Below are 115,343 nucleotides of genomic sequence, written 5' to 3'. Positions count from 1 at the left end.
CGTGAGCAGTGTTCCTGGGTCCACAAGGATATGGAGGAAGGAACACCGAAGGCGATCACGCTGATGAAGACAGCTGTCGCAAAGGTCAATCTGGACAGCCCGCTTCAGGAAGGCGAGAGCACGGTTACAAAGCGCGCTCTGGTCATCGGCGGCGGAATCGCAGGAATCCAGACAGCGCTTGACATTGCGGATGCCGGATACAAGGTTGACATCGTTGAAAAGCTTCCGTCCATCGGCGGCCGTATGAGTCAGCTGGACAAGACATTCCCGACACTTGACTGCTCATCCTGTATCCTCACTCCGAGGATGACAGAGGTCAATCAGAACCCGAATATCCGGATCTTCACATACTCTGAGGTGACGGATGTATCCGGCTTCGTCGGAAACTTCACAGTCCAGATCACAAAGCATTCACGTTCCGTAAGGGCTGAGGACTGCACAGGCTGCGGGATCTGCACATCCAAGTGTCCGTCCAGAAAAACTCCGAATGAATTCAACAGAGGACTCGATACAAGACCGGCGATCTATATTCCATTCGCACAGGCGATTCCGAATGTTCCGGTCATCGACAAGGAGCACTGCATCCATTTCAAGACCGGAAAGTGCGGAATCTGCTCCAAGGTCTGCCCGTCCCACGCAGTCGACTACGAGCTGAAGGACGAGATCATCGAGGAAAAGTACGGTGCGATTGTCGTTGCGACTGGGTTCGATATGATCGATCTTCACAAGTTCGGCGAGCTCGGCTACGGTGTGAGCAAGGATGTCGTTTCCTCCATCGAGCTGGAACGACTGATGAACGCAGCCGGTCCGACATCCGGCCATCTTGAAAGGATGTCCGACCATAAGCAGCCGAAGGAAATGGTCTTCATCCAGTGTGTCGGCTCCAGATGCGCGCCGGATGACAGGAGAGGAAAGACCTACTGTTCCAAGATCTGCTGTATGTACACAGCAAAGCAGGCAATCCTGATCAAGGATCACTATCCGGACACCAACATCCATGTGTTCTACATCGATGTCCGTACGCCGGGAAAGAATTTTGATGAATTCTACCGCAGAGCGGTCGAGCAGTATGGCGTTGACTACATCAAGGGCAATGTCGGAAAGGTGACACCGCTTCCGAACGGAAAGCTTCATGTCCACGGCGTTGACCTTCTCGACCAGAAGGATGTCGAGATCGATGCGGACATGGTTGTCCTTGCAGGCGCGATCGAGCCGAACCCGGATATCCGGAAGCTGGCGACGATGCTGACGCTCTCCATCGACAACAACAACTTCCTCAACGAAGCGCATGCAAAGCTTCGCCCGGTTGAGGCAGCAACCGCCGGTGTCTTCATGTCCGGTGTCGTCCAGGGTCCGAAGGACATCCCGGAGACAGTTGCCCAGGCAGGTGCGGCCGCCATCAAGGTTGTCGGCCTTCTTGCAAAGGACAAGCTGAAGACGAATCCGTGCATTGCAGAGCCGGATGAGCTGTACTGCAACGGCTGCTCCGTCTGCGCGAATGTCTGCCCGTACGGCGCGATCACTTATGTCGACAAGGAAATTCGTGATCATGGTCTGCGTGAGACCAGAAGAATCGCTTCGGTCAACTCGGCTCTGTGCAAGGGCTGCGGTGCCTGCTCGGTAGCATGCCCGTCCGGCGCGATGAACCTGAAAGGATTCACCAACAGACAGATCATGGCGGAGGTAGATACAGTATGCCAGTAATCGAAAAGACTGCCTCCCCGGAGGCGATGCTTGAAAAGGAGAACCTCGCATATCTCGGCGAGGCGGACGCAAAGAAGGAGAACACCTTCACACCGAAGATCGTCGCATTCTGCTGTAACTGGTGTTCCTATGCAGGGGCCGATCTTGCCGGCAACAACAGAGCGGACTACCCGGCGGACATCAAAATTATCCGTGTCCCGTGTTCCGGACGTGTCAATCCGCTGTTCATCATGAGGGCATTCGAGAAGGGCGCCGACGGTGTCATCATCTGCGGCTGCCACCCGGGAGACTGCCACTATACGACAGGGAACTACTACACACGCAGAAGAATGGCCCTTCTGATTTCGATGCTGGACTATCTGGGTGTCGACAAGGGAAGAGTCCGCGTTGAGTGGGTTTCCGCTTCGGAAGGGGCGAGGTTCGCATCGATCATGAACGAGTTTGCAGATACGATCAAAAACCTCGGCAGGAACGTGAGATTGGAGGATATCAGATGCAGGAATTGATCAACCGCGCAAAAGAACTCCTCGCTGACGGCACTGTCGTCCGCGTTCTCGGCTGGAAGAAAGGGGATCTGCCGTACAATCCGGAGCCGCATATCTTTACGTCTGCCGAGGAGCTCGAGAAGGATTTCATTTACAATGGATTCTGCGGCGCAAACCTCAGCAAATACATGATTGCGGCAACAAAGCTGGAAGGAAAGACGCTTGTCTTTCTGAAACCGTGCGACACGTTCAGCTTCAACCAGCTGATCAAGGAGCATCAGGTCAACCGCGACAATGCGTACATCATCGGTGTCGGCTGCAAGGGCAAGCTCGACCACAGAAAGTTCGCCGCAATGGGGCTTGGCGATATCGCCGAGATCTCCGGAATCGAGCTGAGCGACGCATGCGACCGGATTCATGTAAAGACAATTTACGGCGAGGAGAAGGACATCGATTACCGCGATGTCATGCTGGAAAGATGCTTCTTCTGCAAGACGAAGGAACATCAGATCTTCGATGAGAAGCTCCTCGATTCCAAGGATACCGTAGCAGAGGGGGCTGACCGCTTTGAGGAAGTCCGAAAGATTGAAGCGATGACCCCGGCGGAGCGCTATGCGTTCTTCCGCTCGGAGCTTTCAAAGTGCATTCGCTGCAACGCCTGCAGGAATGTCTGTCCGGCATGCAACTGCAGACACTGTGTCTTTGACAATACGAAATATGACACAGCCCAGAAGGCGAACGCTGATACATTTGAGGAGAATATGTTCCACATCATCCGCGCCTTCCATGTCGCAGGCAGATGTACAGACTGCGGTGAGTGTTCCAGAGTCTGTCCGCAGAACATTCCGTTGCATCTGTTCAACCGCAAGTTCATTCTGGATGCAGATGACCTGTATGGAGAGTTCCAGGCCGGTTCGGATACGACGACTCCAGGACCTCTGACCGCATACACGCTTCACGATGTTGAGCCCGCAGCCGGGCTGGAGAGGAGCAGAGGATGAAAAAGATTGCGAAAGAGAACCTCCCGAAGCTCTTTGCTGAGGTATCGGCTGCAATGGATCTCTTCACACCTGTGAAGATGGCCGATGTGACAAACTGGGGACTGTGGGATGACAGCAGAGTGGCAGACCTTGACACGCTGAAAACGGTCAAGAGCCCGAAGGATGTCTTCTTCCCACAGTGTCAGACGCTTTACATGGTTCACCACGATGACAATGGATTCGAGATCAGCCCGATGAAGCTGACCGAGAAACCATTCTGTGTGTTCGGAATCCGTCCGTGTGATGTGAAGGCGCTGACGGTCATGGATCAGGTTTTCCTGAACCAGGAGCCGGTTGACACCTTCTACAAGGCGAGAAGAGAACATGCCGTTCTGGTATCCCTCGCGTGCCACAAGCCGGCGCAGACTTGCTTCTGCAAGGTCTTCGGCACGGATGCTGCGGCTCCGGATGCAGATGTCGCAATGTGGGAGATCGACGGGTTCTTCTATCTTGATGCACAGACAGAGAAGGGCAGCGCATGGCTGGATCAGTTTGCAGATGCCTTCGAGGATGCAGGAGATGTTAGTGAGAAGATCTCAAAGGAGCAGGATTCGATCCGCGGCATTGTCGAAACGCTTCCCTACACGCATCTCTCGCTTGAAGGCTGGGGTCCCGGCAAGGTTGAGGAGAAGTTCAATGATCCTCACTGGAAGGAGCTCTCGGATGCATGTCTGGCATGCGGTACCTGTACCTTCGTCTGCCCGACCTGCCAGTGCTACGACATCAAGGACTTCAATACCGGCCACGGCATCCAGAGATACCGCTGCTGGGACAGCTGCATGTACTCCGACTTCACGCTGATGGCAGCGGCGAACAACCGTCTGACCCAGATGCAGCGCTATCGCCAGAGATTCATGCACAAACTGGTATACTTCCCGGAGAACAACAACGGCCTGTATATGTGCGTCGGCTGCGGCCGCTGCGTGGACAAGTGTCCGCAGGCACTGAATATTGTCAAGGTAATTAAGACGATGGGAAAGGAGAACGCAGATGTCTGAAGAATGCCTGTGCCATAACGACAAATATGTGCGTGACGCTCTGATCCCTCAGGTCGGAGTTATTCAGAAGATCACGCAGGAAACGCCTGATGTGAGATCCTTCCAGGTCATCAAACCGGGCGGCGGCAAGCTGATCGACCAGATGCCCGGACAGTGCGCGATGATCTGCGCACCCGGAATCGGTGAGGCGATGTTCTCCATCACATCCTCACCTACCGTCAAGGATTACAACGAATTCTCCATCAAGGAATGCGGAGAGCTCACCACTTATCTTCATGGCCTTCACGAGGGAGACCAGATTCTGGTCAGAGGTCCCTATGGCAACCATTTCCCGGTCGAGGACAAGTTCAAGGGCAAGAACCTCCTGTTCATCGCAGGTGGAATCGGCCTTGCGCCGCTTCGCTCTGTCATCAACTACTGTCTCGCACACCGTGAGGACTACGGAACCATCAACATTCTCTACGGCTCCCGCTCAAAGAAGGATCTCGTCAAGCTTGAGGAAATCCAGAACGTATGGGAGAAGGCCCCGAACACGAATGTCTATCTGACCATCGACCGGGAAGATCCGGAATGGAACGGTCACGTAGGCTTTGTCCCGACCTACCTCAAGGAAGTCGGATTCGACACAGACCTGACCGCGATCATCTGCGGGCCGCCGATCATGATCAAGTTCTGCTTGCAGGGTCTGACAGAACTCGGCTTCTCGAAGGAGCAGGTTTACACGACACTGGAACTTCGCATGAAATGCGGAATCGGCAAGTGCGGCCGCTGCAACATCGGAACCAAGTACGTCTGCAAGGACGGTCCTGTGTTCAGATGCGACCAGATTGACGAACTCCCCCAGGAATATTAATTAAAGGCAGCCACAGACAGACAGTACGGGAAGGAATGCACGCTCGCGTGCAATTCCTGAGCGGACTGGCTGGCTGTGGGGCACGTGGCGAAGCCACGGTGCCCCGACAAAGCGAGCAGCTTTGTTGCGAGCCTTGCCGAGGCTGCCTGCATGCTGCCCGGTTCTCAAGCAGACCGGATGACAATTTTTCTTTCAAGAAAGGACAAAGCCATGGAGAAGATGGTGAACGTATACTTCTACGGAAAGCGCTACAGCGTTCCGGAGAGTCTGACCGTCATCGCAGCCTGGGAGTATGCCGGCTACACGCTGAAGCGCGGAGTCGGATGCCGTCACGGCTTCTGCGGTGCCTGTGCTACAATCTACCGCATCAAGGGCTCCAACGAGCTCCATACCTGTCTTGCCTGCCAGAAGCAGGTCGAGGACAACATGTATATTGCCTCGATCCCGTTCTATCCGCAGGATAAGAGAATCTACAACATCAATGATCTGAAGGTCTCCGATAACGTCATGATGGAGCTGTATCCGGAGATCTACAGCTGCATCGGCTGCAATGCCTGCACAAAGGCCTGCCCGCAGAGCCTGAACGTTATGCAGTACATCGCATACGCACAGAGAGGGGACTTCGAAAAGTGCGCAGAAGAATCCTTTGACTGTGTCATGTGCGGCTGCTGCTCGACCAGATGCCCGGCCGGCATTTCTCACCCGTATGTAGGCCTTCTTGCGAGAAGACTGACCGGCAAGTATATTGCTCCGAAGAGCCAGCATCTCGAGAAGAGAGTCGAGGAAATTGCTGAAGGCAAGTTCGACGAGCCGATGAAGGAGATGGCATCTCTCCCGACCGAGAAGCTTGAAGAGCTCTACAACAACCGCGAGATCGAGAAATAAGGAGGGGCGAAGATGTATACAGAAGAGATGCTGGAATCCATCAAAAAGGTGGAGGCGACCCGTCCGGAGCGTCTTCACACGGAACCAAGGCGTCTGAATGCCGAGGAGAAGGATGAACTCCTCAGACAGTGGCATCCGGATTACCGCGAGGATGCATTTGATACCATCAAGATCGGCCCGAACAAGGGTCAGAAGGCTCCGAAGCAGCTCGCTGAGCTTCTTCACTCCAACAGCCGCCTGTACGGCATGAACATTGACCTGTCCAAGGTTGATTATGACACGGATGTCCTGGTCATCGGCGGAGGCGGAGCGGGATGCTCCGCAGCAATCGAGGCGGACAATGCCGGCGCGAAGGTCATGATCGTGACAAAGCTCCGCGCAGGTGATGCCAACACCATGATGGCAGAGGGCGGTATCCAGGCTGCAGACAAGGAGAATGACTCTCCTGTACAGCATTTCCTGGATGCATACGGCGGCGGCCATTTTGCCGCAAAGCGTGAGCTTGTCGAAAAGCTTGTCATGGAAGCGCCGGATGCCATCAAATGGCTGAACGATCTCGGTGTCATGTTCGACAAGACACCGGATGGAACCATGATCACAACACACGGCGGCGGAACCTCCAGAAAGAGAATGCATGCCTGCAAGGATTATTCCGGTGCTGAGATTATGCGTACTCTCCGCGATGAGGTTCAGAACCGCCAGATCCCGGTCATCGAATTCACGTCGGCAGTTGAGCTGATCAAGGATTCCAAGGGACAGGTTGCAGGTGCTGTTCTTCTGAATATGGAGACAGGTGATTATCTGGTTGCGCGCGCGAAGGTTGTCATCCTCGCGACCGGCGGCTGCGGAAGACTTCATTACCAGAACTTCCCGACCTCCAACCACTATGGCGCAACGGCAGACGGCCTGATCCTCGCATACCGCGCAGGCGCTCCGCTGCTGTATCAGGATACAATTCAGTATCATCCGACCGGAGCTGCATTCCCGTCTCAGATTCAGGGCGCACTGGTCACCGAGAAGGTTCGTTCTCTCGGCGCACAGCTTGTCAACAAGGACGGGGTTGCATATCTTCATCCGCTGGAAACCCGCGATGTCTCCGCGGCTGGCATCATCCGTGAGTGCAAGGGCAGACATGAAGGTGTCACGACACCGCTTGGCGATGCCATCTGGCTCGATACCCCGATGATCGAACAGCTCGGCGGCGAAGGCACGATTGAGGCCAGAATCCCGGCCATGCTCCGCATGTTCCTGCAGTACGGCATCGACATGCGCAAGGTACCGGTTCCGGTTTACCCGACCCTGCACTACCAGAACGGTGGTGTCGAGATCAACGCTGAATGCGCGACCAGCATCGACAATCTGCTTGTCGCGGGTGAGTGCTCCGGCGGTGTCCATGGAAGAAACCGTCTGATGGGGAACTCTCTTCTGGATGTCATTGTCTTTGGCCGTGATGCCGGAAAGAGCGCTGCGAAGAGAGCAGCTTCTGTCGAGCTTGGCGAACCAACCCTGGAGCATGTGACAGAGTACGCCGAGGAGCTTGAGGAAGCAGGTCTGAACACCGGAAAGGTTTCCCCGCTTCTTCTTCCGAAGTACGCACGCCACGCACGTGAGTACGAGCAGAGAGGCTTCCAGTTCCAGTAAACAAGATCTGCTGAAACGAATTTCAGCTTACCGGAGGAGACACATGAGGGACATAGACGTCAGCGTCATCACTGATGCAATCGAGAAGATGTGTATCAACGCGAACCGTCACCTTCCGCAGGACATGCAGGCCGGCATCAAGGCCTGCAGAGCCTGTGAGGACGGACCGATTGCCTGCACGATTCTCGACCAGATTATCGACAACTTTCAGACCGCGGACAAGGAGAATGTCCCGATCTGCCAGGACACCGGAATGGCATGCATCTTCCTCGAAGTCGGACAGGAAGTGCATTTTACAGGCGGCGCTCTGTATGATGCCGTCAATGAAGGTGTCAGAAGAGGTTATACAAAGGGATATCTGAGAAAGAGCGTTGAAGCGGATCCGATCCGCCGTGGCAACACCGGAGACAACACACCGGCTATGATTACAGTCGACATTGTCCCGGGAGACAAGGTCAAGATCACAGTCGCGCCGAAGGGATTCGGCTCCGAAAACATGAGTGCGCTTCGCATGTTCAAGCCCTCCGCGGGCCTTCAGGGCATCAAGGATTTCATTCTGGAGACGGTTGAAAAGGCAGGCCCGAATCCGTGCCCGCCGATCGTTGTCGGGGTCGGAATCGGCGGCAATTTCGACCATGTTGCCCTGGCAGCCAAGAAGGCGCTTCTCCGTCCGATCGACTCCCACAACCCGGATCCGTATTATGCGGCTCTCGAGGATGAGATGCTTGAGAAGATCAATGAACTGGGCATCGGTCCGCAGGGCTTTGGCGGAAGGACGACCGCTGTCGGTGTCAATATCGAAACCCTTCCGACACACATTGCCGGGATGCCCTGTGCAGTCAATATCAGCTGCCACGTGACAAGACATGAAACGGAGGTGATCTGAGATGGCTGAGGAACTTCGCAGAGTACAGCTTCCGCTGACCCCTGAGCTTGCCAGGACACTTCACATGGGAGACAATGTTCTCCTGACCGGAACCATCTATACGGCCCGCGACGCAGCCCATGAGCGCATGACGGAGAACCTTGCAAAAGGAATCCCGCTTCCGTTTGATCCGATGAATGCAACGATCTACTATGTCGGCCCGACACCGGCTGAGCCTGGAAAGGTGATCGGATCCGCCGGACCGACAACCGCCGGTCGTATGGACAAATGGGCACCCGAGATGATTTCTCTCGGCGCCCGCGGCATGATCGGAAAAGGCGCCCGCCAGCCATCTGTTGTCGATGCGATGAAGAAGTACAGCGGTGTGTACTTCGGAGCCATCGGCGGGGCAGGTGCACTGCTTGCCAAGCACATCAAGAAGTGTAAGCTGATTGCTTATGAGGATCTTGGTCCTGAGGCAATCAGAGAGCTTTATGTTGAGGATTTTCCGGTGACAGTGATCATCGACAGTGAAGGCAATGACCTCTATAAGAGCGGCAGGGCAGAGTACCTGAAGCTTCATGAGGAAAATCAGAAAGCTTAAACAGCCTTTCAGAAGGGCGTCTGTGTCTCCAGCCGGATATGCAGACGCCTTTCTTATATGGTTATTGTGTAGCATGGATGCGGCACGGTATGTGATACCATCTGTTCCATATTATGATATGCATCCGGCAGCATTCTGCCGCTCTCTGATGCATGGTTGAGACGGTTTTATCTGTATGGTATAATGACACCTGTTTCAGCAGATTTAAATTGTATATTGAAAGGTTTATCTTCTATGACAGGCAAGCAAAGGGCATATCTGAAGAGTCTGGCTTCTACCTCAGAGACCATTCTTCAGGTTGGAAAAGAGGGGCTCACACCGGAGTGTACAGCGTCCATCGCGGAGGCGCTGGCAGCGAGAGAGCTGGTCAAAATCGGTATTCTCCAGAATTATGACGGAGATCTGGAGGATCTCGCGAGGACGGCTGCGGAGCGCACCCGCTCTCAGCTGGTCCAGGTGATCGGAAGAAAGTTTGTCCTATACAAGGAAGGCCGGGATGAAAAGAAGAAGATCATCCTGCCGCCGGCCGGAAAGAAGAACTGATGCCCGCCTTGCGAAGAAAAGTCGGGATCATGGGCGGAACATTTGACCCGATCCATATCGGGCACCTGATTCTCGGGGAGAGTGCATACGAGCAGTTCCAGCTCGACACGGTTCTGTTTATGCCATCGGGAAATCCTCCACACAAAAGGAACCGCGAGGGGGCATCAAACAGTCAGCGGATCGAGATGGTCCGGCTCGCAATTGAGGGGAACAATCATTTTCAGCTGTCCCTCGAGGAGATGCATGAGGAAGGGTACACCTACACGAAGGAGACCCTGACCCGTCTGGCAGCCGAGCATCCCGATACGGATTACTTTTTCATCATGGGAGCTGATTCCCTGTTCGAATTTGATACGTGGAGGTGCCCGGATGAGATTGCCCGTCTCTGTACACTGATTGTGGCCGTCCGGGACGGACTTTCCTCCAGCGAGCTCGATCCCCGGATTGATGAACTGAAGGTCCGATACCAGGCGGACATCCGGAAGCTTACTAGCCCGAATCTTGACATTTCCTCCCATATGATCCGGAGATGGATTTCCGAGGGAGCCAGCATCCGGTATTATGTCCCTGATCCGGTGCGGACGTACATCATGGAAAATGGAGTCTACAGATGCAGTACGATTTCATAAAGACAGAACACAGGCTCAGGAAAGAACTGGATGAAGACCGTTATCAGCATACGCTTGGTGTGATGTTCACAGCGTCTTCGCTTGCCATGTGTCACGGCGCCGACATCCAGAAGGCAGAGTGTGCGGGGCTTCTACATGACTGCGCAAAGTGCATTCCGAATGAGCGGAAGCTGAAGCTCTGTCAGGAGTATGGAATTGAAGTATCAAAGACAGAGCTGAAGGCACAGTACCTGCTGCATTCCAAGCTTGGTGCATATCTTGCGAAAGAGCAGTATGGCGTCACTGATGAAGATGTCCTGAGTGCGATCCGATGGCATACGACCGGCCGGCCGAATATGTCCGTTCTGGAGAAAATCATCTTCATTGCAGACTATATCGAACCTGCCCGGTATAAGGCAGCAAACCTCCCGGAGATCAGAGCACTGGCATTCCGGGATTTGAACCAGACCGTGCTCCGAATCCTGGAAGACACCCTTCATTACCTGGATAAAGGTCACGGAGAGATCGATGAGATGAGCCGGAGTGCTTTCCGGTACTATTACAACCTGTTCAATGAGCCGGATGACAAGGGAGATTCCCTGACCGTCTGATCCCGGCATATCGCTACAAAGTTTTTATACCCGCCATGGAGGGAATGAGAATGGCAGATGAAAAATCGAGAGAAATGACGATCCTGGCCTACCACGCACTGGAGGACAAGAAGGCCGCCGACATCAGCGTGATCGATATCGGACACGTGAGTGTCATCGCAGACTATTTTCTGATCGCCTCAGGCGAAAACCGCAACCAGGTCCAGGCGATGGCCGATCATGTCTCGGAAACGCTCGGCAAGGCCGGGTTTGTCCCGAAGGACACGGAAGGATACCAGAACGCAAACTGGGTGCTCCTTGATTTCGGCGATCTGATTGTCCACATCTTTGACCGTGAGAACCGGCTGTTCTATGACCTGGAGCGGATCTGGCGCGACGGCCGGCAGGTAACCATCGAAGAGCTGTCCGATTCCCAGGCAGAGGAAAAATGAATCCCTGTTCCGGGAAAGACGGGCCTCGGTCAAAATTATTTTTATGAAAACCTGAATTCCGAACATTTTTTATTGACATTTTAGTCAGATGATGTATAGTAAGGCTTAACCACTGAAACAATCAGGCAGAAAACAGGTTCCTGTAATCGTGCAGCCGGTTGTAAAAGATACACGATAGCAGCAAGGCACAAAGGCGTGCAGAGGAAAGGAAATCTTTCTTCTGTGCGCCTTTTTATATTTTCAGGAGCAGGATATGACAAACGCAGGTGAGACAACGGAGAAGGAAACCATCCTAGAGGTGAAGGATCTGAAGCTTTCCTTTCGGATTCAGAAAAAACTGGTACCGACCATCCGGGATGTCAGCTACACGCTCAGACGCGGCGAGGTTCTCGGAATCGTTGGTGAATCGGGAAGCGGCAAGTCCATTTCATCGAATGCCATTATCCGGCTTCTCCCGGAGAATGCCGTCATCGAGGGCGGTCAGATTCTTTTTGACGGACAGGACCTCCTGAAGCTTCCGCTCCGTGAACTCCGGAAAGTCCGCGGCCGGCGGATCTCCGAGATCTTTCAGGATCCGATGACATCGCTCGACCCACTTTTTACAATCGGCTATCAGTTAAATGAAGTGCTGAAAAAGCACACAAACCTGTCGAGGGAAGACCGGGAGAAGCGCAGCATTGAACTGCTCAGGATGGTCGGAATCAACCAGCCGGAGCGCAGAATTGATCAGTATCCGCATGAGTTTTCCGGCGGCATGCGCCAAAGGGCGATGATTGCGACTGCGCTTGCCTGCGATCCGGAGCTTTTGATTGCCGACGAGCCGACAACCGCACTGGATGTCACAATCCAGGCTCAGATCATAGACCTTCTGAAGGAATTAAAGGAAAAATTTCACACATCGATCATCTTTATCACACATGACCTGGGTGTAATGGCGGATATCTGTGACCGTGTTCTGGTCATGTACGCCGGGGAGATCGTTGAGTCCGGCGATAAAAGACAGATATTCTACGATCACCGGCATCCGTACACTGAAGGGCTTCTGCATTCCATCCCGGATGTCGATGGAGACGAAAAAAAGCCGCTTGTTCCGATTGAGGGGAATCCGCCGGAGATGTCCCTGCTGGGTGACGAATGCGCCTTTGCCCGCCGCTGTCCGTACGCCATGAGAATTTGCGCACGGAAGAGACCACCGGAAGCGTCTCTCGGAGACGGGCACACTGTCCGCTGCTGGAAGGTTTTCCACGAGGAACAGGCGAAGGAGGGAATGCGGGATGCAGACACATGAAGATACGCTTCTGGAAGTGAGGCATCTGAAGAAATACTTTGATGTGAAACAGAGCTTCTTCCATCATGACAAGGTCCGCGCAGTCGATGACGTCTCCTTCTCAATCCGGAAGGGAGAGACCCTCGGTCTGGTAGGAGAGTCCGGCTGCGGGAAATCAACGCTGGGCAGGTGTGTGCTTCGGCTGCTGGAGCCGACCGGAGGCGATATTCTTTTCAAAGGCCAGCGCCTCAATGAGGCGGATATGCATCCTTACCGCCAGAAGATGCAGATCGTCTTTCAGGATCCGTACGCTTCGCTTGATCCCAGAAAGACCGTATCTGATCTGATCGGAGAGGGTCTTGACCTTCACAGGCTTTATTCAGACCGGGAGGAACGCCAGACGAAGATTCTTTCCCTGATGAAGATGGTCGGACTTTCCGAATACTTCTACAACCGGTACCCTCATGAATTCTCAGGCGGTCAGCGCCAGCGGATCGGCATCGCAAGAGCCCTCTCCGTTCATCCGGAATTCATTGTCTGCGACGAGCCTGTGTCGGCGCTTGATGTTTCAATTCAGGCTCAGGTCATCAATATGCTGGAGAAGCTTCAGCAGGATGAGGGCATCACCTACCTGTTCATTGCCCATGACCTCTCCGTCGTCCGCCATATCAGCAGCCGTATCGCCGTTCTTTACCTTGGCAGGCTTGTAGAGCTGGCGGACAGCAACGAGCTTTACAAACATCCGCAGCATCCCTACACAAAGATGCTGCTGTCCGCGATTCCGATTCCGGATCCCGATAAAAGTGCCCGGAGAAAGAGAGTGGTACTGGAAGGCGAGATTCCGTCACCGCTGAATCCGCCATCCGGCTGTCCGTTCCGGACCCGCTGTCCGCATCAGACAAAGCGATGCGCAGAGGCATTTCCAGCGCTGAAGGAAGTTGCGCCTGGTCACTTTGTCGCCTGCGCCCAGCTGTAGACGCGGGAACGTTCCCGGAATAGACCGGCATACCAGTTTCAACTCAGGTAAGCCGCTCAACGTTGAGAGGAAGGTTGGAATCCCATATGGCTATGTTCGAAAAGATTTTGAAACGGGTGCTGCTTGCAGCCGTCAGTCTGTTTGCAATTATTACAATCACGTTTTTCCTGATGAACATCATCCCGGGCGATCCATTCATGTCGGAGAAGGCGACTGAGGAAACCAGGGCGATCCTGATCGCCAAATACGGTCTGGATAAACCGCTGATCGTCCAGTATGGCCGGTATCTTCAGAATCTGTTTCACGGTGATATGGGGACCAGCTACGTACTTCAGAAAGGACGCGCGATCAGCACGATCGTGACGGAATCCTTCGCAGTATCTATGCGGCTCGGTCTGAAGGCTCTGATTGCTGCCATCCTGATCGGCGTTCCGCTCGGCTGTATCGCCGGGCTCTTCAAGGGAAAGGCCGCTGACGGTGCCATCCGCGTGATCTCAGCCATCGGTATCTCAATTCCGGGTTATGTGCTTGCCACTGTTCTGATGCTTGTTCTTGCGGTCAATCTGAAAGCGCTTCCTGTCTCCTATGGAAAACCAGGTGGAGATGTGATGCCGATCATCGTGCTGGCCGTTTATCCGACCTGCTATCTGATGCGTCTGACCAGAGCTTCCATTCTGGAAGTCCTCGGACAGGACTATCTGAAGACTGAGCGCGCAAGGGGCATGGGAGAGGGAAGAGTGATCTTCATCCACGCGCTGAAAAATTCCCTGATCCCGATCATCACCTACCTGGGCCCTCTGACCGCCTCCATCCTGACCGGCGGCTTCGTGGCGGAGTCTGTGTTCAATGTCCCGGGGCTCGGCCGATACTTTGTGAATGCCATCAGTGCACGTGACTACACTCTGATCATGGGGGTCACAGTCTTCTATGCAGCTCTGATTATCACGATGAATCTGATCTGCGACATTCTGTACCAGGTTGTGGATCCGCGTATCCAGATGGCATAAGGAGGCACCTGACCATGAAAAATATCCTGTCCCTCCAGCTTCCAGTGGAGAAAGGCGACTACGACAAGCTACCGGCAGATTTTTACAAAGCACAGACATCACGGACGGACGAGGTCGGGTTCTGGAGATCCAGCTGGCGGAGACTTCGCGAGAACAAAATCGCGATGGTTTCTCTTGTGATCATTCTTGCGATCATCGTCTTTGCTGTCCTTGGGCCCATTCTTTCACCCTATTCCTATGACCAGCAGATGCACGGGGATGAGAATCTCTGGCCCTGCCTGAAGCATCCATTTGGTACAGACCGGCTGGGCAGGGATCTGATGGTCCGCTGTATGACCGGCAGCCGGATTTCCCTCCTGGTTGGTGTCGTTTCCGCCATCATCGTCATGATCATCGGCTCCATATACGGTGCGATTTCCGGTCTTCTCGGCGGGAAGGCAGATACCATCATGATGCGGATTGTTGATATCATCTATTCTGTCCCGGAAATCCTGCTAATCGTTGTCATCAAACTGGTCATCGACCAGCCTCTGACGAATCTGGTGGACAATGTACCGTTTTTCCACCCTCTGCAGAAGCTGGGATCGGGGCTGATTGCAATCTTTATCGTATATGGCTGCCTGTACTGGGTCGGAATGGCCCGCATTGTGCGCGGCCAGGTTCTGCAGCTAAAGGAAATGGAATACGTGACGGCTTCCGATGCGCTCGGTGCACCGAATGGATGGCTCATCCGTCAGCATCTGCTTCCGAACTGCATGGGGCAGATCATCGCAACAATGATGATGCAGATCCCGTCAGCGATCTTCACAGAAGCTTTCCTTTCCTTCCTTGGCATCGGCGTCTCCGCACCGATGGCTTCTCTGGGCTCTCTGACCTCCGAAGCGCTCTCCGGAATCAACAGGGCTCCTTACCGCATGCTTTTTCCGGCTGTCCTCATCAGCCTGATCATACTGGCATTCAACCTCTTCGGCGATGGTCTGCGTGACGCCCTTGATCCGAAGATGAAGAAACGCTGAGCGGCTGAGCCCACAGGCCTACGGAAAAAGAATCTGTAACTGGCAGACTGAATCTGTCGAACGAGAGAGGAGAAGGGATTATGATTAGAAAAGGCTTACTCAACGTACTGGCTTGCACCGTAGCGGCAGCCATGATTGCAGCGTTGCCCGCAGCCGCTGCAGAAACAGAAAAGGAAGCGCCTTCGGGAGGAATCAGCATCTCCGTGACAGACGGTTCCGAGGATGCGATGGATATCAATACGGCCAAGGTCGCAACACTGGCTGGCATGTCCGTCTGCCGCCACCTCTTTGAAGGTCTCTATAAGCTGGATGAAAAGGGGGACCTGGTTCCGGGGCAGCTCAAGGATGAGAAGGTCTCCGATGACGGGAAGACCTACACATTCACCCTCCGCGATGACATCACCTGGTCTGACGGAAAACCGGTCACTGCAGGCGATTTCGTCTATGGCTGGAAGTATCTGAAGGATTCAGCCGGCGACTACAGCACGCTTCTGGACCTGATCACAGACGCAACGGCAAAGGATGACAAGACGCTTGTCGTGACACTGGCTTATCCATGTGCGTATTTCCACAGCCTGCTGGCATTCCCGTCTGCATACCCTGTCCGTGAAGACATTGTGAAGGCAAACGGCGATTCCTACGCAACCGACCCGGACAAGGCTGTCTATAATGGTCCTTATGAGCTGACAGACTGGACGCACCAGCAGTCGATGACACTGACAAAGCGGACCGATTATTATGATGCTGACAAGATCACCGTCGACAACATCAGCTGGGAGCTCATGAGCGATTCTGCAACCATGGCGAACTCCTTCAAGAGCGGCGATGTCATTTATTCTGATACCTATCCGGAGGAGGATGCCGATTCTCTGATGGACAACGGTCTTCACTTTGAAGAAGGCTACAACACCTACTGTACGATGTTCAACCTCGGAGACAGTGGAAATGAGGTTCTGAAGGATGCCCGTGTCCGGAAGGCTCTGTCTCTTGCAATTGACCGGGAACGTGTCATCAACATCCGGGGACTTCAGGACGAGCTGGCAGATACCTATACGCCAGGCGGCCTGACTGATGCTGACGGCACCGAGTTCAACAGCACCGTCACCCCCTGGTTCTCTGACGACCACCAGAAGGATGTCGATGAAGCGAAAGAGTTGATGAAGGAAGCCGGATACGAAGACGGCAAAGACTTCCCGGCGCTGCGCTACATCGTCAACAACGATTCCCGCAAAACGGTGGCCGAAGCCATTGTCTCCGACTGGAAGGATGCGCTGGGTATCGATTCCATCACGGTTGAGACGGTCGAGAACTTCTTCTCGGCACGTGAGAGCGGCGACTTTGACATTGCATACTTTGGCTGGTACATGGACTATCCGGATATCTCGAACATGCTTGTGACGATGACCACAGGCCAGAACGATGCAAAGTATTCGAACACTAAATATGACGACGCGTACAACAAGGCAGTTGCTGAAACAGATGAGAAAGTCCGCTGGAAAGACTATGATGAGTGCGAGTCCATTCTCGCAGAGGATCGTCCGATTACGCCGATTCTGCACTCGAAGAATTCCTACCTCTTCGACGACACCAACTATGACGGACTTGTCTACTATTGCGGCAATGCATTCTTTGGTTACGTGACACAGAAGTAATTGCTGCCCTACTCGATTCGGCGACTCCGCCGTCATCTCGTGCTCCGCACTCGATGATAAGTGGTCGCCTTCACAAAGAGAGGCCGCGCGGCTTGCCCGCTGCGGCCTTTTGCAAGTACTGGGAAAGGGTTCCACAATGTCAGCAACAATATCAGAGAAACTGAATGACATGGCAGCTGCATTTCCGGGGAAGATGCAGCTGATCTTCCGGACACTGAATGGAGCGCCCTGTGAGGTCGCAATTTCCCCGGATGAGAGGGTGGTCTCGGCCAGCACCATCAAGGTTCCGGTATTCGCCTGCCTGCTTGATTCCCTGGAGGAGAATGGAATACCACTTGATGCACTCCATCCGGTGACAAAGGAAGATATTCTTGACGATACGATCGTATTCGATACCGGTGCGCGCGAGGCATCCTGGTACGAGATTGCCTGGTGGATGATCGTCAACTCCGACAATACCGCCGCCAATGTCCTGATGAAGGCCCTGACCTTCCCGAAAATCAACAGCTGGTGCAGGGCACATAACCTTCTGTCTACCCGTGCGGAGCGGATGATGCTTGATTACGATGCCATCCGCCAGGGGCGGAACAATTACATATCCCCTTCCGATTATGCGGCCCTCGTGATCCGGGAAGACCGGCTCAGCAGGGGAGAGGAGCACGGATCTGAGAATGAACGACGCAAAGCCTCCCTTTTGATGCAGTTTCTGAGAGGAAACAGGGACTATGACGCCCTCCTTCGATATATCTGGGAACAGCCGGTCTGTGCCCACAAGTCAGGTGATTTGGACACCGTCGCCCACGATGCCGGTATCTTTGAATGGCATGGGAAACGGTGGTTTCTTGGCGTCTTCACTTCCGGCTTTGATGGGACGGACATGAATTATGAAACGGCGCGGTCATGGATCGGCCGTATTTCAAGAATTGTATTCGATTATATGAAGGAGAGGTAAAGCGTATGCAGCTTGGAACCGATGTGTACTATATGACAAAGGTGCCTCAGGCGTTTCTCTATGAGAAGGACGGAACCGTGGCGGATGAAGTGCTGTCCGGGTGGATTCTCCAGCGGCTTCCTGAAAAGGCTGAAAGGGGCTCCGCCTCTGATGCCAGGATCCCCGTGCAGACACACTACGGGTACCGCGGGTATATAGACCCATCGGCGCTTCGCCCCATCGCACTGGATGCCATCCGGCGCCGGGCAGCAGGAGAGAAGACAATGGTTGTCACAAAGCAGTTTGCCGACCTGCTCTCTCAGCCACGTGTTCAGGGTCAGATCCTCACAACCCTTTCTGTCGGCTCCTTCCTGCAGCTGATAAACCCCGCTGAACATGGGTATCTGCTTGTCGAAGTGGCGGATGGTCAGCGCGGCTACATGCCTGCCTCAAGCCTTTCCGGGCGGAAGGACAGCGACGGATACTTTTTATGCGGCTGTGACCCTTCATGGTTCCATTCACAGCAACCTTCCGCCGATCCGGACACGCTCAGGCAGCAGATTGTCCGCTGTGCGGAAAGCTACCTCGGTGTCCAGTACCGCTGGGGAGGGCATTCCGGCTCCGGGACCGACTGCTCCGGTCTGACATTCATGAGCTATCTGATGAACGGCATCCTGATCTACCGGGACGCGGAGCTTCACGATGACTATCCGGTTCATGAAATATCCTGGGCTGATAAGAAACCCGCCGATCTGCTGTATTTCCCCGGGCATGTCGCCATGTATCTCGGAAATGGACGCTATCTTCACAGTACAGGCTTTGCCCGGGATTTCGGCTGCGTATACGGCAGTCTGGTTGAAGGGGAGCCCGGATACAGACCCGATCTGGAAGGCAAGTGCACAGCGGTCGGAAGCATCTTTTCATAACAGCTTTTCTAGGAGGAAACATCATATATGAAGATCAGGGATATCAGGCTGTCCATCCTTTCTGTTCCGCTGCGGGTTCCTTTCAAAACCGCTCTGCGCAGCGTCAGCTCGGTCGAGGATGTCGTAGTTGAGATTCTCACCGATTCTGGCGAGACCGGCTTCGGGGAGGCTCCTCCGACCGGCGTGATCACCGGAGACACGACCGGCGCCATCGCGGGCGCCATCCAGGACCATATTGCACCGAAGCTGATCGGGCGGGACATAGAAGAGTTTGAAACACTCCTCAAGGATGTACAGGCTGCCCTTGTCCACAATACAAGCGCGAAGGCAGCGGTCGACATCGCCCTCTGGGATCTGTACGGAAAGCACCTGGGACTTTCTGTTTTCCGCCTTCTGGGTGCCGCCCGCCGTGAGATTGAGACCGACATCACGATCAGTGTGAATGACCCGGAGGTCATGGCGCAGGATACACTTGATGCCATCCGGCGCGGATATCGCACCCTGAAGGTAAAGGTCGGAGTGGAGCCGTCCCTTGACGTCGCCCGGCTTCTGGCAGTCCGGGCAGCAGCCGGGCCTGACATTCAGATCCGTATTGATGCCAATCAGGCTTGGTCGCCGAAGCAGGCTGTCCGGATTCTCGAGGAGATGGAGCGGAAGGATCTCGGCATCGAGCTGGTAGAGCAGCCGGTGAAGGCTTCAGATCTGGACGGTCTTGCCTTTGTAACCTCTCACAGCCCGATCCCGGTTCTGGCGGATGAGGCTGTCTTTTCCCCGCAGGATGCACTCGCCATCATGCAGCGTCATGCAGCTGACATGATCAACATCAAACTGATGAAGTGCGGCGGCATCACAAACGCGCTCCGGATTATCTCCGCTGCAGAGGTATACGGGATGGAGTGCATGCTCGGCTGCATGCTGGAGGCAAAGATTTCCGTGAATGCCGCCGTGGAGCTTGCCTGCGCCCGCCAGATCATTACCCGGATCGATCTGGACGGGCCTGTCCTTCTGAAAGAGGACCCGATCGAAGGCGGCGCTATTTTCCGAGAAAAACAGATTACGGTGTCAGATGCGCCGGGTCTTGGCATATCCGGTATCCGGCCCGGATACACAAGACCACTATTTGATAATTATGTCTGAAGGCTTTATAATAAGGGATGTGTCAAAATACTTTCAGAGTAAAAGTAAAATAGAAACCAGGAGAAGTGAACACTATGGCAATCGATCAGGCATTCATCATTCAGCAGATCAAAAAGAAGGAGACGCTCTACGCAGCCTTCTGCATGAATACCAAGATGCCATTCATCATCTGCGATCCGGATACCTACAATGATCAGGTATGGATTTTCGACGGTGAGGATGAGCTGAAGAAATTTGTGGAAGAATATGCACAGAAGAAATATCTGATACGCGGCGCAAAGATGGAGCAGAAGCAGTTCGGCGGCTTCTTTGCTTCCCTCTATACGCTTGACGTGAATGAGATCGTCTATGTGTCAGATGACGCAGTCTCAAAGATCGCGCTGTCAGACCTTGTGAAGCGACTCGATTTTTCCAATCTTCCGCCGCTCCAGAGGCCAGTTGAGAATCCGTCCCTCCAGCTCTCAGGGCTTTATTTCATGCAGGAGGCGACCCGGCAGATCCCCAATGAGGAGAAAAAGAATCTCAGTGAACTCAATGAGGAGTTCTCGGCCAATCTGGCAGCTGCCCGCTATATCGTGGCTGTGATTCCGAAGGAAGGCCCCGGAACACTCCCTGAAAAACTTCAGCAGCATGAATTCTCCGTCCCCGTCCTGAATATGAAAAATGGCAAGAAATTTGTTCCCTGTTTCTCAGATCAGTTTGAGTATGACAAGTTCCGCCAGAATCAGAAACTTTTGGAGCTCGCAGTGCCGCTTCCCGGACTGATGCAGTACGCCGGGAAAGATACCGACGGCTTTATGCTCAACCCGATGGGGATGTCGATGGTTCTCACAAAGGAACTAATCGAAGCGCTCGTAAAGGCCTTCCCGGATCGAATTCAGGAAGGCATCCAGAAAGCGAACGAGATTGTCCGTCAGGCTCAGGAATATGCAAAGAAAACAAGCGCAATCAGAAAAAATGCACCGGACAAAAAGCCTGAAGAGAAGAGGAAAGAGGTGCCGGTCAGCCATCTCCCCGGACACTCAAAGGTGCTGACACCCTCCTTCGCATCCAGAGGAAGAGCGGAAAAAGAGGCAGCTCCCGCGCCAGTCTACCGCCCGGTTAAGAAAGTGCCAAAAGAGCAGGAACCTTCCGGGAAGCAGCCTGATTCTGCTTCCACGAAACAGCCTGAAGAATAAAAATAAAGAGGGACAGTATAGACTCAGTTCTCCATAAACCGAAGGACACCGAATACCTTTCCGATGATCTGAAGATGATCCTTCACAATGATCGGATCCATGCTGTCATTCTCGGGCTGGAGCCTGATATATCCCTTCTCTTTGTAAAACCGCTTGACGGTTGCAGAGTCGTCAATCATCGCGACGACAATGTCACCGTTCCGGGCGGTTTTCTGTTCCTCTACCAGAAGAAGATCTCCGTTGTTGATGCCTGCATTAATCATGCTGGTTCCCTTTACCCGCAGCATGAAAGCCGGGTTCTGCGGTATATAGTCGGCCGGGAGCGGAAAATAGCTTTCGATATTCTGCGCTGCGAGAATCGGAACCCCTGCCGCTACCTGACCGACAAGCGGAATGCTGGCAACCTCGCGCCTTGTAACATTAAACGCATCGTCCACGATCTCGATTGCCCTGGGCTTCGCCGGATCCCGCCTGATATAGCCATTCTTCTCCAGAGATTCCAGATGGGAGTGGACGGAGGAGGTAGACTTCAGGTGTACGGCATCACAGATCTCCCTGACTGTCGGCGGATAGCCGCGCCTGACAATCTCGCTTTTCAGATAATCCAGAATTTCCTGCTGCTTCTTTGAAATCTTACCATATGCCATAAATAGAGAACCTCCCACCATGAAACCGTCCCGCTGAACGTGGTATCCGGCTTCCATCCGTGCTGTCCGTTTTTTTATCCCTTCAGGGTTTTTACCATCTTAACATACAGGAATGCGGAATGCAAACACATGTTCTTGTTTCAATTTCTGTGTCTTCTTTCATTTTTTCTTAATGAATAGATGACTGTGCCTTCATTGTTATTCATGCCTTCAGATGGTATAATTTGCATAAGTTACAGGGCATTCCACCAGAAAAGTCTTTGTCAATCTGACTCGCAGAAGGTCCGGGTGAACAGGACCGCTGCCTTCAGACAGGAGGAAGAAATCCTATGAAAAAGAAAGTAGTGAGTATACTGGCAGCGGCAGCCGTCGCGGCATCGCTTCTTGGCGGAGCTGCTCCGCTTACCGTTCTTGCCGACGGAACCATGGTCGTCTCCATCGGCGCCGATCTGACAGAGGATCAGAAGAGTGCGATCCTCAGGTATTTCGGGATCTACGGCAACAACAGCGTTCAGACCATCACCGTCACGAACCAGGATGAGCGCAGCCACCTGGCATCCTATATTCCGATCGAGCAGATCGGTACCCGGACCATCAGCTGCGCGCTGGTAAAGCCGACAACGACCGGAGGGGTCCAGGTCAAGACTGCCAACCTGAATTACATCACCAGCAACATGATTGCATCCAACCTGATTACCTGCGGCGTCACAAACTGCCAGGCCATCGCGGCAGCACCATTTGAGGTATCCGGCACCGGCGCGCTGACCGGGATCCTGATGGCTTATGAGAATGCGACCGGAAGCCAGATCAGCCAGCAGGCGAAGGATCTCTCTGCACAGGAGATTCAGATCACCGAGAATCTGAGCAACTCCGCCGAGAACCAGCAGGTCGCGCAGCAGATTGTCAACGATGTCAAGCTGCAGGTCATCAACGGAACAGTGGACGAGTCTCAGAATACAGACAACTCTGTCATCACGAACAATACGGTCAATGATCAGTCGGTCACGAACATTGTCAACAACGTTGTCAATCAGTACACAACCAACAACAACGACATCACGCTCAGCCAGGAAGACGTCCAGCAGCTGACAGACTACGCGAAAAAGCTTGCAGAGCAGGCTTACCAGCAGGGAGCAGCAGAAGCGAAGGCCCAGCTTGAAGCACAGTCCCAGGTTCAGAAGGATCTGTCGCAGACTACCGGCGTTGCCAACACCGATAACACCCAGAAGATTGTCGATGACACGGCAAAGAACCAGTCCTCGACAGAGAAGACGACCGAAGCAGGCTCCTCTTCGGCAGGTGAGACAGAGGCCGCTTCCTCCGAGTCGGAGGCAAGTATCTTCTCCGATACCGATCTGTCCGCACTGAACAATGGCGACACCGGCAGCACACTCGTCACCGGTACGGATTCCGCTGTCATTCAGAATGATATTCAGAATGGCGCTTCGGACAATGACAAGCTGATTGCGGGGGAGCAAGAAACACAGGCACAGTCCGAAACATCGTCCCAGGCCGACGCATCCGGGCTTGTGATCACGACGCAGGACTCCAACACCGAACAGACTACCCAGTCCGACGCCGCACAGACACCGGAGACTCAGGCTTCAGATGCGCAGGCATCGGATCAGCCTCAGACAGCTGTAACTGAACCGGCAGCCGGGGTAGCTGCTCCCATCACAACCGATCAGACATCTTCCTATTCGACCACTTACCTGTCGAAAGCCGGAGAAGCCTTCGTTCCGTCCTTTGCGGTCGCGCTGAAGAGCGATTCACTCATTCCGGTCAGCGGCACCTTCACAGTTGCAGACGCATCCGGCAATGTGCTTGGAAGTGCGGATCTCGCTGACAAGAGCCAGGTAACTGCCGTCAGCAGGGGAACTGCGAATGACGAGTTCAAGTCTGAAAACAACTGGGATCAGCTGACCGGCCTGTTCTTCCTGCCGAAGGATACAAACGGAAATCCTGTCGTCCCGGCAGCCGGAACAACCTACCAGCTGACGCTGAGCGGTACCTTCGCACAGACCACAGACGCATCAGCGGTTTCCTCGGCACCACAGGTTTCTGTCGATCTTCAGAATGTGACATACAGTGCTTCAGCTCAGGCAGCTTCCGGTCTGAATCTCGGGAATGTATCTTTGTCTGATCTGAAGGCAGGCGCAATGCTGAGCGCAGCAGTGGCAGACGACGGTTCCTTTGCAGCAGCGACGCTGAGCAGTCCGGATGGAACAGCGGCAGTCAATACCGCCGACGGTTCCGGTTCGGTTACAGCAGGCGGCGATCTTTCTGTGACCGTCACGCTGCAGAATGCGCCGGGCCTTGCGGAAGTGGATCTGCAGTATTCTGCAGCCGGCGCCGGTGAAACGGAGTCCGCAGATGCCTCTGCGCAGGGCTCAACCCTCCGGTACTTTATCCCGGTTCAGGCTCAGTAAAGCCGTTCACAGATTGCAGCATCATATTTATGTACGCCCTGGCAGCATTCCTGCCAGGGCGTATTCTTTTTTTGCTTGACTTTCTCCGGAAGAAGAAGTATGATGTCCGCAATAGATCTATACAGAAAACACATGTTTTACAAATAGATACAGTGAATCAGAAGGAGAATTTACATGAAACCAGCATCCGGTGAAAATACGATCCGGCCGGCATCCGGTTCCGGTCCGTCCTCAGCGCAGACGTCAAGCCGCCCGCGCAGCTATCATGACGAAAAAGACATCCAGAATACCCTCCAGCTTCGCGAAATTCTGAGGGAATTTCCACCGTTTGCAAAGCAATATTTCCTTGGAATTGAGTCCACGACGGCAACCCGGACTAGACTGTCGTATGCCTACGATATCCGAACCTTTTTCAGGTATCTGCAGGAAAACAACCCGATTCTTTCCCAGAAGGATATCCTCACCTGGGACGTGTCCGTCCTTGATCAGATCCAGCCGACCGATATCGAGGAATATGAATCCTTTCTAAAGGTCTATACAGTGGATTCATCTCTTGTCGGCGCTTCCCGTAAGGAAACCTACACCAACGGTGAAAAAGGCCTCAAGCGCAAGATGTCGGCACTAAGAAGCTTCTATGCATATTACTTCAAGAGACAGATGATTCAGACAAATCCGACCCTTCTGGTTGACATGCCGAAGCTCCATGAGAAGGCGATTGTCCGACTTGACGCGGGCGAATCGGCGGCTCTGCTGGACTTAATTGAACATGGCGGGGATGACCTGACAGGTCAGAAGAAACGATATTATGAAAAAACGCGCCTTCGAGATCTTGCGATTGTCACGCTGCTCCTTGGAACCGGAATCCGTGTGAGCGAATGCGTAGGGCTGGATGTCACAGATATAGATTTCCGGAACAACGGCATCCGGATCATTCGAAAGGGCGGCTCAGAGTCCATTGTCTACTTCGGCGAGGAAGTGGAAAAGGCGCTGAAGGATTATCTGGAAGAAAGAAAGTCCATCATTCCTCAGCCGGGTGAGGAGAACGCTCTCTTCTACTCAACCCAGAGGCGCCGGATGGGCGTTCAGGCTGTGGAAAACATGGTCAAGAAATATGCCCGGCAGATCACGACAACCAAGAAAATAACGCCGCACAAGCTTCGCAGTACCTACGGAACAGCCCTGTATCAGCAGACCGGAGACATTTATCTGGTCGCCGATGTGCTCGGCCACAAGGATGTCAACACCACCCGGAAACACTACGCGGCCATGGACGATGCGCGGCGCCGCAGCGCCGCCGGCGCTGTCAGACTACGGGAGACACCCGAATCCTGACTTATAAGAGTGCCTGCCGTCGGATATGCACCCCAGCACGCGGAAGAAAAGGTGCCCCGCGATCAGCTTTGAGCTGCAAATGCATGCTCGTCGAGCAGAATGGTGAAGGGGCCGTCATTCAGCAGGCTGACCTTCATGTCTGCTCCGAATATGCCGGTCTGTACAAGCGGAACCGCCTTCCGGCATTCCTCTACAATATATTGATAGATTTCTTCCGCGTGCTGCGGACTTCCGGCTTCTATAAAGCTCGGACGGTTCCCCCTCCGGCAATTTGCATACAGCGTAAACTGGGAGATTAAAAGCAATCCGCCGTCAACATCAGCCAGCGAGCGGTTCGTTTTTCCCTGATCGTCCTCAAAGATCCGAAGGGAAAGGAGCTTTCTTATATACTGGTCAGCCGTCTTTTTTGTATCCTTGTCACAGATCCCGATCAGGACAAGATACCCCTTCCGGATGGATCCGACCGTCCTGCCGTCGACATCAACGGACGCATGTGCAACTCGCTGGATCAGAAACTTCATCTTTCTATTTCCTTAACCTTTCGTCTGCTGAACCTCTCGCCTGTTTTTCGCCTGTTGCCATCTTCAGCGCCTGAATTTTTCAAGCAACTGCTCAAAGTATTCCGGGAGAGGCGCTGTAAACTCCATATAAGCTCCTGTGGAAGGATGTTTGAAGCCCAGCACCATTGCATGCAGGGTCTGTCCCTCAAGAGAATAGGGGCATCTGGAAGGTCCGTACACGGTATCGCCGAGAAGCGGATGTCCGATATGTGCCATGTGGACCCGGATCTGATGCGTGCGGCCGGTTTCAAGCCGGCATTCAATATACGTGTATGTGCCAAACCGTTCCAGAACACGATAATGGGTCACCGCCCTTTTTCCCCGTCCCGGCTCACAGACAGCCATCTTCTTCCGGTCAGCCGGATGCCTCGCCAGAGGTGCATCGATCACGCCCTCATCCTGCTTCAGATTTCCGGTCACGATTGCCCGATAACGCCTTGTAATCGTGTGGTCATGAAACTGCACAGCCAGACATTGGTGGGCTTTATCATTTTTAGCGGCAACAAGCGACCCGGTTGTGTCCCTATCAATCCGGTGTACGATTCCCGGTCTCAGAACCCCATTGATCCCGGACAGGCTTCCCCTGCAATGATAAAGCAGCGCATTGACAAGCGTGCCGGTCATATGACCGGCGGCCGGATGCACAACCATACCCTTCGGTTTGTTTACGACGATGACATCGTCATCCTCATACAGAATATCCAGCGGAATATTCTCAGGCTCAGCCTTCAGATCGTCCGGCGGCGGCAGAAGCACATAAATCATCTGTCCTTCCTTCAGTTTCAGCCCGGCTTTTCCGACAGGAACAGGCCCAGAATCAGTGCCGGGCGTCAGGACATGCCCCTCCTCAATCAGCTTCCGGATGTAGGACCTGGTCTGACCATTCATCTTCGCCGTCAGAAAGACATCAAGCCGGCTGCCCGCTTCTGCCGCATCTGCCCTGAAGGCCAGCTCCTCAGCCTCAGGCATGCTGATCTCCTCCGCATCATCTGCATCCTCCAGGCCAGGCTTCGACTCATCCGGCTGAGAAAGAGCTGCCGGAATTCGATTTTGCCATTCTGCTTCATTCATCCCTTTTTCTCATCTTTCCCATCTTGTGATCCGCTTCTTGTCCATATCTCAAGCTCACCGTCCCTATAGACAAAAAGCATCAGAATCAGAAGGAGCCCTGCACTCAGGGATACACAGATGTCTGCCACATTGAAGATCGGGAAATGAATCAGCGAAATATAGATGAAGTCGATCACGTATCCTCTGAAGATGCGGTCAATCAGGTTACCGACAGCTCCTGCGGTCAGCCCTGCCATGCAGACTCTAAGTGCCAGATATCTTCTGCTGTCCGGAACCCTGATATAGCAGATGATGGCAGCCAGGCTGACGGCAGCCGCAAACAGGATGAACAGCGGCAGCCGGTTCTGCAGCATTCCAAAGGCTGCTCCCCGGTTTTCCAGATAGCGGAGCTCGAGCACGCCCGGAATCAGGGTGACAAATCCCTTTCCTGAAAGCTTCAGGTTTCTGTATGCCAGCTCCTTGGTCAGCTGATCAGCCACGACAGCCGCACATACCCCGAATGCGCCTGCGATCCATTGTTTTCTTTTTTTTCGGCGGCCGATCCGCATACAATTCATCTCCCTCAATTGTTTTCAGTCGTTCTGATGAAGATCCGCATCAATAAACTCCAATGCCTTCCGGATTTCCTCATCCGTCACCGTCCGGTCAATATAGGCATCACCCAGCTGGTGAAGCAGTATAAAGCGAATCTGTCCCTTGTCCATCTTCTTGTCCAGCTTCATCACGCGGATAATGTCGTCAATCTGGATACTGTCAAATGAAATAGGCAGATCAAAGCCGACAAACATATCACGGATTTCGTAGAACGTATCATCATCAAGATACTTTCTCTGCCAGGAGATATAGGCTGCCACCACGCATCCAAGCGCCACACACTGCCCATGCGCAAGCGAGAAGTTTTTCAGCCGCTCGATCGCGTGGCCTGCGGTATGACCGAAATTCAGAAGGGCACGGTCGTTCATTTCCTCCGGATCCCTCTCTACAATCTCCCGCTTGATGTTGACACTCCGGACCACCATCTGGAGAAGTGTCGCGCTGTCGCGCTCCTCGATCGCCTCCATATGGTCGAGCAGCCATTCATAGTAACCGGCATCCCGGATCAGCCCATGCTTGAGGACCTCCCCCATACCGCTGGCGAACTGAAGGCCATCGAGGGACTGGAGTGTGCTGATATTGAGATATACCATGGATGGCTGATGGAAGGCACCGACCATATTCTTGTACTTGTCAAAATCTACCCCTGTTTTTCCGCCGATGCTCGAATCGACCTGTGACAGGAGTGTCGTCGGAATCTGAACAAACCGGATTCCGCGCAGGTAGCAGGCAGCAGCAAAGCCCGCCATATCACCGACAACGCCCCCTCCGAGCGCTACAACGATATCATGACGGTCAAGACGGTTTTCAATCAGATATGTCAGAATCTTCCGAATCCAGTCCAGATTTTTGTGTTCTTCTCCGGCCTGGATCACGAAAGACGAAAGCTCGGCGCAGACCGGCCTTAGTCTGTCCAGCACCTCCCTCAGATAAAACTTTTCCACATGGCTGTCTGTGATGACAGCCATGCGTCTCCCTGACGGCTTCAGGTCCGCCATGCGTTCCCCCAGATGATCGAAGGAATCCTCCGGATAGATGCGGTAGATCTCCTCAGAACCTTTTCTGACGGATATCGGACTGTGAAAGGCTGCTGCTGTGTTTTCTGTCTGCTCCATCTCTTTCTCTCCTCCCTTTCCGGATATGAAAAGACCGCCGGGTCAATGGACTTCACGGCGGTCTTGTGCGATCTTTCCTGCCCGCAGGCAACGTTAAAAATCCTCATCATCTCCGAGGTCATCCGGATCAAATGTCCCGGTGAGAATCTCCTGAAACTCTCCGGTGATCTGAATATCCTTCGGTGTGAGTACAAAAATATAATTACTGATCTTGTCCAGTCTTCCCTGAAGCGCACAGGTGCACCCGGAAGCAAAATCGAACAATCTCTGGGAGACGTCCAGATCAAGCCCCTCCAGGTTCAGAATGACAACGCATCTGGCCACCAGTGTCTTTGCAATCTCAAGAGCATCCTCCATCGACTTCGGCCTGATCACACATACAGAATAATTATTCGTCTCTTCGTCCTCCTGTACGGCTTTCCTTGGCCGGAAGTTCGATACCTTCGGGCTCCTTGCTCTTTCCGGAGCTGAATCATATGGACTTTCGGGTTTTTCCACTGCCTGCCCGAAGAATGAACGTCTTTCCCTCTTCTGCTGGGGGAAAGATGTCACAGCAGACTTAGACCCGCTGTCTGTCTCCTCACGTCTCCGAATGAGGCGTCTCGATGGTTGACGATCTACAAGATCCACATCGGAATCATCTTCATCCAGATAATCGTCCTCGTCGACATCATCATTCAGGGTGACTTTTTCCAGAAACTTATCGAAACTAGGAAATTTCATGAAATGCTGGACTCTCCTGTCTTCTCTTTCATGCCGTAATCTCTCTCACCGAAGATTCCGGTTCCGACTCTTACATAGGTAGCCCCCTCCTCGACAGCCGTCTCGAAGTCTCCGGTCATCCCCATGCTGAGCTCAGACATAGATACATTATCAATGTTTTGACGGGCGATGTCAACCGCTAAATTTCGGAGTGTCCGGAATACGGGTCTGTTATCCTCCGGTTTTTCCACAATCGGCGCGATCGTCATCAGGCCCTTGACCCGGATATGCGGATAGCGCGACACTGCTCTGACAAAGGCTTCTGTATCCTCCGGACGAATGCCGCCCTTGGTAGCCTCACCGGCCACATTCACCTCCACAAGGACAGGCATCACAAGCTGATGCTTCTCAGCCTCCTTCTCAATGGTCTCGGCAAGCTCAGGCGAGCCCAGCGAGTGGATCATCACCGCCTTGTCGATGATGTATTTCACCTTGTTCCGCTGAAGGTTCCCGATCATATGCCAGCGAAGATTTTTGGGGAGAACCTCATATTTATCTCTCAGCTCCTGCGGTTTGTTTTCGCCGAAATCGATGATCCCCTCCGCCATGGCCTCCTCGATCATGGAAACCGGCTTTGTCTTGCTGACCGCAATCAGTGTCACCTCGCTGCGGCTCCTTCCGGCTCTGTCACAGGCAGCCTGTATCCTCTTTTCAACATCCTCCAGATTTTCCCTGATCATGTTTACCCTCCATCTATGAATCCGGTTTCCGAGGTCTCAGGCAATGATTTCATCTTCCTTCACCTTGGAAGCATCCAGTGCAATCCGGTCGTGCGCGGAAAGCCCATAGGTATTCTCGGGATTGACGATGCAGAATTCTTCATTCTGGTCGACAATGTTCACCTCGCGGAATACCGCGTATCCCTTGTTGATGTTGTAAACGCCCTGGACCGTCTCCTTCACATCGTCCGAGATTTCATATTTTTTCTCTGTGCCCGGCATAATGATATAATCACCATCCTTCAGCACAGAGGCATCAACCAGGTATGTGTTGGAATCCGTATCCTTCGCGTATACATTCGCTGTGAAATTGCGGTTCTGCGCGGATCCGTCGCTGCGGAATGTCTGGGTCTGGAGATAGACCTCCTTCTCAGAAGACTGACTCACCGTGACATACTCTGCAGGTATTCTGTAGAAATCCCTGCTGACGATGGCTGAAACCGGTATCTTCAGTCCCTCTGCCTTACTCAGGATCAGTTCGATATCGAGGAATCTGTCCTCTGCAAACCGCACCAGCGAGTTTGTCAGCGTGATCTTCCCGTAATAACCGTCCTTCCCGGAAATGATTGTAAACGGAGCCGTAAAAACGCTGTTGTCTTTCAGAAAGCGGACTCGGATTCTTTCTGTTCCGTCAAGCTGAATGCGGAGCTGGTCATCTACAGGGAAATACAAATACCATGTCTCGCTGGTTACAAGCTTATAGATATCATCGCCCGCCGAGACGCTCTTGTGAAGCCGGAGGTTCTCGCGTTTGTAAGCCCGCTTTCCAAACATATCCGCGTCAAGCTGCGACTCTTCTGTATGCTCATAGCCATCGACAGAGTAGACGACAAACCCGGCGCTCTGGGACTGATAGCTGCCGCTCACGTACTGACCTGCATTCTCATCGATCGAAGACTGGAGAATCACACTTTCCAGGTCCGCCTTCAGGTTATAGACGGAAGAGAAATCATTCGGACCGGAGTTCGCGCTGTACGTCGAAAGCATGCTCTTGACAGAGGTCAGCTCCTCATCCGAAAGACTTGTCTGAACGGATGCCTTCTTGCCGGATTCATCTGCCTGCCCTCCGACAGAACAGATCAGCTCCCCGCTTCCGACATTCGAACCCTCACGAGCATAATATGTGACCACGCCTGATTCCTGCGCCTGCACCACTTGCTCGGACTTCAGCGCGAGTGCACTGTATCTGTAGTTGCCGGAGAGCGAGCCGCTGACAACCTCATAAGGTGTCACCTTTTCACGTGTCAGATAAACCACAAAGATAATGATCAGATAGATCAGGATCATACCGAACAGAATCGTTCCGATATTGAGATCGAACCGATTGTCCAGGCGGATGATTTTCCGGTTATTCTTTTTTTTCTTTTCTGTACCAGTCAAAGATCCTGCCCTCTTATACATACAAAAGGCGGCGGGCTGCCGGCTTCAAGCGTCCGGAAACCCGCCGTATTCAGTTTTTCAACACCTCTGTGTTGAATGTTTGGATTTCATTCAGTTGGTCAATTCATGAACCTGCCGTGATCACAGCTCTGCAATCACCGCGTCATGGTACTGTTCAGGAAGCTGCTGCTTTGTAAGGGATATGCTCACGACAAAATGGACGCCGAACTGCTTCGAGATGTCCTCCAGTTCCTTCAGGGCCGGTACCGGATCCCCGCCCTCCTCAAGCTTCGCAATCTTCAGGAAGCTGTCGAGGTACACATATTCAAGATCGTGATCCTGGGAAATGATGCCGCAGATAAAGCCTAAGAATTCGTCACTGTCCTTGATCGGGAAATTTGTCATATCGATCAGACGGATTTTATTGTTCAGTTCATACATATGCTGTGTACTTTTGTCAAGGTAAACAACGTTCCCGCTTACATTCTTGATCTCGTTGTTCGCCTTTTCCAGAAGTACCTTTGTCTTGCCTCTGCCCTTTTCTCCAATGATGAACTGTATCATATGTCGTTTCCTCCTTATATTCGGGATCGGTTCATGCAAATGCTCTGAAATCAGTATAAACGATTGCCCTCTCAAATTCAAGAACTGTTCATCAAACAAGTTGAAACAAGTTCATCCGGAGATATCTCCACCCTCACTTGCCGGCAAGTGAAAGGATCTGGGTCATATCGACATACAGCTGCTCCTTATCCTGTGAATTCAGAATAACAGAAATGTACGGATTCCCATATGCATCCTTCGACAGAATACTCAGGCAGGCACCGGCAGCATCCGTCGTGCCGGTTTTTCCTCCGTAGACCGTCACATTATCCGGTGTCTCCGCACTTCCATCAAGATAATGGTCCGTTGTCGTCCATGTGTTCCCGTAGGCATCTCCCGTCCCATCCTTGTACTCGGCATAATACGTTTTTCTGCCGATAATGTCCAAAAACAGGTCATACTGCATCAGCGCGTTGAATGTCAGATAGACATCATAGGCGCAGGTATAATGATTGTCCTGCGTCATGCCGTAGGGATTCACAAAATGCGTATGGGTCGCTCCGAGTTTCACAGATTCGTCATTCATCATCTGTACAAACTTGTCCACCGAGCCGCCGACATGCTCCGCGACCATCATTGCGGCGTCATTGCCGGAGGCAATGAGCATCCCATATACAAGCTGCTTCAGCGTCAGCTGGTCACCGACATGCAGCCCGCAGACAGAGGAACCCTCCTCAATATCGTTTGCTGTCTCTGTCACCGTCACAACGTCGTCAAGGTTGCCATACTTGAAAGCCACCAGCGCTGTCATCAGCTTTGTCAGAGAGGCCTGCGGACGCTGTTCGAAGATATCCTTTGCATAGATCACCTTTTGACCGGTCACATCGAAAAGCGCTCCCTCTGTGGAGGTGATAAAGACCGCATCCGGATTCACATCCGAATCTGTCACGCACAGCCCCTTGGAAAACGGATCCGCACTCATCCTGTCTCCAGCTCCCGGAAGACCGAAAACAGTGCTGCTGTCGGAGTAGGCTTCCAGGAGGGAAACATCATGCGACCGGAAGACATAAAAGTACACAGCCCAGATGGCACAGGCGGTCAGCACCAGCAGAAAAGTGGCTATGAGTGCAAGCTTCAGATTCTTCTGCCTTTCCTCTGTTTCTCTGGCCTGTATTCTGTTCCATTCACGCTGTGTATAATAATCAGGTTTCTGTTCTGTTTTTCTCATATCATCTGTTCAGGCTGTCCGGACGCACTCAGCGGTACATCTCGCGCCAGTCAAGGTCGCCCCGGTCAAGAGACTTCAGGAGAATCTCCGCGGAAGCGATGTTCGTTGCAAGCGGAATGTTATGGATATCACAGCTTCTGATAGCCTTTGTGAGATCCGAGTTGCCGTTGCGGATACCGGTTTCTCTGTCCGGATCCCGGAAATACAGAACAAGGTCCATCTGATTCTGTTCAATCATGGCACTCATCTGCTGCTCTCCGCCGACATGCCCTTCCAGCAGCTTGTGGACGTTCAGCCCCGCAGCTTCCTGAATCAGCCTTCCGGTCGTTCCCGTCGCGTAAAGCTGGTGACGGGAGAGAATTCCCCTGTAGGCAATGCAGCAGTTCTGCATCAGTTTTTTCTTTGCATCGTCAGCGATTAGTCCAACATTCATAGGGAAACCTCCTTCCCATCACCGTCAGGTGAGTTGTTATGGCAGATAGCGATAGGTTTTTCGTACCTCCGCCTTGCCCGGTCCCCTCCTCCGGGGGACATATTCTTTTTTCGGCTGCAGTCCCACATTCAGGCAGACGCCGATTCCTGCAAAGAAGATCACAAGACTCGTGTTCCCGTAACTGACAAACGGAAGCGTGATCCCGGTATTCGGCAAAAGCCCCGTCGTCACGCAGATATTCAGTGTACTCTGAATCAGGATCAGACTGCCCATTCCGATGCAGATCAGCGCTCCTGCCTTATCTCTTGCCCTCATTGCAATCCGGATGCACAAAAGCCCGATGATCAGCTCCAGGATGACAATCAGGACACAGCCGGCAAATCCAAGCTCTTCGCCTGCAACCGCAAATATAAAATCCGTCTGTGACTCAGAGATAAAATTGCCATTCTTGACAGAGTTGATGGCATCGTTGTTGAGTCCCTTTCCAAACAGCTGGCCTGAACCGATCGCAATGATCGAATTCTGCTGCTGCATGGAGGCCTCCGGGTACTGTGTCGGATGGAGCCACGCGAGAATCCGGAGAACCTGGTAGTTTTTCTCCCCGATTCCCGGCTGGTTCAGCAATCTGTTCAGAACAATCAGAACAGCCGGGATCGCCACTGCCAGCACACCGATTACAATCTTCATGCTGAGCCCGGCTGCAAACATTATAACACAGAATGCAGCTGCTGTCGCAATGGTCGTCGAGAGATCCGGCTCTTTCAGGGTCAGAAACAGCGGAATTCCTGCGAGAACAAGCGTGAGCAGTATCATCCACAGCGAATTGATTCGATTCTCATAATGTGCAAAGAAGCCCGAGAAAAACAGGATCAGCACCAGCTTCATCAGATCGGAGGGCTGGAACTGTATCCCGGCAATCGTGATCCACCTTGTCGCACCGCCGATGTTCTCGCCGAAAACCAGAACAGCCGCCAGCAGCAGACATACCCCGGCATAAAAAATCCAGCGGAAATGCAGCAGATACGTATAGTCCGACAGCGACAGGACAACCATTGCAATGATCCCGATGACCATTCCGACAAGCTGTCTGGACTGATAGGACTCCTGCGCGCTTCCGATGACAAGCAGCCCGATCGTGGCCAGGAGAATGCATGCCCCTGCGAGCGGGAAGCTGTAATTTCTGATTCGATATTGTCTGAACATGAAGATTCCTCTCCCGGCATCAGGCCTTTTTCTGCGGGGCGTCCGTCCCCGTCATGCTGTCAGCAGCTCCCCTGGAATTTTTCCCGGGCAGTTTTTTACCATGAAGAATGGCATCGAACAAGTCACCCGACAGCGGCTCCAGGCTGATATGCCCTTCCCTCAGACAGGCGACCTTCGGATCCGGTGCATACTCTCTGTCAATCTCCGTTTTCCGGATTCCCGAGACAGCCCTGTGTCCGGCGATCGATATCTCAAATGGCTTCAGCACCGTTCCGGATATGAATGAATGCTCATTCCCGGATGCCCCGGCTCTCAGAATGCCCATGGCAATCCCGAGCACGACAATGCTGCCGTCCGACACCACCTCAGCGCCGGGCTGTACATCCCCCAGAATCACGACAGTCCGGCCAAAAGACAGCCGCTGACCATTTTTCAGAGACTGCGTGACCAGGGCCGCTGAGTTCTCGGTTGTATCACGGATGCTCTTTGCAATCAGCTCGGCCTCCTTCTCCTGCCGGGAGGCATCCTCATCAATGATGCAGGTGATATCGAGCTGACAGCTGTCCGTAATCGCCTTCACAAGAAGGCGCTGTTCCTCATCGCTCAGCCCCCTTCCCTGAAAGCGCACCGCCATCTGCCCGTTTTTGAAAAACTTCGCACTTTTCCGGAATTTGTCCCGAACATCCTCAAGCAAGGTCTCAAACGGGACATCCGGCGCACACAGAAGCGTGAGAACATACTGGTTGCTTTTGAGTTCAAACGAGGCCATCCTTCATCTCCCTGCTGAATCTGCTGGTTTAGTCATTTCTTGTGTTTCCGCTCTGTACCTGAATCGCATGCCCGGGCGTGAGCTCGGAAAGATCCTTCTGGTTGAAGTAGTAGTTGACGACGTCCTTTGCGATGGCGGCTGTATTCGCGGAGCTGTAGCCATTCGCGACACGGACAGCCAGCGCCATCGTCGGCTTGTCAGACGGGGCATAGCCGACAAACAGCGCATGGTTCGGCTTTGTCACAACCTCCTGTGCGGTTCCGGTCTTTCCGGATACGCTGACACCGCTGTATCCGGTGAAGGCGCTGCTGTTCTGCACCACCTGCTTCATTCCCTCGTGGATGGCGTTCCAGTCCTCCTGCGGCATCGATACCTGGGAGTGCAGCTTCGGCTCATGCTCCGTCACCGTATTCCCGTTCGAATCGGTTGTCTTGCTGATCAGGGACAGATCATAGCAGCTGCCCGAGTTTGCGATAGTGGTCACATAGCGGGCAAGCTCCGATACGGTGTAGGCGTTGTCGGACTGCCCCATCGCACCACGCACTGCATCGTAGGTCAGCAGATGAGGGCTCGTCTCCGGAACCTCGATCCCGGACTTGGAGTCCAGCCCGTACAGGGAAGCATATTGCTGAAGCTTCTTGACGCCGTCGTCATCGTTGTACGTCCCGCCCTCGGAACCCAGCCGGTAGCCCAGCGTATTGAAGAAAAAGTTGCAGGAATTCTTGATGCCCGCGACCAGATCCTCCGTCCCGTGGATGCCGCCTTCATTGTAGATCCAGCACTTGATTGGTTTATCTGTCTGCTCGAAGATACCAGAGCAGTAGATCGTCTCCCCGAGGCTCAGCACGCCCTCGCTGAGCGCGGCGGTCGCCGTGACCAGCTTGAAAGTCGAACCCGGCGCCAGGAGCTCCTGGGTTGCCCGGCTGTAGAACGGACTCGACAGATCCGTGGCCAGCTTGTTGTAATAGTCCGAATCCATCTCGTTGACGAGCCGGTTGCTGTCATATCCCGGATAGGTGACACAGGCGCGGACCGCTCCGTTTGACGGATCCGTCACCACAATGGCCCCGGAACAGGGTGCCAGCGCCAGCTGCGCCGGGGTGATTTCCAGATTGTAGATCTTGTCCCGGATGAAATCGTAAGCGGAAAGAGATCCGTCTGACAGGTTATTGTAGTCCTGCTCATTCATCTTGAGGACACCCTGGTCAAACAAGAGCAGGCACATCTGGGATCCGGACAGAGAGCCCTCCATCAGCATATAGCGGAAAACATGCTTGCAGAAGTCTGTATCCTTCAGAAGATCTGCCGCGATGTAGTCGGCCAGTGATGAATAGACTTCATTGGAATCCATGTAGCTGGTCTGCTGCACGATTCCATCGATGTTGATCCAGTCCTTGGAAATTGCATAGGACAGATAGTCCTTCAGGCTGATGGTGCCGGCCTTCCACGCCTTATAGGTCTGGTCTGTCTTGTCGACAGCCTCCGTATTCAGGATGCCCGCATTCGGAAGCATGGTGTCGACGATATAGGACTGATAGACCTTCATCTCATCTGACAGGTCATTGTAGATGGTCGGCGTATCGCTTGTCAGCTGGCTCTTCAGATCCTTAAAAATCGAAGCGGCCTTTTTCTGGAACTGCAGATATACCTCCTTCTCGTTGTCAGACGCATCCGCGTTCGAAAGGTGTGAAACACTCAGCACATTGTTCTCGAACAGGGAATAATACACGTCGTAGACCGGGATTCGGACCTGGTCAGCGGACGTGATGTATTCCGTATTGATTGATTCCGTGTCGACAATGTTCGCCCAGACAATGCCGGCGATGTATTCCTCCAGAATCTGGTAGCAGACCTTCTGAAGATCGGCGTCAATCGACAGATAGATGGAATCTCCTGCCTGAGGCTGTCTGATCGAATCGACGGAGAGGGTTCTGCCCAAATTGTCGACATAGATCGTCTCCGATCCCTTCTTGCCCTGCAGACTCGTCTCCATCTCCTTCTCAAGGCCGACCTTCCCCACAACGTCGGTCGAATCGTAGGAGGAATCCTTCTGCTGCAGATCCTTCAGCTCGTCCTCTGAAACCTTCCCGGTGTACCCGATAATCGGTGCAAAGTACACCGCATCGTTGTAAACCCGCTTGTAGTCCTCTGTCACCTGGATTCCCTTCAGCTCCCCGGTATTCTCCAGAAGCTGTGAGACCGTCTCGGAGCTGACATCCGACGCAATCGTGATAGCGTTGTACCGCTGATAGCTGTTCTGCTGAAGCAGGCTCCGGAAATGACACAGCTTCAGGACTTCCTCTGGGGTGTAGCTTTCCGGAAGATTCCACTTTTCACGATCTGCTTTCCTGACGCTTTCTGTCCCGATACCGAAGTACTTGTCGCTGCACAGAAGAGCGATCATGTCCGCTGCACTCATGTCCGTCTGCTTCGGAGAAAGCTCATCGATTGTCTTGTAGCCGAACAGGTCTGCCTTGAACCGGCTGAGGTTGAACCCCTTCACGTTGTAGACATACTGTCCGTCTGCATCCAGGCTGATCTGAAAATCGTCAGACACGCTGTCCCCATGACTCTCGATCACCTTGATGGCATTGTAGAGGATGCCATTGAGGGCGAGGTTGTGGTCACGGCTGCTCCCGTAGCTGCCGCTGTCCTCCATTGTCACATCGTACACCAGCTGATTGTAGGCCAGCAGTTTGCCGTTTACATCGTAGATCTCCCCCCTCGTCGGCTTGAGGGTCTTGGTCCGGAGAATCTGCATGGTGTGATTTTCATCATAGTTCTCTCCATTGATGATCTGAAGCGTGAACAGCCGGATGATCATGACCGCAGTCATGACAAGGGAAAGCACCACGATGATGGCAACCCTCGGCTTCAGCCCGATGGAACTGATCCGTTTCCTGCTTTTTTTCTCTTTCTCTCTATCCTTCAATTTTCGCCTCACACGGAAAAATAACCCCTGATTGTCTTTTTATTGATCAGGTAGTTCAGCTGATAGACAAAAACCCCGAGAATGACCGTATAAATCAGCTCCGGGATGATGATTCTTCCGAAGTAAAAGAAGAAATGAATCCTTCCCCTCAGCAGAAAGGAGCCAATATACTGGTACAGCCCGCACAGCAGATCAGACAGCCCGATCAGAAGCATCGGTGTCTTGATATCGTCATCATAAAAGATTCGGTATGCGAAGCCAGCCAGAAAACCGGTCCATGCGTAGATCAGCGCATAGTAGCCAACCCTTCCGCCGGAGAACAGATCGATCAGCATGCCGGTCCAGAAGCCCATCAGCATGCCGGTCCGGCTCCCGCACATCAGTGCGAAGCTCGCCGTCAGAATGACTGCCAGATTCGGCCCGATGGATGCAACGCAGAGCGCCTCCGGCCATGCAGTCTGAAGGAGAGCCGTTACGATGCACAGAAGTGTCAGAGCAATTCGTCTTTTCATTCCTGGCCTCCCGCATTCTGACCGGCCGTGCCGGCTTCCGCTCCGTCTCCGCCGGCTGTGTTCCCGTTTTCCGGACTCGCGGCGGCAGTGTGATCGCCGGCAGCATCCGCGTTCGCGCTTCCTGTGCCTTTGGCCTGGTCTGCCTCAGAAGCTGCCGTCTCCGACTCGTCTGCCGCTCCCGCGGCCGCTTTGGCACGCTCTGCCTTGTCATTCTTTGCATCGTCCTGGCTTGCTACATAATTTTTGAGCGTCCGGATGACAAGAACCTCCTGAAGATGCCTGAAGTCCACAACCGGTGTCAGCTGACCGGACTTTGTCAGGTTGTTCGCATCGTTGTTCAGCTCCGAAATATATCCTATCAGAATCCCGGGCAGGTACTTCTCCGAGATGTTGCTTGTCACAACCTTGTCTCCGACATGTACGTGATTGTTGTCATCCAGAAGCTTCACCAGTGAGATGGTTCCCTGGTCGATCAGCTGCAGGTTCCCTGCTACAATACAAGTATCGGAAGTTGTCGATACCATCGCGGAGACATTGCTGTCGTCGTCAATAATGGAGCGGACAGTCGCCCAGTTCGGCCCGACCTTCGTCACAATGCCGACGAGTCCTGCCCCTGCTATGACGTTGCAGTCAACCTGGATTCCGTCATTCGTCCCTTTGTCGATCGTGAACGTGTTGTACCAGTTGCTGCTTCCCCTTGAGACCACGTTTGCCCCAACCATATCATAATCCGAATACTGGTTTTTCAGATCGAGCAGCGTCTGCAGTCGTGTCAGCTCTTCCTTATTCAGCACAAGCTCACTGTTCTCTGCCGTCAGCTTGTCAACCTTTTCCTGAAGTTCCTTGTTCTTCTCCTGCAGGCTTGCGGATCCCTCCAGATTTGTCGACAACCCGGACAGGTACTGTCCGAAGCTGTTCATGCTTCTCTGAAGCGGCGTGACCAGAACCTTCACGACATTCCCGGCCGGCCCGGACGCAGCATCCGGAAATATGATGGAAAGTGCAATCAGACCTGCACAGATGACGGTGATCACGCTAAGCAGGGTCTTTCCGCTTTTTTTATCTTGATTCATCTTGACCGGACTCCTTCACCAGACTGGCGACCGCATCAGAGGATGCAGTTCCTTTTCATTGATCATTGTCACAATCCCGCGAATTGTCGAATTCTTCGGGTCCTGTATATGATACACCGGAAGAGACAGCTGCTTCTGAATATAAATCGGCAGATTCTGCAGCATGGACACGCCGCCTGTCAGGAAAATCCCCTCTCTCATAATATCCTTCCGAAGCATGGGAGGCGTTCTGTCCACAACAGACCGGATTTCCTCCACAATACGGTCAACCGTACCGAGCACCGACACGGAGACCGCCAGCGCCGGGATCATGTCGGATTTCGGAAGACCGGAAAGCATGTGGATCCCGAACACCTTCTGCTCAATTCGGGGGCCGTTGATCATGAAAGCCAGATTGTTCTTCAGGCTTTCAGCCGTCCTTTCCCCGATGCTGATGTTGAATTTACGCCTGACCATCGTCGCAATGTCCCGGTCAAGCTCCAGGCCGCCCTCCCGCATCGTACGCCCGATCACCACCTGTCCTTCGGAGAGGACGGCGATCTCCGTCGTATCCGCGCCGATGTTCACAATCATATGGCCCGCCGGGCTGAGCACCGGCAGCCCCACCGAGACGGCATCCGCCACAGCCTTGTCGACCAGATGAACCTTCCCGGGACTAAGTGTGGAATTCATAACATTGTAGAAGGCTCTCTGCTCTACAGGCGTGACCTGAGAGGGAACTGCGAGACAGATCCCCGCGCTCTTCTGTGAAAAGGTCGTAAACTTTCTGAGTGTCTGCGTCAGAACTATCTCCATGTCAGAGGCATTTGCAATGACACCGCCCGCCATCGGACGGGAAACACGGATACTCCTCGGATTCTTTCCGAGCATCTCCCACGCATCGTTCCCGATTGCAAGAACCCGTCTGCCGCTGACGGCAATCATATCCCTGCTCTCCATGAACTTCTCTCCGCTCTTGTCGCGGAGCTTCAGCGTGTCGGTCCCCAGGTCGACACCCACCATATTTGTAAAAAGCATTAAAGAATCTCCTCCGCAGCAGATCGCCCTGCATCCGGATCCCTGATCAGTTTTGCGAGACTGACCGCTCTTCTGTCTCCGATAATGATATGGTCGAGAAGCGGAATCCCGATCACGCTGCCGGCATCCCTGACACGCTGTGTCAGACTGATATCCTCCGGGCTCGGATCAGGCTCCCCGCTTGGATGATTATGAATGAGGATGATGGAGACAGCTCTGTGGTTCAGCGCGCTGATAAAGATCTCCCTCACCCCGATGACCGTCCCGTTCACAGTTCCGCTCGATATCACCTCGTCGCCCAGAAGACGTCCCCTGGTATCAAGCATCACAACAAGCGCCATCTCCTGCCGCCTGTGCCTGAGATCTTCCATATAATAGAGGGCAACTTCCCGCGGCTGGCTGAAAAACGGCGTCTTTCCCCTCACCGACTTGGCAATCCTCCTGGACAGTTCAGCGATGCAGATCAGCTGCATGGCCTTCACCCTGCCGATCCCGCGCACCTTCATCAGCTCCGGGACAGTCGCACTGCAAAGTCCGGCAATCCCTTCTGTGCCGAAGGAATCCATCAGGCTTCTTGACATCTCGATAACAGAGATGCCTTCCGCTCCTGTTCTGAGCACAACAGCCAGAAGCTCAACCTCCGTGAGCACACCCGGCCCTGCTGAGGCACACTTTTCATAAGGCCGCTCCTCTTCACGCAGCTTCCGGAGTGCAGCAGAGCCTTCCTGTCTTGGATAAACCGACTGATGATTCTGTTTCATGTGTACGCACCATGCGCACATTCTCCCACCCGAAAGGCTCCAAGCCGCCTGCCTGAAAAGCCTTGCAGTTTATTCTAATGAATGCTTCCTCTAAAGTCAAATGCCAGGAACGTCCATTTCCGGCTTCCGTCTCAGGCTGTCATCTTTCAAGTGCGGCGATGACTTCCGCAACCCTGAGGCCGTCGACGGCTGCCGATGTGATGCCGCCTGCATAGCCCGCCCCCTCTCCACAGGGATAGATGCCTGGAAAATGAAGAGCCTGAAGGTCTTCTCCACGCTCGATCCGTATCGGCGAGGATGTCCGGCTCTCGACGCCGGCAAGGAGAGCAGACGGATCCGCAAACCCGTGAATCTGCCTGTCCCATGCCAGAATCCCTTCCTCGATTGCTCCCGCGATCTGCTCCGGCAGGATGCTTCTCACATCGGCGGCCGCATACTGTCCCCGGAACTTCGGTCCGGTCTTCCATGCTTCCGCTTCTGCCATGGACTCCGGGCTGCGCAGGGACTCCCTGTACGCTCCAAATGTCTGGACCGGAATGGCGCCGCGCCCGGCAAGAAAAGCAGCCCGCTCCAGGCGACGCTGAAACTCTACCCCGGCAAAGAGCTCCGGATCCGGCCTGTTGCCTGACAGAATGTCCGGATGTTCCTTCCGGATATCGCTGAGATATCCCCGGATGTCCTGGGGTGACACGGTAACGACAATCGCGCTGTTGGCGAAGCCGGAGCCTCTGTCATGATTGCTCATGCCGTTGACCGCCAGAAGCCCCTCCTCCGACGATGCATTGACGACATAGCCCCCCGGGCACATGCAGAACGAATAGACGCCCCGCCCGTCCGGAAGCCGGTGTGTCAGCTTATACGGTGCGGGCGGCATCTCATACGGGCATTCCGCCCCATAGAGCGCCCTGTCAATCATTCCCTGCGGATGCTGAATCCGAAGTCCGACGGCGAACGCCTTCGACGTCATGCTCAACCCTGTATCGTACAGCATCCGGAAGGTATCGCGCGCGGAATGTCCGACTGCCAGCACCAGTACATCCGTCAGCAGATGGGTTTTCAAGGTCTCCGGTTCCCTGTCCCTCTGCTGCCGCTCGGTCACAATCTCCCAGATCTCCCGATCGCTGCGGCCGGCGGCTTTCCCTGCCGGTTTCACACTGATCAGCTTTTCCGAGAAGCGGACCTCCCCGCCGCGGGCGATGATTTCATCCCGGATGTGCGCGACCGCTCCTCTCAGCACATCGGTTCCGATGTGCGGCTTATAGGAATACAGAATCTCCGGATCGGCGCCTGCCTCCACAAAGGTCTCCAGCACAAACCGGATCCTCCCGAAGGCATCCTTCACCCCTGTATTGAGCTTTCCGTCTGAAAATGTACCTGCCCCGCCTTCCCCGAACTGAACGTTCGATTCCGGATTCAGCCTGCCGCCTTCCCAGAACCTGGCCACCGACTCCGTCCGCTGAAGGACGCTCTGCCCGCGCTCAATCAGGATGGGCCGCAGGCCTGACCGCGCAAGAGAAAGGCCGCAAAACAGTCCAGCAGGTCCCGTCCCGACGATGACCGGCCTCAGCGATTCCATCTGCCCGCAAAGCTTTTCCCCGCTTTCATCTATGGCTTCCCGGCATGAGGAATTCTGATTTTCAGCCGATATTCCAGAAGCTGCGCCTCCCCGTTCCGATTTCCGGACCTGTCCTGTTCCTGCTGACGGAAGGGTATACCGGACCTCCTGAGCCCTGGTGACATTCCGGTCTCTGTTTCTGCCCAGGATCTTCTGTTCCAGCCCCGGGTCATTCAGCATGACATCAACGGTAAATACATAGAAGAGATCCGGCTTTTTCCGGGCGTCGACAGATTTTCTCCGGATCTGCATCGAGAAATCATCCTCCCGACGAAGGTGCAGGATTCTGCATACCTTCGTCCGGAGAGCCTCCGCCCCCTCATCCGGCCGGCACTTGATCTGGGCAATCTGTATCATATGTCTCCTCTCTCCGGTCCCTGCGTCGGTCAGCAGCCTTCTGCCGCGTGCTTTCCGGCCACATAGCCGCTCGACCAGGCCCACTGCAGGTTATACCCGCCACAGGGGCCGTCAAGATCAAGCAGCTCCCCTGCAATGTAAAGGCCGGAAAACGCCTGCCTTCGGCAGGCCAGTGTCTTTTCGTCCACCTCGCCGAGTGCGATGCCACCGGCGCAGACCTGGCAGCTGTCAAACCCGCGGACATGGTCCGCCTTCAGCCGGAAGTCCTTGATCAGCTCTGAAAGGCTCCGGATAAACATCCGGTCCATGCTGCCTGCTGTATCCGGAATGCGCTCCCCGCGCTGCCTGTTCCCGGCTGTCCATCTGTCAAGAACAGTCTGGATCAGCTGCTGCGGCAGAAGACCGCAGAGAGCCAGCCGCACCGGCGCCTCCGGATGGTTCTGCCCATAATGCGCAAGGATTGTCTCCACCTCATCCTCGGTGAACGTCGGGATCAGATCCAGCCTTAGTTCCACCTGTTTTCCTTCCTCCAGCGCCCTGGATACCTTCCGGCTGACCTGAAAGACCACAATTCCGGACAAATCCGATGCTGTGAACTGGAGCTGGCCGATGTCCCTGCAGAGCGGAATCCCGTCCGCCCACGCACTGACCCCTGCTGTCATGCGTACGCCGGCAAGTGAAGGAAGCAGCCTTCTGCCATCCCGGACGGCAATCCCCGTCAGTGCAGGAACAACCTTCGTGACACGCAGGCCAAGCGCCTTCGCCAGCAGATAGCCGCTTCCATCGGAGCCGGTCTTCGGCGCCGCCTTTGAGCCGCAGGCAAGGACGACGGCATCTGCCTCGTATTTCCAGCCGTCCGTAAGAACCACCCATCCCGTTTCTGTATGCTCAAGCCCCACCGCACGGCACGCATACCGCAGGCGGACACCCAGCTCCTTCATCTGCTGGAGCAGAATCTCGAGGACGCTGCCAGACTGACCTGACAGCGGGTAGACATAGGTTCCGTGCTCCACTGTCGTCAGAAGTCCCATCTGGTGAAAAAGATCCAGCGTGTCGTTCACAGAGAACTGGCCAAGCACCGAGGCTGCCATCGAGACAGCTTCGCGCTCATGTTCCGACAGGTAGGAGGCCGCCATTCTCGGCGCCGTGTTTGTCAGGTTGCAGCGGCTGTTGCCGGTCATAAGAAGCTTCCTTCCCGGAAGCTTCATCGCCTCAAGCACGGTGACGTCCGCGCCGGCCCTTGCCGCGGCGATCGCCGCCATCATGCCGCTTGCGCCGCAACCCAAGATGAGAACCCGCCGCCTCATGACAGCTTCACCACACCGCACTCATACAGCCTCTGAAGAGACTTCAGGATTCCGAACTTCCCGTGCGCAAAGGTCAGTCCGCCCTGGAAATAGGCGGCGTACGGAGGCTTGATCGGGCCGTCCGCCGACAGCTCGATCGAGGAGCCTGAAACGAACGCCCCGGCTGCCATGATCACGTCCGAATCATATCCCGGCATCGCCCAAGGCTGCGGCGTCACATAGCTGTCAACCGGGGCCGCCTGCTGAATGCCCTCGCAGAAATGGATGACACCCTCAGGAAATCCGAACTCAATGGCCTGAATGATGTCATTTCTCCGCTCCTTGCTGTCCGGAATGACGTGAAAGCCGAGCTGCTCATAGAGACTGGCTGCAAAGATCGAGGTCTTGAGCGCCGCCGCCGTGACCGTCGGCGCCAGGAAGAAGCCCTGGTAAAGCTGCCTGAGCACATTCAGGCTTGCTCCGACCTCTCTGCCCAGCCCCGGGGAGGTCAGCCGGACTGCGCAGTTCTCGATGCATTCCTTCGTTCCGGCAATATAGCCTCCGATCGGGGCCAGCCCGCCGCCCGGATTCTTGATCAGCGATCCGACTGTCATGTCCGCCCCGAAGTCGGACGGTTCCACCCGGTCGACAAACTCGCCATAGCAGTTGTCAACCATAACGATGATGTCCGGCCGGCGCTCCTTGACAAACCGGATGGCCTTCCCGATGGCATCGACACTGAGCGAAGGGCGCGTCAGGTACCCCTTCGAACGCTGAATCTCCACCAGGCGTGTCTTTTCCCCAAGCGCCTGCTTGATCGCTTCGAAGTCAAAGCTGCCGTCCGCTTTCAGCTCAACCTGCCTGTAGCTCACGCCGTACTCTGCCAGTGACCCCCTCGACGGCCGGATGCCGATGACCTCCTCCAGGGTGTCATACGGTTTCCCGCTGATCGAGATCATCTCGTCGCCCGGACGCAGGTTTGCGGAGAGCGCCAGGGACAGGGCATGCGTACCGCATGTAATCTGCGGACGCACAAGCGCATCCTCCGTGTGAAACGTGTCGGCATAGACCTTCTCGAGATCATCCCTTCCGGCATCGTCATAGCCATATCCCGTCGATCCGTTGAAATGCTCCGCCGAGATCCGGTTCTTCTGAAAGGCTGCGACGACCTTCATCTGATTGTATTCGGCGGTCCGGTCAACCTCACGGAAACGGGGCTCCAGCTTCTCCGCCGTCCGCTCTCCAAGCTCATAGATCTCTCTGGAAACGCCCATCGTCTCCGCCATCTTCTCCATTGAAGGCTGTATCACTTTCCCATGTCCTCCTCTTATTCTTCTGTCTGAATGATGCCGCGCTGCTGCAGAATAGCGAGCATCGCCGCAAGAATCCTGTCCGGATCCCGCCCATAATCCTGCTTCCGGATCCATGTCACATCCCGCTCACGCCGAAACCAGGTCAGCTGACGCTTTGCAAAATGCCGGGTATCCCGCTGAATCCGGAGGACAGCCTCCTCGTATGGAATCAGCCCGTCCAGATAGTCCATCATTTCCTTGTACCCGAGCCCCTGCATGGACGTCATCTCTCTGGTGACGCCCCTTGCCCGAAGCGTTCGGACCTCCTCCTCTAGCCCCTGCCGGATCATTTCCTCCACGCGCTGATCAATGCGGCGGTAGAGAACCTCCCGCTCGTCCTCGAGGACAAAATATACGAACTTGTAGGGAGACGTCTTACCACGCTCCTCACGGTTGTGGGCTGACATCGTCTGCCCGGTCTGCTGATGGTACTCAATGGCACGGATCGTCCGCTTGACATTGTTTGGATGAATCTGCTCTGCCGCATCCGGATCCACCCTTCTGAGCATCTCGTGCAGCCGCTCTTTCCCGGAAGGTTCCCTTCCTATCGCCTCAAGCTCCCGCCTCAGGCTCATATCCCCGTCATTCTCCGTAAAATCAACGTCATAGACGACGCCCTGGATATAAAATCCTGTTCCACCCGCCAGGATCGGAATGTGTCCTCTCGACCAGATCCCGTCCATGGCCTTCTTTGCCAGATGCTGGAAACGCGCGGCATCGAACGACTCATCCGGTTCCAGAACGTCGATCAGATGGTGCGGAACACCCCGCATTTCTTCCGGACGGATTTTCGCAGACCCAATGTCCATTCCCCGATAAACCTGCATGGAATCTGCGGAAATGATCTCCCCGCCGATCCTCTCTGCCAGGCGGACGGAAAGCGCTGTCTTGCCGGAGGCAGTCGGTCCCGTCAGCACGATCAGTTTTTTCTTTTCTTTTTCCTGCCCCATAGCTCTTTCCTTTCAGCTTCCGCCCTTCTGGCTGCCTGCGCCATCCCTGCCTTTCACTCTTTCTCTGTCAGGGATCAGACGATTCGCCTGAATTTTTTCTCAAGCTCGCTCTTTGTCATGGAGATGATGGTCGGGCGTCCATGCGGGCAGTTGTATGGATCATCCAGCGAGAGCAGCTCCGTAATCAGAGCATCCGCCTCCATCGTGCTCAGTCTCGTGTTGCCCTTGACGGCTGCCTTGCAGGCCATCGTCGCAATTCTCGCCGTCACTTCCTCCATCGATGTCTTCCCGGTATCCGGAGACAGCTGGTCGAGCATCTCCAGGAAAAACTCCTTTTCTGCCAGCCCGAACAGATCCTGAGGGACAGCCGAGATTGCATAATCCCTGTCACCGAACGGATGAATCTCAAATCCCAGCTGCGCAAATGTGTCGCTGTGCGCTCTCAGCTGATCTTCCTCTGCCATCGTCAGCGAAACGATAATCGGAGGACTCAGCCGCTGGGAAGCCGCCTCCTTGTCACGGAAGCGCTTCATCAGCCGCTCGAACATGACCTTCTCATGGGCTGCATGCTGGTCGATGATATAGAGACTATTTCTGAATTCCACAATCCAGTAGGTATCAAACACCTGACCGATGAGACGGTGCTCCTTGACATGCTCTTTTGACAGGAAAACGGCGTTGTCATCCTCCTGTCCGAGCTCCTCGAGGGTCATCTGTCTCCCTGTAAGGATCGCCTCCCCTGCAGCAGGCACTGCAGAAGCTTTCTTTTCCGCTTCCCGGCCCTGACAGCTGTCTTCCTTGCCCTGAAAATTGTGATGGGCGTCCAGAAATGAAGCCGCCCGGTCCAGAAAGTTTTTTTCTTCAGCCAGCCTGCTCCGTCTGACAGACTCCTCCCGCTGACCGGATATGCCCGGGTACATGGGGCTGTATGGGGAGTCTGCCGCAGCCGGACGCTCTTCCCTCAGCTTCCGGAAATCGTAGCCGTTTCCTGCTCCAAAAGCCGCTGCGGTGCCCTCTCTTCTGTGACCTGCCCCCTGACTGTCAGGCAGGCTCGCAGATGAAGCGTCCTGCGCCTTCCATCCCGGATTTGTCTCCTCCGAAAGCTGCTGCCTTCGCTGAAATTCGAACGGCTCCGGAGCCGCTTCCTTCTTCAGCACTTCCCGCGCCAGCTTTTTTGCTTCCTTGGCGTGATCGTCCTTCCCGAAACCGGTACGGATGATCAGCTCCCTGTGCGTCAGCGCACCTTTCACAGCTGTCTTCACGAAATTGTATACAGCAGGGCCGTCCGCAAAGCGTACCTGTGCCTTGGCCGGATGAACATTGACGTCGACCAGCGTCCCGTCGAGATCCAGTGCCAGAATCAGAAAAGGAAAACGGTGCTGCATCAGGAAGGTCTCATATCCCTCCTCTGCCGCCTTTGACAGAATATTGCTTGCGATCAGCCGTCCGTTCACATAGTAGATTTCGTAGGTCCGGTTCCCTCTTGATATCTGCGGCTTTCCGAGAAACCCGTGAAGATGCATGCCGGTATCCTCGTCGGTCTGATCCACCTCGATCAGATTTCCGCTGATCTCCCGCCCGAAGATACGGTAGATGACATCCGCCTGTTTTCCATTTCCGGAGGTCGCCAGCTTTGTCGCCCCGTTGGACATGAACTTGATCGCCAGCTCCGGATGGGACAGCGCAAGCCGTTCGACAAACTCCGCAATGTACCCTGCCTCCGTCTGCGCCGATTTCAGGAACTTTCGTCTGGCCGGTGTATTGTAAAACAGATCCCGGCAGACAAATGTGGATCCGTTCGGAGCCCCGATCTCCTCCATCCCGGTCTCGATCCCGCCCTCGATACGGTACCGGGTTCCGACCAGGCTCTCCTGAGGCTTTGTGATCAGCTCCACACGGCTGACGGCAGCGATGCTGGAGAGTGCCTCACCCCGGAATCCGAAGGATCGGATGCTGGTCAGATCATCGACCTTCTCGATTTTGCTGGTGGCATGGCGCAGGAAGGCCGTGCGCACCTGGTCCGCCGGGATCCCGGCTCCGTCATCGGTCACCCGGATCATCGCAATGCCGCCGTCCCTGATCTCCACCGTAATGGCCGTCGCGTCGGCATCGATGGCATTCTCGGTCAGCTCCTTGACGATGCTTCTCGGCCTCTCTACGACCTCCCCGGCCGCAATCTTGTCAATTGTCGCCTGCTCCAGCAGATGGATTACTGCCATGACGCCCTCCTTTCATCCTGATTTTTTATCTTTCCGAATCGCCCTGCTTCCCGCTGCCTGTACAGACAGCCCGGTGATTCCGCTCATGTCCAGCTCATTTCACGATCATCCTGATCTTCCATCGACAAAGGCCCGTCCACTACCCACATGCTTCAGGAAAGCACTCGGTTCAGGCGCCGCTCCAACGGTTTTTCATCTTGTTCTGAAGCGCGTAGATCGTGTTGAGCGCATCGAGCGGGGTCAGGTGCGACACATCGATCTCCATCAGCTCCCGCACGATGTCTGCATCCGACACCGTATCAAAAAGCGACATCTGGTTCATGTCCACCTCATCTACCTTATGGTGCTTTTTCTTCGGCCTCTCAGCCTCATCCGTCTCCGTGATCTCCTGCACCTTCTCTGTGATGTCGCTGTCCGACAGCTCCGCTGCCAGCTCCTTTGCCCGGCTGATGACATCATCCGGCACCCCGGCCAGCTTTGCGACCTGGATTCCGTAGCTTTTATCCGCACCGCCGCGCACAATTTTCCTGAGAAACACGATGTCATCGCCCTTCTCTCTGACCGCAATGCAGTAGTTGTTGATACCGGGAATCTTTCCCTCAAGCTCCGTGAGCTCATGGTAATGTGTGGCGAACAATGTCTTTGCCCCGAGCTTCTTTGTATCAGCGACGTGCTCGACGACCGCCCAGGCAATCGAGAGACCGTCGTAGGTGGATGTCCCGCGCCCGATCTCATCGAGGATCAGAAGAGAGTTCTTCGTCGCCTGGCGGAGGATATTCGCCACCTCACTCATTTCCACCATGAAGGTGGACTGGCCGCTCGCCAGGTCGTCGGAGGCGCCAACCCTTGTGAAGATTCGGTCGACAATTCCGATGTCCGCCGATCTGGCAGGGACAAAGCTCCCGATCTGCGCCATCAGCACAATCAGAGCGCTCTGTCTCATATAGGTGGACTTTCCGGCCATGTTCGGGCCGGTGATGATGCTGACCCTGTTTTTATGATTGTCCAGCACGGTGTCGTTGGGGATGAACTCTCCGGAGGACATCATCTGCTCCACAACCGGATGGCGGCCTTCCCGGATATCAATGGCGCCGCGGGTGTTGATCTTCGGGCGGACATAGCGGTTGCGCTCCGCGACAGCGGCAAGAGAGCAGAAGACATCTGTCTGAGCCAGCGCCTTTGCGGTCTGCTGGATCCGCAGCGTACAGTCGGAGATTTTGTTCCGAAGCTCCACGAACAGGTCATACTCCAGCTGCACCAGCCGGTCCTGCGCCCCCAGGATGGTCTCCTCCAGCTTTTTCAGTTCCGGCGTGATGTAACGCTCCGCATTCACAAGCGTCTGCTTGCGGATATAATCCTGGGGAATCTCCCCGCGATAGCTGTTCGGGATCTCCAGATAATAGCCGAAGACCTTGTTGTAGCGGATTTTCATTTTCTGGATGCCGGTCCGCTCCTTCTCACGGGCCTCGATGTCTGCAAGCCATTGTTTCCCGTCCGTCTTCGCCGATCTGAGGTGATCGACCTCCTCGCTGTATCCCTCTCGGATAAATCCGCCCTCCCTCACGGCGACAGGCGGATCATCGACAATGGCCTTCCCGATCAGGCTGCAGACGTCCTCCAGCGGGTCAATCTCCTCCCGAATGGAAGAAAGAAGCGGCGACTGAAACTCCTGAAGTGCTGTCTTGATCGCCGGAACCATGCCAAGCGAGGTTTTCAGGGCGATCAGATCTCTCGGATTTGCCGTCATGAAGGCGATTCTGGAGATCAGCCGTTCCAGATCATATACAGGCCCCAGATATTCCCGCAGCTCCTCCCGCGTGATGGCGTTCTGGTTCAGCTCCTCGACTGCCGTCAGCCGGGCCTCGATCTCTTCACTGTCCACAAGCGGCTGCTCAAGGAAGGAGCGAAGCAGCCGTGCCCCCATCGCCGTCTTCGTCTTATCCAGCACCCAGAGAAGCGAGCCTCTCCGGTTCTTCTCCCGCAGCGTCTCCGTCAGCTCCAGGTTTCTCCTTGTGAAGGAGTCGAGCACCATGTACTTTCCGATCGAATAGGGCTCGATCGTTGTCAGGTTTTCCAGCTTCGTCTTCTGCGTCTCCGTCAGATACCGCAGCGTCGCTCCTGTTGCCGCCACGCCCGCATCCATGTCCGCAAGGCCAAGCCCCTGAAGATTTCCAACATGGAAATGGTCCTTGATCGACTGCCTGCACTCTTCATCATCGAAGTAGGTGGAATCCAGCGTGAAGATCGTCGCGCCGGTCTGGTCCTTGATTTCCTGGAGATTCAACCCTGTCAGCTCGAACGCATCGTTGCAGATGATTTCCGCCGGCGAAAACCGCAGAATCTCGTCCCGGAGCTTGCGCCTGGAATCGGTCTCTGTCACAAGGAACGTGCCGGTCGTGATATCGACCGTCGCGATCCCGCTTTTCTCTCCCAGGCAGAACACGCACATCAGATAATTGTTCCGGGAGGCATCCAGGTCGTCTGTGTCCAGGTTTGTCCCAGGGGTTACAATCCGGACAACCTCCCGTTTCACCAGACCCACGGCCTTCTTCGGATCTTCCACCTGCTCGCAGATCGCGACCTTGTGACCATTTTGAACAAGCTTATTCAGATAGGATTCGACGGCGTGATGCGGAACCCCGCACATGGGCGCCCGCTCCGGAAGACCGCATTCCTTCCCTGTCAGCGTCAGCCCAAGCTCCTGCGAGACCATCACCGCATCGTCGAAGAACATTTCATAAAAATCGCCGAGACGGTAAAACAGGATGCAGTCTGCAACCTGCCTTTTCGTCTCGACATAAAGCTTCATCATGGGGGAGAGTTTGTCATAGTCAATCTCATCCAGCAGCATGGTTGCCTCCCGTCATGGTTCCGATATAGTAGAATCCCTTGCACGAATCCAGCCGGACATCCACAATCTGCCCGATCAGGGAACAATCACCTGGAAAATGCACGACCGTATTCTGTGACGTGCGCCCGGTCATCAGGCTGTCATCCTCCCGGTTCACACGCTCCACGAGCACCGGAAGTGTCTGCCCCTCAAACCGGGAGGTCTCCTCACGCCCGATCTTCTGTACTTCCTTCAGCAGTCTGTCAAAGCGGTCATGGACAACCTCGTCCGGCACCTGGTCTTCCATCCTGGCGGCAGCCGTCCCGCTTCGCTTGCTGTAGATGAACGTAAATGCCGAGTCATAGCGGACCTTTCTGACAACATCCAGCGTCTGCTGAAAATCCTCCTCTGTCTCACCCGGGAAACCGACAATGATGTCCGTCGTGAGAGACAGATCCGGCATCTCACGCCTCAGTTTTCTTGCCAGCTCCAGATACGTTTCACTGGTATAATGGCGGTTCATGGCTGAAAGGATCCGGTCTGACCCCGACTGCAGCGGCAGGTGCAGGTGACGGCAGATCTTTTCGGAATGCTTCATGGCTTCGATCAGATCGTCCGATAAGTCCTTCGGGTGAGACGTCATGAAGCGGATCCGCTCAATCCCGTCGATCTTTTCAACCATCTGAAGAAGCTCGGCGAAGCTGCAGGGCTCTAAAAGCCCTCTTCCATAGGAGTTGACATTCTGCCCCAGCAGCATGACCTCCTTCACGCCATCCCGCGCAAGCTCTGTGATCTCCCGGACGATATCCTCCGGTTTTCTGCTCTTTTCCCGCCCCCTGACATAAGGGACAATGCAGTAGGTGCAGAAATTGTTGCATCCGAACATGATATTGACGCCGGACTTGAACAGGTACGTTCTCTCCGCCGGCAGATTCTCGACGATGTGATCGTCCTTCCCCGCAACCTCGATCACCTGCTCTCCCTTGTCCGAGAGCAGAACACGCACCAGAAGCTCGGCAAAGCGGTGCAGATTATGCGTGCCGAAGACCAGGCGCACATATCGGAAATCCTTCCGGATCTTCTCGATCTCGTCCGGCTCCTGCATCATGCATCCGCACAGTCCGATAATCATCTCCGGATTCTTTTTTCTGTATGCGGAGAGTCCCCCAAGCCGTCCGTAAACACGAATATTGGCATTCTCCCGGACCGTGCAGGTATTGTACAGAACAAGATCCGCGTCTTCGCTGTCTGTCATCTCGTAGCCTGCCAGTGCCAGAATTCCGCGCAGCTTTTCAGAATCGCGCTCATTCATCTGGCAGCCGAATGTGACAACGCAGGCCGTCATCCGTCTGCCAAGCTTTTCTTCCTTCTCGCGGATCAGCTCTGAAGCTTCCTTCAGAAAGTACGCCTGACGCGCGGAGCCGTCCTCCTCGGGCGGCTCCTTTTCCAAATCTGTATGCTGGATCAGTCTCCGAAATTCTTCGGACTCAAAAACTCCGTTCATGTCTTACCTCATCAGTCCCAGCTTCTGAAACAGCCTTACCGCCAGCTGTCCCTTCGGGAACTTTAAAATCTCTTCCTTTGTCAATCCCTTGAATGCTACAAGCGCGATGGCATAGACCATCATGCCGACCAGGATGGCAAGAATCGTGGATACCGAATTGCCCGCCAGAATATGAAACAGGTGATACGCGAGATAGGCTGCGAACGCCATGATGATGGATGCGGCTGCCGGCACAATGAATGTCTTGCGGTACTCCTGCCTGTAGAAGATGAATCTCTGAATTTTCAGTGCATTCAGGACGCATACAATCAGCGCAAAAATCACGTTCGAATAGAGAACCGCGTAGATGTTCAGGTTCTGCACGCGGAGCATGATATACAGTGCAACCGTATGAATCACCAGCGCAATGACATTGTGAATCAGCGGTTCCCTGAGTTTTCCAAGTCCCTGAAGAATTGCCGTCGTCAGGGTCGAGAGGGAGTACAGGATGATGACCAGTGCGCCGGCCTGCATGATCCCGGCAGAGAGCGGAACCCCGTTCTTTGGGTGAAACAGCATCTCGATGATCGGTCCGCCCAGCGCCGCCATGCCAAGCGCGCAGGGAATCGTGATGATCATCGTGTAGCGTGTCGAGGAGTGTACTGTCCGCACGGCACCCTTCTTGTCTCCGGACGCGATTGCAGCCGTCAGAGACGGCACAACTGCCGGTCCGAGAGACGACGCCAGGGAAAGCGGTACGTTCATCAGGACACGGAACTTCCCGGAGTAGATGCCCCAGATGGTCGCATACTGCTTTTCCGTGTAGCCCTGGCTCTTGAGAACCGCGTTGAATATCCCCTGATCCAGCACATTGGAGATGTTGTAGACGAGCGTCGAGAGGACAATCGGCAGAATCGTCAGGATCAACGCCCGGTAGATGGTTCTGGATGATTCCCGGTGCCCGCTGTGGTCTTCCCGGAGCTGCTTTCTGAACTTTCTGAAGAAAGCAGTGTACATGATCATCATGACAATCATGGCGACTGTCACGCTTGCAACCGTTCCGAAGGTCGCCCCTGCAGCGCCCCAGGAAGGACCCAGAAGATCATCCCCGCGTTCCTTTGCAAGCTGCCTGCCGTAATCCACCATCACGTAGGCGCCGTACAGGGAGACAGCCGCATTCACAACCTGCTCGATCAGCTGGGATACCGCCGTCGGAACCATGTTGGAAAAGCCCTGAAAAAATCCCCGGAACGTTCCCGTAATGGCAAAAATCAGAATCGCCGGTGCCAGTACTCTCAGCCCGTATTTGGCATATTCCAGATTCATCACGTTCTTTGTGATGATTCCGGCAAACAGGTAGGTGATAAGAGCCAGAATGACGCCTGCCATCACAGCAATCCGCATTGCACAGAGAAACACCTTGTATGCGCTTCTCGTATATCCCCTGTGCAGCCGCTCGCTCATCAGCTTCGACACCGCCAGCGGAAGACTGAACGATGAGACCATCAGGATGATCGAGTAAATCTCGTTTGCTGTGGAATAATAGCTGTTTCCGTCATCCCCGAGGATGTTGGTCAGCGGAATCCGGTAGATCAGGCCGATGATCTTCGCGATGATCGAAGCGGCCGCAAGGATGGTTCCCTGCACCAGGACGGCCTTTGTCATTCCGCCGGACTTGTCATTTGGCTTACTCACACTTTAACCTCAACAATCAATATGCCCGGGAAGACAGACTTTGTCCCTCTTCCCGGGTTGCGTGCCATAGTCCCTCTTTTAAAAATGGTCTGTCCAGACAGCCCATCTTCCGGTCAGCCGAGGGAGTCGATGATGGAAGTATCAATATTCGGGTCATCCGAGAGAACGACCAGCGGATCATCCTGATTCCGGACAATCTCGACGAACGTCTTCCCCTGATTCAGTGTGATCTGATTCCCGTTTTCATCATAGTAGCGGGTCACGTTGAAATCACACTCTCTGACATCGAAGGCAACATTCGCAGAGCTGACGGTCGTCTCGACCGGATCATCCGCACTCCAATTTTCCTTCTGCCAGGTAATCTTCTCAGCGCGGCCGTTCGTGATGTACCAGCCGCTTCCACCCTGCCCGTTTCCGGTCGGATCTGTCCACAGATACTTTTCATCGAACATCGTCGACGGGCATTCCTGGATGATGATGTTCTTGTAGGCGAGCTGGTTGCCGGTCGTCCCATCCACCTGGGCACTTCCAAATTCAGAACGATAATACAGCTTGTCAGACTCGTTGTAGTCAAACCTTGCGTGATTATAGATGAAGCCTGGGATCACGACCTTCGCGATCTGTCCGTTGTCCAGGTTGACCTCCTGTCCGTCCTGCGCAAACTGATAATGCCCGCTGTAGCCGCTCGCATAGTCCGTGGACCAGCCGCTGCTCTGCACAACACTCTGAATTCTGGAATAATCTGTCGCGACATTGTGCGGCGCCGAGCGGTCGTCTATCCGATAAAATGCCGCGGAACCGTCATTGAGCGTATAGTTCTGACCATCCTCCCCATAAGGCAGTCCTGCAATGTCAGCCGTTGTCGGAAGCTGGAGAACCGGAACCGCATAGATCACCTGTCCATAGTGTGCATAATACGCATTGAATTCACGTGCAAAATATACATAGTACGGGCGGCAGGAACGAACTGTCCCGATCCGGTCCACATCCTGATAATTCTCGAAGATGCCCATCAGTCTGGTAATGGAACCCTCTACCATCGCCTCATAGACGACATCGGCATTCTCAATGCCAAACTGAGGAAGTGCGTCCGGCGTATTCTCAAGCATGATTGCAAGCGGTCTCTTTCTTCCGTAGGAAGCAGGGACCTGCTTGCCTGTCAGATAGCTCTGAACCATCCCGGAGGAAGAGCTGTCAGCTGCCGCCGCATTGTCACCTGACGCAGTACTATCAGCTGCCGCATCTTCTGCATAGACAGACCCGCCAAGCATGGAGAGCGCCATCACCCCAGCGGCGAGAAAGCTGAATAATTCTCTTTTTTTCATAAGACTCCTTTCGTTTCCGGAAAACCGGAACTCTGGTTTGAAACCGGCAGGACACAGCAGTGAGTGAACATCTCTCAAAACCTGCCGCTGCCAAACGGCAGTATACAACATCAGACGGGATTTTGGAAGTCTCTCGGAATCTGTACCATATCCATGATTTTCCGCTGCATATCTTCCATCACTTCCCGCTCTTCCGCTTCCATATGGTCATAGCCGGTCAGATGAAGCATGCTGTGGGCTACCAAAAACGCGAATTCCCTTTTCTCCGAGTGCCCGTATTCCCTCGCCTGTGAGGCTACCCGGTCCGCGCAGATGACGATGTCCCCAAGCAACAGCTCTCCTGAGTCCGGATCAAAGGCATCACTCTGAATCTCAGGATCTTCAAATCGTTCAAATGATCCAGGCGCGTCATATTCCTGAAGCGGGAATGAAAGCACGTCTGTCTCCCTGTCGATCCCTCTGTATGTCCGGTTCATCTCACGGATCTGTTCTCCATCCGTGATGAGCAGCGACACCTCCGCTTCATAGGGGCATCTGACCGCTTCGAGGGCCGCCCTGCAGACAGCGGAGGCGATTTTTTCAGGGTCAAACCCGAACTGCCGGTCCGATTCGTTTTCAAAGTTTAACGTCATGCTCAGCCTCTGTCTCTCCCCGGCATGCGGCGGCTGCGCTCCAGCTGATTCCGTCTGCCGGAATGCGGCCTGCCCTCCTCTTTTGCCGGATACTTTTTCTCATAGGTCTCATATGCCTGAACAATCTTCTGGACGAGCGGATGCCGCACCACGTCCTTCGAGGTCAGGCGGCAGAACGCGATTTCATCAATCTTTGAAAGAACTTCCACTGCCACCTCGAGACCGGACCGGGACTCAAACGGCAGATCCTTCTGTGTCAGGTCGCCTGTCACAATCACCTTCGAGCCGAAGCCGACACGGGTCAGAAACATCTTCATCTGCGCCGGCGTCGTGTTCTGCGCCTCATCCAGAATGATAAAGGCATTGTCCAGCGTCCGGCCTCTCATATACGCAAGCGGAGCGACCTCAATGAGCCCCTTCTCCGCATTTTTCTGATAGCTGTCCGGACCCATAATCTGGTAGAGGGCATCATACAGCGGTCTCAGATAAGGATCGATCTTGCTCTGCAGATCCCCCGGAAGAAAGCCCAGTTTTTCCCCTGCCTCGATCGCAGGACGGGTCATAATGATTCTCGAGACCTCTTCATTCTTGAACGCCGTGATTGCCGCCGCCATCGCCAGATATGTTTTGCCCGTCCCCGCAGGTCCGATGCCGAAGGTGATCATATGGCTTCTGATCGCCTCCACATAATTCTTCTGTCCGAAGGTCTTCGGGCTGACAGGCTTTCCTGCCGCGGTGTGGCAGATGATCTCCCTGTCAATCTGTGCAATGCTGCCGTCTGTCTTCTCCATCGCCAGGGACAACGCGTAATTGACATTCTGCTCTGTGATCACGCTGCCCTGCCCTGCGAGTGCCGCAAGATCCTCCAGCACCCTCTTTGCCCCTTCCGCGGCGGATTCGGAGCCGATCACTCTCAGCTCCGAATCCCGCGCGATCACGGTCACGTTCAGTGTCCGCTCTATTTTTTTCAGCCAGGCATCAAACTGTCCGAATACCTGCCCTTCCAGTTCCTCAGGAACCTTTGCAACTTTTTCTACCAATGCCATGTTTTGTTTACATCGATTCGACCGCAGCCTGCTCGATTGGATATCCTTTCTTGTACATCTCGATGAAGCTGTTGAAGCCCTCAACATCCTCCGGTGCCGGGCTGACGGTTGTTCCGCTCTGACCGGCAAACACGCGCCCATCCAGATACTGAGGAAGCGTCTCCCCATCCTTTTTCTGAATCATATACTGAGCGAGGACAGCCATGCCCCAGGCACCGCCCTCACCTGCTGTGTCCATGACGGTGACAGGCGCGTCCACGGCGGCGGCAAGGATCCGCTGGGCAACCCCCTTCGTCTTGAACAATCCGCCGTGCCCCATCAGCCTTGTCAGCTCAACATGCTCCTCTTTCAGCAGGATGTCAAGTCCGATTTTAAGGGAGGCCAGGGAAGAATACAGGTTTGCCCGCATAAAGTTGGCCAGATTGAATGCAGAATCCGGGCGGCGGACCAGGAGCGGTCTGCCCTCGCCATTGAATCCCGTGACCGGCTCTCCTGAATAATAATTGTATGCTAGCACTCTGCCGCAGTCCGGATCTCCTTCAAGCGCATGGTTGTACAGCACGGAGAAAATCTTGTTCATATCCGGCTCGATGCCCATCTGCTCCAGAAATTCCCTGAAAATGGAGACCCAGGCATTCAAATCAGATGTGCAGTTGTTGCAGTGTGCCATCGCCACCGGCGCGCCGTCCGGCGTTGTCACCATGTCGATCTCCGTATGGAGATTCTTCATATTCTCCTTCATAACAACCATGGCAAAGACGGACGTTCCTGCCGATACATTTCCCGTCGTCACCTCACAGCTGTTTGTGGCGACCATACCGGTCCCGGCATCCCCCTCCGGCGGGCAGACCGGCACGCCGGCCTGAAGATGACCGGACACATCCAGCAGCGCTGCCCCCTTCTCTGTCAGCGTCCCTGCCTGCTGCCCGGCAACCAGTACCTTTGGCATGATGTCCCGCAGTTTCCACGGGTAATGGTGTTCCTTCACCAGTTCATCGAACTGCCCGATCATCCGCTCATCAAAGTCGCGGGTCTTCGGGTCGATCGGAAACATGCCGGCTGCATCGCCGACCCCGATCACTTTGTTTCCCGTCAGTGCCCATGTGATATAGCCTGCCAGTGTAGTATAGTAGGTAATCTTCTTCACATGATCCATCCCGTCCAGTATGCACTGGTACAAATGGGAGGTGCTCCACCTCATCGGCATATTGAAATTGAACAGCTTTGTAAGCGCCGCGGCCGCCTTTCCTGTATTGGTGTTTCTCCAGGTCCGGAAGGGAATCAGAAGCTCATCATCGCTTCCGAACGCCATATAGCCATGCATCATCGCTGAGAAGCCGACGGCCGCGAGTTTCTCTATGACGACCCCGTACCGCTTCTGGACATCCGCTGAAAGACTTGCATAGCAGTCCTGAAGCCCGCCCCAGATATCCTCAAGTGTATAAGTCCACAGCCCGTCCACAAGACGGTTCTCCCAGTCGTGCGTGCCCAGTCCGATCACGTGGTTTTCCGGATCCACGAGCACTGCCTTGATTCTTGTCGATCCAAACTCAATCCCCAGTACGGCCCTGCCGGCCTTGATGACTTCTGCTTCGCTGCACATAATCTGCTCCTTCCCTGTTCCCAGGTTTTCCATGTTTTTTGTCAAAAACCTGTCTTTCATTGTATAATATGGCTCAGTTTTCGTCAATTCTCACGATACCCTGCCCATTTTTCCGATATCCGCCGCGATATCCGCGCCCCTTTTCCCATCCGGTGCCGCAGGCTCCGGATCCCTCTCCCGGAGACCGGCGATGTTCTCTGCCGCCTGTCCTTTCAGAGCATACAGGCTTTTACTTATGGTAAGGCTGCCTGCAGATGATCCGGTATGCCCGATAAACCTGCTCCAGCAGGATGACCCGCATCAGCTGGTGGGGAAATGTGAAATCCGAAAAAGACAGCCGTAAATCCGCTCTCCTGAGGACAGCATCCGAGAGTCCCAGAGAGCCTCCTATGACAAAAATCAGCTGCATGCACCCTTCATTCTGCGCGGCCTCCATATACGAGGCAAATCCGATGGAATCCATCCGCTTCCCCTTGATCGCCAGCGCAATCACCCGGCTGCCCGGCCCCTGGACATTTTTGTCCAGCCAGGCCATCATCCGCTCCCCCTCTTTCTCCCGGATTTTCTGCTCCTCCTTTTCGGACGCATGCTCAGGCGTTGCCTCGTCCGCAACAACCACAACCTGGAGGCTGCAGTACCGTGTGAGCCGTTTCTGATATTCTGCAGCAGCCGCCTCCCAGTAAGCTTCCTTGAACTTCCCCGCACATAGGATCGTAATCTTCACACTTGCCTGCCCTTCTTGACTCGGCGGTTCCGCCGCCATTTTGTGCTCCGAACTCGATGACGAATGATCGCCTTCACAGGAAAAGAGGGCGTGCCGAAGCAGCCGCCCTCTGAAAATCTGTTTGATTCCGTCACTTTCCATACGCCCCGGCCGATAACGCCGGGTCCATCTTCCCGGCTCAGGCCTCCCCGTATTTTGAACGGATATATGCGTCGATGCTCTTTGCGGCTGTCTTTCCGGCACCCATCGCCAGAATCACCGTCGCAGCCCCCGTCACGGCATCTCCGCCTGCGAACACGCCCGGCAGGCTCGTTGCCCCTTCTTCATCCGCAACAATACAAGCCTTCCGGTTCACCTCGAGGCCATTCGTTGTGGAGGAGATGAGCGGGTTGGGTCTTGTCCCTAGTGCCATGATCACCGTGTCGCAGGCGATCTCATACTCCGATCCTTCCACCGGAACCGGGCGTCTCCTTCCGGAGGCATCCGGTTCGCCCAGCTCCATGCATATAACGCGCATTCCTCGAACATTATCGTTCTCATCCGCCAGGATCTCAACCGGATTGGTGAGAAGGTCGAACTGAATCCCCTCCTCCTTTGCGTGGTGGACTTCCTCTTTTCTGGCAGGCAGCTCCGCCTCGGAACGTCTGTATACCACATGAACCTCCGCTCCAAGCCTCAGCGCCGTCCTGGCCGCATCCATCGCTACGTTTCCTCCGCCGACGACAACAACCTTCTTTCCACAGGCAATCGGTGTATCATAGTCATCCCGGTAGGCCTTCATCAGATTATTCCTGGTCAGGAATTCATTGGCGGAGAACACACCCTTGGCCTGCTCTCCCGGAATGTTCATGAACATCGGAAGACCGGCTCCTGATCCGATGTAGACCGCATCAAAACCCTCCTTTGTCAGAAGATCCTCGATCGTGACCGAACGGCCGATGATGACATTCGTCTCCAGCTTCACGCCAAGACACTGTACATTCTCGACCTCCTTGGCGACAACCCTGTCCTTCGGAAGACGGAATTCAGGGATCCCGTAGACCAGGACCCCGCCGGCGCGGTGAAGCGCCTCGAAGATTGTGACATCGTAGCCCTGCTTTGCGAGATCTCCTGCACAGGTCAGACCGGAGGGGCCGGAACCGATGACAGCCACCTTGTGCCCCGTGCGCCCTCTGTAGCACTGCATATGTTTGTCATGCGCCTTCGCCCAGTCCGCGACAAAACGCTCCAGCTTGCCGATCGAGACCGCATCTCCCTTGATGCCGCGGATGCACTTTCCCTCGCACTGTGTCTCCTGCGGACAGACACGGCCGCAGACAGCAGGGAGCGAGGACGAGCGCGAGATGACATTGTAGGCTTCCTCGAACTTCCTGTCTTTCAGCGCTGCGATAAAGCCCGGAATGTCAATGCTGACCGGGCAGCCGGCGACGCACTTCGGATTTTTGCAGTGAAGGCATCTTTCGGCCTCTGCAACCGCCTCATCCTCATCGTAGCCGAGGCAGACTTCCTCAAAATTAGCCGCACGGACCTTCGGATCCTGCTCTCTGACCGGAACTCTCTTCAATCCTCTGATCTCAGCCATCACTTGTCACCTCCGCACTGTCCGCAGCCGCCACTGTGAGTTTTCCCTTCCTTCCAGGCCAGAAATGCTTCTCCCTCCTGCGTCCTGTAAAGCGTCTGTCTCTTCATCGCCAGGTCAAAATCGACCTTGTGACCGTCAAACTCCGGTCCGTCGACACAGGCAAACTTCACCTCTCCGTCGACCATCAGGCGGCAGGCCCCACACATTCCGGTTCCATCCACCATGATCGGGTTCATCGATACGATCGTCGGGATCTGGTACTTCTTCGTGGTCAGGCAGGTGAACTTCATCATGATCATCGGTCCGATGCAGACACAATAGTCATAGGAGTGTCCCTCTGCAATCAGATCCTCCAGGCACTTTGTGACCATTCCGTGCCGTCCGTAGGAGCCGTCATCGGTCGTGATAAAGACGTTCGCCACTGCCTTCATCCGGTCCTCCAGAATGACAAGATCTTTCGTCTTCGCGCCGATGATGACATCACTCTGCACGCTGTGCTCATGAAGCCACTTGGCCTGCGGGTAGATGGGCGCTGTGCCGACGCCGCCGCCGATAAAGACAAACCTGTGCTTTTTCAACTCCTCGTCAGACATTCTTGTCAGCTCGGAGGGCTGGCCGAGCGGTCCGACAAAATCTGTGATTCTGTCTCCTGTGTGAAGCTGGGAAAGCTTCGAAGTGCTGACCCCGATTGGCTGATAGACAAGTTCGATGGTTCCCTTTTCTCTGTCATAATCGGTGATGGTCAGCGGAATCCGTTCCCCTTCCTCCCCGACCTTCACAATCACAAACTGTCCTGGGAGGCACCGCTGTGCCACGCGCGGTGCTTCGACAAGCATCTCATAATTCGGGCCAGCAAGGTTTCCTGCCTTCAGAATCTTGTACATGACCTTTCCTCCATCCTGCTGAAATCATGCCTGAGTGGCAAAAGGTACTTTTGACACTCATATCATTGTGTTCAGTATATAGCGAAAAAGCGCTTCCATCAAGTACAGGTGTGGAATTATTTGTGTATTTTGAACGAATAATTAAATCATTTCAGGTTTCCGGCGGCGATATTGACAAATATTTCTCAATGTGTTTCCAGATAATTCTCAAACTGTTCCTCCGACATCAGCACTTTTCTGGGCTTTGTCCCCTCATCCGGACCGACTACCTCTGCATCCGAGAGCTGGTCCATGATTCTCGCCGCGCGGTTGAAGCCAATCTTCAGCCACCTCTGCAGCATGCCGATGGACGCCTTGTCCTTGGAGATGATAAACCTTCCTGCCTCGGCAAAAAGCTCATCCACATCGCCTCCGCCTCCCGGTTCCGCGCTGACAGCTGCCTTCTGGACCTCCTCCATCCGCTCCTTGATCTGATCAGAATTTCCGTCCACCTTTATGGCATCGACGACCTCCTGGATCTCCTCATCTGAGACATAAGCGCCCTGAATCCGGACAGGATTCTTATAGTTCTGCGGGGAGAAAAGCATATCTCCGTTTCCGAGCAGACGCTCCGCGCCGCCGCGGTCCAGAATGGTCCTTGAGTCAGTCCCCGATGAGACCGCAAATGCAATCCTTGACGGAATGTTAGCCTTGATGAGTCCCGTGATGACATCGACAGAAGGCCGCTGCGTTGCGATGACCAGATGGATCCCGCAGGCGCGTGCAAGCTGTGCCAGACGGCAGATTGCGTCCTCGACTTCATTTCCGGAGACCATCATCAGGTCCGCCAGCTCATCGACAATGATGACAATCTGCGGCAGCTTCTTCGGAGCGCCGGCAGTGCCGGCCTTCTGAAGCGCCTCTGCCTTTGCGTTGTAGCCGGCCAGGTTCCGGACACCGACCTCAGCGAACATCTGATAGCGCTTTGTCATCTCTGACACTGCCCAGTTGAGTGCTCCTGCCGCCTTCTTCGGATCGGTGACGACCGGGATGAACAGATGCGGAATCCCGTTGTACACAGAAAGCTCGACAACCTTCGGGTCGATCATAATCAGCTTGACGTCCGACGGATCTGATTTGTACAGGATCGACATGATCATTGTGTTGATGAAGACAGACTTTCCGGATCCGGTTGCCCCGGCAATCAGAAGGTGCGGCATCTTCGCGATATCAGACACGACGATCTTTCCGGCAATATCCTTCCCGACCACGTAGGTCAGTCTGCTCTTGGCCTTCCGGAATTCTTCTGAATCGATCAGCTCTCTCAGGTAGACCATGGAAGGCGTTCTGTTCGGCACCTCGATCCCGACCGCCGCCTTTCCCGGAATCGGCGCCTCGATCCGGATATCCGTGACCGCCAGATTCATCTTGATATCATCCGCCAGGTTCGTGATCTTCGAAACCTTCGTGCCCATCTCAGGCTGAAGCTCATACCTGGTCACCGACGGACCACAGGACACGTTGGTCACCTTGGCATGCACTCCGAATGTCGCGAGAATCTGCTGAAGCTTCGACGCAGTCTCCCTCAGGTCCGCATCTGTCAGGCTGTCTGCACTGCGCCTTGGTTTTTCGAGAAGATCCACCGGCGGAAATGCATATGGCTGCTCTTCCTCCTCCTTTGACTCGATCTCTCTTGCGACATTGTCGGCAGCCTGCTCAGCCTCCAACGCAGATACTTTCTTTGAGACCTGTGCTCCCGCCTGCTGGGCAGCCTTTCTCCTGATATTGGACGCACCGGCCTCCTCGATTTCCTTTTTTGTCACAACCTCTCCGCGTTCAGCCTGGTCATGTTCTTCATCCGGCAGCCTGCCGAAGTCTGCTGCTTCTTTCCCGGAAGCGCTGGTCTGTGAAGCCCTGCAGCTGTCATGCTTCAGCTTTTCCTGCAGCATCCGGTTGCCTGTCCCGTTGACAGGAGACGCTTCCTCCCCGCCCCTGTGTATCACAAGGTCAGGAGAAAGAGTGCCTGCCCCGAGCTCCGGCTCTTCAAGCCCGGAAACCGGTTCTGCAGCATCATGGGCATCAGAAGCCTCTGCCTGCTGATGTGCATCTGCCTTTCTGCTCCTTCTGAACAGCGCCTCTGAAGAAACGGTCTTCGCCTTCAAGTCGTCCTTCTCAAATGAGGTTACCGGGGCATTTCGTCCGTCCGGCACATCTCCGCTGAGCTTTCCGAATACAACAAAATCCTTTTTGCCCTTTTTATCTGCATATCTGACATCGCCGAAGAGGTCCTTTTGTGCATCCTCCGCAGACGATCTGCTACCTTCTGCTTTCTGTCTGCCAAAGAAAGAGATGGACAAACCATCCGGGTCTTCACCGCTTCCATCCGGGGCAGCCTTCAGGGCGGACTGTTCTCCAAAACGCTTCTTTTCCTCCTCGCGCAGCCGGATGGCTTCAGCCCGTCTTTCAGCACGTTCTTCCTGGCGTCTGGCTCGCTCAGCCTCCCTGCGGACTGCAAGGACTTCCCGCTGCTCGTCCAGCGTCTGCCTGCCCCATTTTCCGGCTGAGACAAACAGCGTTTTCTGTGTGATCAGCGCGAGGAAAAGAATTGTGGCGGCAATCAGCACAATATAGGTTCCCGCCACACCGATCGTCGGGCAGAACAGATTCTCAAGTGCCCCGCCGATCAGGCCTCCGCCCTGATGGTACTGCATTCCAACCTCATAGTATTCATTCAGACTGTGGCTTTCCCGCCAGCCGACCAGCATCAACTCCAGAAGTCCGCAGACCGTCACAAACAGACCGGCGGCGGAAGCTGTCTGAACATATGCTCTTCTGCTGCCCCGGTTTGCCATGATGTAAAGCGTCAGGAAAAACAGAAGAAACGGAAAGACATAAGCGTTGGTTCCCATCAATCCGAAAAAGATACCGCCGAGTACATTCCCGATCTTTCCGCCGATGCCGAACAGGCTGATAAAGATCAAAACCGACACTGCAAGCAGGATCCAGCAGAATATTTCGATGTTCATCGCAGGATTGGGCTGCGGCATCGTTTTCATTGTCTGACGGGCAGTTGTTTTCCTCGAAGCTGCAGCTCTGCCGGAGCCGGATGATTTTCCGGTCCGGGCAGCCGCCCTTCTCTTTCCATTCAAAGAAGAGCGGGAACTTGTTCCCGCCCTTCCTGAAGCTGCACTCTGTTTTTTGCCTGCTGTCTTTCTGCGATCAGCCATTCAGAAGACCCTCCTGTGCCCGCTGCGGCAGTTTACATGAACACAAACTGTCCGATGATCGAGAGAACCCCGATCGCAAAGCAATAATACGAAAAATATTTCAGTTTCCGGTTCTGGACAATTCTCAGCATGAATCGAATCGCCAGATAGCCGACAACCGCTGCTGCGATCATTCCTGCCGCATAAGTCCCGATCAGCCTGCCGGTAACCGCTTCCGAAGAGATATCAGAAAGCTCCAGCACGGCTGCCCCGATAATCGCCGGAATGGACAGGATAAACGAATATTTTACAGCGAACTTCCGGTCAAGCCCGCAGAACGTAGCAGCCGCAATCGTGCTGCCGGAACGTGAAAGTCCCGGAAGCGTCGCAAACCCCTGGGCGATCCCGATCAGAACACCCTCGCCATAGGATACATCCTTCGGAATCTTCCAGCAGTCTGCTCTTCTGTCAGACAGCAAGAGCAGCACACCCGTTATGAGCAGGCAGATTCCCGGAACAATCAGCGTCCCGGAAGCGTCCTTGATCAGCTTGCTGCCAAGGTATCCCATGATGCCCGTCGGAATTGTCGAAACAATAATCAATACCACAAACTTTCTGTAGTTGGTACGAACGATTTTGCGGTAATGCGGCTGCTTCCTTCCGGAAGAAAACAGCATGGACAGATTGGCAAATAAGTCACCGATCATCCTGAAGAACTCCACAATCAATTTGAGAATGTCCTTCCAGTAGACAACCAGAACCACGAGAAGTGTCCCGACATGGAGCATGACATCAAACAGCACGCTGCTGTCGGTCTCAATATGAAGAATGTTCTGAAAAATTGCAAGGTGCCCTGAACTGGAGACCGGCAGAAACTCGGTGAGTCCCTGCACAATCCCGAGAAAAACAGCCTGAAGAACTGACATATGATCGATTCCTTTCCTGACTCATTGACAGGTTTCAAATCAGCCTGAAACAAGGATAGCCTTCTCCAGCGAAGATGTCCCCTTCTCAGGCGATTTTAGAGGACTGGCAGGCCCGGACCGGTTCTGTCAGGAAATACCGGCTCTTCAGATCCAGCACCATCCGTGTGTAGAGCGCTCTGCACTCCTCGTTTTTCCCACTTTCGATCAGTCGGATGCATGGCTGGATGTAAGTGTCCCAGATCCCATCGTAAATACGATCCGAATCCTGAAGCCGGTCGATGTGTTTGACAATGGACGGTGCTACATCATAGTACATCTCAATGAGCTTCTCCCCATCCGGAAGGAACGCCATATACTGGTCCCTGTAGGTTCTCAGGAGCGTCAGCTCATAACAGTCATCCGGTCGGTTCAGCCGTCTGCAGCAGGCCGTCGTGATAAAACAGAATTTTTTATGGAAGCCCTTTTCAATCACGTCATACTCTGCCGGCGTCAGGTTTGACTTCGGGAAAGCCCGCTTCCAGGCCTTTGAAACATGATCGACAAGCGGTTTCGAGGATAAGCCCTGGTACTTCAGAAGCGCCGGAAATACATACCCTGCCATGGCGAGGCTCAAATTGATGTTCAGACGCTCTTTCTCTCTCCTGGGCGCCGCATCAAGCATCTGGGAAGCAGATGACACCAGCTCCTGTGCCATGTTCTCCAGCATCGTATCCTTTTCCACAACAGCCGCATACAGATTCTCGATCGCGTCCATCGCCGGAATCAGGCTCATGTAATAGTCCTTGAACTGTTCGGCGTACAGCTTACGCGAAAATGCATTCAGAAGCGCATCGTGCGTCTTCAGCGCATCCCGCATGCCCGCCATACCGGTTTCATAGTCATTCATGAACATGCCTCCTGCCGCCTGATCCGGCGGCCTGTTTTCCTCAGAAGATCAGCCTCCGGGTTCTCCTCACTCTGCGCTGTCGCTCTCCTCCAGATTGGAATAGACAGCCTGCACATCATCATTCTCATCAAGGGTGTCCAGCAGACGGGTAAGCTGTTTGCTGGCTTCCTCGCTGTCGACGCTGACATAGTTCTGCGGGATCATCGTGACATCAGCGGATGCCATCGGGATGCCGGCTTCCTCCAGCTTCTGACGCACCTCCGAGAAGGTATTCGGATCGGTCAGAATCTCATAGGAATCTTCCGCCTCGTTGATATCCTCCGCTCCGGCGTCCAGTGCTGCCATCATCAGGTCATCGGAGCTGAGGCTGCACTCCTCCTTATCGACGATAATCTGTCCCTTCTTATCAAACATAAAGGAAACACAGCCCGGTGTTCCGACATTGCCGCCGTTCTTGGAGAATGCCGCCCGGACATCCGCTGCCGTCCTGTTTCGATTGTCGGTCAGGCAGTCCACAACGATCGCGACGCCGTTCGGGCCGTATCCCTCGTAGGACACTTCCTCGTAGTTGACAGAGTCTGCATCCCCGGCCGCCTTCTTGATGCCGCGGGCGATTGTCTCGTTCGGCATGTTGGCTGCCTTTGCCTTCGCAACAACGTCGCGAAGCTTGGAATTGTTGTTCGGGTCCGGTCCGCCCTCTTTGACGGCGATGGCAATCTCACGGCCGATGATTGTAAAGATCTTACCCTTGGCAGCATCGTTGCGTTCCTTCTTGTGCTTAATGTTCGCAAACTTTGAATGTCCTGACATAGAATCCTTCTCCTTTGATTCAACCTTCTTCTTTCTGGTCTGACTGCTGTTTTTCGGCCAAAGCCCACTGAATCGTATTCCCGTGCACTGCCCTTACTGTAAACAGAATGCCGTTCTCCTCGTCTGCGACGCGCTTTCCCACGTCACCCGGTCCTGGCACATGATCCAGTCTCGCGGTGAGGTATCCGTTCAGGGTCTCATAGTCTTCATTCTCCTGAGCGCCCAGTGTCTTCGCGACATCGGAGAGAGACGCCATGCCGCTGATCTTCCATCTTCCCTTCCCAACCGGAACAATCAGCCTCTCCACCCTGTCATACTCATCGAAGATATTCCCGACGATCTCCTCCAGAATATCCTCCATCGTCACAAGGCCTGCCGTCTCCCCGTACTCATCGACGACAATCGCGATCTGCACCTGGCTTTTCTGCATGTCCGAGAACAGCTCATCAATTCTGCGTGTCTCCGGCACAAACTTCACCTGCCGCAGAAGCCCCGGGATATCCCGGATGCTTTTCTGATTATACTGTTCCTTCATATGGAAGGACATGGCATCCTTGATGTAGAGAGCTCCGGTAATATTGTCGATGGAGTCATCATAAACCGGGAACCGGGAATTCGGTGATTTGACCATCAGACGGATCGCATCGTCCAGCGGAGTCTTTCCGCTCAGTGCGATGATCTTGCCCCGGATCGTCATAATGTCCTGAGCCTGTTTCTCGTCCAGCTCGAAGATGTTCCGGATCATCTCCGCCTCATCCTCGTCAACCGTTCCCTGCTGGTGCCCTTCGTTGACCATGGAAATGATCTCACTCTCGGTCACCTTCTCCCGGATCTGAGCCGGATCTGATGCAGCCAGTTTTGCAAGAAACGCCGCTGCCCATCCGAACACAGTCGTGAACGGAAGCGCGGCGCCAGAAAGCACCCGCCACAGCGGATAAACGGCGAAAATATAGCTGAGCCTGTGCACCTTTCCGACATACCCCGGCAGCGCCCTCCCGAAGACATAAGTCAGAAAGACAGCACACAGAACAGAAAGCCAGACTCCTGCCCCCTGGATGCGTTCAAAGATCAGTGCTCCGCACACGGCTGTCAGAATCTGCCAGAAAGCGGAAGCTCCGATCATCTGCTCCGGCTTGTCCAGGATCTTCGAAAGCCTGCCGCATATGGCCTTCTGTCTGTCTGAAAAGTCCGCCCCGTCCTCATCCTCTGAATCGTCTCCATTCCGCTCTAGGTCCGCATCGGACAATTCCGAGGCAGCCGCGCTGAATGCAGAACAGATAAAACCAGCCGCAGCCAGAAGCATAAACATCAGTATTCCGGGGAAAGGCCCCAGGTCATCGCTCATTGAAAACTCCCTTTGATATCCCGGCTGACGGTTGTATGGGTTCCGCCGTCAGCAGACGCAAACTAAAATATAACAATAAAACCAATCACCGTCAAGGCAGCCGGATTAAGCATTCACATACACCCTCGGCACACGTTTTGAGATGTCACAGACAAGCTCATACGGGAACCGGCCGGACAGTCTCCCGAGTTCATCGGCCGTCACCGCGTCTTTCCCGTCCTGTCCGAGGAGCGTCACCCTGTCGAACTCCTCCGCCTCGATCTCTGTCACATCCACCATGAACTGGTCCATACAGACCCGTCCGACAATGGGTGCACGCCTGCCGCGGATCAGGACACTTCCCTTGTTTGAAAGGCTTCTTGGATATCCGTCTCCGTACCCGACCGGAATCGTCGCGATCCGGCTTTCCCGCTCTGTCACGAATGTCCCGCCATAGCTGATGGAGGTTCCGGCCGGGACCTTCTTGATGTAGCAGATGTGGCTGATGAGCGACATCGCCGGCTTCATCGGCATCAGATTTCTGTCAACTTCGTCGGACGGATAGATGCCATAGATGGTGATCCCGGCGCGGACCGCATCGAGGTGTGTCCCGGGAAGCTCCATAATCGAAGCACTATTGGCCGCATGGCGCAGCGGAATGCTGACGCCCCTTTCCTCCAGCATCTGCTCGAACCGGCAGTATTTCCGGAACTGCTCCTGTGTATAACCTTTGTCCCTTTCATCCGCCCGCGCGAAATGAGTGAACAGTCCTTCCACCTTCAGATTCGGAAGCTTCGCAATCTCCGCTGCCTCGTCAGCATCTCCTTCGCAAACCTGAAATCCGATCCGCCCCATCCCCGTGTCTACTGCCAGATGAACCGGGAGTGTCATGCCTGCCCTTGAAGCCGCCTCCGAGAGCTGTCTTGCCATGGACAGCTTGAAGGTTGCCGGCCGGATCTGAAGCCGCACCAGCAGATCGTAATCCTGGGGGAATACAAAGCCAAGGCACAGAATCGGCTTTCTGATCCCGGCGCGGCGAAGTTCCACGGCTTCCTCCGTCGTCGCCACCGCAAAGCCCCAGATATACGTCTCAGGTTCCATCATCTCCGCAATTCTGACCGCACCGTGTCCATAGGCATCTGTCTTGACAACCGCAATCATCCTTGTGTCGTCCCGAAGCCTGCTTCTCATTGCAGTAAAATTATCCCGAATGGCGCCAAGGTCTATCTCCGCCTTCACGCGCGGGTACGCACCTTGTTCCGTTTCCATATCCATATTGGGTATCATGCCGATCTCCTCCGACCAATACACATCCCGATGATTCCTTCTCTCCGCCCGAAGCCTTCTGAAAACCCTTCCGGCTCTCCGCCGGTGATCAGGATTCCTGCCGCCTCCCGGAAGTCTTCTGCCCGCCGGAAGGATGATTCATCCTGTACCCCAGCTCCATCAGGCTCTCCGACAAATGAACATCCTGGATGGTGACATCCTCCGGGACCTCCAGATCCATATGGGAAAAGTTCCAGATGCCCTTGACTCCGCCCTCGATCAGGATCGGTGTAACCATGGCAGCCCCCTCCGACGGCATGGTCAGCGCTGCGATATCCGGCTTGTTCTGCCGCAGAAAAGCAGGCAGCTCATCCATCCCCCTGACCTCTATGCCGCCGGCGTTCTCTCCGCGGTGATTCTCCGGCCTGCGGTCAAAGATACCAATGACCTTGAACCCTCTCTTTTCAAAGCGGGTATAGCTGGCGACAGCCATTCCAATCCGCCCTGCCCCGACAATAATCATCGTGTAGCCCCTGTCAAGACCCAGGATTTTTCCGATGCTTTCATACAGATACTTGACATTATAGCCATACCCCTGCTGGCCAAATCCCCCGAAATGATTCAGATCCTGCCTGATCTGGGATGCTGTGGCGTGCATATGACGGCTCAGATCTGCCGAGGAGACGCGCTCCACGCCTTCATCCATCAAGATGCCAAGGTACCTGTAGTATTTCGGGAGCCGGCTGATGACGGCCTTCGGGATTTCCTTTTCTTCCATCGCCGTACAATCCTCCACATGAATAAAACGCCTGCAGATGATATCGTTTCCCGCAGGCATACTGCTGATTATTATAGGTTTTTCCTGCACATTCGTCAAACATGCCGCTTCTTGATTTTTCAAAGCGCTTCCCATATCATGATGAACGTGTCATTACTCTTATTACCCAAAGGAAAAATGAACCATGATCCTATCCTGTCACAATATTACAAAAGCTTTCGGGACAGACGTTGTCCTGAAGAACGTATCCTTTCATATTGAAGAGCATGAGAAGGCTGCCATCGTCGGAATCAACGGGGCCGGCAAGTCTACACTTCTGAAAATCATCATCGGAGAGATCACGCCCGACAGCGGGGAAGTCACAGTTTCGCGTGGCCGTACACTGGGATATCTCGCACAGATCAACACACTCTCCGGCCACCGGACGATCTGGGACGAGACAGCGCAGGTCAAGCAGAAAGTCATTGATATGGAAGAAAGCCTCCGGAGTATGGAGCGGCAGATGAGCACTGTATCCGAGGACAGTCTGAATCTTCTGATGGATCAGTATCATAAAACACAGGAGGAATATGAGCGGCTGGGCGGCTATGCCTGGAAGAGCGAGGTTTCCGGCGTCCTGAAGGGTCTGGGCTTCACAGAGGAAGAATTCGGGAAACCTGCCGACAGTCTTTCCGGCGGACAGAAAACCCGGGTCGCACTCGGCAAGCTGCTCCTTCAGGCACCTGACATTCTCCTGCTCGATGAGCCGATCAATCATCTGGATCTCAACTCGATCGAATGGCTGGAAAACTATCTGCTGAATTATCAGGGTTCCGTGATCATTGTCGCCCACGACCGCTATTTTCTGAACAAGGTGGTGACGAAGGTCGTGGAAATCGATAACGGAACCAGCATGTCATTTTCCGGAAACTACTCTGCATACGCAGAGAAAAAAAGACAGCTGCGGGAGACACAGCTGAAAAGCTGGATGAACCAGCAGGCTGAAATCCGGCATCAGGAAGCCGTCATCGAGAAGCTGAAAAGCTTCAACAGAGAAAAGTCCATCAAGCGTGCGGAGAGCCGCGAAAAGATGCTGGATAAAATCGAGCGGATTGACAAGCCTGCCGAGGCTGACGCCCGCATGCATCTCCAGCTGACCCCCCGCATCCTTTCCGGCAATGATGTCCTGACAGTCGAACACCTGAAAAAGGGCTTTGAGTACCCGCTCTTCACAGACCTGAACCTTGAAATCAGGCGCGGTGAACGTGTCTGTATGATTGGAAACAACGGAACCGGAAAGTCCACCTTTCTGAAACTGATTATCGGCAGCCTGAAACCGGATGAGGGAAGCATCCGGCTCGGTACCCGTGTTCACATCGGCTACTACGATCAGGAGCATCAGACACTTCATCCGGACAAGACACTGTTCTCGGAGCTTCAGGATACCTACCCCACACTGGACAATACGACCATCCGAAACACCCTCGCCTCCTTCCTCTTCACCGGAGATGACGTATTCAAGCGCGTGTCCGACCTGTCCGGAGGTGAACGGGGGCGGCTGTCCCTCGCGAAGCTGATGCTCTCGGAGTCCAACTTTCTGATTCTCGATGAGCCGACAAACCATCTGGACATTCTCTCGAAGGAAATCCTCGAGGATGCTCTGCAGTCTTACAGCGGGACGGTTCTCTGTGTCTCTCATGACCGTTATTTTATCAACCGGGTTTCAACCCGCATCATCGAGCTGACAAACCGTGTCATCGTGAGCTATCTCGGCAATTACGATTACTATCTTGAAAAGAAGGATGAACTGACGGCTAAATTTGCCCCTGCAAATGAGCAGACTATCCACTCTGCTTCCGGCGGTCAGATTGCTTCCGGAAATGCCTCCCACCTTTCCATGCAGCATGCATCCGGCAGTGACGCAGGCGCAGAAAACTGGAAGCGCCAGAAGGAGCTTCAGGCCGAAGCCCGGAAAAAAGAAAACCGGCTGAAAAAACTGGAGGCTGAGATCTCCAGTCTGGAAGCGCGCAGCAATGAGATCGACGAGGAGATGTCCAGGGAGGAAGTCTTCACGGATGTTGGCAAAGTGACAAGTCTCTCAAAGGAAAAAGCAGCACTCACCACACAGCTGGAAGTGCTCTACAATGAATGGTCTGAGCTTGCTGAGTAAGGGATTGTTTCCACACAGGATGGGTTCTGCCTGTGCGGAAATCAGGATCAAAAACATGTAAATGTAAATTACGTGTCCGGAAGGGCAGCGGAAGACTCCGCTGCCCTTTATTTATGTAACATTTTCTCCGGGCCCCATCTGAACCACCTTCATTCCCATTCCATTCACTCCCACTTTTCAACATATCCCCACAGATATCCACTTATCCACATTTTCAGGCTTTTTATGGTATCCACACTCGTTTGTGTATATTATGCATGTTTATGCATCGTATGCATATTCGCAGTATTCATGTAACATTTGTAATAATGATACATATATGTGTGCATGTAACATCATCAGCTGTCCACTGCTCTTCTGCCGCGCAGAATTCCCTACGAACGTTTCTGTCGATTTTTCAATATACAAGTGCACATGCACTGTGCTAGAATTGGTCAGGCGAAAAAGCAGAATCCTGTGTCCGGCGATACTGGCTTTTTCACCGGAAACCGGGGCTTTCTATATGCCTTTGATCGTTTGTTCAACAGTTGGGAAAGGACAGTCAGCATGAAGGAGTACAAGCCATTCAAGTCTGGAAAAGTCAGAGAAGTCTATGACATCGGAGACAGCCTGATCATGGTCGCAACAGACCGGATCTCAGCATTTGATCACATCCTGAAGAACCGGATCACCGACAAGGGCGCGATCCTGACGCAGATGTCTTCTTTCTGGTTTGAGTACACAAAAGATGTCATCCGGAACCACATGATCACGACGGACAACGAAAGAATGCCGGAATTCTTCCGCCAGGAGCAGTTCACCGGCAACAGTATGAAGGTTCAGAAGCTGACCATGCTCCCGCTTGAATGCATCGTCAGAGGCTATATCACAGGAAGCGGCTGGGCATCCTATCAGAAGACCGGAATGGTCTGCGGCATCCGGCTTCCTGATGGTCTGGTCGAGAGCCAGAAGCTGCCTGAACCGATCTACACGCCTTCCACAAAGGCAGATCTGGGCGACCACGACGAAAACATCTCTTACGAACAGTCAATTGATGTGCTGGAGAAGAAGTTCCCCGGCCACGGGAAAGAATATGCGACGGCGCTGCGCGACAAGACAATCGAGCTGTACACCAAATGCGCCGACTATGCCAGAAGCCGCGGCATCATCATCGCGGACACAAAGTTTGAGTTCGGCCTTGATGAGAATGGGGATATTGTCCTTGGCGACGAAATGCTGACCCCGGATTCCTCCCGATTCTGGCCGGCAGACGGCTATCAGGCAGGACACAGTCAGCCTTCCTACGACAAGCAGTTCGTCCGTGACTGGCTGAAGGCCAACCCTGACAGCGATTACGAACTTCCTCAGGCTGTCATTGACCGCACCATCGAGAAGTACAAGGAGGCCTATCTCCTGCTGACAGGGAAGGAATTTACCCGCAGCGGAAGGTAACGGGAAGAAGCGAAGCAGGCGGACAGATCGCAGCAGGAAGGATTCCGCCGATCGTAAGCTTCATCATGTGAGTCATATGGATCATATAAAGAAGGAGAGCCGGGGAATTTCCCCGGCTCTCCTTCCAGTTTCCTCAGGATGGATAGTCCAGAATGAACCGCTCATAGGCATTGATGACCGTCGTGCTGTCGACCTGCCTGGTACGGCGGAAATCATAGGCATAGGACTTATGCACATGCCCGTGCACCATGTAGGCCGGCTTGTAGCGTGTCACAATCTCCCGGAATACATCAAATCCCTGGTGCGGCAGATCGTCCTGATCGCCGCATCCCCGCATCGGAGCATGTGTCAGCAGGATGTCAATCCCGTGTCTTCTCATGATCTGAAAGCGGACCTTTTTCGCCCTCTTCTGCATCTCCTTCTCAGTATACTGATAGTCGCCAAATCCGTATCGCTGGCTTCCGCCCAGTCCCAGGATCCGTACCCCGTTATAAACATAGACCCTGTCATCAATATTGATGCAGCCCTCCGGCGGCTTTTCCTGATACTTGGCATCATGATTTCCATGAACATATAAGAGCGGACAGTTTGCAAATGTCACAAGGAACGACAGGTATTCAGGCGGAAGATCCCCGGCCGAGAGGATCAGGTCAATTCCTTTCAGCTTCGACTCGTCGTAGTAGTCCCAGTACGATTTACACGGTTCATCCGCAACCAGGAGGATTCTCATATCAATCAATCTCAACTTTCTATCCTGCCGTTCAAGCATCATGCTCTTCCGATGCGGCTTCCTTTGGCGGTTCTTCACTGGTCATGATAACCTTCTCCACCACCTGGACCGGTGTATGCTTTGCTGTCGCCGCATTCACAGACTCCGGCGTGATAATCTGCTGCATCGCGATCCGGTCTCTCGACTCCTGATTCAGCTCATCGAGTGAAGGAACGCTGCCAATGATGCCTTCGAGCAGGTAATTCATCGTAATCACCTCCTGCGCAGGGAGCGCCCCTGTGTCTGTCCCGATCGCCCGGCCATCCTGCAGGAAAAGTTTCCCCGCAAAAGGATTCAGCAGCCAGTCCTCCTCCACAATCCGGCCTCGCATCACATCGGCAAACCGCCGTACCCCACGCGGAAGATTGCCGGAAAGGACAAGATCGATGATTCCGCTTGATATCCCCCACCAGTAGTTAACCGCATTTCTGGACTTCACATCGTCTCCGCTGTCCCAGCTTCCCTGGAGGATATCACTGATGATCCGTTCATAGAATCTCCCCCAGTTCCAGATGGGCGCTGCAAGATTCACGGTTTTCCCATCCTTTCGGATGAACAGACCATAGGCACTGCCTTCCTGCCCGGGACGGATCATATCGTTGCCCGACACAACGCTGATGTCTTCACGATCCAGAAGATCACTCAGATGTTCATGATCCTTCAGACTGTCCCAGTGCAGATATACCTGCGCCCTCGGATTCGTCATCCGGGCGCCAAGGGCAAACGCGTTGATCTCCGCCATTGTTCCATAGATCGGGAAATTCGCCCGGTAAGCAATCTTCTCGTTTTCCGTCATGGCACCGGCGATCATGCCCGCCAGATATTTTGCCTCAAACAGCCTTCCGTAATACGTGCGGATGGAATTATGAGGCTGCCCGACAGAACAGTTCAGAATCTTGACCTCCGGATGCTCAATCGCCGCCTTCAGACTTGCCGCGAGGAACTTCTGATTGGCCGTGAAGATGATCTCATATCCATCCTGGATGACCGCGTCGATCAGCTCCGCAATATCCCGCTCATCATCCTGCAGAAAATACGCAGCCGTCTGGATCCTGTCACCGAATACGTCCTCTACATGCATTCTTCCGAGCTCATGTCCGTAGGTCCATCCGGATTCGCTCATACGCCGGTCGTGAATAAAAGCGATCCGGAGTGTTTTTCCGCCAAGCGGATGAAGAATCCGGTTCAGGACGCTTCCGCCTGAGGCTGCCTCCGGCTTAAAGACAAGGGATTCCTGCGTCTCGTCACCGAGCGCCGGCAGCTCCTTGAAGATCCGGTCCAGATCCTTCGCCTTCTCAGAATGGGATTTTGCCTGAATCTCCTTGTAGGAATAGAGTGAAAGATAAAACAGAAGAGCATCCCCTGCTGTGATTTTCAGCTTATCTCCGCCCTTATCCTTGAAAAGCCCCGAAAACTCTGTGTAGAGAGACCGGAAATTTTCCTTGTCCTCGTCCGTCCACTTCTCACCCGGTTTCTTCTTCAGGGCAAGCGTCAGCTTCGGAAAGCTCCCGGGCTGCGTAAACCAGATATAATTCACCTGGCTGTCCTTGTAAAAATCCAGAAATTCAAAATAGACTCTGCTCTCCGGTGTGTCCTGCGGATACGGAATCTCGCGCGTGACCGTCCCCTCGATCGAATCCACGCCAAAATACTTCAGGACACTGACGCGCTTGTTCCCCTCGAGCACATAAAACTTATTCATGAACTCGTAGCAAACAATCGGGTCGCCGATTCCCTGATTCATATGGTAATCAACCACGCCGTCCCACTTTCTGGCAAATTCCGAGTATTCCGGCATCAGAGGCATGAAATTGTTCGCAAATGAGTTCTGCCGTCCCTCTGTCTTTGTTCCGACGATCTGATCAAGCGGAATATTGACAAGTCCAAGAGATTCCTCTGTTTTCATTTCCGCCTGTGTCAGGATGGCATCCAGCGCAGGCAGATACGGGTATTCTCCGCGGCTCAGCGCTCTGCGATAAGCCGCCTTTCCCATCTTCAATGCTTTTTTATAATCGTCTGATGCCATAGGAATCCTCCTTCATGATCATCTGTCAAAGTATCGATCTGAGAAGCAATCTGTCAGAGTGTCTCCAGGGTATCTCTGACTGCCAGGATGAAGTCGCGGCTGCTGAGAGCAACCGGGTTGTCCAGAGTCGTGATCCTCGCCAGATCCCCTGTCATCTTTCCGGATTCAATTGTCTGAAGCGTTGCCTTCTCCAGACGATCCGCGAACGATACAAGCTCCGGAAGCTGATCCAGCTGCCCTCTCTTCCTCAGTGCTCCTGTCCAGGCAAAGATCGTTGCTACAGAGTTTGTGGAGGTCTCCTCCCCCTTCAGATACTTGTAATAATGGCGCTGCACGGTTCCATGTGCTGCCTCATATTCATACTTTCCATCCGGATTCACCAGGACAGACGTCATCATCGCAAGGGAGCCGAAAGCGGACGAGAGCATATCACTCATAACATCCCCGTCGTAGTTTTTGCATGCCCAGATAAACCCGCCCTCACTCTTCATGACACGTGCGACCGCATCGTCAATCAGCGTGTAGAAATAGGTGATTCCCTTTTGTGCAAACTGTTCTTTATATTCCTTCTCATAGATGCTCTCGAAGATCTCCTTGAATCTGCCATCATACTGTTTGGAAATCGTATCCTTCGACGCAAACCAGAGATCCTCCCCCGCATCGAATGCGTAGGAGAAGCAGCTTCTGGCGAAGCTCTCAATTGATTTGTCCAGGTTATGCATTCCCTGAATGACACCCGGTCCATCGAACTCATGGATCAGCTTCCGGGTTTCATGTCCTTCTGCATCCGTAAAGACCATCTCTGCCTTTCCAGGTCCAGGGACACGCATCTCCACATCACGGTAGACATCCCCGTATGCATGGCGGGCGATTGTGATCGGCTTTTTCCATGTACGGACATTCGGTTCGATCCCCTTCACCGTGATCGGCTTGCGGAACACCGTCCCATCCATAATCGCGCGGATCGTTCCATTCGGACTCTTATACATCTTTTTCAGATGATACTCCTCCATGCGGGCTGCATTCGGCGTAATCGTCGCGCACTTGACCGCCACGCCGTATTTCAATGCCGCCTTCGCGGAATCGATCGTCACCTGATCGTCGGTCTCATCCCTGTGCTGAAGACCCAGATCATAGTATTCCGTCTTCAGGTCGATATAAGGAAGCAGGAGCTCATCCTTGATCATCTTCCAAAGAATTCTCGTCATCTCATCGCCGTCCATCTCGACGAGCGGTGTCTTCATCTGAATCCTGCCCATGCTGTCTCCTCCTCTTTTTCATCCATCTACGCGACATCCGTATGCTGTATCCGGCTTCCGCAGCCATATTTCTCATCAAAACAGCTTGTGCCGTCCTTTCATACGTCCTTCATCTTACCATATCCGAAAACACCTGAAAAGCACATACAAAAAGCACCCGGCGGATTGATATGCCGGGTGCTTTCTGCACGATTTTCTATTTCTGACGACGAATAAAGCTGTCCTTTCCCCTGTGCTGTTATTCCTCCGTCTCCTTCAGCACTTCCTTGTTCTGAATGAGATAGGAAACCAGAGAGATCACTGTCAGTGCCAGCGCAATCCACTTGAAGATTTCGCCGAGCGTATTGAAAAATCCTCCGAGATTGGCAACCATGAGGATCACCATCACCATCTGGGAAGCTGTCTTGAACTTGCCCCAGTAATTGGCCGCGATAACCTTCCCCTTCTCGACTGCGATCAGGCGGAAGCCAGAGATGATGAACTCCCTCGCAATGATGATGATCACAATCCAGCTTTCGATCCTTCCAAGATCCACAAGACAGATCATCGCAGAGCAGACAAGAAGCTTATCGGCCAGCGGATCCATGAATTTTCCGAAGACTGTCACATAATTGTATTTTCTTGCAATATAGCCGTCGGCCGTATCGGTCAGGCTGGCGGCGATAAAGATAACCGCCGCCGTGATGTCTCCTGCTTTTCCCGGAACCGCCATCAGAAAGACAACAAAGAGCGGGATCATGAAAACCCTGAGGATTGTCAGCTGGTTCGGCAGGTTTTTCCCCGGTACCCATCTGCCTCCCGAAGGCTTGTGCGCGCTTTTTGTGTCCTTCACCTGTCTCTGTCTTGCCTCGGCAGCTGCCGTCGTATCTTCTTTCTCGTTCCCGCTCATACCAGTACTCCTGTCAGATCATAGTCTGATGCTGCTGTGATCTTTACCTGTGCAAAATCGCCCGTCATCATCGGCTCATCCGTGTTGATGAAGATGTAGCCATCCACATCCGGCGCATCACCGTAGCTGCGCGCGACGTAGACATTCTCTCCGGAAGCCTGTCCCTCAATCATACATTCAATCGTGTGTCCGATCAGGTTCTGAAGAAGATCCGAGGAGATCTCCTGCTGCAGCTCCATCAGTTCATCGCGGCGCTCCAGCTTCGTTTCCTCATCAATCTGACCGTCCATCCGCTCTGCGGGGGTTCCCTCCTCCTTTGAGTACGTAAATACGCCAAGCCGGTTGAATTCCATCTCGTTGATAAAGCGGCAGAGCTCCTCGTGCTGCTCCTGCGTCTCCCCCGGAAATCCGGTAATCAGAGTCGTCCGCAGTACAATGTCCGGAACCTCCTCCCGCAGGTGTGCGATGATCCGTCTGAGGTCCGCGTTGGTTGTATGGCGGCCCATCCGTCTGAGAATCTCATCATCCGCGTGCTGGATCGGCAGATCCAGATAGTGCACAAACTTTTTCTCCTCCTTCATGCACCGGATCAGGTCCTCATAGATTTCCTCCGGGTAACAGTAAAGCACCCTGATCCAGCGGATTCCCCGGATCTGCGCAAGCTGATGGATCAGCTCATGCAGACACTTCCTGCCATACAGATCCGTCCCGTAAAGCGTCGTCTCCTCCGCAACCAGGATCAGCTCTCTGACGCCCATGTCCGCCAGATCCTTTGCCTCGGAGAGAAGACTTTCCATCGGGACAGAACGATACCGTCCGCGCACCATCGGAATTGCGCAGTAGGTACAGTGCTTGTCACACCCCTCCGCAATCTTCAGATACGCATAATGCCCGCCGGTTGTCAGAAGCCGTTTTCCATCCGTAAGAGGAAGACTGTCGACATCATCCAGAATGTTCTCCCTCTGTCCCTCCAGAGCTTCCTCGATCACATCACCGATCTTCGCGATTGAACCGGTTCCGACGCAGGCATCCACCTCCGGCAGCGTCTCCCGTATCTCCTTCTCATAGCGCTGTGCCATGCATCCGGCAACGATCAGAGCTCTGCACTTTCCTGTCTCCTTCTGCCTTGCCATGTCAAGAATTGTGTCAATGGACTCCTGCTTGGCATCGTTGATAAAGCAGCAGGAATTGACGATGATCACCTCTGCCTCGGTCTCATCATCCGTTATTTCATACCCTTTTAAGTTCAGCAGTCCGAGCATCTTCTCCGAGTCGACACGGTTTTTGTCACATCCTAGAGATATCAGCAGAATCTTCCGCATAGCGTCCCCTTATTCCTGATCTGCCCCGGATGCATCGGAAGCTTTCTCATCCTCGTCCTCGCTGTTCTTCTTCAGAAACGGATCCTTCTCACCCGGATGCTCCTCCGCATACAGCTTCTCCGCTTCCTGCTCATCCGGAAGAAAGCCCTCTATTTCCTTGTCCATATCCTCACGGATCTCGTTCTCATCCTCCATGTCCGTATCCTCACGGACAATCCGGATATCGCCGTCCCAGAGCTCCTGGACCGCAGTCGAGAGCGGTTTATGCAGATCCTCCTCAGGAAGACCTGTCTTGCCGTCGATCAGCTGACGCGCACGCTTTGCGGCAGCCATGACAACCGAATAGCGGCTGCCGACAACCGGCGTATCCTCATCGCTGTCCTGGTTGATCAAATCCATCAGTTCCGTATAAGACGGATGTAACATACATATACTCCTTTCGGTGTCACTCGATCTGCTGGTTCAGTTATCCCTTGCCTCGCGCTCAAGCCCTTCCTGTATCTCTTTGATAAACGGCAGGTTTCTGGCTGTTCTGAGCCGCTGTGCCTCTATCAGCCCGTTCAGCCTCGCTGCACACTGCTCTGCATCGTCATTGACAATCACATAGTCGTAATCCCCGATATGCCTTGCCTCTCCGGCAGCCGCCTTCAGCCGACCCCGGACGACATCATCCGTCTCCGTCCCGCGGCCCCTGAGCCGACCGGCAAGCGTAGCCGCATCAGGCGGAAGCATATAAATCAAGACAGCGTCCGGCACCATCCGGCGAATATTCAGAGCTCCCTGAACCTCAATCTCAAGGATGACATCCCTGCCGCTCTCCATCTGCTGTCTGACATACGCACGCGGCGTTCCGTAATAATGATCGACATAGCGGGCATATTCCAGAAGCTCCCCCCGCTCGATCATGGACTCGAACGCTTCCGTCGATTTGAAGAAATAATCTCTCCCATCGACTTCTCCGGCACGGGGCTGTCTGGTCGTGGCGGATACAGAATACGCATAGTGGTCATACCGGCTCATCATCAGCCGCAGGACAGTTCCCTTCCCGACTCCGGAAAACCCGGAGAGGACGATCAGACTCCCTCTTTCCGTCATTCCTTCTGTTCCTCCGCTGTTCTCTTCCCGATTGTATCCGCGCCAAGCGCCGACAGGATCATCCGGTCACCCTCACAGATAATCACGGCCTTCGTCCGTCTGCCTGCGGTCGCATCCACAACACGCTGCTGTTCCTTTCCCTGCTGGATGAGACGTCTGACCGGTGCTCCCTCAGGGCTGACAATCGCGATAATCTTATCTCTGTTTACAAGGTTGCCGAACCCGATATTGATAAATTGATTATTCAATGTTCTGAACCTGTTCCCTGATCTTCTCAATCTCAGTCTTGAGTCCGATTCCGATATCTGCTGTCACCAGATCGTTGGCCTTAGACAGGATCGTATTGGCCTCACGGTTCATTTCCTGCGCAATAAAGTCCAGCTTTCTCCCGACGTCCCCGCCCTTTTCAAGCTCCTTCTGCATCGCCTTAATATGGCTGTGGAGCCGTACGGTTTCCTCGTCCGTCGCGAGCCGGTCCGCATACAGGACAACCTCCGACGCGATGCGGTTTTCATCGATCTGATCGTCCGAGAGGATCTCCGAGATCTTTTCCCTGATCCGTTCCCGATAAGCTGCGATAATCTCCGGATACCGCTCCTGCACCTTGCTGACCAGGCTGTCCATGCCATCCAGCTTTTCAAGAAGATCTCTTTTCAAATTCCCGCCTTCTGCCTCTCTCGCCGAGACAAGCTTTTCCAGTGCGCCATCCAGCGCCTGTCTGAGCACGTTCCAGATGACCTCCTCATCGAGCTCCCCCTTGCTGAGCGTGAAGATTCCATCCAGACCACCAAGTCTGGAGACCGTCAGATCATTCCTCAGGCCAAACCGCTCTTCCAGCTCCCGGTAGGCATCCACATACTTCTGCGCCAGCTGTTCGTTCAGCTTCAGGCTCAGATCTGCTTCCCCGAGCTGCTCACATGTCACAGAGACTTCCACTTTCCCGCGGCCGATGTACTTCTTCAGCTCTGTCCGCACCAAGGTCTCCAGAAATGCATATTCCTTCGGCATCCGAACACTGGCATCAAGGTACCGGTGATTGACGGACCTGACCTCGACCGTAAACTTCAACTGGCTGTCCGCACACTCCGCACGGCCGAACCCTGTCATACTTCTGATCATGGCATACCTGTCCCTTCCGAATTCAGACATCAAGTCATTATATGACACGCCCGATTCGAAAGTCAACGGCTAGCCGAAAAGCGCGGAAAAAAGGCATCTTTGAAAAAAACCAGCCGGGGATCCCGACTGGTTTTTCATCATTGCTGCAGGAGTGCTTTGTTTCAGCCCTTCTCAAGTGCCAGCGTCCTGGTGGTCAGGTCGCAGACATCAGACGGTCCGTAATACTGGATGGCACCCGGATAGGTATAGCAGGTCTTGACTGCCCATTCAGCCCGGTGTGCCTCAAAGTACTTGAACGGCTTTCCGTCCAGCTCCACAAGCGCCTTGCGGATAACCGGCTTGTCCTCACCGTTTCTGCGCTCAATATTCATCATCTTCGTAATCGGCATGCCGCCTGCAACCCATTCATCTGCCGGTCTTGACAGATTGGAAACCTTGGAAAGGTATCCGTTGAATCCATACTGGATCAGCATGAATGCATTGTATCCCAGGCTGTAGCAGTAGTCCGCGTCAAAGTTTGACGGGAATGCGCATCTTCCCTCATATCCGAAGAAATGGAACTGTGTCTTGAAGCTTCCCTTGTAAGTGCCGGCCTTTTTCCGCTCATCCAGCTTGTTCTTCACAAGTTCTGCAAAAAGCTTCTCGGACTCGATCAGGGAAACCTGGACGTTGCCGTGCGGATCTCTCTCGAGGAATAGCTGCTTCTGGATGGCCTCCGGAAGAATGTCGAATACCTTGTAGGACTCTGCCGTCAGACCCTTGCGGATGAATTCCTTCTTTGCAGCCCAGTCCGGAAGCGCATTGAACTCCTCGGTCTTTGAGCCCGCCAGCATCTCGCTGATCTCGCGGATCAGTGTGCCGAACTCCGGAACAAACTCAACGATCCCCTCCGGAATGATCACAACACCGAAGTTGCCCTCTGTCTTGGAACGTGCCTCGACGGAATCTGCAATCTGGTCTGCGATCTGAGACAGAGACATCTTCTTCTCCGCAACCTCCTCGCCGATCAGGCAGACATTCGGCTGTGTTTCCAGCGCACACTCAAGGGCGACATGCGAAGCACTGCGTCCCATGACCTTGACGAAATGCCAGTACTTCTTTGCGGAGTTGGCATCTCTCTCGATGTTTCCGATGAGCTCAGAGTACGTCTTGGTCGCCGTGTCAAAGCCAAAGGAGCACTCGATGTCATCGTTCTTCAGGTCGCCGTCGATGGTCTTCGGGCAGCCGATGACCTGTACGCCGACATGATTCGCCGCAAAATACTCGGCCAGGACAGCCGCATTCGTGTTGGAATCGTCGCCGCCGATGATGACAACCGCTGTAAGGCCATGCTTCTTAGCCGTCTCGGTCGCCGCCTTGAACTGCTCCGGAGTCTCAATCTTTGTTCTGCCCGAACCGATGATATCAAACCCGCCTGTGTTGCGATATGCATCGATGAAGGCGTCATCAAATTCAACGCAGTCGTCGTCAACCAGTCCGCTCGGGCCGCCCTTGAAGCCGAGCAGGACATTCTCCCTGTTCGTCGCCTTCAGCGCGTCATACAGACCGGAGATGACATTGTGTCCGCCCGGTGCCTGGCCGCCGGAGAGAATGACACCAACAACCTGCTTTTTAGGCGCGGATGTATTGGCTCCCTTCTGGAAGGTAATCTCCTTCTTTCCATAGGTGTTCGGGAACAGGCTTCTGATCTTCTCCTGATCTGCAACACTCTGGGTGGCCTCTCCCTCCCTGACGCAGATGTCAGAGATTCCGTTTTTGAGCATACCCGGAAGCTTCGGCTGGTATTTCAGTCTTTCTTTCTGAAGCGGTGATATTTCCATCGTGAAAACTCCTTTCCTACATGTACAGATGTAATCTGCCCGCGAAAAGTCGCAGGCTCTGTATCAGCCTCACACATTGTAGCAAACTTTCCGCGACTTTGCTGAACTTTTTATTCAGAATCATTTTTCGCTGGAGGCCCTTGAAATAGCCTGTATAATTGGAGGGAGATGGCTCAAGGGCCATGCCTGAAAGGAGAATATTCAATGGCATTTGATGGTATCACAGTCGCAAGTCTCGTCCGGGAGCTGAACACCTCGCTTGCGGATGGTCATATATCGAGGATCGCCCAGCCGGAGCCGGACGAAATCCTGTTAAGCGTCAAGACACGCTCCGGTCTGAAGAAGGTGCTGCTGTCGGCAAGTGCCTCCCTGCCCCTGCTCTATCTGACGGATCAGTCAAAGCTCAGCCCGATGACTGCGCCGAACTTCTGCATGCTTCTCAGAAAGCATATCGGATCCGGCCATATCCTGTCGGTGACACAACCTTCTCTGGAGCGGATTGTGCGTTTTGAAATTGAACACTATGACGAGCTCGGGGATCTGCGGAAAAAATACCTGATTCTGGAGCTGATGGGCAAGTACTCCAATCTGATATTTGTAGATGAGCATGAGATCATTCTGGATGCAATCCGTCATGTATCCGCACAGACCTCCTCGCTCCGTGAGGTTCTTCCGGGGCGGCCGTACTTTGTGCCGGACTCCCTTCACAAACTGAATCCAAAGGAAACAGACGAAAACCAATTCTGTACCGAGGTGTTTGCAAAGCCGCTCCCGCTTTCGAAAGCCCTGTATACGGTATACACCGGCATCAGCCCGGTGATCGCCGAGGAGCTCTGCCACAGGGCTTCGCTAGAATCAGACCAGAGTGCCCGCGAGTTTCCGGAGAATGCCCGGATTCACCTTTACCGCGTCTTCAGTGAGATGATGGAAGATGTGAAGGCAGGTTCATTTTCGCCCCGGATCATCTACGACAAGGACGGCGCCCCTGTCGAGTTCTCGGCGCTGCCTCTCTCCATGTATGCGGACTTTGAGCAGAGAACCTTTGACTCCATGTCAGCGGTCGTTGAGACCTACTATGCGGAAAAAAGCGCTGTCACCCGGATCCGCCAGAAGTCAGCGGACCTGCGGCATGTCGTCTCCACCATCCTCGAGCGAGAATCGAGAAAGCTCTCGCTGCAGAGAAAGCAGATGAAGGACACGGAAAAACGCGAAAAGTTCCGCATCTGTGGCGAGCTTCTCAATACCTACGGATATGATGTTCTGCCGGGTGCAGGCAGCGTCACAGTACCGAATTACTATGACGGCGGGAAGGATCTGAAGATCCAGCTCGACAGCACCCTCACGGCGCAGGAGAATGCACAGCGCTATTTTGACAAGTACGCCAGGCAGAAACGGACAGCAGAGGCGCTCACCGTTCAGATTGAGCAGACAGAAAGCGAGGTCCGGCAGCTGGAGGCCATCAGCACCTTTCTTGACCAGGCAGAGACGGAGGCTGATCTGGCGCAGATCCGGGAAGAGCTGGAGCAGTCCGACTATGTCAGAAAGCGGACTGTAACAGGTAAAAAGAAGGGGTCCTCGCGGACAAAGAAGTCGGAGCCTTACCATTTCCGGACACCGGACGGCTATGACATCTATGTTGGAAAAAACAACCTGCAGAATGACGAACTGACCTTCCGTTTTGCCTCCGGCGGCGACTGGTGGTTCCATGCCAAAAAGATTCCGGGCTCCCACGTCATCGTGAAAACCAGAGGAACCGAGGAGCTTCCGGATGACGTCTTTGAGATGGCCGCCGGCGCGGCTGCCTACTACTCCCAGGGGCGCGGCGCGGACAAGGTTGAGATTGATTATGTAAAGAAAAAAGAAGTGAAAAAACCAGGCGGAGCAAAGCCAGGTTTTGTGGTGTACTATACGAACTATTCCATGATCGCGCGGCCTGACATCAGCAAGCTGACACTTGTAGAGTGATCCGATTTCTCATTTTTCACTCAAAACTGACACATGCCGCCTGCTCCTCCTGTCTGTAAAGACAGAAAGAGGCCAGCCGCCTATCCCCTTCCATGCATCCTCCACGCATGCCGGGTGATATCCGGCTGGCATCCTGTTTACTTATAATATTCAAAGTGAAGCTCATACAGCTTGACGGTGTCGCCGTCCTCGATTCCAAGCTTCTCCAGCTCCTTCAGGATCCCGTTGTCCTTCAGGAAATTCTGGAAGAAGCGGAAGCCCTTCTCAGACTCCAGATTCGTGTAGCCGAGCATCTTGTCGATCTTCGGTCCCTCCACATGGAACAGATGCGGATCTTTCGCATCCTTCCAGCAGGTAAATGAAAGCTTGTTCCCCGGGAGATGCTCTTCCGGAAAATATTCCTGCTCGTAGACCTTTGTCTCCTTCGGAAGCTTTCTCAGCATGGAACTGACATAGTAGATCAGGTCCTTCAGGCCTTCCCCTGTGACTGCGGAGATCGGAAAGACTGCAATATCCTTCGGTCCGAATTCACGTTTCAGGCGGCTGACAGGATTCTCCCACGCTGTCCCGTCCGGGTTCTTCCCATCCTCCGGAATGGTGATCGAATCAATCTTGTTGGCTGCTATGACCTGTGGCTTTTCGCTCAATGCAACATCATAGGCAGCCAGCTCCTGATCAATCCGGTACACATCCTCGACCGGATCTCTTCCCTCTGTGGACGCCGCATCCACCACATGGATCAGGACCTTGCATCGGTCTATATGACGCAGGAACTCATGCCCGAGCCCTGCTCCCTGACTTGCCCCTTCAATCAGCCCCGGTATATCCGCTGCAACAAACCCACTGCCATCCTCAAGATCGACGACTCCGAGCTCCGGGTTCAGTGTCGTAAAATGATAATTCGCAATCTTTGGCTTCGCGTTGGATATGTGCGACAAGAGGGTCGACTTTCCAACATTCGGATACCCGATCAGTCCCACATCCGCGATCGTCTTGAGCTCAAGCTTGATTTCCAGCTCACGTGCCTCCTGACCCGGCTGGGCATATTCCGGTGCCTGCATGGTAGAGGTGGCGTAGTGCATATTGCCATTCCCCCCGCGGCCTCCCTTCAGGATCACCTGTCTGCGGTTTTCACCGGACATATCCGCGATGACTTCCCCGGTCTCGGCAAGGCGAATCACAGTCCCTGCAGGAACCCGCAGGATCAGATCCTGTCCGTCCGCCCCGTGGCATCTCTTCTTGCCGCCCGGTTCACCGTCGGTTGCGGAAAACTTGCGGCGGTGCCGGTAATCGATCAGAGTGTTCAAGCCGTCGTCCACAACAAATACGACATCGCCGCCCTTCCCGCCGTCGCCGCCATCCGGACCGCCGGATGCCACAAACTTCTCCCGGCGGAAGCTGACGTGTCCGTCGCCGCCCTTCCCGGAGCGGACAATAATCTTTGCTCTGTCTGCAAACATACTTTTCCCTTATTTGCGCTTTCACGCCTAAGCCTGTTGAGCCTGTTTTTCTGTCAATATCAATGATATGAGTGTCAATGTATAGGCTTCCGCTCATGTCTGCTGCCGCCACTCATACGCAGGCGTTCGGATACAACTGCCTGCTCCTGCAAACGGCTGGACTTATACACCTTCACAAAAAGGGGGATTGCGTACGCAATCCCCCCTGCATCCATCTCTGTTCAGCTGGATTTACTCTGCTGCTTCGGTCTCAGCCTTCTCGGTAACGATTGAAACCTGCTTTCTGAACTTGCCAAGTCTTGAGAACCTGACAACTCCGTCAGCCTTTGCATACAGGGTATCGTCCTTGCCGATTCCAACGTTCTCACCCGGATGAATATGGGTTCCGCGCTGTCTGTAAAGGATATTGCCTGCCTTGACGAACTGTCCGTCTGCTCTCTTTGCACCAAGTCTCTTGGACTCTGAGTCACGTCCGTTCTTTGTGGAACCGACTCCCTTCTTGTGCGCGAAGAACTGAAGGTTCATATTCAGCATCTCTCATTCACCTCCCGCTTCGGGAATTCCCTGATCAGGGATTGACTTCCCGTTTCTGTATCCGGATGTAATCCGGATAATTCCCAGCAATCTGTTCAAGTCCAAGCACCATCGCCCTCATCAGGAGCTGGGCATCATGGTCTTTCGGACTGCTGAGCACGACTTTCAGGTAACCGCCTTCCGGTTTTTCCTCCTCTGAAAACGCGGTCTCCGTCAGGCTCTCGATGGCATTGGCGGTGTTGATCGTCAGCACCGAAACGGAATTGCAGATCAGGTCATACTCTCCGTCGCCCGCACCCGCATGTCCTTTGCACTCGAAGCCAAGGAAATCGTCTCCAGATTTGTATAACTGAATCCGGATCATCTTAAGCGTTGATCTTGTCGATCTTTACCTGCGTAAAGTACTGTCTGTGGCCGTTCTTCTTGTGGTATCCGGTCTTTCTCTTGTACTTGGCAACAATAACCTTCTTTGCTCTGCCAGTGGTAACAACAGAAGCCGTAACCGTTGCGCCGGCAGCATCAGCGCCTGCCTTCAGACCATCATCCGTGCTGACAGCAAGGACCTGATCAAAAGTGACAGTCTCTCCATCTGCAGCCGAGAGCTTCTCAACTCTGATCTCGTCGCCTTCGGAAACCTTGTACTGCTTTCCGCCAGTTGCAATAATTGCGTACATTCAGGGCACCTCCCCTTTCTTCAATCTCGCCGAATATGGCGTCGTCCGCAAATCCCGGACGCACTTATGCCTCTCCGTGCGGCATACGAAATGCATCATAGCATGCCATTTCTCAACTGTCAAGGCAGAAATTCAGCATTTTCTGACCGTTCCCTATGACCGTTCAGCTGCCGGAAGAGCGGAACCTCCACCTTTTTCCGGGTCATCTCGACAAGTCCGAGTGCAGTCAGATCCTCTACCTTCACCTGCATCGGATCCTGCGCCGTCGACTGAGCCAGATGTCTCATCAGCTGATCGTAGGATTCCTTCTCTTCCATGTTGATAAAATCCACCAGAATCATTCCGGACAGGTTTCTCAGGCGAATCTGCCTGGCGCACTCCTCTGCCGCCTCCATGTTCACCTTCAGGACGGCTTTTTCCTTGTCCCGGCCATTGATCGAATGCGCAGAATTGACGTCGATTGAGACAAGGGCTTCTGTCTGCTCGATCACGAGGTTCGCGCCGCTTTTCATATTCACCTTCCTGCAGAGTGCACGGCTCAGCTCCCGCGTCAGGGAAAAGACATTGTGCATGGAGATCATCGGATCCTGGTAAAAACGCAACTTCTCCTTCAGGTATGGGGGCAGATAGTCTTCCAGCGCCTCATACAGATTCCTGTCATCTGTCAGAATTTCCTCCAGTTTTTCAGCCTGTACCGACTCGATCCGCTTCAGCCAACGGTCAGGCTGCCGCAGCAGAACGGTATATGCCGGGCGATACGGCGCCGTCAGAAGAAGCTGATGCATCGCACCCGTCAGATTCTGAAGCTCTTTCCGGATGTCCTCGTCGGGCGCATGTTCTGCATTTGTCCGGACAATCACCCCGCAGGAACCAAGCTGCTGTCTCATTTCTTCAAGCGTCTGCTCGGAAAACAGATGCTCTCTGAGTGCCCGTCTTCTCTCCTCCTGAATCTTCCGCGAAATGCCAAGCCCCGTCCCGCTCATTTCCAGAAGCAGGTACCGTCCCGAGAGCTGTAGCTTGGTTGTCAGGGACATGCCCTTTGTGCCGAATGCCTCCCGGCTGACCTGGACAATCAGTTCATCCCCCTGCTGCACTTTGGGGGAGGATCCCTTGCGCGTATATCTCGGAGCCGCCAAGTCGTCGAGTGGAAGATACCCCTTGATCCCACGTGCAACCTCAACAAAGCAGGCGCCGGTATTTGCCGCAACCCTTTCGACACGGCCGATACAGATATCTCCAAGCTTCAGCCCGTCTGTTTTGCTGTCCGCATGGATCTCAACCGCCCGGCCGTCCTCTCCTAAGAGCACTGACAATATGCGACCACTGTATGCTTCAATCAGATACTTCATGTCCCTCACTCCATTGTGGTTCCCAGCCCGATGAGTGGGACAAACCGGTCTGATCCGGGTCTCTCCCCGCCCAGGTCTGCATAGACCTCGTCTCTGTTGATCATAAAGCGGTAAGGATCTGGCAGAAGGCCTCTGTCCTTCGCGAATGTATCCATGACCAGATCCGGGCGGATGTTTGTTCCGGAACCCGCTGACAGAGAAAGAAAGAGATCCCCCTTCCGAAACTCCGGCTCTTCATCGGCAATGCCGCAGACTCTTTTCGGCTCCGGTGAAATGACCGCCTCATAGAGAAATGGCGCAATGTCGACTTCTTTTTCCCCCTTCTTGCCCTTCTTCACTGCATAGATGACAGGCTGCTTCACCCAGCTCCTGAACGCCTCCTGAACAGAAGAATCCCACTCATGCCCCGGCCGGAAGCTGAGCGTATAATCCGCACGCGCAACAAGGGTCATGCCCTTGTTGCCCTTCCCGAGAGGCACCTCCCTGGCATCGAGCACATGGAGTCCCTCGGGGGCAGCCTCATTCAAAAGACTGACAAGCTCCCTGCTGGAATAGGCACGGTTCAGGTCCACATCCACGTACTCCGAGTCGCTCGTCATCCCTACCCCGAGCGGGAACGCGTAGGACATCACCATGTGCGGACTGTAGCCTTCCGAAAATGTGACATCCACATCGGCTCTCCGGAGCAGCTTCTGAAAGCATCTCATCATATCGAGATGTCCGATAAATTTCAAAAGTCCCTGCTTGCTGTATTGGATCCTGACTCTCATATCCGGAGCACCTTCTTTCCGTCCACCTCGTCATAGCAGATGCCGCATTTATATTTCATCGCACCGCAGGCGTTGCAGTTTTCCCTGCAGTTCGGTGTCACAATACCGTCTAGCGCCCTGTGCCATTCATCCAGCAGAAACTTCTTTGTCACACCGCAGTCGATGAAGTCCCATGGCAGAAGCTCATCCTCCGTCCGCTGCCGCCTGGTATAAAATGCCAGGTCCACTCCGGTCTTCTCCATCGCAGATACCCATCTGTCCCAGTCCCAGTATTCTGACCAGGCATCAAACAGGGCCCCCTGTCTGTAAGCCTCCTCGATCGCAGCGCCGACTCTCCGGTCACCCCGCGCCAGAAGTCCCTCGAGCACCGTCACGTAGGCCTCATGCCAGTTGTAGCGGATGCTCTTGTGGTTTTTCATATCCTTCACTTCATGATTGACCGTCGATGCAAAGCCCAGATAATCACCCGGGTCATACATCACCGCCCACTGGAAGGGTGTGAATGGCTTCGGGACAAAGAAGGACGTCGATATGGAGATACTGCACTTTCCGTTTCGCTCTTCCTTCGGGATCTCATAGTACTCCTCCGCGATCTTCTCCGCCAGATGGGCGATATCCTTCCGGTCCTCCTCTGTCTCTGTCGGCTGGCCGAGCATGAAATACAGCTTCACCTTGTTCCAGCCGCCTTTGAAGGCTTCCCCTGCGCCATGAAGAATATCCTCCTCCGTCAGCCCCTTGTTGATGACATTGCGAAGCCGCTGTGATCCGGCTTCCGGAGCGAAGGTCAGCGAGCTCTTGCTGACATCCTGTACCTTGCTCATCACATCAAGCGAGAACGCATCGATTCTCAGGGACGGCAGCGAGATGTTGACCTGCCTCTGTCCATACTGCCCGATCAGGTAGTTCACCAGCTCCGGGAGGCAGGGATAATCGCTCGTCGACAGACTGCTGAGCGAAATCTCATCCTGCCCGCTTTCTCTCAGGAGCTGATTCGCCTGCTTCTTCAGAACCTCGGCGCTTTTGTGCCGGTTTGGTCTGTAGATCATGCCTGCCTGACAGAACCGGCAGCCGCGGATGCAGCCGCGCATGACCTCGAGCACCACTCTGTCCTGCGTCACCCTCATGTAAGGGACGATGGGTTTATCAATATATGGTGCCTCATCCAGGTTCGCCACAGCCTGCTTCCGGATGCGGCGGGGAAGTCCCGGATAAGCCGGATCCGGGGAAAATGAAGCCAGCGTCCCGTCATCATGATAGACCGGTGTGTAGAATGCAGGCGCATAGATTCCCTCGATCTGCCCTGCCCTGTACAGAAACTCACGCCGTGAAGTCCCGGCTTTCCTGCACGCCTTGTACAAATCGAGCAGCTCGTCGTATACCGTCTCTCCTTCCCCGATATAGAACAGATCAAAGAAATCAGCGATCGGCTCCGGGTTGTAGGCACACGGGCCGCCTCCGATCACAATCGGCATACTCCCGAGGGGTGCATCCAGCCGCTCCTTCGCATGAAGCGGAATCCCTGCAAGATCCAGAAGCTGAAGCACATTTGTATAACAAAGCTCATACTGCAGCGTAATGCCGAGAAAATCGAACACCTTCACCGGATCCTGTGATTCCAACGCAAAGAGCGGGATCTTTTTCCGGCGCATGATGTGATCCAGATCTGCCCATGGAGAATAAACCCGTTCGCACCAGGTATCCGTTCTTCGATTGAACATCGAGTACAGAATCTGGATGCCCAGGTGAGACATCCCGATCTCATAGACGTCCGGAAACGCCATACAGAAGCGGATATCGATTGTCGACTTATCCTTCCGGACGACGTTCAGCTCGTTCCCGAGATACCGCTCCGGCTTCTCAACCTGGAGAAGAATTTCCTCCGGAAGTGCCAGTTTATAGGATGATGCTGATTTCTGATTCATTCAAATCTCCTGTGGTCGATTATTTCGTGATGATTTCGTATAAAAAACTGCCCTGATAACCTTCACATCATATCATGGGCAGCCCTTTTGATTCAAATGATTCAAATGAAAAGCAATGGCCGCAGCAATTCCAGCGGCTTTCATCTATGGGGAACTGCTGGCTGCTTTATCTGTACATGCTAATCCACGGAATATTTCTTGAAAGTCTTCCGAAATCCTCTCTTCTATATTCCTCCCACTTTCCGCTGCTTTCTACCCGGATCAGCCGGTCTGCGATTGCGAGGGAATCTGACAGTCCGATGCTGAACAACACAACCGCGATTCCCTCCTTCAGAAGTTCCTCGTTGATCTTCCAGATTTCGAACCGATCCTGCACATCTGCCTGGTGAAACGGCTGGAATTCAATAATCACTTTGGGTCGCTGCAGAAGGAGTCTGCAGTAGAGAACTTCATATCGCTCCCGCTTGCTCATAGACTGGATACTTTTGTCCCATAAATCATGGCCAAGAATTCGTTTCAGCTCTTCCCGCAGGTTTCTTCTGGCTCTGCCGTCCCGCCAGACTGCTGGATACCGGTAGTCCATCGTCATCGCAACGTTGTCAAAGAATGTCAGGTCCGGAAACAGGTTTTTCTCATCCGGATTTCTTGACAGGATGGCAACATCCTGGACATCTTTCCTGTCCCAGTGTTTTCCCTCCACATCGATCTCTCCAGATAGCGTTGCTACACCCTCCAGATAGGCCTTTTCGATGGTTTCATACACATGGTTATCCAGAAACTGAATACAAAGGCATTCGCCCTTCCTGACCGAAAATCCGAATTTTTTCAATTCCCGGCAGCTGATGCCCGACTGGCGAAACACTTCCGGAGCATGTTCGTTCAGCACCCGGTTCTGCGTATACATCCTGACACTTTTGGAGAACTCAGCAGAATAGACTTCACAGACCTGCTTCAATGCATCTGCCTCATCCAACACCGATAGAATGCCTCCTCCTTTCATGATGCCAATCTGCCCGCAGACCCCCTGCAGCGTTTCCAGATGAGAGCAAAGGAAGAGAAATGAAGTTCCCTTTTCAGCATAATGCCGAATCAGTTTTCCGAATTTCTCCAGATCCCTGTCTGATAGTGCATTATCAATGTTCTGCAGAATCACCAGTCTGCTGCCGCTGCTGATTCCCTTCAGAAGTTCAATCGAAACTTGTTCATACGCAGACAGCTTCCCAACCGGCTGGTAGGGATCGATCTGAAGCCCTGCCTCCTCCAGATAAGGTCTGAATGCCTCCTCCATCAGACGGTCATGTAAGATCTCATAGTGTTTTTCAGCCTGAAGAACAAAGATGTTGGTCAGTGTATTTTGCTCATGGATCAGAAAGCCCCGTTCATCAATCCAGGTGATTCGATTCCGCTTTCTGGGAAACTGTCTCCAGGAATTAACCCGCTCCCCACAGTAATAGACACAGCCATTATAGAGGACTTTGTTAAACAGCAGCACATCGACCAGTTCTTTCGCACCATAACCATCCACCAGAAGAAGGCCCATAATCTGCCCAGCTGCAACTGACAACTCAAAATTCCGGAGATAGGTTTTCCCATTTTTCCGAAAGGTCACATTGCTCATCCGCAGTATTTCCGTCCTCATATCAGATCTCCCACCATGGCTGTCGCATACACATCCCTTACGATAGATTCTTTACCTTCTCGATCTCGTTTTCTGAATAGACACAAGGGAGCGTAATATCCACATCCGTCCCATGGTTTTCGATCGAATAGACATGTATATGGTAATCCTCCCCAAAGATAAGATGGATTCGGTTACTGACATTGGCAAGCGCGATTGAACCGCTTCCCTCGCCTCTTCCAATATCCGGATCTGTATTCATGCGACTGTTCAGCTTCTGGAGCGTTTCCTCGTCCATCCCGACGCCATTATCTGATACACGGATCAGGAGCAGCCGGCCGCTTCTCCTGATGATAATTCTGGATATTCCCTCCCCAAGCTTCAGTTCTGTTCCGTGGATAATGCTGTTCTCAAGAATCGGCTGCAGCGTCAGTTTTGGAATCAGGCAGCCTGAAAGCTTGTCCCACTCTTCATCCTTGACAATTTCAAGTTTCAGTCTGTCCCCGAACCGGAACTGCTGAATCCGGAAGTAGGTCTCGCAGTTTTCCAGCTCCTCTTCAATGGTCACCAGATTCTCCACCTTGCTGATTGTATACCGGAAGAAGGTTGCAAGCGCTTCCGACATCTCCGCAACTGTAGCATTTCCCTCCAGAAGCGCTTCACTACGGATTCCATCCAGCGTATTGTATAAAAAATGCGGATTAATCTGATTCTGAAGAGCCAGATACTGAATCTGTCTTTTATTCATCATATGATACTGCTGGGAGTGACGAAGATCGTAGGTTTTTTCTATTACTTTTCCGAAAGCCGGTGACAGCATCACCTCACCCTGCGGATTTGGTTTTTCTTCCGGAAAATATCCTTCCCCTATTCTGGTAAGCAGCCGCTGAATCTGTCTCCATGGATTGTGAATCCAGTAATGAAAGACCAGTAATGCAGCAGCAAGCAGAATACCAGCTGCTGCACATAAAAACAGGCGAGCTGTGTCATCCTTTTCTACCATTACCGCCAGTAGAACGAAAACCAGGTAAGACGCCAGCATCAATGCTGCAAAGAAGCGAATTCTCCAGCTCAGGTATCTGCTATTCTTCATGCTCATACTGCTTACCCATACAATTTCCGGAATACGGTTGGCTTGATTCCATTCAATTTGATAAATGTCTTTGTGAAATATTTCACATCGTTATAACCAACCCTTCCCGCAATTTCCGAGACCGGAAGACTTGTCTGCTGCAGATACCGTTTGGCCGCGTCCATCCGGACACCAATTAAATAGTGTGCAAAACCGTCTCCAGTCACTTTCTTGAACTGACTGCTGAAATAGTTCGGTACAAGGCCGGCAATTTCACTAACCTCCTCCAGTGTCAGCGGTTCTGCATAATGCTCCATGATATAGCGGCGTGCAAGCCGGATTGGTCGTTCATCCAGCTCCTTCTCACCCTGGCTGATCGCCCCAATCAGTTCCCGATAGTATTGGCTTGCTGCCGTAAATACCTCATCTGCCGTGGAACTGTTTTCAAGCGCCTTGAACCCACGATCCGTCAGCTCCTTCATCGCAGGAAGCTGAAGCTCCTGTGATGAACATCCAATGACAGTTTTCACCACCTGGAAATATTCCCATCCCCGTGCATTCATGCATCCAGCACATCCCCGCCTCAGGTCCCGGACGGCTGCATCAATCCCGGCCAGGTCTTTCAATTCGACAGCATTGGCAGCCTGTTCCCAAAATCGCACAAGAAGCGGCTGAACATCCAGACCGGCTGTATCCGCATCCATCTGATACAGCCGACCGCATCCATGCAGAATCCGGTCACCGACTGCTATCTGCGCATGCCGGAAAGATGCCGGGAGATCCTGCGGAATCTCGCAGCGTTCTCCTGCTCCCATGGTAAAATTCCACTTTCCGAAAACATCATTCTGTGCCTGCAGACTGACAATGCTCCTGCGAAGGGCTGAATCCACTCTCCTCTCCTCACCATTCTTTTCCAAAATCACACCACACAGAATACTGCCAGATGATGCCACCGCAAGGTCATATGCAAAAGGAGCCAGTTCCGTCTTCACCAGCCGATGGGCTGTGTCAAAAGCACCGCGCCGGATTCTGTCCGGATTGCTGCACGCTTTCTCATCTGCCTTTATACAGAACACAAGAAACCGCCCCTTCCCAGTTTCAATCCTGTTTTGTTTCTTCAAAGCTGAAGATGAATAGTCACGTACAACACCGTGAATCAGATCCAGGGCAAGCGCTGCTTTCACCTTGTCCAGATTTTCTTCATTTTCCTGCACAGCCGTTCGGAGCGCCTGCTCTCTTTCATTCTTTCTCCCGATTTCTGAAGCAATCTTCTCAAGGGTATCATTGAGCTCCTGTTCATTTACAGGCTTCAGCAGATACCCGCTCACACCCAGGCTGATAGCCTCCTGCGCATAGGAAAAATCGGCATATCCACTGATGACGATAAAGCGGAGCTCCGGGTTCAGACCGTGGGCTTGAGCAATCAGCTCAAGCCCGCTGATCCCCGGCATCCGGATATCTGTAATCAGAATATCAGTATGATTCTTCGTAAGCAGGTCGATGGCTTCCGGACCGTTCGATGCCATTCCATCGACCTGCATGCCAAATTGTTCCCAGTGCCCCAGCATTCTGATCAGGCGGCAGATCCGATTCTCATCGTCCGCAATTACAACGTGAAGCATAGGTACATCCTCTTTTAATTTAATGACGACTTTCCCTGCGCCAGCGCAACCGCTACTGACAAAGATGGATCGCAGTAAGGAACCAGTGTCGCCTGAATCGCATGGTACAGATCAGGCTTTCCAGGCCATACTTTGCCTGAGACGTGATTCTCACGGTCCAGCTCGTGGAACCAGGAGCCATGGACATGATCCAGCACAAATCGGTCGAGATATGCCATAAACATCGCATACCGCTCCGCATATTCTGCTTTTCCGGTTACCCGGTAGAGAACTGCCGATGTATTGATCGCCTCCGCCAGTACCCAGTGCATCCGTTCATGCACCACAGGCTTCCCGTCCCAATCTGTCGTGTAGACGAGTCCCGGCGCCCCATCGCTGTCCCATGCATCCGCGACAGCCCTTCCATACAGGTGCTCCGCGGCCTCCACATAGTACGTTCTCAACTCCCTGTCTGCATCGTCCGGATACATGGAGCGTGCAAACTGGGTAATCAGCCTTGCCCATTCAATCCCATGGCCGGGTGTTGCACCGAATGGCTTGAACTGATCATCCGGATGATCCTTGTTGAAGTCCGGCTGCGGCACCCAGTCTTTGGAATAGTGCTCCGGAATTCTCCAGCTGCAATCCTTCGCCCAGCCTATTACATGATCAATAATGCTCTTAGCCCGATCATGATATTCTGTATCTTCTGTAACATCATAGGCTGCAAGAAACGCCTCTACCGAATGCATATTGGCATTGAGTCCGCGGTATGGGCTGAGTTCTGTAAATTCTGTATTCCAGTTATCATATGCCAGTCCGCTCTTTTCATCCCAGAACTTTTCCGTATAGGTATCCAGTGCAAGCCTCAACAGGTTTTCAGCTCCTGCTCCCTTTGTGCAGGCAATCCCTGATAGAGAAGAAGCGCCTGCCTTCTCTGCCAGAACAAGCGAGGAAGACGCAAGAATCGCAAAAGCATGTGTATAGCACAGTTTTCCGGAAACCGGTGTGCCGTCTGCCTTGATTCCTTCAAACCATCCACCGTTTTTCTCATCCCTGGCACCTTTTGCAAGCCCTCTCATCGCGTCAAAAGCCTGCTGCTCATACTGCTTTTCCCCAAGCAGATACCCCAGCACATAGCTGTGAGCATAGCGTGCCGTCTCATAGGTATCCCGGCTTCTGTCTGTCCAAGGCGTTCCATCATCGCCAAGGTAATAAGCTGTCCCGTCCGGAGCTGCAAATTTTTTTCCAAATTCGAGAAGCGCATCCCGGACCTTCTTCATGAATTCTTTGTTTTCTGCTGCGTCCAACTGATATTTTCTGTCCATATCATCCGTCTCCTGTTTATCCATTATGTTTTTCTCGGGGTTCCCGTTTTTCTCAGTACCTCAGCACTTCAGACTGTTTATTCAAGTATACAACAGTCAGGCTGATTCATCATCTGTATTTAGCTATTTAGCCTATGTATATGATGCAAAACAGAAAAAGCCGCCGGGCTTCCGGCAGCTTTTTCTGCTGTTTTTGCTTTGCAATACAACCTTCAGGTTTCTCAGCCGTTCACATTGTCCTTCGTCAGAACTGTGACCCCTGTATCAACCGTCACACCGCCAAGGTTCTCGCCATTCATTACCTTGATGCAGGCCTTGACGCCGAGTTTTCCCATGACATCCGGGTTCTGAGCCATTGTGCATGCCAGATAACCATCCGTAATCAGACCTTTGATCGTATCAGATTTATCGAATCCAACGCCAATCAGGTCTGCATTTCCGGAAGCCTTGATCGCATTTCCAACTCCTGTTGAAGAACCTTCATTGGTTCCATAGATGCCGACAACTCCCTGCGTAATGTAATTCTCTGCCTCGCTCTGTGCCTTGGAAGCATCGCCATCGCAATACTGTGTCTCAAGGATATTAAAATCCGTGCCATTAAATGCATCACGGAAGCCCTGTTCACGGTCAACAGCTGTCTGTGTGGACGCATTGACATTCACAATTCCAATATCTCCTTTGGTGATACCCTTGTCCTTCAACCCTGCGATCATCTGCTCACCAGCCGTCTTTCCAGCCGCCTTATTGTCGGTCGAGAACGTTGCCTCCGCATCAAGGTTTGCCGGGGAGTCAACATAGACAATCTTGATTCCTGCTGCCTGTGCGTCCTTGAGTGCCCCGGTGATGGCATCCGGACCATTTGCCGCAATCATAATCGCATCGTAACCTGCTGCTGTCGCATTGTTGACCATCTCAATCTGCTTTGCATCATCCTTGGTATCCGGAGACATAAAGTCCACCGTGACACCGTCAGCTTTCGCTTCTTCCTGAGCGCCGTTGTTCATGTTAACCCAGTGCTGGTCGATGGAGTCCATCGTAATCAGTGCAAACTTGTATGCCTTGTCCGGCGTCACCTTCTCTGCAAGAAGCTCCTCTGCTGTCGGAGCGGATCCGGAAGCTTCTGTGGAAGTCTCCGTCTGACTCTCTGCGAAGACCGGTGCCGCGGCAAGAAGAGACCCTGCCATAGCCGCTGAGCACATAATGGAGATAAGTTTTCTGTTCATAGCTGATTCCTCCTGTTTTGGAATGTTTTGATATATTTTCCCTGCTTCCGAAAACCCGGAAAGGGATGTTCACCATCTAAAATCTTCAGTTCTTTTTTCTGTTTCTCAAAAGAATATCTGCAAGAACTGCCAGAACAACAATCACGCCAATGACGATTCTCTGAATTCCGACCTGCGCATGGACCATGTTGAGTCCATTTTCAAGAACCTGCCAGACACCGGCACCGGCAAATGTTCCAAGCAGAAGACCCGAACCTCCGAGAGGAGAAACTCCTCCGATGACACCGGCTGCGACACCGTACATCTCATACATATTTCCCGCTTCCATATTGCCCATGCTTGCCTGCGCACAAAGGATCACACCAACAACTGTTGCGCAGAATGCACTCACAAGGTAAGTGATGGTGGTTGTCTTGTTGACATCAACACCTGCAAGCCTTGCAGCGTCGACGTTGGAGCCAACTGCATAGATATGTCTGCCTGTCCGCGTCTTCGAAAGGATGAAGAAGAATACGATAAATATAATCAACGCGATCCAGAAGGTATTGTAGATGCCAAGAAATTTCCCATAATAGAACAGGTTCTGAAAATGATCTGCCACCGGCTTGGAAAGCGTACTGTTGATGCTGTCCGTATTCCGGTTATTATTCACAATATAGCCGACACCTCTTGCAACAAACATCGTTCCAAGCGTTGCAATGAAAGGCGGAAGCTTGAATTTCCCGACGAGGAATCCATTGATAACTCCAATCAGGAGCCCGCATGCCAGTGCAACCAGAATTGCCAGTGCCGGATGAACTCCCATCGTCATCAGCTTTGCCACCAGCATCGTACTCATTGCAACGACCGATCCGATCGACAGGTCGATGTTTCCTGTGATCATGACATAGCTCTGTCCGATTCCAACAAGAAGGTACTTGGACATCGATCTGAGCACATTCAGGAAGTTCATCAGGGAAAACACCTTGGTGTTGATGATTCCGAAAACAATATAGATAACAACCAACCCTGCAAAGGCCGTCAGTGCGTTTCTCATTCCTTTGATTTCAAAGAAACGCTTCCATGAACTTCTCTTCTTCATTCCGTTCCTCCTCACTGTTTTGCCTGAAAGCTGGTGGCGTATTTCAGGATCAGATCCTGAGTCGCTTCTTCTCTGGAAAGCTCTCCTGTAATCTGCCCGTCACACATCACCAGAATTCTGTCCGCAATTCCCATGACCTCCGGCATCTCGGAGGAAGCAAACATGACTGCGATTCCCTGCTGTTTGAGCTTGTTCATCAGGTTATAGATTTCTACCTTTGCACCAACATCAATTCCCCTTGTCGGTTCATCAAACATGACAACCCTTGAATCTCTTACCAGCCATTTACCGACAACCACCTTCTGCTGATTTCCCCCTGAAAGCGTATCGGCATTCACATTCTCGTTCGGTGTCTTGATGGATAGATCTTGAATCGCCCTGGCGCACATTTCCTCCTCCTTTGAGGAAGAGAGAATACCGCTCTTTCCACCAATGATGTCAAGATTTGGAAGCGCAATGTTTTCTCGGATGCTGAGCTTCACACACAGTCCGTCCTTCCGTCTGTCTTCCGGGGCCAGGACAATTCCCGCCTTGATCGCGTCTTCCGGCTTTCTGATCCGAATCTGCTTTCCATCCAGGAAAAACTCTCCGCTCTCTCTCGGGTCAACGCCAAAAATAGCTCTTGTTGTCTCCGTTCTTCCGGCTCCCATCAGCCCTGCAAATCCGACAATCTCCCCCTCATAGAGAGAAAAGTTGATATCCCGTACCTGACGGCCTGCATTGAGATGGCGAACCTCGAATACTTTTCTGCCTCGTTTGCAGGTAACTCTCGGAAACTTGTCCTTGATCTCCCGCCCAACCATATTCCGGATAATTTCATCCATCGAGAAATCACTGAATTTTCCGGATGTGATATATTTCCCATCCCTCATAATAGTGACCCGGTCTGCGATCCTCGGAAGTTCCTCCAGTCTGTGTGAGATGTAGATAATGCCCTTTCCCTCTTCCCTGAACTTTCGGATAATACGGAACAGGTTCTCAATCTCCCGCGAAGTCAGTGCAGAAGTCGGTTCATCCATCACAAGGATCTTTGCATTGGTTGAGAGCGCTGTCGCAATCTCTACCATCTGCTGTTTGGAAACAGGCAGATTTCTCACCACCTCTGTCGGCTCAATGTCTGCATCCAACTCATCGAGATATTTTCTTGCGATTTCGTTCATCTGTGCGTTCTGAAGGACAACACCCTTGTATAATTCTCTGCCAAGGAACATATTCTCTGCGACCGTCAGATCATTACACATGTTCATTTCCTGATGGATAATCGCGACACCTGCGTCCCGGGCACTGTTTGGATTCAGTGATTCCACCTGTTTCCCGAAGATCTCCATCGTCCCGCTGTCTTTCGTGTAAACCCCGCTCAGGATCTTCATCAGTGTTGACTTTCCAGCGCCATTTTCTCCAAGCAGAGCAAGCACTTCTCCTGACCGAAGTTCCAGACTGACGTCGTCAAGTGCCTTGACCCCGGGGAACGACTTACAGATATGTTCCATACGCACAATTACATCACTCATATTCCTCCATCTCCGTCATGTTTCTGGCACTAATGAATATTTCTATATTCTATAACTGTTATTTCAACCACTGCTACAAGTATATTTCGATATACATTGTGCATAAAGTACAGATACTTCAGATAAAGGGGGATTTTTTTCAGGTTTGCTATAAAAAAAATAAAAGCCCAGGCATCATTCTGCCAAGGCTTTTATCCTGTATGGATGCTTAATTGTTTTTTGTTATGGACGCGGCAGCCTGCAGTCTCTCCTCCAGGCTGTCGCTCTGATTATACCATTGTCGTACCGCCATCAATGGCAAGAACCTGCCCGGTGATTTCCCGTGCAAGATCAGAAGCGATAAAGGCTGTAGCCCATGCAATATCTTCCGGCTGCTGGGCATGTCCCATCGGAATCATTCCCTGAACAGAAGCATTCCAGAGCTTTTCTCGCTCTTCGGATGACAGTTCTCTCTTATCGTCCGGATTCCAGCCATGAGCCATTCCATCAAGTATCTCTTCCCACATGGAAGTCCGGATAATGCCTGGTGCGATACTGTTGACCCGGACTCCGTATGGCGCGGCCATCTTAGCGGCGCTCTGCGTAAGGCTGATCACAGACGCCTTTGACGCACAGTAAGCCTGCAGCATCGCCATTCCGCCACGACCTGCGATTGAAGAAACCGTGACAATATTTCCATGCTTCTGCTTTTCCATGACCGATAATCCATGCTTTAAGGCATGAATGGTTCCAAGCACATTGATATCAAACAGGCGCTTCACTTCTTCATCAGAAGTATACATGACATCTTCGATGGAGATCACTCCTGCTGCATTCACAAATGCATCAAGTTTCCCGCCGCCAAAATCAACGGCATCGTGGAGAAGCTTCTTGACATCCTCTTCTTTTGCGACGTCGCATCTGGTGAAGCCTGATTTGCGGCCCATGGCCTCGATCTCTTTGACCGTTTCCATGCCCTGATCTTCTTTTCGATTCCCGAGATATACATCTGCACCTGCCTGCGCAAAGGTAAGCGCCATAGCCTTCCCGAGCCCACGTCCTGCGCCAGTTACCAATACAGTTTTTCCGGTAAAATCAATGCTAAGTCCCATCCTGCATACCTCCTTCCTCAATAGAAATAGATTCTTTAAAACGTAGTTGTTGAAGCCTTCGTACATATACTAGCACGCCCGGAATATGCGTGTAAAGTAGATTGTGCATTATTTTTTTGTATTCTATTATTTAGGCGTCTATTTATTTACATGATATTTTCAGGGATTCCTCCACCATCAGGATCATGCTATAATGACGCAAAAGGAGGAAACGAAGATGTCAGAATTTGAACATGTTACGCCGGAGGAAGCCGGGATCGACTCTTCCGCGATTGAAGCCTTCCTTCGGGAAGAAAAGAAGGCCGGCGTGGAACTTCACAGCTTTATGATTGTCAGAGATGGAAAAATTGCCGCCGAGGGCTGGGCTTCGCCATATAGAAAAGACCTGAGGCATCCGATGTACTCATTTTCAAAGACACTGACTGCAACAGCAGTCGGCTTTGCCGTTCAGGAGGGGCTCCTGTCACTCGACGATCGGCTGACCGACCTGTTTCCGGAGTACTGCCCTCCTGTTATTTCCGATCATCTTGCAAAGGCTGATCTGCGCAGTCTCCTGACAATGAGCTGCGGTCACAAGAGCGAAATGACCATGGCGGAGGCAGAACGCTTTGACGGGAACTGGATTCGCGCATTTCTCGCGCATCCCTTCCACTTTGCTCCGGGAACGATGTTTCAGTACAACACCTGGGGAACTGATCTGGCAGCTGCAGCCCTCCAGAAGAAGTCCGGTCAGACGCTGATTGAATACCTGACACCCAGGCTTTTTGAACCGCTCGGCATCACAGATGCCACCTGCGCTTCAAGAAACATGGGGGATGATTTCACAAAAACCGTGCAGGGCGGCGGCTGGGGCATGAAGCTGACCACGCTCGACATGGCAAAGTTCATCTGGTTTCTGGAGCAGGACGGGGTCTGGGACGGAAAGCGTCTGCTCAATCATGACTATATAGCGCAGATGTCCGCCCGACAGATTGAAACCGACAATGAGATTTACAACAACGGAGACATCGCGTCCAACTGGCTGAAGGGCTATGGTTTTCAGAACTGGCAGTGCGACGTCCCCGGGATCTGGCGTGCCGATGGGGCATTCGGGCAGTTCGGTCTGGTCATCCCGCAGAAAAACGCCGTTGTTGTTCTGACCTCCTGCGCGCTGAACACGGAAGCGGAGCTGAATATTGTCTATGATACGCTGCTTCCTGCAATGAAAGGAGACGGTGCAGCTGAACCTCTCCCGGAGAATCAGGCGGCGCTTTCCTCCCTTCGCTCCTGTCTGGAAGACTGGCAGCTTCCTGTCCTCTGGGGGATACGGGCTCCTCTGCTTGAAAAACAGTACGGAAAAATCCGCTACATCGCAGATTCTGACTCGTATCCTTCTGTAGAGGACTTTATCGCAAGTCCCGGATACTTTGAAAAAGACGGGCTTTCGATGAAGGCAGTTACCTTCCGGTTCGAGGACAATGTCGCGTACCTTGACTTTGAACTCAACAAAAAGGCTGAACATGCTGCGCCTGCTTTCGCGTTTGACCCCTTCAGTCCTGCCGGCCGCACGATTCCGAAGGGAAATGAGCATCTGATCTGCCATGATGATGATCCGGCTGATGCGGTCACGCAGACACTTGCAGTCGGAATGGATGGCAAGGTACGCACAAGCCGCCTGACACGCTACAGCTTCACGGCATCCGGTACCTTCACCAGCCCGTCAACCTTTGACATCAATGTCCGGAACACGGAGATGATCGAATCGGTCAATATCCGTGCAACCTTCTTCCGCGGCATGCTGAATCTCGAGGCCGTGGGGTCGATTCCGGAAAACAACGTCCTGACCATCCGGGACATCTCCGGTGTGCATTTCAGCTCCCAGAGCTGACCGGGACATCATCCTGATCGCTGGTATGCCCCTCTCATCTGTACCACCTGACGGAAAATGCAGCACCTGACGGAAAACCGGGAATCTGGATCTCTCCAGTCTCCCGGTTTTCCATATACTGTGTTATGTTTCTCTCGCTATCAGCGTCTTCCAGAAGTCTTCCCGCCGGAGCATGTAGGCGGGAACGTCCATTCCATAAACTCTTTGAAGCAGGCTCCTGCTCAGCACTTGATCTCCTGGCCCTGCCGCAAGTACGCGCCCATCCTTTAAAAGAACCAGGTCATCTGAAAGATCCAGCGCCAGTGACAGATCATGGCAGACACTGATCAGGGTGTTGGGAACGGTCCTGCCATCCGGCAGCGTCGTCTGTCGCTTTTTCCAGCGGATCAAAAGCTCTGCGAGCTCTGCCTGGTATTGGAGATCCAGGCTGCTGGCCGGTTCATCCAGCAGCAGAATCGGTGTTTCCTGGGCAAGCGCCCGGGCAAAGAATACACGCTGAAGCTGCCCGCCGGATAGCTCTGTGATCGGACGATCCACAAGTTCCTGCAGGCCTGCCTCCTCCAGACTCCGCTGTACCACCATCCGGTCCCGTATGCCGCGCTGTCCTCTTGCGTACCGCGCCATCTCCACGGTTTTCCTCACCGAATAGGCAAAGCCAACCGGAAAGAACTGACTCATCAGTGCACAGCAGCAGGCAATCTCCCGGCGTTTTTTCTCGGCAAGAGATTCTCCGAAAAGATAGATCTCTCCCTCTGACGGGATGATTCCCGCAAGCGCGCGGAGAAGGGTGCTTTTCCCGGCACCATTCGGGCCGATAATCCCCACGGCGCTTCCAGCCGGGATCACAAGGTTCACATCCCGCAGCACAATATTCCCGGAATCTTTTGGATGTTTCCTTCCATAAAAGGCGCTAAGATTCCGGACTTCGAAGGCCGCTTCCATGTCCGCCCCGACAAGCCCGGCTTTCGTTTTACCCATTCTTTCCTCCCTGCACATAGAGCCAGATAAAAAAAGGAGTGCCTGCCAGGGCAGTCACTGCCCCGACCGGAATCTCCCTGGGCGCAAGAAGCGACCGTGAGAGCATGTCGCACAGAGCCAGGAAAGCCCCGCCAAAAAGGAAAGACAGCGGCAACACCTTCTGATTCTCGGTTCCGAAAACCCTGCGCACCGCGTGGGGCGCTACAAGATCCACGAAGCCGATGGTTCCGGTAAAGCAAACCACAGCTCCTGTGAGAAGTGTGCTCAGGACAAGGGCAAAAAACTTTCCCTTTTTCACACTCACCCCCAGAGAGAGGGCATTTTCATCCCCAAAGGACAGGATGTCCAGCTCCCTCGAATGGAGAGCAAGGAGCAGCAGGCCTGAGAGACAGATGGGAGTCAGAATTTTCACATGGTACCATCGCATACCCGAGAAGGACCCCATCTGCCAGAGAATCAGCTGCTGCAGCCGGTTCCCTGCAAACGAGGAGAGCAGCGTCAGGAGTGCATTCACAAACAGGGACACCGACATCCCCATCAGAATCACCGTGTGTGACTGCAGGGAACTGCTGATGCGGGAGGAAATGACAAGAACCACCCCGATCACAAGAAATCCCATGAAAAAAGCGGTTACCGGCAGCAGGAACGTTCCAAGTACCGGCAGCGAGATTCCGGACGCGATCACGATCGCCGCCCCGAGAGAAGCGCCGCTGGAAACCCCCAGTGTATAGGAAGAGGCCAGGGGATTCTGCAGAATGGTCTGCATCACTGCCCCCGAGAGAGACAGGGCACCACCCGACAGAAAAGCCATCGCCACCCGTGGCATACGAATATCCCATAGAATCGAGACAAGCGAAGGATCCAGGTCTGAAATATCTCCTGTTCCGGTCAGTTTTCCCCAGATTATCCGCAGGGATTCCGCGGGCATGATAGCAACACTCCCAACGCCCACACACAGAGAAAACACACAGGCAAGGAACAAAGTCATCCCTATGACCGCTGCGCCCTGTCCTCTCCTCCTTTTTACTGCAGGCTTATGCTCATTGTGCAAAAGGATCCTCCATCCCGTCATATGCCTCCGGGTAGATGTCCTTTGCCATATCGATCATCGCACTCACAACATGCTGATTTGGCTGATTCAGCAGATTGGCGTCAATGTAATAGACATCCTTGTTTTTCACCGCGGTGACGTTCTCCCAGCCGGTCAGCGAGAGAAGTGTATTGACGACATCCTTGGCGTAATTATCTGTTGTCAGAATCACATCCGGGTTCATGGCAATCGCAGCCTCCTCGGAGATTGACGGCCACGCGTCCTCCTGGTCCGCTGTCAGGCTTACCGCGCCGATGTCTGTGATTGCCTCGGTGATGTAGGTGTCCTTTCCGGCAGAGTAAATCGCCGGAGAATCTGAGGTCGGTGTGGAGATTTCATAAAGAACAGACTTTCTCTCCTCCTTTGGAATGCCATCGCCAATCTTCTTGATATCGGCTACAGCAGATGAGTAGTCACGACTGATCGCCTCTGCCTTGGCCTTTGTGCCGGTGCAGTCCCCCACAAAGGTGATGCTTTCCCCGATTTCGTCAAGCGATGAAGCACTTGGGATATCCGCGGTGCAGATGCCGGCTGCACGCACTGCGGCATAGACATCGGTCCCACCCGAGCTGCTCATCCCTGTCGTAAACACAATGTCCGGCTTCAGGGAAACAATCGACTCATTGTCAGGCTGCATCATATCATAGGCCGGCAGGTTTTCAGGAAGCTCATCCCCATAGTACTGCTCGGAATAGGTATCCACGCCGACCAGCTTGTCGGAAATTCCCAGGTCAATCAACAGCCTCGTGACAGAAGGCGCCATCGATATGATCTTGTCGACCTTTTCCGGCACCGTGATCTCATTGCCGGCAGGGTCCTTTGAAGGGAGCGCGGTATCTGCCGCTGCAGCTTCAGTCTCCGCAGCCCACGCTGCTGCAGCCTCCGTATTCTCCGTCTGCTTCGGGCTTGCCTCGCAGCACATCGCGGCGGCTGCCATCATCATCGCCGATAACGCAACTACAGACCACTTCTTTTTCATAAAATCTCCTTTCTGTCCGTGTCAGGACATAAAAAACCACCCGACAGGAAACAAACGTTCCCGCCGGATGGCAGTTCTCCAGAATCATAAAAGCACGTTTTCTTTGATCCCGAAGAAACGCTGTGCCAGCATGCAGGCAGGTATCTGGCTCGGAGCCCTCGCTCCACACAGTAGCGGCACTGTCAAGGATTCGCACCTTGTTCCCTGTTGGTCTTCCCCCGAAGCCTGTGCTCCATCAGGAAGAACCTGCATGGCAAAACTTTACCATACAGACTCCTCAAGGTCAATGCACGTAAAATACAGTTTATGCAGCAAAATGCCCCGAAGCTTGGCATTCCTCCATGCTTCGGGGCATCTTCTGATCCTGTTGATTCTATGAGCCCTGCCGGCCTGTCTTTACAGTCCGAGCCCGCGCACCCACTTCTCGATCTCCTCCTTGTCCGGCTTTCCGTTCAGAAGGTTCGCCGGAAGGATCTTCGCGGCACCTTTGACGTTCTGGTCAAAGTCCTTGTCCACCATCGAAGCCTTGGAACCGCCGGATGTGCAGAACGGAATGATCGTCTTTCCGCCCAGATCCAGTCCGTCGAAGAATGTGAAGACTGCCTTTGGCGTCATACCCCACCAGATCGGGAACCCGACAAAGATGATGTCATACTTTCCTGCATCCTCCAGACTCTTGGCGAGCTCCGGACGAGCGCTGTCGTCGTGCATCTCCTGATTGGACCTGGAGCTTCTGTCCGTCCAGTCAAGGTCGTCATCGGTATACGGAACCTTCGGCGCAATCTCAAACAGATCGCCGCCGGTCACCTCCGCAACCGTCTCTGCCACCTGCTTTGTCCCGCCGTCCGTTGAGAAATAGGAAACCAGGACTTTCGTCGGCGCCTTCTCCGGCTCCGTCAGGTCCTTCTCCCAGAGGCCGTGCAGATTGCAGTACCCATAGACAGAAACCGCCTCGTCCCCTTCCGCCATGTAAAATACAGCCTTCGGCTCATCGCCCGGATTCAGATAACGAAGCTGTCTGCCAAAGCTTGTCTCTAGACAGATAAACGCAATATGGTGCTCTTCCGTCATCGGGTGAAGTGTGCTTCCGACCTGAACGGCGACCTTGTTTCCGTCGACTGTCACGGCCGGGACATGCTTCTCAACCGCCGCATCTGTCGTATTTGGTTCAAGAAGCGTCATCGGCTCTCCGCAGCACTTCGGTGTGCAGGCTGTCTTCTCGCCGATGAATGCCACAAAGTTTCCGCACCCGCCGCAGCGGTAAAACTGTGTTTTTCCCATAATGTCAAGCCTTTCCGGAAATGTACTTTCCTCAACGATCTATTCGTCAATGGTTATTAAAGAGTATAGCATGAATCGGACAACCTGACATGACCATTTTTACCTGTCCCGCCCCTCCAGGTGATACTGAACCCGGTTCATGACCATGTCAACCGCCACCTGGTTCATGCCGCCCTCCGGGATGATCACATCCGCATAGCGCTTGGAGGGCTCCACAAAGGCCTCGTGCATCGGCTTGACAGTCTGAAGATACTGACTGATGACACTGTCAAGGCTTCTCCCTCTCTCCTTGACATCCCGGACAATCCGTCTCAGGATCCGCTCATCCGCATCAGCATCCACAAACAGCTTGATATCCATCAGATCTCTGAGCGCCTTTGAATGGAAAATCAGGATCCCCTCCACAATAATGACTCTGGTCGGGCGGACGATCAGGGTCTGGTCAGACCGGTCATAGATCGTATAGTCGTAAAGCGGACATTCGATCGTCTCGCCGCGCTTGAGTCTGGCAAGATCCTCAATCATCCGGTCCGTGTCAAATGCATCCGGGTGGTCATAATTCAGCCGCACCCGCTCGTCATAGGTCAGGTCATGGCGTGCCTTGTAATAGTTATCGTGGTACAGGACTGTGACTTCACTGCCAAAGCGTTCCGCGATCTTGCGGGTGATTGTCGTCTTGCCGCTCCCTGTCCCGCCGGCAATCCCGATCACAATGATATCCCTGCTTCCAGCGGCCTTCGTATCTGCAGCCATCCCTCTCCACCTTTCCTTCCGCTACGTCCATCATCGTTCATCCTTCTTCGGTCAGATTGCCGCACCGGCCACATCCCCTGTCAGCTGGACGCTCCGGATCACGGTTCCGTCCATCTCCTTCAGCGTAAAGACATCGTCCTCCAGCGTGGCATATCCCTGCACGCTCCCGCCCTTCGGGATCGAGACTGAACCCGGGTTCAGAATCCAATGTCCATCCACATAGTCTGTTCTCGGCACGTGAGTGTGCCCGTGCAGAAGGATATCTCCCTTCTTCATCGGCGGAAGATGGTTCTCATTGAAGATATGCCCATGGGTGCAGAAAATCATCCGACTGCCGAGCGGGATCAGACAATAATCAGCCAGCACCGGAAATTCGAGCACCATCTGATCCACCTCTGCCTCACAGTTGCCTCGGACACAGTACAGCTCATCCTTCAGCGGATTCAGCATGGCGATGACATCCTTCGGCGCATAGTCCTTCGGAAGATCATTTCTCGGTCCATGATAGAGAATGTCGCCGAGAAGAAGCATGCGAGGAGTCCCTTCCCGCTCCCTTGCCTCCAGCAGTTTTCTGCAGTAATAGGCGGAACCGTGGATGTCTGATGCTACAAGCAGTTTCATGTTTCCTTTCCTTTCTTACAGCTGGTTTCTTCGTCCGTACATCTTTGCAAGCCCGCCCTCGGAGGTCTCGCGGAATCTGCGGTTGATGCTCTTTCCTGTCTCATACATGGTTCTGACCGCGATGTCAAATGAAATCCGCTGGGTATCGGACAGGAAGAAGGACAGGTTGCAGCAGTTCATCGCCCGCATGGCTGCGACCGCATTCCGCTCAATGCAGGGCACCTGGACAAGGCCGAGAATCGGGTCGCAGGTCAGCCCCAGATGATGCTCGAGCGCGATCTCAGCAGCATACTGAATCTGGTTTGTGGACAGGCCATACAGGTAATCAAGTCCTGCCGCCGCCATCGCGCAGGCGGACCCGATCTCTGCCTGGCAGCCGCATTCTGCCCCGGAAATGGAGGCATTATGCTTGATCAGATTCCCGATCAGCCCGGCCACCGCAAGTCCCTTCACCATCTCCTCATCTGAAAGATTCCGGCGCTTCTGGACATACAGAAATGCCGCCGGTACAACCCCGCAGGCTCCGCAGGTTGGCGCCGTCACTACCGTCCCGCAGTCGGCATTCTGTTCCGCCGTCGCGTAGGCATAAGCAGAAATCAGCCGGCACTCCTCCACTTGCGGATGAAAGTGTTCCATCTCGAAATCATACAGCTTCATGGCCTTCCGTTCAACCTTGAGCGGCCCCGGAAGATACCCTTCTGTCTCAAGCCCTTCCCTGATCGTCTGTTTCATCTGGCTCCAGACGCCTGCGAGGAAGTCCCTGATCCCGGGTTTCTCCGTGAGAAATACATACTCCGCCAGGTCGAGGCTCCTGAACCGGCAGAATTCCTCCACTTCCGCAAATGAGTTCTCCGGATACACCTCCTCTTCCTCCGGCTCCTGTCTGCCCTCAATGCGGATGTCCCCGCCGCCGATCGATGCCGCACGCATCCGGCCGATCTCCTTTCCCTCCTTCAAGGCAAAAAAGTCGAGCGTATTCGGGTGTGTCATCCCCTCCGGGATTTCATCCGAAAAGAGGACCGCAACCTTCGCCGGAGCAAGCACCTCGTAAAGGACCCTGTCTGTCCCATGTCCTTTTCCGGTTTTGCTCAGCGATCCATACAGACTGACCCTGTATTGATCCGCATCCGGGTGCTCCGCCTTGAAAATTCTGGCAGCTCTCTCCGGACCCATCGTATGGGAACTGGAGGGTCCTTTTCCGATTTTATAGATTTCACGTATGGACTGCATATTCTTCTCCAATCAGCAAAGAACCCCCGGCGGCATCTGGTTACAAAAACCATGAGCCGCCAGAGGTACCGATCATTCCTGTGTGCTCAGCCCTGTGACACGCTTTCCCTCAGACCTCTCCGGTCCGGATGGAAGCCTGTGCCGCCGACAGCCGCGCGATCGGCACGCGGAACGGTGAGCAGGATACATAGTCCAGCCCGATCCGGTCGCAGAACTCGATGGAGGACGGGTCCCCGCCATGCTCCCCGCAGATTCCACAGTGCAGATTCG

General features: G+C 53.7%; 101 protein-coding genes and 1 riboswitch (1 of these 102 running past the window's edge). Of the genes, 28 read left to right on the top strand and 73 right to left on the bottom strand.

Annotated features, from left to right (window positions below; translation table 11 throughout):
• The 22 genes from FYJ35_RS07175 to FYJ35_RS07070 all read left to right on the top strand — a co-directional run.
• Positions 1 to 1,704, top strand: partial view of a CoB--CoM heterodisulfide reductase iron-sulfur subunit A family protein gene (locus tag FYJ35_RS07175; protein ID WP_277066733.1) — the 3' portion only. It extends 291 nt beyond the left edge of the window; the window shows 1,704 of its 1,995 coding nt (coding positions 292-1,995); the start codon falls outside the window, past its left edge; its stop codon occupies positions 1,702 to 1,704.
• Positions 1,705 to 1,730: 26 nt separating this feature from the next.
• A complete protein-coding gene (locus FYJ35_RS07170; protein ID WP_154525151.1) occupies positions 1,731 to 2,210 on the top strand; it encodes a hydrogenase iron-sulfur subunit in 480 nt (159 codons plus the stop codon).
• A complete protein-coding gene (locus tag FYJ35_RS07165) occupies positions 2,198 to 3,190 on the top strand; it encodes a 4Fe-4S dicluster domain-containing protein (protein WP_154525023.1) in 993 nt (330 codons plus the stop codon). The genes FYJ35_RS07170 and FYJ35_RS07165 overlap by 13 nt, the downstream gene beginning before the upstream one ends.
• Complete coding sequence (locus FYJ35_RS07160) at positions 3,187 to 4,227, top strand: 4Fe-4S dicluster domain-containing protein (RefSeq protein WP_154525021.1); 1,041 nt, start codon at positions 3,187 to 3,189, stop codon at positions 4,225 to 4,227. Before FYJ35_RS07165 ends, FYJ35_RS07160 begins: the two co-directional genes overlap by 4 nt.
• Complete coding sequence (locus FYJ35_RS07155) at positions 4,220 to 5,080, top strand: FAD/NAD(P)-binding protein (RefSeq protein ID WP_154525019.1); 861 nt, start codon at positions 4,220 to 4,222, stop codon at positions 5,078 to 5,080. The genes FYJ35_RS07160 and FYJ35_RS07155 overlap by 8 nt, the downstream gene beginning before the upstream one ends.
• 210 nt (positions 5,081 to 5,290) lie before the next feature.
• Positions 5,291 to 5,965, top strand: a complete 675-nt coding sequence (locus FYJ35_RS07150; RefSeq protein WP_154525150.1) for a 4Fe-4S dicluster domain-containing protein — start codon at positions 5,291 to 5,293, stop codon at positions 5,963 to 5,965.
• A gap of 12 nt (positions 5,966 to 5,977) precedes the next feature.
• Entirely contained in the window at positions 5,978 to 7,606 is a 1,629-nt protein-coding gene (locus FYJ35_RS07145) for an FAD-dependent oxidoreductase (RefSeq protein WP_154525017.1), read from the top strand.
• Between the two features lie 43 nt (positions 7,607 to 7,649).
• Positions 7,650 to 8,492, top strand: a complete 843-nt coding sequence (locus tag FYJ35_RS07140) for a fumarate hydratase (protein ID WP_154525015.1) — start codon at positions 7,650 to 7,652, stop codon at positions 8,490 to 8,492.
• Between the two features lies 1 nt (position 8,493).
• Positions 8,494 to 9,075 (top strand): Fe-S-containing hydro-lyase, encoded by a 582-nt coding sequence (locus tag FYJ35_RS07135; protein WP_154525013.1) that lies wholly within the window; start codon positions 8,494 to 8,496, stop codon positions 9,073 to 9,075.
• A 234-nt stretch (positions 9,076 to 9,309) separates the two neighbouring features.
• Complete coding sequence (locus FYJ35_RS07130) at positions 9,310 to 9,618, top strand: YhbY family RNA-binding protein (RefSeq protein WP_154525011.1); 309 nt, start codon at positions 9,310 to 9,312, stop codon at positions 9,616 to 9,618.
• A gap of 29 nt (positions 9,619 to 9,647) precedes the next feature.
• Entirely contained in the window at positions 9,648 to 10,247 is a 600-nt protein-coding gene (nadD, locus tag FYJ35_RS07125) for a nicotinate-nucleotide adenylyltransferase (protein WP_331469177.1), read from the top strand.
• Positions 10,229 to 10,837 carry a bis(5'-nucleosyl)-tetraphosphatase (symmetrical) YqeK gene (yqeK, locus tag FYJ35_RS07120; protein WP_154525007.1) on the top strand — a complete coding sequence of 203 codons (609 nt, stop codon included), beginning with the start codon at positions 10,229 to 10,231 and terminating at the stop codon, positions 10,835 to 10,837. Before nadD ends, yqeK begins: the two co-directional genes overlap by 19 nt.
• 50 nt (positions 10,838 to 10,887) lie before the next feature.
• Positions 10,888 to 11,268, top strand: coding sequence for a ribosome silencing factor (rsfS, locus tag FYJ35_RS07115; protein ID WP_154525005.1), 381 nt, complete (start codon positions 10,888 to 10,890; stop codon positions 11,266 to 11,268).
• 253 nt (positions 11,269 to 11,521) lie between these two features.
• Entirely contained in the window at positions 11,522 to 12,556 is a 1,035-nt protein-coding gene (locus FYJ35_RS07110) for an ABC transporter ATP-binding protein (protein WP_154525003.1), read from the top strand.
• On the top strand, positions 12,543 to 13,511 hold the full coding sequence (locus FYJ35_RS07105; protein WP_154525001.1) for an ABC transporter ATP-binding protein: 969 nt from the start codon (positions 12,543 to 12,545) through the stop codon (positions 13,509 to 13,511). The genes FYJ35_RS07110 and FYJ35_RS07105 overlap by 14 nt, the downstream gene beginning before the upstream one ends.
• Before the next feature lie 86 nt (positions 13,512 to 13,597).
• Positions 13,598 to 14,518, top strand: coding sequence for an ABC transporter permease (locus FYJ35_RS07100; protein ID WP_235906439.1), 921 nt, complete (start codon positions 13,598 to 13,600; stop codon positions 14,516 to 14,518).
• A 14-nt stretch (positions 14,519 to 14,532) separates the two neighbouring features.
• Positions 14,533 to 15,534: an ABC transporter permease gene (locus tag FYJ35_RS07095; protein WP_205839755.1), complete on the top strand. Its 1,002-nt coding sequence runs from the start codon at positions 14,533 to 14,535 to the stop codon at positions 15,532 to 15,534.
• Positions 15,535 to 15,614: 80 nt separating this feature from the next.
• Positions 15,615 to 17,186 carry a peptide ABC transporter substrate-binding protein gene (locus FYJ35_RS07090; RefSeq protein WP_154524997.1) on the top strand — a complete coding sequence of 524 codons (1,572 nt, stop codon included), beginning with the start codon at positions 15,615 to 15,617 and terminating at the stop codon, positions 17,184 to 17,186.
• Positions 17,187 to 17,322: 136 nt separating this feature from the next.
• Positions 17,323 to 18,138: a serine hydrolase gene (locus FYJ35_RS07085; protein ID WP_154524995.1), complete on the top strand. Its 816-nt coding sequence runs from the start codon at positions 17,323 to 17,325 to the stop codon at positions 18,136 to 18,138.
• A gap of 5 nt (positions 18,139 to 18,143) precedes the next feature.
• Entirely contained in the window at positions 18,144 to 19,043 is a 900-nt protein-coding gene (locus FYJ35_RS07080) for a C40 family peptidase (protein WP_205839754.1), read from the top strand.
• A 27-nt stretch (positions 19,044 to 19,070) separates the two neighbouring features.
• Positions 19,071 to 20,180 carry a dipeptide epimerase gene (locus FYJ35_RS07075; protein WP_154524991.1) on the top strand — a complete coding sequence of 370 codons (1,110 nt, stop codon included), beginning with the start codon at positions 19,071 to 19,073 and terminating at the stop codon, positions 20,178 to 20,180.
• A gap of 74 nt (positions 20,181 to 20,254) precedes the next feature.
• A complete protein-coding gene (locus FYJ35_RS07070; protein WP_154524989.1) occupies positions 20,255 to 21,358 on the top strand; it encodes an SseB family protein in 1,104 nt (367 codons plus the stop codon).
• A gap of 23 nt (positions 21,359 to 21,381) precedes the next feature.
• Here FYJ35_RS07070 and lexA read toward each other — a convergent pair whose 3' ends face one another.
• A complete protein-coding gene (lexA, locus tag FYJ35_RS07065; protein WP_154524987.1) occupies positions 21,382 to 22,005 on the bottom strand; it encodes a transcriptional repressor LexA in 624 nt (207 codons plus the stop codon).
• A gap of 329 nt (positions 22,006 to 22,334) precedes the next feature.
• Between lexA and FYJ35_RS07060 the strand changes: the two genes are divergently transcribed.
• The gene (locus FYJ35_RS07060) at positions 22,335 to 24,434 is read left to right on the top strand and encodes a DUF1002 domain-containing protein (RefSeq protein ID WP_154524985.1); all 2,100 of its coding nucleotides are present in this window, start codon (positions 22,335 to 22,337) and stop codon (positions 24,432 to 24,434) included.
• A gap of 174 nt (positions 24,435 to 24,608) precedes the next feature.
• Positions 24,609 to 25,766: a tyrosine-type recombinase/integrase gene (locus tag FYJ35_RS07055; protein ID WP_154524983.1), complete on the top strand. Its 1,158-nt coding sequence runs from the start codon at positions 24,609 to 24,611 to the stop codon at positions 25,764 to 25,766.
• A 62-nt stretch (positions 25,767 to 25,828) separates the two neighbouring features.
• Here FYJ35_RS07055 and dtd read toward each other — a convergent pair whose 3' ends face one another.
• The 39 genes from dtd to FYJ35_RS06860 all read right to left on the bottom strand — a co-directional run bounded on the left by dtd (position 25,829) and on the right by FYJ35_RS06860 (position 73,196).
• A complete protein-coding gene (gene dtd / locus FYJ35_RS07050) occupies positions 25,829 to 26,287 on the bottom strand; it encodes a D-aminoacyl-tRNA deacylase (protein WP_154524981.1) in 459 nt (152 codons plus the stop codon).
• A gap of 63 nt (positions 26,288 to 26,350) precedes the next feature.
• On the bottom strand, positions 26,351 to 27,295 hold the full coding sequence (locus FYJ35_RS07045) for an RluA family pseudouridine synthase (RefSeq protein WP_154525146.1): 945 nt from the start codon (positions 27,293 to 27,295) through the stop codon (positions 26,351 to 26,353).
• Between the two features lie 98 nt (positions 27,296 to 27,393).
• A complete protein-coding gene (gene lspA / locus FYJ35_RS07040; protein WP_154524980.1) occupies positions 27,394 to 27,945 on the bottom strand; it encodes a signal peptidase II in 552 nt (183 codons plus the stop codon).
• 24 nt (positions 27,946 to 27,969) lie between these two features.
• Positions 27,970 to 29,106, bottom strand: a complete 1,137-nt coding sequence (gene aroB, locus FYJ35_RS07035; RefSeq protein WP_154524978.1) for a 3-dehydroquinate synthase — start codon at positions 29,104 to 29,106, stop codon at positions 27,970 to 27,972.
• Positions 29,107 to 29,199: 93 nt separating this feature from the next.
• Positions 29,200 to 29,829: a cell division protein SepF gene (locus FYJ35_RS07030; RefSeq protein ID WP_154524976.1), complete on the bottom strand. Its 630-nt coding sequence runs from the start codon at positions 29,827 to 29,829 to the stop codon at positions 29,200 to 29,202.
• A complete protein-coding gene (locus tag FYJ35_RS07025; RefSeq protein WP_154524974.1) occupies positions 29,826 to 30,548 on the bottom strand; it encodes a YggS family pyridoxal phosphate-dependent enzyme in 723 nt (240 codons plus the stop codon). Before FYJ35_RS07025 ends, FYJ35_RS07030 begins: the two co-directional genes overlap by 4 nt.
• Positions 30,549 to 30,584: 36 nt before the next feature.
• The gene (locus FYJ35_RS07020; protein WP_154524972.1) at positions 30,585 to 31,967 is read right to left on the bottom strand and encodes an HlyD family efflux transporter periplasmic adaptor subunit; all 1,383 of its coding nucleotides are present in this window, start codon (positions 31,965 to 31,967) and stop codon (positions 30,585 to 30,587) included.
• A gap of 141 nt (positions 31,968 to 32,108) precedes the next feature.
• Positions 32,109 to 32,531, bottom strand: a complete 423-nt coding sequence (locus tag FYJ35_RS07015; protein WP_154524970.1) for a twitching motility protein PilT — start codon at positions 32,529 to 32,531, stop codon at positions 32,109 to 32,111.
• A 133-nt stretch (positions 32,532 to 32,664) separates the two neighbouring features.
• The gene (locus FYJ35_RS07010; RefSeq protein WP_154524969.1) at positions 32,665 to 33,738 is read right to left on the bottom strand and encodes a D-alanyl-D-alanine carboxypeptidase family protein; all 1,074 of its coding nucleotides are present in this window, start codon (positions 33,736 to 33,738) and stop codon (positions 32,665 to 32,667) included.
• Positions 33,739 to 33,766: 28 nt separating this feature from the next.
• Complete coding sequence (locus FYJ35_RS07005) at positions 33,767 to 34,171, bottom strand: methylglyoxal synthase (protein WP_154524968.1); 405 nt, start codon at positions 34,169 to 34,171, stop codon at positions 33,767 to 33,769.
• Positions 34,172 to 34,207: 36 nt separating this feature from the next.
• Positions 34,208 to 35,374, bottom strand: a complete 1,167-nt coding sequence (locus tag FYJ35_RS07000; protein ID WP_154524967.1) for an FtsW/RodA/SpoVE family cell cycle protein — start codon at positions 35,372 to 35,374, stop codon at positions 34,208 to 34,210.
• A gap of 19 nt (positions 35,375 to 35,393) precedes the next feature.
• Positions 35,394 to 36,143: a septum site-determining protein MinC gene (locus tag FYJ35_RS06995; RefSeq protein WP_154524966.1), complete on the bottom strand. Its 750-nt coding sequence runs from the start codon at positions 36,141 to 36,143 to the stop codon at positions 35,394 to 35,396.
• Between the two features lie 28 nt (positions 36,144 to 36,171).
• Entirely contained in the window at positions 36,172 to 39,075 is a 2,904-nt protein-coding gene (locus FYJ35_RS06990) for a penicillin-binding transpeptidase domain-containing protein (protein ID WP_154524965.1), read from the bottom strand.
• A gap of 8 nt (positions 39,076 to 39,083) precedes the next feature.
• A complete protein-coding gene (gene mreD / locus FYJ35_RS06985) occupies positions 39,084 to 39,587 on the bottom strand; it encodes a rod shape-determining protein MreD (protein WP_154524964.1) in 504 nt (167 codons plus the stop codon).
• Positions 39,584 to 40,660 carry a rod shape-determining protein MreC gene (mreC, locus tag FYJ35_RS06980; protein WP_154524963.1) on the bottom strand — a complete coding sequence of 359 codons (1,077 nt, stop codon included), beginning with the start codon at positions 40,658 to 40,660 and terminating at the stop codon, positions 39,584 to 39,586. The genes mreD and mreC overlap by 4 nt, the downstream gene beginning before the upstream one ends.
• Before the next feature lie 15 nt (positions 40,661 to 40,675).
• Positions 40,676 to 41,677, bottom strand: a complete 1,002-nt coding sequence (locus FYJ35_RS06975) for a rod shape-determining protein (protein WP_154524962.1) — start codon at positions 41,675 to 41,677, stop codon at positions 40,676 to 40,678.
• Positions 41,677 to 42,438, bottom strand: a complete 762-nt coding sequence (gene radC, locus FYJ35_RS06970; RefSeq protein WP_154524960.1) for a RadC family protein — start codon at positions 42,436 to 42,438, stop codon at positions 41,677 to 41,679. Before radC ends, FYJ35_RS06975 begins: the two co-directional genes overlap by 1 nt.
• Before the next feature lie 139 nt (positions 42,439 to 42,577).
• Entirely contained in the window at positions 42,578 to 44,410 is a 1,833-nt protein-coding gene (locus FYJ35_RS06965; protein ID WP_154524958.1) for an NAD(P)/FAD-dependent oxidoreductase, read from the bottom strand.
• 29 nt (positions 44,411 to 44,439) lie between these two features.
• A complete protein-coding gene (locus tag FYJ35_RS06960; RefSeq protein ID WP_154524956.1) occupies positions 44,440 to 45,738 on the bottom strand; it encodes a BaiN/RdsA family NAD(P)/FAD-dependent oxidoreductase in 1,299 nt (432 codons plus the stop codon).
• On the bottom strand, positions 45,714 to 46,991 hold the full coding sequence (locus tag FYJ35_RS06955; RefSeq protein ID WP_154525144.1) for a methionine gamma-lyase family protein: 1,278 nt from the start codon (positions 46,989 to 46,991) through the stop codon (positions 45,714 to 45,716). Before FYJ35_RS06955 ends, FYJ35_RS06960 begins: the two co-directional genes overlap by 25 nt.
• A 32-nt stretch (positions 46,992 to 47,023) precedes the next feature.
• Positions 47,024 to 47,998, bottom strand: a complete 975-nt coding sequence (gene miaA, locus FYJ35_RS06950; RefSeq protein ID WP_154524954.1) for a tRNA (adenosine(37)-N6)-dimethylallyltransferase MiaA — start codon at positions 47,996 to 47,998, stop codon at positions 47,024 to 47,026.
• Between the two features lie 74 nt (positions 47,999 to 48,072).
• Positions 48,073 to 50,217 (bottom strand): DNA mismatch repair endonuclease MutL, encoded by a 2,145-nt coding sequence (gene mutL / locus FYJ35_RS06945; protein WP_154524952.1) that lies wholly within the window; start codon positions 50,215 to 50,217, stop codon positions 48,073 to 48,075.
• A gap of 169 nt (positions 50,218 to 50,386) precedes the next feature.
• The gene (gene mutS / locus FYJ35_RS06940) at positions 50,387 to 53,068 is read right to left on the bottom strand and encodes a DNA mismatch repair protein MutS (protein ID WP_235906438.1); all 2,682 of its coding nucleotides are present in this window, start codon (positions 53,066 to 53,068) and stop codon (positions 50,387 to 50,389) included.
• Positions 53,055 to 54,551, bottom strand: coding sequence for a tRNA (N6-isopentenyl adenosine(37)-C2)-methylthiotransferase MiaB (gene miaB, locus FYJ35_RS06935; RefSeq protein WP_154524950.1), 1,497 nt, complete (start codon positions 54,549 to 54,551; stop codon positions 53,055 to 53,057). The genes mutS and miaB overlap by 14 nt, the downstream gene beginning before the upstream one ends.
• Positions 54,552 to 54,554: 3 nt before the next feature.
• Positions 54,555 to 56,225: a putative polysaccharide biosynthesis protein gene (locus tag FYJ35_RS06930; protein WP_154524948.1), complete on the bottom strand. Its 1,671-nt coding sequence runs from the start codon at positions 56,223 to 56,225 to the stop codon at positions 54,555 to 54,557.
• 113 nt (positions 56,226 to 56,338) lie between these two features.
• The gene (locus FYJ35_RS06925) at positions 56,339 to 57,550 is read right to left on the bottom strand and encodes a DUF3048 domain-containing protein (protein WP_205839753.1); all 1,212 of its coding nucleotides are present in this window, start codon (positions 57,548 to 57,550) and stop codon (positions 56,339 to 56,341) included.
• Between the two features lie 110 nt (positions 57,551 to 57,660).
• Positions 57,661 to 58,182 (bottom strand): rRNA maturation RNase YbeY, encoded by a 522-nt coding sequence (ybeY, locus tag FYJ35_RS06920; RefSeq protein ID WP_154524944.1) that lies wholly within the window; start codon positions 58,180 to 58,182, stop codon positions 57,661 to 57,663.
• Positions 58,183 to 58,184: 2 nt separating this feature from the next.
• A complete protein-coding gene (locus FYJ35_RS06915; protein WP_154524942.1) occupies positions 58,185 to 59,228 on the bottom strand; it encodes a PhoH family protein in 1,044 nt (347 codons plus the stop codon).
• Positions 59,229 to 59,235: 7 nt separating this feature from the next.
• Complete coding sequence (locus tag FYJ35_RS06910) at positions 59,236 to 60,831, bottom strand: xylulokinase (RefSeq protein WP_154524940.1); 1,596 nt, start codon at positions 60,829 to 60,831, stop codon at positions 59,236 to 59,238.
• A gap of 229 nt (positions 60,832 to 61,060) precedes the next feature.
• Positions 61,061 to 61,555 (bottom strand): 23S rRNA (pseudouridine(1915)-N(3))-methyltransferase RlmH, encoded by a 495-nt coding sequence (rlmH, locus tag FYJ35_RS06905; protein WP_328597057.1) that lies wholly within the window; start codon positions 61,553 to 61,555, stop codon positions 61,061 to 61,063.
• Between the two features lie 178 nt (positions 61,556 to 61,733).
• Positions 61,734 to 63,137 (bottom strand): NADPH-dependent glutamate synthase, encoded by a 1,404-nt coding sequence (gltA, locus tag FYJ35_RS06900; RefSeq protein ID WP_154524936.1) that lies wholly within the window; start codon positions 63,135 to 63,137, stop codon positions 61,734 to 61,736.
• Complete coding sequence (locus FYJ35_RS06895) at positions 63,137 to 64,021, bottom strand: sulfide/dihydroorotate dehydrogenase-like FAD/NAD-binding protein (RefSeq protein ID WP_154524934.1); 885 nt, start codon at positions 64,019 to 64,021, stop codon at positions 63,137 to 63,139. Before FYJ35_RS06895 ends, gltA begins: the two co-directional genes overlap by 1 nt.
• Before the next feature lie 185 nt (positions 64,022 to 64,206).
• Entirely contained in the window at positions 64,207 to 67,227 is a 3,021-nt protein-coding gene (locus FYJ35_RS06890; protein WP_154524932.1) for an FtsK/SpoIIIE family DNA translocase, read from the bottom strand.
• 32 nt (positions 67,228 to 67,259) lie between these two features.
• Complete coding sequence (locus FYJ35_RS06885; protein ID WP_154524930.1) at positions 67,260 to 68,132, bottom strand: undecaprenyl-diphosphate phosphatase; 873 nt, start codon at positions 68,130 to 68,132, stop codon at positions 67,260 to 67,262.
• Positions 68,133 to 68,217: 85 nt separating this feature from the next.
• Positions 68,218 to 69,018: a CFI-box-CTERM domain-containing protein gene (locus FYJ35_RS06880; RefSeq protein ID WP_154524928.1), complete on the bottom strand. Its 801-nt coding sequence runs from the start codon at positions 69,016 to 69,018 to the stop codon at positions 68,218 to 68,220.
• Between the two features lie 66 nt (positions 69,019 to 69,084).
• Complete coding sequence (locus FYJ35_RS06875; protein WP_154524926.1) at positions 69,085 to 69,828, bottom strand: YebC/PmpR family DNA-binding transcriptional regulator; 744 nt, start codon at positions 69,826 to 69,828, stop codon at positions 69,085 to 69,087.
• Positions 69,829 to 69,847: 19 nt separating this feature from the next.
• On the bottom strand, positions 69,848 to 71,173 hold the full coding sequence (locus FYJ35_RS06870) for a hemolysin family protein (RefSeq protein ID WP_154524924.1): 1,326 nt from the start codon (positions 71,171 to 71,173) through the stop codon (positions 69,848 to 69,850).
• Positions 71,174 to 71,278: 105 nt separating this feature from the next.
• Complete coding sequence (gene alr / locus FYJ35_RS06865; protein ID WP_235906437.1) at positions 71,279 to 72,439, bottom strand: alanine racemase; 1,161 nt, start codon at positions 72,437 to 72,439, stop codon at positions 71,279 to 71,281.
• A gap of 88 nt (positions 72,440 to 72,527) precedes the next feature.
• Positions 72,528 to 73,196: a redox-sensing transcriptional repressor Rex gene (locus tag FYJ35_RS06860; RefSeq protein WP_154524922.1), complete on the bottom strand. Its 669-nt coding sequence runs from the start codon at positions 73,194 to 73,196 to the stop codon at positions 72,528 to 72,530.
• Positions 73,197 to 73,380: 184 nt separating this feature from the next.
• On the opposite strand from FYJ35_RS06860, the gene abc-f reads away from it, so the two are divergent.
• On the top strand, positions 73,381 to 75,345 hold the full coding sequence (gene abc-f, locus FYJ35_RS06855) for a ribosomal protection-like ABC-F family protein (RefSeq protein ID WP_154524920.1): 1,965 nt from the start codon (positions 73,381 to 73,383) through the stop codon (positions 75,343 to 75,345).
• A gap of 546 nt (positions 75,346 to 75,891) precedes the next feature.
• Positions 75,892 to 76,776 (top strand): phosphoribosylaminoimidazolesuccinocarboxamide synthase, encoded by an 885-nt coding sequence (locus FYJ35_RS06850; protein ID WP_154524918.1) that lies wholly within the window; start codon positions 75,892 to 75,894, stop codon positions 76,774 to 76,776.
• Between the two features lie 133 nt (positions 76,777 to 76,909).
• On the opposite strand, the gene FYJ35_RS06845 is transcribed toward FYJ35_RS06850, so the two are convergent.
• The 10 genes from FYJ35_RS06845 to FYJ35_RS06800 form a co-directional block, all read right to left on the bottom strand.
• Positions 76,910 to 77,506 carry a metallophosphoesterase family protein gene (locus FYJ35_RS06845; RefSeq protein WP_154525138.1) on the bottom strand — a complete coding sequence of 199 codons (597 nt, stop codon included), beginning with the start codon at positions 77,504 to 77,506 and terminating at the stop codon, positions 76,910 to 76,912.
• 31 nt (positions 77,507 to 77,537) lie between these two features.
• The gene (locus tag FYJ35_RS06840) at positions 77,538 to 79,571 is read right to left on the bottom strand and encodes a BMP family ABC transporter substrate-binding protein (RefSeq protein WP_154524916.1); all 2,034 of its coding nucleotides are present in this window, start codon (positions 79,569 to 79,571) and stop codon (positions 77,538 to 77,540) included.
• A 53-nt stretch (positions 79,572 to 79,624) separates the two neighbouring features.
• Positions 79,625 to 80,830: an NADP-dependent isocitrate dehydrogenase gene (locus FYJ35_RS06835; protein ID WP_154524914.1), complete on the bottom strand. Its 1,206-nt coding sequence runs from the start codon at positions 80,828 to 80,830 to the stop codon at positions 79,625 to 79,627.
• Between the two features lie 238 nt (positions 80,831 to 81,068).
• Positions 81,069 to 81,719: a CDP-diacylglycerol--glycerol-3-phosphate 3-phosphatidyltransferase gene (gene pgsA / locus FYJ35_RS06830; protein WP_154524912.1), complete on the bottom strand. Its 651-nt coding sequence runs from the start codon at positions 81,717 to 81,719 to the stop codon at positions 81,069 to 81,071.
• On the bottom strand, positions 81,716 to 83,041 hold the full coding sequence (gene rimO, locus FYJ35_RS06825) for a 30S ribosomal protein S12 methylthiotransferase RimO (RefSeq protein ID WP_154524910.1): 1,326 nt from the start codon (positions 83,039 to 83,041) through the stop codon (positions 81,716 to 81,718). The genes pgsA and rimO overlap by 4 nt, the downstream gene beginning before the upstream one ends.
• Positions 83,042 to 83,050: 9 nt before the next feature.
• Entirely contained in the window at positions 83,051 to 83,467 is a 417-nt protein-coding gene (rpoZ, locus tag FYJ35_RS06820) for a DNA-directed RNA polymerase subunit omega (protein ID WP_154524908.1), read from the bottom strand.
• A 36-nt stretch (positions 83,468 to 83,503) separates the two neighbouring features.
• Positions 83,504 to 84,136, bottom strand: a complete 633-nt coding sequence (gene gmk / locus FYJ35_RS06815; protein ID WP_154524906.1) for a guanylate kinase — start codon at positions 84,134 to 84,136, stop codon at positions 83,504 to 83,506.
• Positions 84,133 to 84,384: a DUF370 domain-containing protein gene (locus FYJ35_RS06810; protein WP_154524904.1), complete on the bottom strand. Its 252-nt coding sequence runs from the start codon at positions 84,382 to 84,384 to the stop codon at positions 84,133 to 84,135. The genes gmk and FYJ35_RS06810 overlap by 4 nt, the downstream gene beginning before the upstream one ends.
• Positions 84,377 to 85,255 carry a YicC/YloC family endoribonuclease gene (locus FYJ35_RS06805; protein WP_154524902.1) on the bottom strand — a complete coding sequence of 293 codons (879 nt, stop codon included), beginning with the start codon at positions 85,253 to 85,255 and terminating at the stop codon, positions 84,377 to 84,379. Before FYJ35_RS06805 ends, FYJ35_RS06810 begins: the two co-directional genes overlap by 8 nt.
• 161 nt (positions 85,256 to 85,416) lie before the next feature.
• A complete protein-coding gene (locus FYJ35_RS06800) occupies positions 85,417 to 87,075 on the bottom strand; it encodes a diphosphate--fructose-6-phosphate 1-phosphotransferase (RefSeq protein ID WP_154524900.1) in 1,659 nt (552 codons plus the stop codon).
• A 204-nt stretch (positions 87,076 to 87,279) separates the two neighbouring features.
• Between FYJ35_RS06800 and FYJ35_RS06795 the strand changes: the two genes are divergently transcribed.
• Positions 87,280 to 89,040, top strand: a complete 1,761-nt coding sequence (locus tag FYJ35_RS06795) for an Rqc2 family fibronectin-binding protein (RefSeq protein WP_154524898.1) — start codon at positions 87,280 to 87,282, stop codon at positions 89,038 to 89,040.
• Positions 89,041 to 89,177: 137 nt separating this feature from the next.
• On the opposite strand, the gene obgE is transcribed toward FYJ35_RS06795, so the two are convergent.
• The 15 genes from obgE to FYJ35_RS06720 form a co-directional block, all read right to left on the bottom strand.
• A complete protein-coding gene (obgE, locus tag FYJ35_RS06790; RefSeq protein WP_154524896.1) occupies positions 89,178 to 90,500 on the bottom strand; it encodes a GTPase ObgE in 1,323 nt (440 codons plus the stop codon).
• Between the two features lie 231 nt (positions 90,501 to 90,731).
• Entirely contained in the window at positions 90,732 to 91,034 is a 303-nt protein-coding gene (gene rpmA, locus FYJ35_RS06785; protein ID WP_154524894.1) for a 50S ribosomal protein L27, read from the bottom strand.
• A gap of 34 nt (positions 91,035 to 91,068) precedes the next feature.
• On the bottom strand, positions 91,069 to 91,398 hold the full coding sequence (locus FYJ35_RS06780) for a ribosomal-processing cysteine protease Prp (RefSeq protein ID WP_154524892.1): 330 nt from the start codon (positions 91,396 to 91,398) through the stop codon (positions 91,069 to 91,071).
• A 1-nt stretch (position 91,399) separates the two neighbouring features.
• Complete coding sequence (rplU, locus tag FYJ35_RS06775) at positions 91,400 to 91,708, bottom strand: 50S ribosomal protein L21 (protein WP_154524890.1); 309 nt, start codon at positions 91,706 to 91,708, stop codon at positions 91,400 to 91,402.
• 119 nt (positions 91,709 to 91,827) lie between these two features.
• A complete protein-coding gene (locus FYJ35_RS06770; RefSeq protein ID WP_154524888.1) occupies positions 91,828 to 93,057 on the bottom strand; it encodes a ribonuclease E/G in 1,230 nt (409 codons plus the stop codon).
• Positions 93,058 to 93,062: 5 nt separating this feature from the next.
• The gene (locus FYJ35_RS06765) at positions 93,063 to 93,827 is read right to left on the bottom strand and encodes a TIGR03936 family radical SAM-associated protein (RefSeq protein ID WP_154524886.1); all 765 of its coding nucleotides are present in this window, start codon (positions 93,825 to 93,827) and stop codon (positions 93,063 to 93,065) included.
• Positions 93,824 to 95,749: a TIGR03960 family B12-binding radical SAM protein gene (locus tag FYJ35_RS06760; protein ID WP_154524884.1), complete on the bottom strand. Its 1,926-nt coding sequence runs from the start codon at positions 95,747 to 95,749 to the stop codon at positions 93,824 to 93,826. Before FYJ35_RS06760 ends, FYJ35_RS06765 begins: the two co-directional genes overlap by 4 nt.
• Before the next feature lie 166 nt (positions 95,750 to 95,915).
• On the bottom strand, positions 95,916 to 97,388 hold the full coding sequence (locus tag FYJ35_RS06755) for a sugar ABC transporter ATP-binding protein (RefSeq protein WP_154524882.1): 1,473 nt from the start codon (positions 97,386 to 97,388) through the stop codon (positions 95,916 to 95,918).
• 37 nt (positions 97,389 to 97,425) lie between these two features.
• A complete protein-coding gene (locus FYJ35_RS06750; protein ID WP_235906436.1) occupies positions 97,426 to 98,460 on the bottom strand; it encodes a sensor histidine kinase in 1,035 nt (344 codons plus the stop codon).
• Between the two features lie 11 nt (positions 98,461 to 98,471).
• Entirely contained in the window at positions 98,472 to 100,061 is a 1,590-nt protein-coding gene (locus FYJ35_RS06745; protein ID WP_154524878.1) for a response regulator transcription factor, read from the bottom strand.
• Between the two features lie 14 nt (positions 100,062 to 100,075).
• Positions 100,076 to 101,368, bottom strand: a complete 1,293-nt coding sequence (locus tag FYJ35_RS06740; RefSeq protein ID WP_154524876.1) for an AGE family epimerase/isomerase — start codon at positions 101,366 to 101,368, stop codon at positions 100,076 to 100,078.
• A gap of 221 nt (positions 101,369 to 101,589) precedes the next feature.
• The gene (locus FYJ35_RS06735; RefSeq protein WP_154524874.1) at positions 101,590 to 102,591 is read right to left on the bottom strand and encodes a substrate-binding domain-containing protein; all 1,002 of its coding nucleotides are present in this window, start codon (positions 102,589 to 102,591) and stop codon (positions 101,590 to 101,592) included.
• Between the two features lie 85 nt (positions 102,592 to 102,676).
• Entirely contained in the window at positions 102,677 to 103,672 is a 996-nt protein-coding gene (locus FYJ35_RS06730) for an ABC transporter permease (protein WP_154524872.1), read from the bottom strand.
• Positions 103,673 to 103,683: 11 nt separating this feature from the next.
• Positions 103,684 to 105,183: a sugar ABC transporter ATP-binding protein gene (locus tag FYJ35_RS06725; protein ID WP_154524870.1), complete on the bottom strand. Its 1,500-nt coding sequence runs from the start codon at positions 105,181 to 105,183 to the stop codon at positions 103,684 to 103,686.
• 269 nt (positions 105,184 to 105,452) lie between these two features.
• Positions 105,453 to 106,274, bottom strand: coding sequence for an SDR family NAD(P)-dependent oxidoreductase (locus FYJ35_RS06720; RefSeq protein ID WP_205839752.1), 822 nt, complete (start codon positions 106,272 to 106,274; stop codon positions 105,453 to 105,455).
• Between the two features lie 217 nt (positions 106,275 to 106,491).
• On the opposite strand from FYJ35_RS06720, the gene FYJ35_RS06715 reads away from it, so the two are divergent.
• The gene (locus tag FYJ35_RS06715; protein WP_205839751.1) at positions 106,492 to 108,141 is read left to right on the top strand and encodes a serine hydrolase domain-containing protein; all 1,650 of its coding nucleotides are present in this window, start codon (positions 106,492 to 106,494) and stop codon (positions 108,139 to 108,141) included.
• 123 nt (positions 108,142 to 108,264) lie between these two features.
• Here FYJ35_RS06715 and FYJ35_RS06710 read toward each other — a convergent pair whose 3' ends face one another.
• The 8 genes from FYJ35_RS06710 to FYJ35_RS06675 form a co-directional block, all read right to left on the bottom strand.
• Positions 108,265 to 109,119: an ABC transporter ATP-binding protein gene (locus FYJ35_RS06710; protein WP_205839750.1), complete on the bottom strand. Its 855-nt coding sequence runs from the start codon at positions 109,117 to 109,119 to the stop codon at positions 108,265 to 108,267.
• Complete coding sequence (locus FYJ35_RS06705; protein ID WP_268892534.1) at positions 109,112 to 110,107, bottom strand: FecCD family ABC transporter permease; 996 nt, start codon at positions 110,105 to 110,107, stop codon at positions 109,112 to 109,114. Before FYJ35_RS06705 ends, FYJ35_RS06710 begins: the two co-directional genes overlap by 8 nt.
• A 52-nt stretch (positions 110,108 to 110,159) precedes the next feature.
• Positions 110,160 to 111,188, bottom strand: a complete 1,029-nt coding sequence (locus tag FYJ35_RS06700; protein ID WP_154524860.1) for an ABC transporter substrate-binding protein — start codon at positions 111,186 to 111,188, stop codon at positions 110,160 to 110,162.
• Positions 111,189 to 111,306: 118 nt separating this feature from the next.
• Positions 111,307 to 111,453: riboswitch (cobalamin riboswitch) on the bottom strand.
• A 131-nt stretch (positions 111,454 to 111,584) separates the two neighbouring features.
• Positions 111,585 to 112,469, bottom strand: coding sequence for a flavodoxin (locus tag FYJ35_RS15380; protein ID WP_205839748.1), 885 nt, complete (start codon positions 112,467 to 112,469; stop codon positions 111,585 to 111,587).
• 99 nt (positions 112,470 to 112,568) lie between these two features.
• Complete coding sequence (gene udk, locus FYJ35_RS06690) at positions 112,569 to 113,222, bottom strand: uridine kinase (RefSeq protein WP_154524858.1); 654 nt, start codon at positions 113,220 to 113,222, stop codon at positions 112,569 to 112,571.
• A gap of 51 nt (positions 113,223 to 113,273) precedes the next feature.
• Entirely contained in the window at positions 113,274 to 113,843 is a 570-nt protein-coding gene (gene yfcE / locus FYJ35_RS06685) for a phosphodiesterase (RefSeq protein ID WP_154524856.1), read from the bottom strand.
• Positions 113,844 to 113,858: 15 nt separating this feature from the next.
• The gene (locus FYJ35_RS06680; RefSeq protein ID WP_154524854.1) at positions 113,859 to 115,073 is read right to left on the bottom strand and encodes an L-serine ammonia-lyase, iron-sulfur-dependent, subunit alpha; all 1,215 of its coding nucleotides are present in this window, start codon (positions 115,071 to 115,073) and stop codon (positions 113,859 to 113,861) included.
• Between the two features lie 109 nt (positions 115,074 to 115,182).
• Positions 115,183 to 115,343, bottom strand: a 161-nt coding sequence (locus FYJ35_RS06675) for a putative PEP-binding protein (RefSeq protein ID WP_154524852.1), incomplete at its 5' end; no start/stop codon positions are given.

Source organism: Porcincola intestinalis (assembly GCF_009696445.1).
Taxonomy (GTDB): domain Bacteria; phylum Bacillota; class Clostridia; order Lachnospirales; family Lachnospiraceae; genus Porcincola; species Porcincola intestinalis.
Note: the sequence above shows the minus strand (reverse complement) of the source record. Positions and strands in the feature narration are given on the sequence as shown.

Coding starts and splice junctions, on each gene's coding strand:
- FYJ35_RS07170 (WP_154525151.1), top strand. CDS start 1,731: ATGCTTGAAAAGGAGAACCTCGCATATCTCGGCGAGGCGGACGCAAAG.
- FYJ35_RS07165 (WP_154525023.1), top strand. CDS start 2,198: ATGCAGGAATTGATCAACCGCGCAAAAGAACTCCTCGCTGACGGCACT.
- FYJ35_RS07160 (WP_154525021.1), top strand. CDS start 3,187: ATGAAAAAGATTGCGAAAGAGAACCTCCCGAAGCTCTTTGCTGAGGTA.
- FYJ35_RS07155 (WP_154525019.1), top strand. CDS start 4,220: ATGTCTGAAGAATGCCTGTGCCATAACGACAAATATGTGCGTGACGCT.
- FYJ35_RS07150 (WP_154525150.1), top strand. CDS start 5,291: ATGGAGAAGATGGTGAACGTATACTTCTACGGAAAGCGCTACAGCGTT.
- FYJ35_RS07145 (WP_154525017.1), top strand. CDS start 5,978: ATGTATACAGAAGAGATGCTGGAATCCATCAAAAAGGTGGAGGCGACC.
- FYJ35_RS07140 (WP_154525015.1), top strand. CDS start 7,650: ATGAGGGACATAGACGTCAGCGTCATCACTGATGCAATCGAGAAGATG.
- FYJ35_RS07135 (WP_154525013.1), top strand. CDS start 8,494: ATGGCTGAGGAACTTCGCAGAGTACAGCTTCCGCTGACCCCTGAGCTT.
- FYJ35_RS07130 (WP_154525011.1), top strand. CDS start 9,310: ATGACAGGCAAGCAAAGGGCATATCTGAAGAGTCTGGCTTCTACCTCA.
- nadD (WP_331469177.1), top strand. CDS start 9,648: ATGGGCGGAACATTTGACCCGATCCATATCGGGCACCTGATTCTCGGG.
- yqeK (WP_154525007.1), top strand. CDS start 10,229: ATGCAGTACGATTTCATAAAGACAGAACACAGGCTCAGGAAAGAACTG.
- rsfS (WP_154525005.1), top strand. CDS start 10,888: ATGGCAGATGAAAAATCGAGAGAAATGACGATCCTGGCCTACCACGCA.
- FYJ35_RS07110 (WP_154525003.1), top strand. CDS start 11,522: ATGACAAACGCAGGTGAGACAACGGAGAAGGAAACCATCCTAGAGGTG.
- FYJ35_RS07105 (WP_154525001.1), top strand. CDS start 12,543: ATGCAGACACATGAAGATACGCTTCTGGAAGTGAGGCATCTGAAGAAA.
- FYJ35_RS07100 (WP_235906439.1), top strand. CDS start 13,598: ATGGCTATGTTCGAAAAGATTTTGAAACGGGTGCTGCTTGCAGCCGTC.
- FYJ35_RS07095 (WP_205839755.1), top strand. CDS start 14,533: ATGAAAAATATCCTGTCCCTCCAGCTTCCAGTGGAGAAAGGCGACTAC.
- FYJ35_RS07090 (WP_154524997.1), top strand. CDS start 15,615: ATGATTAGAAAAGGCTTACTCAACGTACTGGCTTGCACCGTAGCGGCA.
- FYJ35_RS07085 (WP_154524995.1), top strand. CDS start 17,323: ATGTCAGCAACAATATCAGAGAAACTGAATGACATGGCAGCTGCATTT.
- FYJ35_RS07080 (WP_205839754.1), top strand. CDS start 18,144: ATGCAGCTTGGAACCGATGTGTACTATATGACAAAGGTGCCTCAGGCG.
- FYJ35_RS07075 (WP_154524991.1), top strand. CDS start 19,071: ATGAAGATCAGGGATATCAGGCTGTCCATCCTTTCTGTTCCGCTGCGG.
- FYJ35_RS07070 (WP_154524989.1), top strand. CDS start 20,255: ATGGCAATCGATCAGGCATTCATCATTCAGCAGATCAAAAAGAAGGAG.
- lexA (WP_154524987.1), bottom strand. CDS start 22,005: ATGGCATATGGTAAGATTTCAAAGAAGCAGCAGGAAATTCTGGATTAT.
- FYJ35_RS07060 (WP_154524985.1), top strand. CDS start 22,335: ATGAAAAAGAAAGTAGTGAGTATACTGGCAGCGGCAGCCGTCGCGGCA.
- FYJ35_RS07055 (WP_154524983.1), top strand. CDS start 24,609: ATGAAACCAGCATCCGGTGAAAATACGATCCGGCCGGCATCCGGTTCC.
- dtd (WP_154524981.1), bottom strand. CDS start 26,287: ATGAAGTTTCTGATCCAGCGAGTTGCACATGCGTCCGTTGATGTCGAC.
- FYJ35_RS07045 (WP_154525146.1), bottom strand. CDS start 27,295: ATGCCTGAGGCTGAGGAGCTGGCCTTCAGGGCAGATGCGGCAGAAGCG.
- lspA (WP_154524980.1), bottom strand. CDS start 27,945: ATGCGGATCGGCCGCCGAAAAAAAAGAAAACAATGGATCGCAGGCGCA.
- aroB (WP_154524978.1), bottom strand. CDS start 29,106: ATGGAGCAGACAGAAAACACAGCAGCAGCCTTTCACAGTCCGATATCC.
- FYJ35_RS07030 (WP_154524976.1), bottom strand. CDS start 29,829: ATGAAATTTCCTAGTTTCGATAAGTTTCTGGAAAAAGTCACCCTGAAT.
- FYJ35_RS07025 (WP_154524974.1), bottom strand. CDS start 30,548: ATGATCAGGGAAAATCTGGAGGATGTTGAAAAGAGGATACAGGCTGCC.
- FYJ35_RS07015 (WP_154524970.1), bottom strand. CDS start 32,531: ATGATACAGTTCATCATTGGAGAAAAGGGCAGAGGCAAGACAAAGGTA.
- FYJ35_RS07010 (WP_154524969.1), bottom strand. CDS start 33,738: ATGAGAAAAACAGAACAGAAACCTGATTATTATACACAGCGTGAATGG.
- FYJ35_RS07005 (WP_154524968.1), bottom strand. CDS start 34,171: ATGAATGTTGGACTAATCGCTGACGATGCAAAGAAAAAACTGATGCAG.
- FYJ35_RS07000 (WP_154524967.1), bottom strand. CDS start 35,374: ATGTTCAGACAATATCGAATCAGAAATTACAGCTTCCCGCTCGCAGGG.
- FYJ35_RS06995 (WP_154524966.1), bottom strand. CDS start 36,143: ATGGCCTCGTTTGAACTCAAAAGCAACCAGTATGTTCTCACGCTTCTG.
- mreD (WP_154524964.1), bottom strand. CDS start 39,587: ATGAAAAGACGAATTGCTCTGACACTTCTGTGCATCGTAACGGCTCTC.
- mreC (WP_154524963.1), bottom strand. CDS start 40,660: ATGAATCAAGATAAAAAAAGCGGAAAGACCCTGCTTAGCGTGATCACC.
- FYJ35_RS06975 (WP_154524962.1), bottom strand. CDS start 41,677: ATGCTTTTTACAAATATGGTGGGTGTCGACCTGGGGACCGACACGCTG.
- radC (WP_154524960.1), bottom strand. CDS start 42,438: ATGAAACAGAATCATCAGTCGGTTTATCCAAGACAGGAAGGCTCTGCT.
- FYJ35_RS06965 (WP_154524958.1), bottom strand. CDS start 44,410: ATGATACAGATTGCCCAGATCAAGTGCCGGCCGGATGAGGGGGCGGAG.
- FYJ35_RS06955 (WP_154525144.1), bottom strand. CDS start 46,991: ATGGAGAAGATGGCGGAGACGATGGGCGTTTCCAGAGAGATCTATGAG.
- miaA (WP_154524954.1), bottom strand. CDS start 47,998: ATGGGGCAGGAAAAAGAAAAGAAAAAACTGATCGTGCTGACGGGACCG.
- mutL (WP_154524952.1), bottom strand. CDS start 50,217: ATGGCAGTAATCCATCTGCTGGAGCAGGCGACAATTGACAAGATTGCG.
- mutS (WP_235906438.1), bottom strand. CDS start 53,068: ATGCTGCTGGATGAGATTGACTATGACAAACTCTCCCCCATGATGAAG.
- miaB (WP_154524950.1), bottom strand. CDS start 54,551: ATGAACGGAGTTTTTGAGTCCGAAGAATTTCGGAGACTGATCCAGCAT.
- FYJ35_RS06925 (WP_205839753.1), bottom strand. CDS start 57,550: ATGAAAAAAAGAGAATTATTCAGCTTTCTCGCCGCTGGGGTGATGGCG.
- ybeY (WP_154524944.1), bottom strand. CDS start 58,182: ATGACGTTAAACTTTGAAAACGAATCGGACCGGCAGTTCGGGTTTGAC.
- FYJ35_RS06915 (WP_154524942.1), bottom strand. CDS start 59,228: ATGGCATTGGTAGAAAAAGTTGCAAAGGTTCCTGAGGAACTGGAAGGG.
- FYJ35_RS06910 (WP_154524940.1), bottom strand. CDS start 60,831: ATGTGCAGCGAAGCAGAAGTCATCAAGGCCGGCAGGGCCGTACTGGGG.
- gltA (WP_154524936.1), bottom strand. CDS start 63,137: ATGGCTGAGATCAGAGGATTGAAGAGAGTTCCGGTCAGAGAGCAGGAT.
- FYJ35_RS06895 (WP_154524934.1), bottom strand. CDS start 64,021: ATGTACAAGATTCTGAAGGCAGGAAACCTTGCTGGCCCGAATTATGAG.
- FYJ35_RS06890 (WP_154524932.1), bottom strand. CDS start 67,227: ATGGCTGATCGCAGAAAGACAGCAGGCAAAAAACAGAGTGCAGCTTCA.
- FYJ35_RS06885 (WP_154524930.1), bottom strand. CDS start 68,132: ATGTCAGTTCTTCAGGCTGTTTTTCTCGGGATTGTGCAGGGACTCACC.
- FYJ35_RS06880 (WP_154524928.1), bottom strand. CDS start 69,018: ATGAATGACTATGAAACCGGTATGGCGGGCATGCGGGATGCGCTGAAG.
- FYJ35_RS06875 (WP_154524926.1), bottom strand. CDS start 69,828: ATGTCAGGACATTCAAAGTTTGCGAACATTAAGCACAAGAAGGAACGC.
- FYJ35_RS06870 (WP_154524924.1), bottom strand. CDS start 71,173: ATGAGCGATGACCTGGGGCCTTTCCCCGGAATACTGATGTTTATGCTT.
- alr (WP_235906437.1), bottom strand. CDS start 72,439: ATGATACCCAATATGGATATGGAAACGGAACAAGGTGCGTACCCGCGC.
- FYJ35_RS06860 (WP_154524922.1), bottom strand. CDS start 73,196: ATGGAAGAAAAGGAAATCCCGAAGGCCGTCATCAGCCGGCTCCCGAAA.
- abc-f (WP_154524920.1), top strand. CDS start 73,381: ATGATCCTATCCTGTCACAATATTACAAAAGCTTTCGGGACAGACGTT.
- FYJ35_RS06850 (WP_154524918.1), top strand. CDS start 75,892: ATGAAGGAGTACAAGCCATTCAAGTCTGGAAAAGTCAGAGAAGTCTAT.
- FYJ35_RS06845 (WP_154525138.1), bottom strand. CDS start 77,506: ATGAGAATCCTCCTGGTTGCGGATGAACCGTGTAAATCGTACTGGGAC.
- FYJ35_RS06840 (WP_154524916.1), bottom strand. CDS start 79,571: ATGGCATCAGACGATTATAAAAAAGCATTGAAGATGGGAAAGGCGGCT.
- FYJ35_RS06835 (WP_154524914.1), bottom strand. CDS start 80,830: ATGGGCAGGATTCAGATGAAGACACCGCTCGTCGAGATGGACGGCGAT.
- pgsA (WP_154524912.1), bottom strand. CDS start 81,719: ATGAGCGGGAACGAGAAAGAAGATACGACGGCAGCTGCCGAGGCAAGA.
- rimO (WP_154524910.1), bottom strand. CDS start 83,041: ATGCGGAAGATTCTGCTGATATCTCTAGGATGTGACAAAAACCGTGTC.
- rpoZ (WP_154524908.1), bottom strand. CDS start 83,467: ATGTTACATCCGTCTTATACGGAACTGATGGATTTGATCAACCAGGAC.
- gmk (WP_154524906.1), bottom strand. CDS start 84,136: ATGACGGAAAGAGGGAGTCTGATCGTCCTCTCCGGGTTTTCCGGAGTC.
- FYJ35_RS06805 (WP_154524902.1), bottom strand. CDS start 85,255: ATGATCAGAAGTATGACAGGGTTCGGCCGTGCGGAGTGTGCGGACAGC.
- FYJ35_RS06800 (WP_154524900.1), bottom strand. CDS start 87,075: ATGGAAATATCACCGCTTCAGAAAGAAAGACTGAAATACCAGCCGAAG.
- FYJ35_RS06795 (WP_154524898.1), top strand. CDS start 87,280: ATGGCATTTGATGGTATCACAGTCGCAAGTCTCGTCCGGGAGCTGAAC.
- obgE (WP_154524896.1), bottom strand. CDS start 90,500: ATGTTTGCAGACAGAGCAAAGATTATTGTCCGCTCCGGGAAGGGCGGC.
- rpmA (WP_154524894.1), bottom strand. CDS start 91,034: ATGCTGAATATGAACCTTCAGTTCTTCGCGCACAAGAAGGGAGTCGGT.
- FYJ35_RS06780 (WP_154524892.1), bottom strand. CDS start 91,398: ATGATCCGGATTCAGTTATACAAATCTGGAGACGATTTCCTTGGCTTC.
- rplU (WP_154524890.1), bottom strand. CDS start 91,708: ATGTACGCAATTATTGCAACTGGCGGAAAGCAGTACAAGGTTTCCGAA.
- FYJ35_RS06770 (WP_154524888.1), bottom strand. CDS start 93,057: ATGAAGTATCTGATTGAAGCATACAGTGGTCGCATATTGTCAGTGCTC.
- FYJ35_RS06765 (WP_154524886.1), bottom strand. CDS start 93,827: ATGAGAGTCAGGATCCAATACAGCAAGCAGGGACTTTTGAAATTTATC.
- FYJ35_RS06760 (WP_154524884.1), bottom strand. CDS start 95,749: ATGAATCAGAAATCAGCATCATCCTATAAACTGGCACTTCCGGAGGAA.
- FYJ35_RS06755 (WP_154524882.1), bottom strand. CDS start 97,388: ATGAGGACGGAAATACTGCGGATGAGCAATGTGACCTTTCGGAAAAAT.
- FYJ35_RS06750 (WP_235906436.1), bottom strand. CDS start 98,460: ATGAAGAATAGCAGATACCTGAGCTGGAGAATTCGCTTCTTTGCAGCA.
- FYJ35_RS06745 (WP_154524878.1), bottom strand. CDS start 100,061: ATGCTTCACGTTGTAATTGCGGACGATGAGAATCGGATCTGCCGCCTG.
- FYJ35_RS06740 (WP_154524876.1), bottom strand. CDS start 101,368: ATGGACAGAAAATATCAGTTGGACGCAGCAGAAAACAAAGAATTCATG.
- FYJ35_RS06735 (WP_154524874.1), bottom strand. CDS start 102,591: ATGAACAGAAAACTTATCTCCATTATGTGCTCAGCGGCTATGGCAGGG.
- FYJ35_RS06730 (WP_154524872.1), bottom strand. CDS start 103,672: ATGAAGAAGAGAAGTTCATGGAAGCGTTTCTTTGAAATCAAAGGAATG.
- FYJ35_RS06725 (WP_154524870.1), bottom strand. CDS start 105,183: ATGAGTGATGTAATTGTGCGTATGGAACATATCTGTAAGTCGTTCCCC.
- FYJ35_RS06720 (WP_205839752.1), bottom strand. CDS start 106,274: ATGGGACTTAGCATTGATTTTACCGGAAAAACTGTATTGGTAACTGGC.
- FYJ35_RS06715 (WP_205839751.1), top strand. CDS start 106,492: ATGTCAGAATTTGAACATGTTACGCCGGAGGAAGCCGGGATCGACTCT.
- FYJ35_RS06710 (WP_205839750.1), bottom strand. CDS start 109,119: ATGGGTAAAACGAAAGCCGGGCTTGTCGGGGCGGACATGGAAGCGGCC.
- FYJ35_RS06705 (WP_268892534.1), bottom strand. CDS start 110,107: ATGACTTTGTTCCTTGCCTGTGTGTTTTCTCTGTGTGTGGGCGTTGGG.
- FYJ35_RS06700 (WP_154524860.1), bottom strand. CDS start 111,188: ATGAAAAAGAAGTGGTCTGTAGTTGCGTTATCGGCGATGATGATGGCA.
- FYJ35_RS15380 (WP_205839748.1), bottom strand. CDS start 112,469: ATGGGAAAAACACAGTTTTACCGCTGCGGCGGGTGCGGAAACTTTGTG.
- udk (WP_154524858.1), bottom strand. CDS start 113,222: ATGGCTGCAGATACGAAGGCCGCTGGAAGCAGGGATATCATTGTGATC.
- yfcE (WP_154524856.1), bottom strand. CDS start 113,843: ATGAAACTGCTTGTAGCATCAGACATCCACGGTTCCGCCTATTACTGC.
- FYJ35_RS06680 (WP_154524854.1), bottom strand. CDS start 115,073: ATGCAGTCCATACGTGAAATCTATAAAATCGGAAAAGGACCCTCCAGT.